Here is a 115,343-nt window from a genome sequence, read left to right as displayed (position 1 = left end):
AGCGGGTATTATGACGGGGAATTGCCCCTCTATACGGCTGAGACATTGCTCGGATGGGCAACACCTGTCCTTTGGTGGAGTGCTTTTATTACTGTGTTGATCTTCGGAATGCTTTGCATCAATATAATAGTCCGAAAGCAGTGGATTGAGCACGAAAAGTTAAGTTACCCGATAATTCAACTCCCGCTCCAGTTAACAGAAACACCGCAGAACCGTCTATTTCAGAACAAGTTGATGTGGCTTGGATTTGGGATTGCTGGCGCGCTTGCCCTTTGGAACGGAATCAACTTTTTATATCCAATCTTACCGGAATTCAGGACCCGCGTACGGAGTTTTCAAGTCTTCACGGAAAGTCCGTGGAATGCTATGGGCAGAATCCCGTTTTCACTGTATCCGTTTGCAATCGGGCTTGGTTTCTTTATTCCTTTGGATCTTTCGTTTTCATGTTGGTTTTTCTTCTGGTATTGGCGATTTATGCGTGTGCTTGGTGCTGCTCTTGGTCTACGTACGCTACCTCGGTTTCCATATATGAATGAGCAAGCGGCTGGTGGTTACCTCGCGCTGTGCGTTTTGGCAATTTGGGCGAGTCGCAGACATCTATTGCACGTTGCGAAAACCGTTGTGGGACTAAATATTCAACAGGAGAATACTGTCGTCAGTGCTTCAGGGCGCGAAACACAGGAAGCGATGTCCTATCGCGGGGCGACACTCGGTCTTATCGCTGTAATGGTGTTCCTTGTGCTTTTCTGCTACTATGGCGGTGCTGAACTTTGGGTGATGTTCGCATTTTTTGTTATCTATTACATGATTTCGATCGCCATAACCCGGATGCGCGCCGAACTCGGTACCCCTGTGCACGATCTGCACTATTCCGGTCCTGATGAAATTCTGACTCGGACTGTTGGCACACGTCAATTAGGAAGAGGCAACCTCATTATGTTCTCCATGTTTTGGTTTATTAATCGTGCCCATCGGAGCCATCCGATGCCGCATCAGTTAGAAGGCTTCAAAATCATGGAGCGAACAAACATGACGATGCATCGTATCGTCTTTGCCTTAGTGCTTGCGACGGTTTTAGGTTCGTTGGCAGGGTTTTGGGCATTAATTGACCGTGGCTACCGACTCGGGATGGAAGTGCGTGCTTATTGGCCCTCTTTGAGTGCTTTCGGGATAGAGCCGTATCGCCGTCTTGCGGGATGGTTGCAAGCCCCTGAAGAGACACTCATTGCTGAGAGCGGGTTTATGGGTATCGGTTTCTTGCTGACGACAGTGCTGATGTTCTTTCGGATGCGATTTGTATGGTGGCCCTTTCATCCTGCTGGATTCGCGATCTCTACGAGTTGGGGTATGCATGTTACGTGGAGTTGTCTTTTCATGAGTTGGCTAATCAAGTGGTTGATTCTTCAATATGGTGGTGTTGTACGGCATCGGAAGGTAGCCCCCTTCTTTTTAGGGTTAATCTTGGGGGAATTCACAATCGGGAGTCTCTGGACAATTTTAGGGATTATCGCTGGAATTCCTACCTACGGATTTTGGGTGTAGTTGGTCTCCGATTCTAATCGTCATCTGGGCGCGAGTTTATTGCCAGATTTAACGGCAATAAGAACAACGTCAGACTAAACAGGAGCATCCATTGCCATTCCCATTTGAGTGGTGCCATTCCTAAAAACTGCGCGACAGGCTCAATATAGAGTGTTATCAGGTGAAGTGCGATAACGACGACGGAGATGACAATGAGCCGGGAATTCGCGAATATTCTTTGAAATAACGATTCCCATGGATAGCGCAAAACTTGCCAGCATGTTGCCAACTGTGTGAGGATGAGTGTCGTACATACGACTGTTCTCGCTATCGTGATATCCAGCGGAATTGGAGTCCCAGTATTTCCACCTGAGAACACCTCTCTCATTAGGGTCGAAACACCGATGGTATCGGACAATGCGGGGGAACGCCACAACATAAAGAAGAACGGTATGAGTGACATCAGACTAATAGTGACGGCACGGCAAATAATATCTATGCCTGTTGTTTTTGAGAGAAAACGGGCCCTTGAAAAGAGGGTCGGTCGGTGGTGCTTTTCATCAGCGAATATCTGTTCCGTGCCCATACCTAATGATGGTAGTAGCGTTGTGAGCAATTGCACCCAAATGATCTGCGTTAGTGTCAACGGCATCGGCATTTTATAGAGATAGTGTAAAACCGTGCCAATAGTGAGTGTGAAGAATAGGGAGAGTGTACAGGAAAGATTCCAACGTAGGAATCCAGCTGTGTTGTGATATGCTTCACGGGCATGAAGCAGGGCATCCCTTACGGCTTGAAAGCCCTTACTATTGATGAGTCCATCGGCAGCGGCTTGAACAACGTGTGATGCCTGCACACTATTAGCGAGCGCGATATCAGCGACAGTCATCGCACGTAGATCGGTTCTATTTTGGCCCAAAAATCCTATAGCATGTCCTTGACGTTTCAGACTCAGGACAATATTCCGGCGCTGTTCCCAAGTGGGTTGTGAATAAGCAAACCATTTTGCTGTTTCGTTGTCGATTTGTTCACGCGGGACTGCGTCAAGTTCTTCTCTTGATGCTACCGCTTTCCTGTTGTGAACAATGCCGAGGTCTTTCGCTAAGTCAACAGTCTCTTGCTCTTTACCTTCCGAGATAAGGACAATTTTAAGACCGGTGTCAAGGCTGGATTTCAGAACTGTTTTTGTCTCTTCATCATTGCTGATAGAGAAGCCTATAAAACCCAAAAAGATAGGATTGTCTTCCATTTCTTGTGGCTTCAGAATAACATCAGAGGAGTGAAAAGCGACACCATAAACCTGGGATTTGGTGCTGAGCAAATAGTCTATGATTTCATGGTACATCTCATACTTGTCGTCCGAGAGGGGTGTAATTTCGCCATTAATGAGTACGGAGCCACAGGTGTCAAGTACAGTCTGCGCGTCTCCAAAAATGACATTAAGATAGTCCTCTGGTGCTGACTCGAACACCTGCATTTGGTACCCATAGTTACGTGTAGAAGGATAAGCATCCACCAAAGGGAGTTTAGCCTTGACACTCTCCAATTGATAGCCGAGCCTTTCCATATTCTGTTGGATGGTGGTCTTGGGTGAAGGTGCCGTCTCGTTAGTCTCGGTTCCCGAAATTGCTGCGGTATTGGAAGTAGCTGCGTTAGGCACATTCCGCCCGTCAGAGGTGCCAAGCCCAGCAGTGAACACTAAGTGGGGCGCACCTTGCGGAATTTTCCCACCATGTGGTATCGCTGCAACCGCTTTTTGTCGTTCCGCAGCGGAAAGTTCTTTCAAGGAATCCAACCATGTTCGCCACGTATTACCATCAACGAGTTGGTCATCAACGAAAAGACTCGAGATCGTTAGGGCGCGTGTCGTAGCAAGTCCATTTTCATTTGCACAAAAAATGGTGATGCGACTCAACTTTTCAAGGCTATTTGAATTGCGGAGTGTGATCCCTTTCGCCCTTAATTTTTCGGTATGTTTAGAAAACGACAATCGGAGCAACCCAATAACATTGCCTGGTGCAGATGCCAATGCGAATAGCAAACCGAGAAGGATTAGGGAGTGCCAATCGGTAACTCGATTCTGATACTCAAACCACCAACCAACGGCTACAGCGATAGCTGCGGCAACTATGCCTACTATCTTTATTATCGCATGTAAATCCCGTGTTTCGCTTTCAGCGAGCGTTTTCGCGACAGATGTCGGCGGATCATCTTGATGCTGCTTCCATATTTCTATCTGTTTTCCGGTCTTCACAACGATTGCGAACCCATGTCCTGCTACGACGTATGTCCCACCAAATGCGATATTTTTTTGTTTTTCCGGCGGTAAGGCAGATTCTGGAATATCCGTACTTATCTTTTGTACGGGTCCCTCGGTCCCAAAGAGTGCGGATTCATCGATCATCAGTCCTTCAGATTCAATGATTCTGGCATCTGCAGGCACGTAATCTCCTGCAGTCAACGAGAGTAAATCGCCGGGAACAATATCCTCGGGTGCACATTTTTCAAATTTTCCTTGTCGAATAACTCTGATCCTATACGCCATGAGTTTATTGATATTGGCATCCCGACTGCAAGCGCGATACACTATTGCAGACGCGTACGCGATATGGATAACTAAAACTGCTGCAACAATACCTACCGTATGAAGGGTGATACTGCTCGTACCGCTGGAAAACAAAGCGACCAATATACCCGTGGCGAGTGCCAAAACAATGACCCGCCATGTCAGTAACGGTTCCAGAAACGCCCCAAGCGGAAAGACTTTTTTCTTTGAAGCGACTTCGTTTTTGCCGTACCGCGCTTTCGCTTTCTCAAGGGCTTCTGCGCTCAACCCTTGGTCCATGTTGGAGTCGAATTTGTTCAGTATTGATGCAATGTTTTCTGTATGAAAATTTGACATCTTTTTATAATTTCAGTGCTTATGATGATATACGAAAATATGTAGCCCTCTGCTGATAAGCCGCTTACGAAGCGCGCTGATCAACGGTCTATTGTTAATTATAAAATTTGCTATAGTTCTAAGACGGAACCTCTGGGATAAAATTCCTTAGCGTTTAGTTGTCAAATTAATTCTCAATTATTGGTTTTCAGAGGTTCTCAACATGAAGACTTGCTCCGTCAATATCCGGTTTTAGAATTTTAATATCAGATGCAATTTGATGTTTTCTGAAGGCGGACTGCATCTGTTCAGCCACCTGTCCTGTATGCTCCAGACAATAGGCTGCGACAGTCGGTCCCGCTCCACTCAAAGCGACACTGAGCGCGCCAGCGGAGGTAGCAGCTTTGGCTACGTCATCAAACCCTGGAATCAGCGAGGCACGGTAGGGTTGATGCAATCTATCCTTCATGGCGACGCGAAGCATCTCAAATTGCCCTGTGGCAATACTTGCGATTAGCAATGTACTCCGACTTGTATTGTATATGGCATCCGCGAAATCTACTGAGGTTGGTAGCACACCGCGCGCTTGTTCCGTTGAAAGCGGGAAATCCGGAATTGCCAGTACAACCGAAAGCACAGGTGGACATTCTAATCGAACCGTATGCACCTGAGCGTTCTCCTGCGCTGAGACGACAATGCCACCATACAAAGAAGCAGCAACATTATCCGGATGTCCTTCAAGTTCTGTTGCAAAATTGAGGAGTTCCACGTCAGAAAATGGAGTCCTGCAGAACACATTCGCCGTTAGTAACCCCCCAAGAATAGCTGTCCCACTTCCCCCTAATCCACGGATTGCAGGTATTCCGTTCTCTATCTGCAATTTGAGACCTTTTGGACGTTTGGTGCCACTTCGGTCATAGACGAGTTCTACTGCTTGAAACGCGACATGTTCGGGTGTGCTTGGTATTTTATCCGCGTCTACGCCGCTAACAACGACTTGAGTGTCGGTTTCGGTGACTTCCAACGTCACTTTACTGTAGAGTTGGAGGGCAAGCCCCAACACGTCAAACCCGGGGCCGAGGTTTGTTGTACTTGCTGGAATACGGGCAGTAACTTTCTGGTATTTTTCTATTTCCTTGCGGATAAGTTCCATTATTGGTTACTCGACAATTTTCGCGTTATTTTTTTATTTCCTTGCGGATAAGTTCCATTGTTGGTTACCCAACAATTTTCGCGTTCGAGTCACCCTCCATTACATTACGGGTTTGGTTCTCCTTAATGAAGTTTGAAAAAATAATTTCGGTAATTAAGGGGCGATGAATCGCTTCATTACGAACCAATCCGCTTGTAGTCATGCCATTCATAGCACGTTCGGGAATTACTGAAACATCATATAGGAGAAAACCCGATTTGGTTCTCACTGCGAAGCAGGACAAATCGGAGCGAAAACTCAATATTTAAAATTACAATTTTGAGATTGTAGTTTCCATTCTGTCCAATGCCTCTTGGATGTTTTCTAAGGAGTTGGCGTACGAAAGCCGGAGATACCCATCACCGAATTTACCGAAGGCGGTTCCGGGTAAAAGCGCAACATCTGCCTCTTCCATGATATAATCGGCGAGTGTTTCACATGAAATCGGCAATTGCGTTACGTTGGGAAACACATAAAATGAACCGAGAGGTTTGATACAACTGACCCTGTCAATTGCATTGAGTCCATCCACAATTGCATCACGGCGTTTCTGAAATTCTGTAACCATTTCTGTGACAAAGGTTTGAGGACCGGTAAGTGCCTCTATTCCAGCGAGCTGTGTGAAGGTGGCAGTACACGAGTTTGAGTTAATAGTTAGTTGGGTAATTTTATCAGCGATTGCTTGCGGTGCGATGCCATAACCGAGCCGCCAGCCTGTCATCGCGTAAGTTTTAGAGTGCCCTTCAATCAAGATTGTGCGTTCCTTCATGCCCGGTAGGCTGAGGACACTATGATGTTTACCTTCGTAGAGGATGCGTGAATAGACTTCGTCTGTGAGCACATAAAAATTGTGTTTCTGTGCCAGTTCAGCAATCGCTTCGAGGTCTTCAAGAGTTAGCGTTCCACCTGTCGGGTTCTGAGGTGAATTGAGGATCAGCAATTTTGTCCGATCAGAGATTGCGTCGGCGAGGTCTTCAAGTCGGAACCGGAAACCTACGTCCTCGCGAAGCGGTAGGGGCACCGCTTTACCGCCGATGAAGTCAATAACGGATTCATAGACCGGGAAACCCGGCTCAGGATAAATCACTTCATCACCATCGTCTATTAGAGCGAGGATAGTAAAGAAGATGATTGGCTTCGCGCCGGGGGTTACCGTGACCTCGTCAGGATGTATTGTAATGCCTCGCGTATCAGTTATATGCTGTGCAACGACCTCACGAAATGCTGGCACACCAGCAGATGGACAATAGCCGGTATGCCCTTCCTTCATGGCTTTGTAAGCTGCCTCAATAATATTGCTCGGTGTTGGGAAATCTGGCTGTCCTATCTCAAGGTGAATGATGTCCTTACCTTGTGCCTCGAGTTGTTTGGCTTTGGCAAGCACCTCAAATGCGGACTCTGTTCCCAATCGACTCATCCGCGTTGCGAATGTGGATGTTTCCAAAATTCTACCTCCGTCCCTTAACCATTCACTGATGACCTAATATTAGTTATTCAACCTTTGCGCAGCGAAATGTCATCAAGCTAAGTATAATTTATTTTCCCAGCAAGATTACGCCGTTTCCACCTGCTAACCAGACCTGTTTGTCTAAAATGAAAACACTATTCATCCGGAACCGTTGGACCATGTCATCACCCGGATCTTGGACTTCCCAGTTTTTACCACCGTCATTGGTATGTACAATCACACCGACACCTAAGTCTCCACCAACAGCCCAACCCATATATTTGTCAGCGAATTGGATGCTTCTTAGTGTTTCTTCAGTGCCGCTTGTCTGTATAGTCCATTTGTCGCCACCGTTGCTCGTGTGGAGGATAAGACCGTTTTCACCGACAGCCCAGCCGTGCTTATCATCTAAGAAAAAGAGGTCTTCAAGCACATCTTCCGCGCCAGTCTCTTGTGCTTCCCAAGTCTGTCCACCATCCATCGTCTTCTGAATCACGCTATTTTGACTGACTTGGGGGACAAGGTGTACGCCAGCAACCCAGCCTGTGGATTCATCAAGGAACTGAACGGCGTTGTACATCGTTGCTTCGTCATCACCAACAGCACCGATTACCCCACCTTGCAGCACCTTCCAAGTCCGCCCTCCTGTTTTTGTTGAGAGAATGGTATCGTTGGCACCGACAGCGAATCCTACATCTTTATTGGCGAAGTAGATTCCTTTAAGCGGGTTGTCAACCTTGCTGGTTTGTATTTCCCAATCTTTACCGTTAGTCGTGGCGACAATCTTGCCGTTTTCGCCGATTGCCCACCCGTGATTTTCATCTAAGAAATAGACCCTGGCGAGTTGAGCGTCCACATCAATTTCGGCTTTATTCCATGTTGCTCCACCATCTGTCGTATATCCGACAAAACCGGGATAGTCTAATTCCAGGGGCGAAACACCGACTGCCCAACCATTTTTCGCGCTTGTGAACGAGATCGACATATAGTCCCGAATTTCGGGGTCTTGTTTTTGAAGGATATCCCAATTTGCTGTGGCAGACAAAGCCGTTACTAAGATGCCGACGATTGCCAGTAGTGTTATCCGCCAGAATGGGCGTGGCTCAAGCCTGTTCATTGTTATTATATCTCCTCTTGATGTTGGATTAACAGCATGCCCTTTGTGATGTAACTTGCAGGGGTTTGAAAATTGCTGTTAAAAAGATTTAATGCGTATTAACAAGCCAAGGGCTTGCGATAGGTAATTAAAATTTTGACATACTCTCTGTGCTAAAGCACAGAGATTCTTTAGAATGCTGTGCTTTGCGTGAGATTGTGGTATCAACGACTTTTGCTGGTAATACCAGTCTTATGAAGCCTACTCCAACAGTTGATGCCCCAACTGCGTGCTTTAAAAGCACCTTACGAAAAGTTTTGAGTCGTGTGTTTTTCGGATGTGTCGTTTAGACAAATTCTTTCCCTGAGAACGACTGTCAAGCATCTTTTAGATATTTAGGAGGTGTATGGCTTTTACGTAGTTGTCTCAATATCAAGCAATATACCAATGCATCAACTCACAACCCATGCCGATTACAAAAGAGATTGTATCACAAATTGTAATTTCTATCAACAACAAAATTAAAAGCATTTTCTACATCTCCAAGCTAAAGCATGGCGTTTTGAAAATGAAGAGAGTGATAATTTTTTTGAGTTGAGGCAAAGCTGCCCGATGTAGTGAGCAGTGGTGTGCGTCGAAAAGATTTAACTTTGCCGTGCCTCTGTGACGGCAAACCTCAAGTTCTGTTGCTACTTAGCGACAATTAGCGTCCCCGTTTTAAAACTTTCCCCTACCTGAAGTTGGTAGACATAGATGCCACTTTCCACAATTTCCCCCGCTTCGTCGCGACCGTCCCAGGTCAATTCCGTGTCACTGGGGAGTGCTGTTAGGGTCTTGACAAGCATTCCATCAATGTCGTAGATGTGCACTGTAAATTCGCCCGAAGCATCTTCAAGTGCACGTGCAGGGAACACGACCTGATTGAAATCTTTATCTGGAGAGAGTGGCGTAAACGGGTTTGGATAGGGTTTATCAAAAATACGAAGTTTTGCCTGTGCCGGCGCGGATGCGTTACCCACTTCGTCAATTGCGATGACAACATACGTAAAACTACCTATAGACAATACGCGGTCATCAATCAGTTTGTATCCTGTAAGCTCATCATCTGGTATTACCCCTATTTCGCCGTTGGGAAGGGGTTCGATATCGGTGACTGAAGAACTGAATTGGACTTGGTAAGTCGTGACATCACGACTAACGCTCGGCTTCCATAAAATTTCCACACCTTCGCTTGAAGTCGTAACAGTGAGCATCATCGGCGGTTCTGGTGCAGCGGTATCCGGTGATACATTCACTGTTTGTATAGCGGAACGTTCCGATTGCAAGAACAGCGTCTTGTAAGCGGTTATCTGATAGGTATGTGTTCCTGGGGGAACGTTTACATCCCGAAATGTGGTTGAGAACCGGTCTTTGACCTCAATAGGATCTTCTTTGTCTCTATAGATGAGATAACCGTTGACATCTGGATCATTTGATTTCTGCCAACGGAGCGTCACATCGTTTTCACCGGTCGTATCGGCTTCGGTGGTGAACCCTATAACAGGATTAGGTGGTATGTTTGGGATCACTTGCAATGTAAAATCGTCGTTATTGAGTTTCCCGTCTGCTTGTTGGGGTCGGATGAATTCGCCGATAGGAGCATCCTCAAGATTGCGCAGGCGTACTCTGAACACTGCCTCTAATGTGACAGTGTTCGGTGTTTGGCAGTCAAAGGTAATTTCGTAGATCGAATTCTGGAAATCGCGGATGACATCTGCGAGTTCAACGCGCAGGATATTTCCGCCGGAGACGACTGGTCGGGCTACGATTTGGTTGCGGTCTCGCAGGATACCTTGAAAAAAGGAAGATTGAGTCAGAAATCCGGATGGCATTGAGATTTCAATGACCTTAATTTCTTCACCCGGCTCTGCGAGTGACCTGTCTATTACAAGCGTCACAATCAGTGGCACCGTCGAACTGGCAGGAACAATGCCTTGTGTTTGACCAACGACGTTTATCTCTCCGACAGAGGTGACCGCGCCATAACTGTTCAGAGCGATGAATAGACTCACAATAAGTGTTAAAGCAATCTGTGTGTTTTTCATTGGGTATACTCTTTTCTAAAATAGTAGATTGATAGAAAATCGCTGTGTTATGTTGTCCTGAAAATCTCCGCTGAGCAGCTGAAAGCCGTAATCAATTTGGACGGCAGTGCTGCTAATCGGAAGTTTGGCACTTCCACCGAAACTCAGGGTTGTAGCAGAATCGCTGCCATTCTTTAACCCGTAACCGCCACGGACAGCGATGGATTTATTCAACCAGACTTCTAAACCTGTGCGTATATAAATCTCTCCATTACGAGCGGCGACCTCAAAAGCTCCTAAACTACCTTTCAATAAATTGCTGACCGCTGCACCTTGCGCACTCATCTCTGCGATAGATTCAAGCCTGTATGCTAAACCTGCGCGGATGTTCAGGGGTACTGGGTCTGGGTCTACGTCAAAGACACTTGTATCAGCGATACTTGTATTCGCAGGAAGTAAATTCTCTACGGATGCGCCGAGACTCAAACTCTGAAACGGCTTTGCAATCACCCCAAAATCAAAAGAAACGGCTGAACTCGATGTTTGACCGAAATATGGATTCTCGGCGACGAATTCGTTCGTCTCGTCAAAAGAGATACCAAAGAGCTTCAGATTCGCGCCGATCGCTAATTGCTTGAAAATAGTGTTGCCGTAGGAAATGGACACCGCCTGTTCCCGATAAATTTCGGAATCTTCTGCAAGAATACCGAGACTCGCGCCGATTGAACCTATTCTCCCGAATGGGATTATACCGCTGATACTATTATAGGTAACAAGCCCATTGAGGCGTTGAGCCCTTGTGGCACCAACTTGGATTGCATCAATATATCCTAAGCCTGCAGCGTTGTAGTTCGCCGCGTTGCTATCATCGGCAAGAGCGACGAATGCGCCCCCTAAACCTAAAGGTCTTGCGCCAACACCGATGTCGTTAAATGCAGTGAAGGCGACAGTTGGAGAAAGCATCGCGATAAATAGAAGCAGATAGAGTATGTGTTTCAATTTATTATTCCTTTATAGTAAATTATATAGTTTTGTTTTACTTCCGAATTGACATCTTCTACGTAGCAAACGTGGCAGGATTTTGATAGGGCACTCACTTCGGTCCACCTGTCATTGGTACAAAGCTGACAGGAGTGACTTCGCTTGTCTGAATAGACGGCGTTGCGTTATTTCCAGTTTGAAAACCTTTCCGAATTAAAAGCAGATTTTGCTCAGAATCGCCGACCGGAATCACCATTCTACCGCCCATTGCGAGTTGCTGAACGAGCCGCTCCGGCACGTCCTGAGGTGCTGCGGCTACAAGTACAGCGTCGTAAGGTGCGTATTCTTGCCATCCATAATGTCCATTCCCTTTTTTGAAATGGACATTCCGATAGTCGAGTCCCTCCAATCGTGTTTTCGCATTTTTGGCAAGCATCGGTACAATCTCAACGGAATAAACTTCTTTCGCCAGTTCAGCAAGTATCGCCGTTTGATAGCCACATCCGGTGCCGATTTCAAGCACTTTTGACGTTGGCGTGAGCTCGAGCAAGTCTGTCATCAGTGCGACGATATAGGGTTGTGAGATTGTTTGGTCGCAGTCGATTGGTAGCGGTCCATCCTTATATGCGACATTGTGGTATTGAGGTTTTACAAAGAGATGTCTTTCTACCCTTCGCATGACATCAAGTATTTGAGGGTCATGGATACCCCGCGCTTCGATTTGGTTTTGGACCATTTTGCGGCGCAGTGTTGAATGGTTTTTAGCGAACAGCATCTTACCTCTGCTCCGGACATTAGTTTTAAGACTTTAGCCCCAGTATACTGGTATTCTAATTACCCACACTTATGTGATAAGGCATCAGGAGAAAAAGCCTATGTTTTTTGATTATGTTTAAAAGTCTCGCGGTAGTGTTCAAACCTGCGTAACGGGTAATAAACCATAGCGGAGATTCGGTTTCCACCCCCGCGTCCGCTATGCCTCCGTTTCCAAGTCCGGTGTGAGATAGTGTCGTAAATGGCAATAGTAGATTCCCGAATATTTGTGACAACCATTTCCTTTTTGGGAATCGGATTATTTCAAACGACCTTTCTCCTAATCCTGCGTGTTGTCGCGCGATTGCGAGTGCCAGACTTAAGCCGCCTAATTCGTCCACAAGCCCGTTTTCCTTTGCTTGTCTACCCGACCAGATACGTCCCTGTCCGAGTCTGTCAACATCTTCTACGGTTAACTTCGTTCTTCCAAGTGCCACCTTTTTGATGAAGTCTTCGTAAATTTCCTGTACCTGTTTCTGCACGATTGCTTGTTCTGCCGGTGGATAGTCTCCATAGTCTGAGTAAAAATCGGCGTGTTCACCGCGTTTGATGATTTCCTTGTCGATGCCGAGTTTTTCATATAGCCCTTTGAAACTATACTTACCGCTGACAACGCCGATAGAACCGGTAATTGTTCCGGGTTCGGCGACGATAGTATTTGCGGGGGCTGCTATATAATAGCCGCCCGATGCCGCGACATCACCCATTGACACCACGAGAGGTTTGACCTCGGTCAGTAGTACCAATTCACGCCATATCGTATCGGCTGCCGTAATAAGCCCACCGCCGCTATCAATCCGCAGGACGACTGCTTTGACATCATTGTCGTCTTTTATATCTTTGATAATACGTGCGATTGTATCTGCGCCCATCACTTGTGTCCCCAAAAGTGGATCAACAAAGCTATCGCCTGTTAACATCAATCCCTTCGCCTCAACGATCGCAACTTTCGGCTGTGGTTCTTGCCAGTCCTGCGTGTACAACCCACGACTTGCGTAGTCATTTAATGTCACCAAATCGGTGCGGGTACCCGTGAGTTCAGTCACAACATCAAAGAGCTCGTCTTCATAGACAAGCCGGTCTACGAGTTCAGTAGTGAGTGCCTGACGTGCTGTGTAGGGTCCCTCGTCAATTCGTTTCTTGACGTTTTCGTGTGTCCATCCGCGCCCATCTGCGATTGTCTCTACGAGTTGTTCATAAAGATCATTAAGAATAATATTCTGGATTTCACGGTGTGCTTCCGACATCTCTTTGCGCGTGAATGGCTCGGTCATTGATTTATACTTACCGCTACGTTCAAGGTCGGCTCTGATACCGAGCATGTCCAACGCGCCTTTGTAAAAAGAACGTTCTGTTCGCAAACCGATCAATCGTACTTCAGCGGCAGGGTTCATCAAGATGCCGTCGCACATAGATGCGACGATGTAGTCGCCGGTGGAGCAATTAGTGAGGTAACAAAGTACAACACGCCCAGATTCCCTGAAGTCCAAGATAGCGTCTGACATCTCTTGGAGTTGTGCAATGCCACAATTGCTTCCGTTGATACGAACGAGAATCCCAGCAATATCTTCGTCCCATTTGGCTATCGGGAGGACATCTTTGAGAGATTGCATCGGTAGGTCAAGGAACATATGGCGACGGGGTATAGGTTTCGTTTTAATAGCATTGGAGAAATGGAAATAGCCGACCCCGGCTTGTGGGTCTCGATTTTTGTCGAAGGCGTTTCCTGTGCCGACCCCCCAATTTCCGATATTTATACCGAAACGGACATCAAAACTTAGGTCGTTGTTTAGAGTCCCGCGAAGCATGAATTCACGGATAGGACGAATTTCTAAAGCATATCGAAATGCTAAATCCTCTACACCTTGCGTCTTCTGCATGTCAATGGAGAGTGTTGTCCGCCATGTTCCTGGGCGAAGTGCTAATCCGAAGTCGTAGGTGCGCCCAATTTTTTCTCCAAGCAATTTAGGTCTGTTAAGATCGCGCGCGGTTGCCCCGATTGAAAAGTAACGTCGCCGGTACATCAAACCGAGGGAGATAGATCGGAATGCGTCATAACCTTTATCGTCCGAATTCATCCAACTGTAACTTGTGCCCCAGTAGAGTGCCTTGCCCAAGTGGTATCCGCCAGAAAATGTATAGCGAGTGAAATCTGTGTCTGCGTCAGCAGTAACAAATTCCATGCCGAAGCCTGCTCCGGGGACAGCGAGGAAAAAAGCGTCATCGCCTGCCCAATCGCTCTGATATGTTCGGAGATAGTATAGGTTTAAACCACGACCTGTACCGAGACCTGAAGGATTAAAGAAGGTGGCTAAGGCATCATCGCTCATAGCGATGGAACTCGAAGGCAAGTGCGTGCGAACTTTGGATGGTGAGGCGGCAGCGTAAAGCGTGCTCATCCCGTAGATGAACGCTGCCGAGATAACAGCCTTCCTGACGTACCCTAAGGACTTGTTATATGAAGGCGTACCAATAAATGTGCTTCTCATTTAATAGGGCTTGCAAGTGAGTAATCACATCAATCCACAGTTTAAAACCTATGCTATAGAATACCACAAAACAGCGAAAATTGCAATAAAAACACTAAGGCTTACGCAATTTTTACATGTCTCCTATACATTAGATGAGGCTGGTGAGGTTTCAAGCCTCCCCATAACGGATTTTGTGCAAGTTCTGAACAATAGATGCTAAGAGCGTCGCGCATATTGTGGGAACAGTTCGTCATGGATGTCGCTACATTGTTGGAGATGGATTCTTCGGTTTTCATCTGCAGTGTCAACCATCGTTGGGAAAAACATCCCCGCGCCGGTGTCAATTTGGTACCCGCCTGCTGAGTGGACACTCAGATATTGATGCAACGTCTCCAAATCCGGTTCGGTTGTGCAATGTTGCGTGCAATTTATCGTGAACATCCGTCGTCGGGCACCACCGCCAAACGATGCGTGATAGGTATCGTGATTGAAAATCACGATATCACCGGGAGAGGTTTCCAAGGCGATGCTGGTTGGAAAGTCGCGGGCCGGGATGCCGTAGAGTGCCTCCGATTGATTCGGATCAATCTTCTGTGCTCTGACGAAATGTGTTGGGTTTTGGCTGCCGGGAATAACGCGTAAACATCCGGTGTCTCTCGTCAGATCATCAAGGTAGAAAGTCACTTTACAAGCGAAGAGTCTTCCCCAACCTCCGTCAGGATGCCAACCGGTGTCGCCGGTGTAATAATTGCCATCACCACCCGCGTAGTTGAAATCCTCACCAATCACGCCACCGATAAGTCCTTTGACCCGTTCATCATCAAGCAAGGTACAGAGTCGAGGACGATGCTCAATGGGGCCGCCGAACATTGTCCGACTTGTTCCGTCGTGGTTTTTACCGCCGCCGAATTCTTGAATCGTAAGTTCAAATTCTTCTGTAATCCATTCCATCTCGCTCGAGGAAAACAGGCTCGGCATTGCGAGGTATCCGAACGTATTGAAAAAATTCACTTGATGTTCTGTCAGTTTCATTTTTTAATTTCCTTTCGGTTCGGTCAGGTGCTTTTAGGATCGGTTCGTAGCCGTACGATTTACCGCACGCAGGAACGGGCAATGAATTGCCCTACTACAAACCGGGTTTACCTTCAATTTGAAAATGGATAGAGCACTACTCCTATCGCGCCCAGACATCAGGAACGGGCAATGAATTGCCCTACTACGAACCGGGCTTAACTTCAATTTGAAAATGGATAGAGCACTACTCCCATCGCGCCCAGACATTTGGCGTGACATATCCTTCGTCAATATACGGATCTTCACCAGTGACAGTGACAACCCCGCGATAGTTCCGCTGTCCTTTCCAGCCTAACCATGATGCTGTTGAGCAATAGTGGCTCACAAGGATACGCCGGTAGGCATTGCTACGATTCTTTTTGGAGCGATGTAAAAGGTAGCCGTTGAAAAACAGGACACTACCGGCTGACATTTCAATCGGAATTTCGTCAGTATCATCAAAGCCTGCGGCTTCGTGACAACTATCAAATTCGTGGCGTTTGTCGTGTGGAAAACGGTCATAGATGACCCCTGAGTGATGGCTATTCGGCAGCACCCAGATGCAACCATTTTCAATTGTTGCATCGTCTAAAGTTATCCACGCACCAACAAGTGATCGATCGCGCGTCGGAATCGGGTGTTCATCTTGATGCCACGGGTTCCCAGTATGTCCGGGTACCTTGCTTAGCATCATCGACTGCATGCATTTTACACCGCCATCCCAAAACGGAATGTGCGCGCCGACAATGACTCGAAGCACTTCACAGATTTTTGGATGTTCAATGTAACGCCGGACGAGGGGACTAAAGACGTGCGGTTCGCCGACGCACATGATTCTATCTAATACTTCCAGTTCGCTCGCTGTTTCTGGTATCGGTGGAATTGCATCGCATGGGTAATCACCACGAAAGATTTTCAGCATTTCTGCTTTTAACGCGTCGCATTCTTCTGATGTAATAAGATCTGGAAGCATTAAATATCCATCGTTGATATATGATTTTGCCCAAAGATTAGATTGTTCTTGAAGCATTTCAATTCCTTTGCAAGTCGGGTTTGAGACTCCCATTATTCCGCTCGGATGATCCGCCAAGTCTCCGCCTCGTTCGCGAGGATCAGCGTCACTTTGCCTGATGTCTGTTTAACCTGCCCATCCGTTTTGGTGACATATTGCAATGTGTACCCTCCGGTTACGATTGCAGTATCGTCAACGATATTGGGATGGATGTTGACATCGGTCAGCGTCATGTCAATCTGATGATACGTTTGAAAAAAATGTGATACCTTGGTTTTAACGTCTTGATATGTACGTCCATTCGATAGATACGCCTCTGAGAAGCAGGACATAACCTGTGCGAGATGAGCCATGTCATATCCACGTTCATATCGGTTTAAGATACTCTGGATGGTCTCTTTGATAGTCGGTTCGGTTTGATCTTTCGCCACCTGTGTCTCTGTCGGCACAGAATGTCCCACGGATTCAGGTGGGATGCCCTGCACAATCTGTTGAAGCGTATATACCTCCGGCGCGGCATACCCCCATACTTCAAGTTCCATTACCCGTGCGACACCTTCTACTTCGTACACAGGTCGTTTACCTGCCATGTGTTGGTAATTCCGGACCGTGTCGTTTGAGGAGACCGGAACAAGTCTTATTTGCCTTGCAATGAGACGTTGCCGGACTTCGTGAACGCGCTTGCCTTTCGTGTTATTTCGCGCTGTATACTGCTTATCTTTCGTATCACCTGACGGAATAAGTCCCCAGCCAGTGCCGTGCCAATACTCAATCCGGTAATCTTTCAACCCGAATTGCGGTGCTGGATATTTCTCAGAGTCAACCGTCCAGACGACAATCTTGCGAATGTCAACAGGTTTGGCAAGTGTTACAGACACATAAGGCCGCTTGTTCAGGTCGGAGGTGCGGAGATGTTCTAAGCTGCTCCCCCAACCACTCCCTTCATCCCATGTTTCAGAGGTGGTATCACCATCAATTACCTCCTCAGCGCGATGATTTGGTACGGATTGTGAGGCCTCTACAGTTGCGCCACTTCGACTCAGTGCGAAATTGATAAGAGGCGGTGGTGGTTCTAAAAGATGTTCCTGCAAAGTTTGTGATTTACAACCGATTATCGTAAGTAAAAGCGTCAGGCACACAATATACACACGAAGCATCATTGCCCTCCTTTTTCGTATCACCGTAATACTGCCAAGCGTCCGAGCAGTTGCGCGGTTTGTTCTCCGATGACAGCACGTATCCTGTAAAAGTAGACCCCGTTGGCAAGTAACACGCCGTCATCATTTCGTCCGTCCCACAGATGTTCGTTGTAGCCTTCGTTTGCTGAAGCCTCTTTCAAGACCGTTACTCTCCGCCCAGATGTTGTATAAATTGTGATAGAGACTTCATCTGCATCCAGCGACAAACGATAGGTAAATGTCGTTTCTCGCTTCAGGGGATTTGGATAGTTATGAATGTCCCAAACTTGAAGAGAGGTATCCTCTGGCGAGAAGTCCGTATCATGTTTCTGAAGCGTCTGATAATCGAAATTTGTTAACCAAGCGGCTTCTGCATTTAAGGTGTTCAACAACTCCGCTTCAATCGTCTGATGTGAATACCCAAATAGTGGAATAAATTCCTTAATTCCTTTAATGTGCGGTTGTATGGATTTTGAGAATTCAGTGGCACTTATAAGTTTGGCACGGATTGCCTCTGCCGTTCCGAGTTGGTAGCCGAGTGTTATCGCTTCTATTAATTTGGTACGGCTTTCAAATAACAATACCCACAACTCCATCAAGTGAATTGCGTCGCTTAAATCTTCAGTTGCCTCAAGATCAAAGGGTTTCGCGATCTCACTTGCCGCCCTCATCTCATTTGCGGATTGCTGTTGTGGTGCCAAAAGTGCGGTAAACCGGTTCGAGGCAAATTTGGCGATCTTAAATTCGGGGATAGCCAATGTATCCTCTACCGCCCGTGGTCCGATCAGCGTCCAGAACCGTGTCGCGAGTCCAGCAGAGCCGCTCCCGTAGGTGCCGCCTACGGTTAAGGATCCAGCGTAATCGGAAAAATAATTCGCCATGTTCCATCCGTTTACGCGTAGCGCATTCAGAATACGTGGGGCGGCTTCAGCACCGTATCGGGCTATCAATTCATTAAGAAGTAACTGAAAATAGTCGAGTTCGACCTCCCAATTGAGGCGTGCACTGACGAGTCTATCGAGGTATCCCAACCCCTGTGTTGCCCCTTGGACAGTGAAACCACCTAAACCGATGACTTCAGGATCATTGGCGAGTCGCCGGACACCTTCTACGAACAGATCACTCTCCAGCATCCAGAAGGGCATTACCTCTTCCACTTCGTGCGACAAGACTATGAAGCGATGCCCAATTTCACCAAGTGCCCTAATTTGTTGGATAGGCACTCCGGCATCTGCGACCGGTTCGCCATCTGCGCCCCACTTTCGCGAGAAAATCGTACCTTTCGGCAACCGGCGTGCATAGACACCTTCAGCATCCTTAAGCCAGCTGCTGTCATACCCGGAGACATAGAATTTGAAATCTGGACGTATCTCCCGCGCGGCATCAATAATTGTAAAGTAGACTTCCCAGAGTTTCGCTTGTCCCTGTTCTGTTCTATCACCGCAATCCGGGCAATCGCATGCGCGCGTCTCGTGTCCCCATGACCTGAGGTGAAAACCGGCAAGTGCTGGATAAGTGTGTACAATCGCCTGAATCAGTTCTTTTGCGAGCGTGTGGAATTCCGGTTTGGACCAGCAGAATGGTCGGTAAGATACTTCGTTCCGAGATGCCCCGTAAAATACTTCTGGTCCCAAAACGTCCGGCCGCTCTCGAATCAGTGCCTCAGTCGGTTCGCCGGTCACATACATAAAGAGGTAAGCATCAATCCCGCGCCGTTTGAGGGCATTGAACCGATCTCGTAGCGTTGCGATGCGGTCCCGTCGCTGGGTTATCGGTTCGTCTTGTAGTGCTTCAAACGCCGGTGTATCGACATATTTGAAAGCGGTTCCGAACCCATCTTCGATTCCTGTGCCTGTCCAAACCCCCTCGCCGCCACTCATATTGATACGGTGGCGTGCGAGCCAATCTGGACTTTCTACCTCCAGCACGGCGCGCACGGGGTAAAACGGAGCCGATGTCTCGTTTATGAACGGCACGAGTAGTACCTGCGCTCTGGTAACTGGCACCTCTGGATGCACCGGTGTTAATCCGGTTAACGCCGTAATACATTTTTCGATAAAGGCGTACGCGCCGTAGACAACGCCTCTTTCGGTATGTGCTGTCACAACAATAACAATCTCAGTGCCGACTTCAACTGTTTTAATCCGATAGCCTTCGTCTCCGAGTTCTTTTCCAAGCGAAAGTTCTATGTTCGCTTGTAGTCCTGCAATCGTGGGATTTGATTTGGGGGTGCCTAACACGATCGCTGTTGGGGTTTCTGTCTGTTGTCGATTGGTGCGGATGTCAAGTTTAGCCCCTGTGAATCGCTGGATAAAGGTTTGGATTTCCTCGGCGGCAAATTGTTCTTGCTCCGAGGCATTCGCGCCAATTTGAAGTGTCGCCCTCGGTTCACCGGATACCGCGATCGGAATTTCATTACTTTTTGCTTGCACAGCAGAGATCAGAAAGCAAAATACAACAATAAGCGTCCGGAAACCTTTCTTATATCGTGCCGTGTTTAGAGACATCAGGCATCGCGTTTTAATGGACATGTTTACCTTCAAATCCCTGAAAGAAGTAGATAACACAAAAGGTCAGTGCGAATCCGATGACAAATAGCACTTTCGCGGTGCGACTCAAGCCAGTATCTTCAGCAGTATATTTGCCACGGAACCCATCCATGACGACATGCAAAAGCGTACCTACGGCGAATGCTGTCAGGTAATCCGTCAATTCCGCGAAAGCCGCACGGAGCAGCTGCTCTCCCAATATTGCGCCCACCACGGGTCCAATTATCAGTGGCGTTAGCCGCGCCAATGCTTTAATAAATATCTGGTCTCGAAGGAGTGCAACGGTGATGAGCACCCCGACTGGCAAGCGATGGATCAATATACCAAATGCGAGGGCACCACCGAGGACCTCTTCTCTTGCTGCGATAACCAGAGCAAGTCCATCTGTGAGTGAGTGGAGCGCTAAGCCAAAGACTGTTAAGTTGACGCCCCACCCAAATCTCTTTTTATCGGCGTTGCTTTCGGTCTCATCCCGCTGGTGGGTTGTAAGGTGTTCTATCACTGAGATTAGAAGGAACCCACCCCACATTACGAGGATTGTGACGTATCCTGCATCGGTGTAAAGGTGCATCATCATTACCAAAACAACACCAAGGACTGCGCCAGCGGTTAACCCGAATATGTTTCCAAAATGTTTTTGCTGTATCTGGGATACAAAAGCGATTCCTGCGCCGAGTGGGACCGTCACGACCACGATTGCCAGATAAAATATAAGCATGGTACAAATATAGCAAAATTCGGATAGTATTGCAATCTAAATTCTGTCCACCCGTTTACCGCTCAGGGTCATTCAATTTTAAGAAATTATTGGATTGGATGTCTTTTTTCCAAGATTCGCTGCGAAATGCTGCGAAAATTTCTGCGTTTTTTAAAAAAACATAACATATATAAAGTATTAACACCTGCGAAAAGGACAACATCCAAAACGGACAATTGAATGACCTTAGTTTACCGCTATTTTTTCAATTGACGTGTTTGTGGATTAATGGTACAATTGATTTTCACTGCTATGCAAATAGACGCGAACGCAGCTCGAGTCGGGTGTTATATTTATATTTTGTTATCTGATAAAGGACGAATGACATGTTAGAAAAAATTTTTGATGTGATTATCGGCTTTATGCTCAATAGAGATTTGGAAAAGGAGATGGGAGTTCGGCATAAGTTTTTCAAGGGTCGTCTCGCCGAGATCCCTTCAAAAGTCTTTGACAGACTCGTTGATTTTATAGTCGGCGCACGCTACTCTTATTACTTGGAAATGCGGCGCAATATGCTTGAGGGAGGGGTTATTGATATTCCTTCAAATATCTTTGATTGGAAAGCACTTGAGCGCACGAGTGGCTATTTGCGCCTCTATATGGAGGACTTTCATGGTAAGTTCAAGGAACGCTATGACGGCAATTTCGCTGCCGAAGATTTTAAAGATTGGTTCCGTTATTTTCATGTCGAACGTCCTGAACAAAAATCAACAAAAAAATCTGTTTCCGAAGCTTTGCTCGCTGATGATCTACCGAGGATTTAAATTTAAGGCTAACGCCGCGAGATGCCGGATTTGACGAAAGCTCAGACCGGCATCTCGTCATAGGTTCTGCCCTCTAACTCCCGCCCCATTTTCGACTTACGTTTACCACCCCACTGTTTAAAGAAAAAATGTACTTTGGCATCCGCGCACCATTTTTAAGTATGATAATTATTACTATATTAAATTATACCAATTTTTGTTAGGTTATGTCAAGTTATTTTTTATCTTCCTACCATCTTCTCGTCCAAAAGTAGACAAAACTGATAATCCCCGCTACAACCATGATGCAATATGTGACGAAATAGAGTCTTACATTGATCAGATAAGTTAAAAATTGGATGCCTACGAAAACACCAATAGCAAGCAGGTTACAAAAGAAAGGGATCCAGACAGCGGCTGTCCGTTTTTGGACGAATTCTTCGGCGAGTGGCAAGTTAGATTGTGGTTTTGGATAAAAGATGACGTAATTGAGTAAAATGACGAACCCCGGCAAGAGATAAAAAATGCCTAAAACGCCCCAAAGAACGACAGCAATGCAAAGCATTAAGAGCGTACACGGAGCAACAAGATAAAAGAGGGCAGTCGCTTGTACACCTCGCCACAGGTTACTTGATGCTGTGAAGGGTGCAAGTTTTAACATCCACGCCGCTTTCCAGTGCTCTGAATATCTAACCGGTACGATGAAACTATCAACAAATGCCATACCAACAAAACAGAACATAATAGAAAAACCTGGGCTTAGTCCGATGGCATAGGAGTTCTGAATCCATTTCCATTTTAGAAAAAATAGATTATCCTGCGTGGATATAACAATTATGACAAGAATACTCCCAAGCGAAATGAAGAATTGTTGCAGTATTCTCTTATCCCGACATAGGTATGCAGTGCTGAGGCAAAGTCCGGCACGGATAGCGTGGTTTCGGAACATTCTCGCAAATAGCGGCGTTTTCACCTGTACCTCAGACTTTTGTCGACTCTCAGATCCCAACAGATAGGAGAGGTATTCTGAATAACCTCTGGCGATATTCCGAAGTGGCACCAACACCAAAAAGAGCGTCGAAGTAACAGCCAATCCTGCTAAAATCAGAAACTGCCGTTCTATTTCTCCAAGTGCAAGCGAGACTGCCCCAGCAAACCATCCATTCGGGAGCACGTAGAACCATTTCAGAGCAGAGGTCAATTTATCTGCTGTGAAATCTTCTGGTAACATGCGTGGTGATAATTGAGCGAAAAGAATCCACATTGTTGGGAAAAGCGCGGGGAATATAAACTGCGCGTATTGCGCTATGTTTCGGAGCCCTTTTTTCGTGTAGAATTTCGTCAAATACCCTGCGAACATCGTCATTACACCGATGGTGAAAAAGCCGGACATAAAGACAAGGAGTAGGTAAACTAAAGGAAAGAAGAATTGGAAATTAGAAGGGTCTTCTCCACGGAGCCAAATGCCACCGATAGCGGGTAACAGATTTGAACTCACCAACAACAGAACAGTGTAAGTGAGGATCGGTGTCAGTTTCACGAGAAAATAGGTGCGTGATGAAATTGGGGTGTGTGCCACAACAGGATAGTGTGTCGGACTGAGAAGCACATCAAAGTATGGGATCGTCCAGAGTCCGACTACCACCATAGACATAGTTATACCCATAAGTGCGTAAGTGAACACATCCACTCGGAGGATCACCATAATTGCAATGGATATACTTATGATAAAACAGAATAGGCAGTTCAAACCCAGCGACAAGTTAGCAAAGCGTTTTCCTTCAAGTGCCCGCTTCTGCACCAATTTTTCTGTTTGTAGGAGGGAGCTATATTGGGTTGGGGAGGCACCGAGTCTCTCTACGATTTTCTCAAACATCTACGACTACTTTCTCTCATCTCTTTTTAAGAAAATGGACAAAACCGATAAGACCGCTCACAACCGTGACGGCATAAAAACTGTAATAAACCCATATATTAATCAGGTAAGTTAGATATTGGATGCCTACAAAGGCTATAACAACAAGCGCGCTACATACAAAAGGGATCCATGCGCCAGCAGCCATCCGTTTTTGGACGAATTCTTCGGCGAGTGGCAAGTTAGATACGGGTTTTGGGTAAAAAATGACGTAATAGAGTAAAATAGTGAACCCCGGCAGGACGTAAAAGATCCCGGAAACGCCCCAAATAAAGGTAGCAATGCAAAACATAAGGAACGTACACGGCGCAACAATGTAGAGAAGGGTCGTCGCTTGCACACCGCGCCATAAGTCTCGCGTTGTTGCAAGCGGTGCGAGCGTTAACATCCATGATGCTTTCCAATGTCCTGAGTATCTGACCGGTAAAATGAAAGTCCCTATAAAACTTGTCCCGACAAAGTAAAACATCATAGAAAAGCCTGGACTTAATCCGATAGCGTAAGCGTCTTGAATCCACTTGAGAGAAAATGGTTCGTCTTGCATAAATAGAACCACAAGTATAATGATGGCACCGAACGCACCGAAAAGTTGTCGCAATATGTGCTTATCGCGCCACATATATGCAGCACCAAGGCAAAACGCTGCGCGCATAGCAGGGTTTCGGCACAGTCTCGCGAACAGCGGTATTTTCACCCGCAACTCGGATCTCTGTTGATTGCCAGATTCCAACAAGTAAGAGAGGTATTCTGAATAACTTCTCGCGATACTCCGAAGTGGGGCGAATATCAAGATGAGCGTTGAAACGACTGCCAGTCCTGTTAGAATCAAAAAATGGCGTTCTATTTCTCCTACCCCAAGCGATACGGCTCCGGCGAACCAACCGTTCGGAAGTGCATAGAACCATTTCACAAATGCGTTTAATTTATCTATTCCGCCATCTGATAATGAGGAAGGTAAACGGGGGAGAAGAATCCATACCATAGGGAAAAGACTTGGAAATATAAACTGCGCGTATTGCGCGATATTTCGGAGACTCTTCTTCGTATAGAGTTTCGTCAAATACCCTGCGAAGACTGTCATCACGCCAATGGCAAAGAAGCCTGACATGAAAGCGATAAACAGATAGACGAGCGGAAAAAGGTATAGGAGTTGAGAAGATTCCCTAACATGAATCCAGATACCAGCGATTGCAGGCGGCAGATTGAAACTAACTAACAATAACACGGTGTAAGTGAGGATCTGCGTCAGTTTCACAAGAAAATAGGTGCGCGATGAAACTGGCGTGTGTGCCACAATCGGGTAATGTATAGGCGCGATAAGAATATCAAAGTATGGGATCGTCCAGATGCCTATCATCGCCATAGACATGGTGATGCTGATCAGCGCGTAGGTGAACACGTTCAAAGAGACAAGTAGCATAGACGCGCTCGAAAGTCCCACGATAAAGAAGATTCCACAGCTCAAACCAAGCGACAGGTTGACGAAGCGATTTCCTTTAAGCGCGCGCTTCTCCACCAATTTCTCTGTATTCAGGAGGTACCTGTACTGCGTTGGCGAGGCACCGAGCAATTCTACAATTTTGTCAAGCATCTACGGTTTCCTCCGTTCGTTTATTTTTTTGGAGAAAATAAATAAAAATGATAAAACCGCCCACAACAGTGACACAATAGAAACCGTAATAGACCCATATATTCAGCAGATACGTTAGAAATTGGATGCCTATGAAGACACCAGTGATAAAGAGACTTGATAGAAATGGAATCATAGTTTCGCCAGTCGTCTGTTTTTGGACGAATTCTTCGGCGAGTGGCAAGTTAGATACAGGTTTTGGGTAAAGCATAACGAAATTGAGTAACATGATTGACACCGGTAAGATGTAGAATATACCCAAAATGCCCCAAAGAACGGTCGCAATACAAAACATAAGGAGCATACACGGCACAACGATGTAGAGAAGCCCGACTGCCTGCACGCCTCGCCATAAGTCATGTGTTGTTGAAAGCGGTGCGAGTGCTAACATCCATGACGCCTTCCAGTGTTCTGAATACCTAATGGATGCGATGAAACCGCCAACAACACTAAATCCGACAAAGTAGAATATAGCCGAAAAACCTGGACTTAGCCCGATGGCGAAGGAATGCAGAACCCATCCTTGGTCAAGCATAACTACGAGCATAATGACGCTTCCGAGCGATGCGAAAAACTGGCGCAACATGTTTCTATCACGGCGCATATATACAGCACAGAGGCAAAGCCCCGCGCGGATGGTACGGTTTTGAAACATTCTCCCAAACAGCGGCATTTTCACTCGAATTTTAGATTTTTGACGACTTCCGGATTCCAACAGGTGGGAAAGATATTCAGTGTAACTCTTCGCTATACTCCGAAGTGGCACCAACACCAAAAAGAGCGTTGAAACGATAGCCAGTCCTGCTAAAATCAAGAAATGCCATTCTATTTCTCCGAGTGCAAGCGAGACTGTTCCAGCAAACCAACCGTTCGGAAGTGCATAGAACCATTTCAGAACCGAAACGAGTTTATCCTTTGAAAGGTCTGGTAATAGGCGCGGCAGGAGGATAAACGTCACGGGGAAGAGAGCGGGAAATAGAAACTGCGCGTACTGCGCGATATTTCGGAGTATCCTTTTGCTGTAGAGTTTTGTCAAATACCCCGCGAATGTAGTCATCACACCAATTGTGAAGAAACCCGACAGAAAAACAATAGGCAGATAGACAAAAGGAAAAAGGAGTCGAAAGAAAGAAAATTCTCCTTTATGAACCCAAATACCACCGATAGCAGGCATCAGATTTAAACTGCCTAACAGCAGAGTGGTATAAGTGAGTATCTGCGTTAACTTTACGAGAAAGTAGGTGCGCGATGGTACCGGCGTATGCGCAATAATAGGATAATTTACAGGTATGAGAAGGATATCAAAGTATGGGACCATCCAGATGCCTATCATCATCATAGACATTGTGATGCCGATAAGCGAAAAGGTGAATGTGTCCATCGATAAGAGGAACGGCATAAATGTAAATAAAACACTGATTATAAAACCGAAAACACAGGTCAAGGCGAGAGACATATTGGATAGGTCGTTTTTTCCCTCAAGTGCCCGCTTTTCTACTATCTTTTCCGTTTGTAAGAGATACCTATACTGGGTTGGGGCATCGCAGAATCTTTCCACAATTTTCTCAAGCATTCGGGGTGTTCTCCGTCACAATCCGAATGGCTTCTTCGGTTTTTTCATCAATGCCTGTTGTTTCCGTCAGTTGTGCGAAAATTTCATTGAGTGCGGTTTGATTCGTCTGCTGTCGCAATTCTTCTACTGGGGCATCAGCGATGAGTTTCCCTGAATTGATAATCATGATTCGCGGACAGAGCGTTTCGGCAACCTCAAGGATATGTGTGCAATAGAGGATCGTTTTCCCTAAATCGGCTAAACGTTGGAGGAGTGCTTTCATGAGGGTTACCGTTCCGACATCCAGATTGGTGAAGGGTTCATCTAAAAACAGGACATCTGGATTGTGCATGAGCGCAGACATGATGATACACTTCTGACGCATGCCTTGTGAAAAACCGCTTATCCTTTGGTTTGCCTGAAATGCCATGTCAAACAACTTGGCGAGTTCTTCTATTTTCTGCGCGATGAGGCGTTCCTCTAAATGATAGAGCCTGCCGATTAACTGGAGGTGTTCTACTAAAGTCAGGTGTTCATAGAGTTGTGCTTCTTCAGGCACGTATCCGATGTGCCGCTTTAATTCAAGCAGTTCGGTTTCGGCGTCGTATCCTGCCACAGAGATTTCGCCGGATGTTGGGTGCAGCAAGCCTACGAGCATTTTAAGCGTTGTACTTTTCCCTGCCCCGTTGGGACCGAGATAACCGACGATTTCACCCTGTTTCACTTCAAAACTAATGTCGTCAACTGCTGTATTCTGTCCATATTTCTTGGTGAGATTTGAAACCTGAATCATATTTGTTGGTTATCCTCGTAGTTTCGGACTATCTATGATAATTAGAGACGCGATTTTGGGGCAAAAAGGGTGCATAATTTCGGAAAAACGCAAGGAAATCTGAATTCCTCCAATAGACATCCATTTCGATTTATGATACCATATTAACACATTTCTATCACCCGATTTCTTGAAAGAAGAAGGAGCATATACATGGAATTCGTCCAGTTGACGGAGGCGCAACGTCAGGAATTTGAAGAGAACGGATACTTCATCATGCGCTCAGTCCTTGACAACGAGATGATAGATCGTTTGCTGGAAGCAGGGGATCGTTTAATGGCATCTTTGGATCTCAATGGCGGACATTATGGTCACAGGCGGGACGGATTGGTACAAGAACCTGCCTTCGCGGAACTCGTATCACAAACAAAAGCGATCCCCTTGGTGATTCAACTTCTTGGCACGAATATCCATATCACCAATACCGCGCTCCTCTATAAGCATCCGCAGCCTCACGAACTTCCAGAACGCCGTGGCTGGCATCGAGATGCCGGTATACATTTGGATCTCGGACATAAGGCTTGCCCGCGCGTTGGGTTGAAGGTGGCTTACTGCTTAACGGACTGTGATGTGCCGAACTCTGGTGCGACGCTGTTTATTCCGAAGAGTCATAAATCAGGGGAACCGTTGGGCATTCCCGAAGGCGAGATTGATCCGATTGAACCGTACGACGAGCCTTTACTCCGTGCAGGGGACGCTTATTTCTTTGAAAGTCGTATCTACCACACCACCGGACTCAACTTTACGGATAAAACCGCCAAGATTGTTATTTATGGCTATCATTACGCGTGGCTCAAGCCAGAAGGGTATCTGTTGTACTACAACGACAGACAGCAACCCGATGCGGACGTACTGGAAAAGGTTGACGATTTAGGGAAACAGTTTCTCGGTGGTGGTGGCGGTGCGGCAGCACAATGGTCAGCAGCACATAATCTGGCGTTAGAACAGGCACCACATGTCGTGACAATCTAACCTTTTTTTGCTACTCAAAACTGGTAGAGGTTCCGGGCATTTTCTGCCATGATCTTGCGTTTGAGCATCGGCGCGAGGTTCTTTGGGAGTGCCTGATCAGGGGAATCAAAATCCCAATGTGGATAGTCAGTGGCGAACATTAGCCTGTCGTCTAAGTTGAGCTGCGCGAGGAGTTGGTCGAAGTATTCTTGTTTGGGGGGTTCTTCGATCGGCTGTGTGGTAACCCAGAAGTGTTCGCGGATGTATTCGGACGGCAACCGTTTTAGTTCAGGTACTTCGTCCCGCAATTTTTTCCACGCCCGGTCAAGTCGCCACATCAACGGCGGTAGCCACGCGAATCCACCTTCAATTAGAACAGCTTTGAGTGTCGGAAATTGTTCAAAGACCCCTTCGCAGACGAGGCTGGTTACCTGTGTCTGGAACGCCTGCGTCATTCCGGCGTGGTCTTCAATGTAGTGTGAAGGTCTACCGACGGCGGTAATCGGTCCTACACCGACACCGGTGAAGTGGATGCCGATTGGGAGGTCGTGTTCGACTGCTGCCTCGTACATCTTCCAATACTTACGCCGTCCCAACGGTTCCATCGTGCGTGCAAGCAGCAATATTTGCACGAACCCCGGATGCTTTGCCAGTCGGTTAATCTCAGCGGTGGTGAATTCTGCGTCATCGCATACAACAATCATTGAGGCGCGTAATCTCGGTTCTTTTTCAAGCCATTCCTCAATTTGCCAATCGTTCATGGCACTTGCCCACGCTGCTGCATAAGCGAGATTCGGCATTTCGCAGACTGGCGTTAAACAATTGAGGATACCATATTCGATGTTGAATGTATCCAGCAATTGCTCACGCAGGAAGTCGAGATCGGAACCCGGTCTATGTCCGGAGGGTGTCCATGCGTCGTATCTGGCACCGAAAGGCTGGGCGCGAGGAATGTATGCGCCGACGCGGTCGGTTGTGCCGACCATGCTATGATGCTTGCGCCAACGTTCGGAGAGATAGGGGTATAGCACCGTCTCGGAAGCGAGCGTGTTATGGATATCGCAGTCGATGACTGAGGGTTTCTGTTGTTCAGGTATTTCTGTTTTCTTCATTTTTGTGCCCATTTCACAGACAAGTGTTCCGCCCCATTATGAACAGCTTGATCATATATTCTATGCTTCATCATAGTTGATTACTCAATCAGAAGAATTAGTAAAATAATCTTCTCGGTACTTAGAGAAGTAATATAGCACAGCGCGCTCCGCAACATCTTTCATAATCTCAAACATTTCATCAACTGTCCACTCCTCGGCCCGGAAATAAAAACTACCTCGGTTGAATCGCCCGTCTTCCTCGTTGTGGAGATAGATTTTGTTGAGTTTGCCAAACATTGCCATGGTTGATATCCGATCTAAAATCGTAGATGTTTCCTCAAAGTCACAACCGTATCCAAAGCAAACAAAGGGGAAAATACTTTCGCGCAGTAACGCGGTGCGGAACCCGATTAGATTCTTTCCAAGGCGTTCGATAGCATTTCCTTGTGCTTGCTTGCCTAATCCTTCTTTTGCTCGCCTATCATTTGTTCCTTGATTTTTTACCTCCGAGATCAAAATTGGATAGGTTAATGCGCTGTCCTTGTTGCTCTTTATCGTAAGAATACCTCCATCTGGTTTCATACTAGTATTGTTGAAGTGGCAATGTAAATCAGTGTCAGGAAAATATGGTCTTAGTTCATTAATAATGTCTTTCAGAAGCCATTGTTTTTTATGATCTAAAGAAATTTTTTTGTCAAATTTATCCTCCAAATATTCAACAACTTTGTAAAGCGCTTTGATAAGCACCTTTTCTTGTTGTTTAGCCGTTGCGTTGATTATGGTGTCTGATCGTAGTTCTCGCAGTCGCTCTTTATTTGCCATTGAAATTCCTCTCTACAAGAAATAGTTGTTCAGTTACATGGATGTTTCGGTTTTTTAGATTCCTTGATCCGCGAAATGTATTGTACTGTATCTCAAATTGATCAACAATTCCTATTTTTTGAAGCATAGTACGCATTTCGTCAGGCGGAATAAACCCTTCATTATTAAACGAAATAAGAAAAAAGCGTGTGTCAATTGTATGTAGTAGATTATTAAATAGTTCTTTAGATGTTGTTTGGACATTATAACCTGAGCGCTTCCAGTTCTTTGGAATACCTGATACTCGACTTATATCAGTGGGTTCTTCATAATGTACAAGTAAGTTTAGCATAAAGTAATTTGAACCATAAGGGTGTTGATTGTAAGGCGGATCAATATAAGTCAAATCAAGTTCCTTTATCTGACTAGCTATTTTATTTGTGTCGTCATGATACACTTCATAATCACATTCAAATTGACTTAGAACAGGTGGTTCTAGTTCAATTCGCCCTTTAATACGATTTAATGCGTTGGAATTAGTGCCGCCGTATTGCCCAATTCCAGTCATCTTGTTCTTGTAGAAGCCCTTAAATACCCCGGAAGTGTTTGAGTGGACAGACGCTTTACTAAGAAGAGGCCCTAGTAGCGAATCACGGAAGTTTGCGGGATAGTCCTCAATCATTCTACGATAATTATCTAGTCGGCGGGCATTATCGGGTGTGTAGAAAGCTCGGTCGTTTTGTGTAATATTCGATTCATCCTCAGGCGCATAAAGTTTCTCAATAAATCCTTTAGAAGTTGGTTTGTCCACACGATTGTTGAGATCCTTAACAATTCTGGAAATTGTAGTCAAATCAACTGAGCTGCGATTTTGGAGATAACATCGCGAAATTGACGCAGCGTAGTCCTCAAAATCGTTACTTGCAAGATACGAGGCATGGGCTTTCATAAAACGAGAGACAATACCGGAGCCACTGAATGCATCAAATACCCGAAGGCGTGATTTGCCCATTCGTTTCTTCACTTGTATAACTGCCCTACCTATGTGGCCCAATAGCGAACGTTTATTGCCTATATATGTAATAAGTTGATTTGAGAGGTAGTCAATGTTTTCTATTCCAATCATAGAGAGTACTTCCTCACAGATGCCCAGAATGCATCAGTTTTTTTACGATGTCGGTATGTAGGAGTAACAACCTGAGTATTGTATGTGGGCCAAGTCAAGGCGTTGAGCAGTCTTAAGACGATACCTTGTGAAACTGCTGCTTCACCTACAAATATGTCTTTGTCTAAACCTTCGCGTATGTCATCAATGTGTTCCTTAAGTGTCATTGCCTAATGAAGACTTCCTTTCCGTTTCAACATAAAATTCGGTTGTGAGATGGACTTACCGAGAGCACTTGCACGGACTAATAAATTTAATTTTCCCATTATATAACATTTTATTTCCATGTCAAGGAAAAAAGGTAGGGTCATTTAGTTTTAAGAGATTCTTGAGTTTTGTGCCTCTTTTCGCAAATCCGGTGCGGTTAGGAAACCGCACCATAGGTGTCAATTTAGCGATTTTTCGTGCTATTCTCGGTATATTAAGTCTGAACTGTGATTTCTCTGATTTTTCTGATTTTTGTGATAAGATCTCTGATGGCAAATAAGATGCTGATTGTGGTGTTGAAGTTTCTACAGAGAGGGCGTTCCCGCAGAACTGATCAGTGGTCAGGCCTGGGTTTTCAGTTTTCAGTTGTTTGTGATGGGGTCTCTTATCATGGGAATCATAGCAATCAGAAAAATCACAGTTCAGAAGGCAACAGTGGCAGGAGTGTGTCCGTTTTTGGGGCTCGCAAGGGTTTTCAATAGGTTTTTGAAGTCTTGAAGTTCTCTGTTTAGAATCCGGTTCGGTTGGGAAACCGAACCTACCGGGCCTGGGTCTGAGACGGTTGCTGTTTCTAAAATTGACCCCTTTGGTGTGGTTTCCTAACCGCACCATAGGTGTCAATTTGGTCCCGTAGGTTGGGTAGAACGGAACTGAGAGGCAGATGCAGGATTCTAAAGACGCACCGAATCCAATAGTTGTCGGATACACTTAAGAACGCAGTGAAACCCAACTTCATACCGTTGGTGTCTGGAAAACCACAAAAGCGTTGGGTTTCACTCGGTTTCTGGTCGATGTGGCATATATGGAGAAATTTGATTTTTCTCTCACTCTTCAGTTTTTTTGTGACATCCGTTCTACCCAACCTACGATCCCACGAACAGTTTTTTCCTAAATTGACATCTATAGTTTGCCTGTACGAATGGGTATCAAAGAGTGGAATTCTCTGTAGAAATGAGATAGAGCCTGGCTTTTACCGCTCAACCCAATAGATGTCTACATTTGTATTTTGATTATCGAATGTCACGTTTTTTAATCTCTTTTCTCAAAGTATAGGTTTCTGACTCTGCCTCCAGTCAGTCTAAATCCTGTAACGAGTTCAGTGTCGTCTCGTGTGAAACGGATTTCTGGAAAAAACCATGTGTTCCCAAGGAAATGACCGTCGGTGTAGGTTAGCAATATGTCATCGTGCCGTATATGTTGTGCTATAAGTTGGTTTCCGTGTACGCGAATGCTGTAGGTCGTATCGAGTTCTTCGGTGTAATAATCACCCTCAAATTCTGTCAACTGCTCTGGTGTCGGCGGTTCAGATTTGATGTCCTCAGCCGGTGCTGCTTTTTCTCGCTCGGATGCTTCTACGGGAGCAAGGACATCAAGAAGATAAAGATCCGCGACTTTTTCTGCTAAACGGAGTGGGTTAAATGTGTCCAGATTGCATAAGATGACAACACCAAATTTCTGATCAGGAAAACGGATTAAATGGCTCCGAAATCCGCGCCATGACCCACTATGCCCAACGGTTTTCAATCCTCTATACTCACCGATGCTCAGACCTAAAGCGTAACTAATTTGCTCTCCGTTGTTTAGCACACCGCGCTGGTGCATCTGGTCTATCACTGTCTGTTCGCCAATCCGTGTGTCGTCAAAGTTCAGAATCCATTTCGCTAAATCTTCCACCGTTGAATAGAGCGAACTTGAACCGAGGGCGGTTGTATTGTTAACAGTATGCTTAAATCCACCGTTTTCGGCGGCTTGATACGAGTATGCTCGGTTCTTCAGAATCATTTGGTGGTCATCGTGAAAATGAGAGTTCGTCATAGCGAGAGGTTTGAAGATGTGAGCATTTGTCCATTCTCTGAAGGAGTCTCCAGTTACCCTTTCGACGATTTCTGCGAGCAGGTTGTACCCCGTATTGCTGTATAGATACGCCTCCCCCGGCTCAAAGTTGAGTGATTTCTGATGTCGGACCATTCTCAGAATATGCTGAAACGAAATTACATCTTCCATCTCGACACCGGCGATGACAAGTGACTGTACCCAATCCCGTAGTCCGCTGGTGTGATGCAGGAGATGTCGGGTTGTGATTGTGTTACCAAAATCCGGGACATCGGGTAGGTGTACCCGTATATCGTCATCTAATGAAAGCTTTCTGTCGTGCGATAGAGAGGCGATAGCAAACGCTGCAAATTGTTTAGAAACTGAAGCGATGTCGAAGATGGTCGTCGTTGTAATCGGGATGTCATATTCCAGATTTGCCGTCCCGTATCCCTGTTTATAGATGACTTCACCGCCTCTGGTAACCGCTACAGCGGCACCTGGAGAATCCGGTTTGTTCCATTCTGCAAACAGTTGATCGACTCTTGCCTCAAGTGTCTGGTGGGTTGCCATTGCTGTCTCCTCTGGTTTACTTGCACAGCCCCATTTGCATTAGGATTAGGAATCGGATACAGGATGAAACTAATAAGGGTTTTTCCGATGAAGACGACTGTGGATTAAGGACAGAAAAGGAAATTGCTATAGGATTCACACCATCACCATTCCCTGTTTATCCCGTAAGCATCAAAAATCGTATCTGCACCAATAATTGGAAATCCCTCAACGAGTGCTTGTGCAATTATCAACCGGTCAAACGGATCTCGATGGTGAAAAGGCAAGGTGGTAAGCTTGATTAGGCAGTCAACTGTGATATCCAATATTTCAATACGATTGAAATCGAGTTGTTCTGGAAACAACTTCTCAAAAGGTTTGTTTAAAACGAGTTTCCCTAAACTCAGCAGATATTTCATTCCGTATACTCTCTGAAGTCTGGAAGTTCATCGTCAAAATCCTCACTAATGTCAATAAGCCCTTCGGCACTTCCAAAGCCAACCTTTACCCAGGGCTCACAAAAAATACTTTTCCACTTGTATTGATAGGGCGGCATCAATGTGTCCATTGATTCAGCATGAAACAGAAAATGGTACTTCACATACGTCTGATCTATCAATTTGATGCAATCATCTAATGTCTCGAAGGACGGAACGACTTTCAACTCGCGCTCATCCCAATGGGCAATCCGCTTATCAGCAAACTCCGCAAGTATTTTTGCTTTGGATTTAAGTCGCGCCTTATCATTTTTTACCATCTGTGGACAAACGTATGCCCCACTTGCATCTGCGTATGACGCAAAGCCATCCATTTTTATGATTTCCTTCAGTTGAGAAGTGCCAACAATTCCTACTGCTTCAAGATCTGCCTTACCTACTACTTGATCCAAGTCGGGTCCATTAGAATGAGGATGGCGGGAATTGAAGTAGTCACTGGAGAGCTCTTCAGGGTTTTTAGCAATTTCGTCAAGCAATTTTACAAAAGATATGCTATCCTTCTGCAATTCAGTCTGCCGACGGATTCCTGCTGCCGCATGAGAGCAATACGTCCTCGCGAGATAACTATAGAAGGCATTAGGCTGTTGGATACGTGGGTTTTCACGGATCATGTCCTGGACTTCCCAGAACATGTTTGCGTCTTCAACAAGCACTTGAATATCGTTGTGAATCGTCTCCATCCATCCGAGCCACTTTTCCAATTTTTGACTTTTCTCAAACTTCTGATTCATTTTAAGTACTCCCCAAATGGAAAAAACGCGTAGACTGGGTTAAACGAAAAATCAAAAATCACGAATGTTCCATCTGGCTTAGGAGGTTCAGGCAGTTTCAATCTTCTATCCAAAGTTATGTCCAATTCACGTTTAAGTATAATACATTGTCAAGGAGTTGTCAAACCAAACGTCTATTTTAGAGGCGGTAGAATTCCCGCGCATTTTCGGACAAAATTTTGCGTGTCAGCGATTGGGGTAAGTGTGCTGGAAAAGCCTCTTCCGGAGTATCATAGTGCCAGTGCGGATAGTCGCTCGAAAACATTAACATGTCTTCGGAGTCGAGTTGACCGACAAGCTGAAGGAGTTCTGCTGCAGTGGGCGGTGCGTCAATGGGTTGGAGTGTCAGGCGGATGTGTTCTCGGATATATGCTGATGGGGGCCGCTTTACCCATGGTGTCAGACTTCGCAAGCCGCGCCACTCTTTATCAAACCGCCACATGAGCGATGGCATCCATGTAACACCGGTTTCTATGAGTGCGACGCGTAAGTCAGGAAACTTGTCAAAAACTCCCTCTGATACGAGACTCAAGACCTGCGCTTGAAACACCTGCGACATACCGACGTATTCTTCAAGGTAAGTTGAGGGCCATCCCACAGATGTTGGTGGCAATCCGGGTGCGCCGCCGTAATGGATACCGACTACGAGTTGATGACGGAGCACCGCAGCGTAGATCGGATGATAGCGTCTATTGCCGTAAGGCACCTGTGATCGGGCAGGTAGCATTACTTGGACGAAGCCTGGGTGTCCTCCTAAACGTTCAATCTCCTTTACTGCGAGTTCAGGATTTTGGCTTGGTACTATTAGTGAAGCACGTAAACGCGGTTCCGGGTCGAGCCAATGTTCAATCTGCCAATCGTTGACTGCCGAGGCAAGCGCTGCAGCGAGGTCTTCATTGTGTACGCTCTGCACCCGAAATCCACAGGTAAGTATGCCGTACTTAACCTCCCAAAAATCGAGGGCATGCTTACGTAAGAGTGCTAAATCCGATGCGGGACGGTTTTTTGAGGGCTGCGTGATTTCTGGACGTGTTGAGGTCGGCACACCCTCTGGATAGTCATCCGCGTCGGGTCCCGGAAAACCAGATTCTTCGCAATAGTCGCACCAGTAATCGGGTAGGTACGGATAGAGCATTCGGAGTGTAGGCAATCGGTTGTGGAGGTCAGCGTCGATTATAGGCATGCCCGATTGCACGAAACTCGGTTTTCCATTGTCTGTTTTCATCGGTTTTCCTTTTTATTTTTTGATCACATTGGACGAATATACTGAGGTTAGGTTGTACCGTAGGTATGCCAAAATAACATCGGTTCGTCTTCGTATCCGTGCGCCTTTACATAATGGATAAGTCCTGATAGTGCCTTACCGGTATAGGTATTTTCAAGCGTGAGCCCCTCATGTTCAGCCATCATAGCGACAGCGCGTTTGCCAGCTTCGGTGGGGATAGCGTACCCGTCCCCAAAATCGTCATGCCAGAGTTCAATGCTGCGCGCGTGAATATTACTTGAATCCACTGCACCCATGAGGCGAAGGGTCCGCCGTACCATATGAGAAATTGCCCACGCGTTTGCGACCACGCGGTCAGCGACACGGACACCGACAATCCGGGATTGTAACCCCGCAAGCCGGACCCCAACTTCTAAACCCGCCATAGTACCACACGTCCCTACCGGTACGAAGATAAATCTCGGTTCTGGAAGCACTCCCTCCTCAATCTGTGATTTCAGTTCCGAAACTGCTTTCACATAGCCGACAGACCCGAGCGGTGCCGAACCACCGGCTGGAATGAAATAGCGTTCCTCTCCGATGCCAAGCGTCGTTTTTATCTGTTCATAAGCGTAACGCGCAAACATCGTCTCCATACGCTTAACCTCATAGATCTGATCAGCGTGTTCACAAATTGTGCGATAGTTCTTTTCGGAATAGTCAGTAGGCGGTTGTTTAAAGAGCAAGCACTCTACTTGGAATCCAGACGCTTTGCCGTAGACCGCTGTTGCCCGAACATGGTTAGAACCTGTCGGCCCGATTGTGAAGAGTGTCTCTTTAAGGTCTGCTTGTGCTGCCGCTGCAAACATATACTCCAGTTTTCGCACCTTGTTGCCCCCTCCCAACGGGCCGCTCAGATCGTCTCGTTTTATCCAGAGGGACTGGAAACCGAGGGTTCGCTCAAGGTTTGAGAGACGTTGCACGGGTGTCGGGAAGTTTCCAAGTGGATGGTGAGCGATTGATTCAATCATAGATTTGTTGGCACTACTGGACAATACCACTTTCGATTATCTGGTTTGCAACATGCTCAGCGAGTGCTGCGATTGCCAAGGTTGGTGGTACGCCGATAGAGGTTGGAAAGAGGCTCGCATCGGCAACAAATAAACCTTTCACTGCATGGGATTCCCCTGAAAGCTTGACGACGTTTCGGTTCGGATTTTCACCCATTCGGAGTGTGCCTTGCGGATGACTTGAAGCGAGCATGATGTCATTTGGGACGATGCCGCGTCGGCGGACAATCTCAAGATCCATTTCTGTTTTGATAGGGAAATGTTGTGTATAGGGCATCACAATCTCTGTTGCGCCGGCAGCGAAAAGTAGGCGGGCGGCGTTGATTGCGCCTTCTACCAACATCCTTTTATCTGATCGCCGGAGTCGGTATGCGATATTTGGCGCGCCTCTGTAATTGACTGAGACTCGTCCGGTTGTTCGGTCATGTAAGAGAACGAGGAGCGCAGCGATGTGGCGGTAGCGTTCCATCAGTTCTCGATGATCCTCACCGAATCCCGGAAGGCTTGCAGCGACTATCATCTGCGAACCGAAGGCAGGCATGAGTAGGTAACCACTACTCCGAGACTTTTCTAAGTTGAGGAACTCATCAATATAGTAACTTTGCGGGATGCCGAGGTGTCCGTCAATGGTTTCGTTGAAAATCCCACCGACAAAAACAGCCGGATGCAAGTGGAGATTTTTTCCTACCTGTCGGTTTGTGTTCGGCAGCCGGCTTTTTAACCAGAGTTGTGGTGAGTTGATGGCACCGGCGGCGAGTACCACCGCTTTGCTCTGGATATCCAACTTGCCTGATGGCAGTTGTGCAGAAACACCAACGACTCTATTTTTTTCCGTATGGATTTTCTCAGCGGTGCAGTTGCTATAGAGTCGTGCGCCTGCGGCAAGTGCCAAAGGGATATACGTAACCGCCATACTCTGTTTGCCACTTCTTGTGGGGTTGTCCTGAGTTGATTTCGAGAGTGGGCATCCGAAAAGGCACTGCGATCCGCACGTAGGGCAGGCACCCCTATTGTGCCTTTGCACGACACCGCGCCACTTCATCACTTCGCATCCGCGACGAATAACAGCATTTAGGCGGTTCACGTCCGGTTCCTGTATCTGTGTGACACCGAGCATCTGCTCCACACGCGCAAAGTTGGCTGAGAGGTCTGGAACACCCCACCTATCTAATAGTACTTGTGGTGGGCGGACAGCGTAGCAGAGGTTATGTACGGTTGAACCGCCGACCCCTCTGCCTTGCGAGATAACGATCGCGCCATCGCGTGTGCGCCGTAAGCCGTTATCCCAGAAGAGGCGGCGCAGCATCTCTGGTTCGTAGTTACCGAAAGTGGAAGGGTCGTGATTTTCGCCTGCCTCTAAAATGATTACTGATAACCCAGCTTCAGCGAGTTCTTTTGCGACGACAGCACCGCCTGCCCCAGAGCCGATAACGCACACATCAGCATGTTCTTGCTGGAGTTGCTGGTTTTGCCGCTGCGAGGCGCGGGCACTATTGGTGGCACTCGAGGACTGAGATTGTGAATTGTTCATAGTGTTGCGTACGCTTTTAATCTGAAACTTATAGGATTTCTAATATATTATATTTGTAGAAGGTATTGCCCAAATAAGAACTTCTATCTTGGAAGAACCCCCTAAATCCCCCTTATCAGGGGGACTTTGAATGGTACTTGTTATGCAAACTGTCCAAATAGAAATGGTATTACTTTGTCAGAGAGCGGTAGCGTTGATATGCCTGCTCTGCTTTCGCCTGTTCGCCGATTTGCCGATAGGTATTTGCCAAGTTTCGATAGAGTTGTGGGTTCGTTGTGTTAAGACGGACTGCGGTCTCAAATTGCGTAATTGCCTGCCGATGTTTTTTTAGCATCATATAGACAATACCGAGACTATTCCGGTACACTGCACTCTTTGGATGTGCTTCAACGAGGTTTCCGTATATCTCAAGTGCGTCCATGTAAGCCTCTGTTTGAAGATAACTATAACCGAGCAATTCGGATGCCTTCTCATCCTGTGGAGCGATAGTAAGACACGCTTTGAGCTCCGCAATCGCGGGTTTCCATTCTGTTCGTTTGATGTGCAGTTCAGCGAGTTGATAACGGAGTCGAAGGCGTTGTGGATTGTCGAGAATCAAACGTTGGAGTGTTGTCAGTTGTTCCTCTTCACGGGTGAGTTTCTCAAATGTACGGAGCGCAGCGCGTCCCTCGGTAATTTTCCCAGTGCGTAGATAACAGTTTCCCAGATTGAAATGTGCTTTCGCGTGCCGACTTTGGCGTTTAATAACTGCTTCAAAATGGGGTATTGCTTGCGTAAAATCCTCTGCTTGGAAGTAGGCGAGACCGAGAATGTAACGTGCCTCATTGTCATGCGGTATCCGTTTAAGGTGATGGATTGCTTCATCGATTTGGTTCAGACGCAGGTAGGCGGCACCTAAAAGCCTGCGTGCTTTAAAGAGGTCGGGCTGCAGTTGTAAAGCGCGTTGCAGCGGTTTAACGGCATCTTCCGCGTTCGCCATACCGATCAGATATGCCTCGCCGAGACGAACGTGCGCATCGGCAAAATCGGGCGTGAGATTGATGGCATTTTGGAGTGCCTGAATTGCTGGTTTCCACTGCGATTGCCTGCCGTATAGCACACCGAGTTGATAATGTGCCTCAGCGTGCGATGCGTCCAGTTTTATTGCTCGCTGGAACGCTGCGAGCGCAGTGCGATTATCTTTCCGAGTGAGTGCTTGCAAACCCGTCTGATAGGCGTGTGCTGCCTCGGTGGGTGTGCCTTGTTCTGCTGGCACGAGACACACCACGGATAAGAAAATTAATAAAGAAAGACAGAAAAGATTCGTTTTCACTGTTCTTAGGGTTATTCAGTTTTAAGAAATTATAGGGTTTCAGGTCTTCTTTTATCGAGCCGGTGCGGTTAGGAAACCGCACCTACCGGGTTTGGTTAACTAAAAACAGAATAAAATAGAAAACTAAATAGTCCTATCACTGTTTGTTAATCTGTAGACACGATTTTGCATTCATGATAGCATATTTCCACGTGTCTATCAACCCACTATCAGGGCAAAACTTGCAAGCCCATCTCTGAACGTGAGTTTGACCTAAGCAGAGAACGGCACGATACAACCTACGGTTGTTCGTTAAGGTCTCTTAAAATTAATTCAAAAAATCAAGTCAAGCCCGTAGGGGTTGACGGCTCCAGAGAAAGAAACGTCAATTCCCAATCCACTCACCTTAACCACAAGGAAAATTAAAAAAATGGAATTTGTTCAGTTGACTGATGCACAGCGCGAGGAATTTGATGAGAACGGTTATCTTATCGTGCGTTCTGCAATTGATAGCGAGATGATTGATCGTTTGACTGAAACAGGCGACCGCCTCATGGAATCGTTTGAATACCACGGCTATTACGCACATCGGCGGGACGGTTTGGTGCAAGAACCTGCATTTGCGGATCTTGCAACACAGTCAAAGGCAGTGCCGTTGATTCTTCAACTGCTCGGTACAAATATCCATATTACGAATACCGCGCTTATCTACAAACATCCACAGACACCAGAAAAACCTGACAACCGTAACTGGCATCGAGATGTTGGTGTACATTTAGATGTCGGGCACGAAGGGTGTCCACGCGTGGGTTTGAAGGTAGGCTATTGCTTAACAGATTTCAGTGTGCCGAACTCAGGGGCGACATGGTTTGTCCGACAGAGCAATAAATTGAGTGAACCGCTGCGTATCCCTGAAGGCGAAGTCGATCCACCTACGTATGATGAACCGCTGCTCCAAGCAGGCGATGCGTTCCTGTTTGAGAGTCGTATCTATCATGCTGCGGGGTTAAATTTCAGAGAGAACATCTCTAAAGTGGTCATCTACGGGTACCATTATCGCTGGGTTAAACCCGATTACTACCTACGATATTACGACGATATCCTGCAACCCGATGAAACGGTAGTTGAAAATCTGGATGATCTTGGTAGGCAGTTTCTCGGCGCATCCACGGATACGCAGGGCAGGCGCGACCCGAACGGCATTCATTGGGCTGGTACAGAATGGGCAACGGCACACAATTTGAATTTAGAGCAAGCCCCACAAGTTGTTACTGTTTAAATTAGAATGCGTGAAGAAGGAGCAAAAATGGCTAAAGTTAAAGAAGTTAAGGTAGGTATTGTTGGGTGTGGTGGTATTGCTGGCGGTAAACACCTTCCCGGCCATAAAGGTGTCAAGGGTGTTTCAATTATCGCTGCGTGCGACATTGACGAATCCCGCGCGAAAGCGTTCGCGAAACAGCACGACATTCCGCACGTTTTCAGCGATTACGAGGAATTGGCTGCGATGGATGAACTTGATGCTGTGAGTGTTTGCACGCCGAATAATTTCCACGCCGGACCGACTATTGCCGCCTTGAACGCTGGTAAGCACGTTATCTGCGAAAAGCCGATTGCTGCGAACGCGATTGACGGACAAGCGATGGTCGATGCCCAGAAAGCGAGTGGTAAGGTTCTACAGATCGGTTTACAATCTCGGTTCCGTGCTGAAGCGCGTACATTGCGGAAACTCTATGACGAAGGATTTTTTGGTGATGTGTATTATGCCCGTGCAATGGCGATGCGGCGGCGTGGTGTCCCGGCTTCGCCATCGTTTCTGAGCAAAGCCATCGCAGGTGGAGGACCACTGATTGACATCGGTGTGCATATCTTAGATGTGTTGCTCTGGATGATCGGTTGCCCGAAACCGGTTGAGGCATTCGGAATGGCGGTAACAAAGTTTGGACATAAAAAGGATGTCATCAACCCGTGGGGTAAGTGGAATCCTGAAGATTTTGAGGTCGAGGATTTCGCGATGGGTACGATCCGCTTTGAGAGTGGGTTGACGGTAACCTTGGAGACTGCGTGGGCATCGCACATTGAGAATATCGGCGGCACGTTCTTTATGGGTGATTTAGCCGGTGCCACTTATGAACCGCTTCAGATTTACCTTGATAAGAAAGATGAGATGGTGAATTACACGCCGAAACTGCTTACAGGATTACTGAGTGAATTTGAATCGTTCCATAAGGCTGTTCGGGAAGACTTACCGTCTCCGGTACCTGCGGAAGAAGTGCTGAACATAGCGAAAATCTTTGATGCGCTCTATGAATCCGCACGAATCGGCCGCTCCGTTCCTATTGCCTGAGGCATATCTGTTACTAATTTTTTAGGCGCGCTTTGGAGCGCGCCTACTGCTGCGTTCATTTCTGATAACTTGCCCGCACGACTGTTTTAATACCGCCGCGGATGTTGAAGTTGCCGACGACTTCTGCCTTCCGTGGCTGGCAGGCTTCAACAAAATCCTCTAATACCTTATTTACGACGTGCTCATGGAAGATGCCGACATCTCGGTAGAAGAGGAAGTACTCCTTCAACGATTTCAGTTCGACACAGTGCTGGTCTGGCACATAGGTGATGCAGAGTGTGGCGAAATCCGGTAACCCAGTTTTGGGGCATACGGCGGTAAATTCAAGGTTGGTTATTTCGATGGTGTAATCTCGGTGGCTATACTGATTTTCCCATGTCTCAATTGAAGGTGTTTCTAATTCAGGGATATGGGTTTGTAAATCGTCATAACCATTGTGCTGGCTCATTCAATATCTCCACTATTTTCCTTTAGCCGCGCTGCTGAAACGCGCCTATCAATTAGGGAAGTGCTACTTGAGAATTACCATCCGGCGGGTACTTTGGAAATCGCCAGCGGTAAATGTATAGAAATAGATACCACTTGCGACCCGCGTTTCCGATTTATCTCTACCATCCCAATATGCGGCTTTCTCTTGACTCTGGTAATTACCGGGTGCCTGTAGTCCGATATTTAACTGGCGGACAAGTCCGCCGCCGATGTCGTAGATTTTTACGCTGACCTCGGCTTGCTCTGCTAAGTTGTAAGGAAACCACGTTTCAGGGTTAAAAGGGTTCGGGTAATTCTGGAAAACCGTTGTGTGCTTAATGTGCCCAAGTGTCGTAAGTGTCTGGGACGCTGGATCGACGGGGAAGGGAACATCCGCCGCTTGGAATCCCAAATCAATAGGATTATAGATAAAAGCGGAGCCAGCGTTATCACCAGCACTATCATTGCCTGAGGCACCGACGATAGCGAATGCGCCTCTGATTGCAACTGAGGCACCGAAGAGGTCGGAGCGATTTGTCCCGCTTGCAACAATCCTGCGTTTCTGCACCCAAGTTAATCCATCCCTGAGAAAAGAGTAGGCTGAGCCTTTGTCAATCTGTAGTGGCACCAGTGCCTGCTCTCTGCTTTCAGGTGCAGGATGATCATCCTTCCATGCCCCGACGACTGCCGTGCCTTCGTGAATAGCGACAGCTGCCCCGAATTCGTCGCCTGCCTCGGCCTCGGTAGCGGTCAGTTTTGCCTGTTGTAGCCAAGCTCTTCGTGTCTCCACGAAAATATAAGCTGCGCCCATGTCGGGTTCACTTCGATCTTCCTTAGGTGCGCCGATGATAGCGACACCTCCGGTTAAATCCACAGCGTAACCGAATTCATCACCGAGTCCACTATCATTTGGGATGAGTTCAAAGTCTTGGCTCCATGCCCCCCCGTTGCGTGTAAAGACATAGGCTGCCCCAGAGTCGGGGCCCGTTGCGTCACTCCGATGCGCGCCGATGAGTGCGTTATCGCCATAAACAGCCACAGCATGCCCGAACTGATCCCCGGGTACAGCGTTTTGATGTGTAAGTTTCGCCTGTTGTCCCCAAGAAACCCCGTTTCGGACGAAGATGTACGCGGCACCAGCATCCACACTGGCTTCATCTTTTCCGTGAGCCCCGATGACAGCGGTATTTTCATGGATAGCGACAGATGTTCCGAAGTGGTCGAACATGCTGGTATCGTCTCCGATTAATTTTGCTTGTTGAACCCATTCGTCGCCTGAGTAGATGAAGACGTACGCTGCGCCCGCCTCCGGTCCGGCATCATCAACCCCAGGTGCGCCAATAACCACGGTTTCACCACTGATGGCAACAGTATTTCCGAAGAGATCGCCCGCCTTTGCATCGTTAGCGGTAAATTTCGCGCGTTGTAGCCATAGGGAGCCACTCCGCTCAAAAACATAAGCGGCACCGGCGTTCGTGGCAACATCATCATCTTGTTGCGCGCCAGAAATGGCGAAATTGCCACTAATAGCGACAGAGATACCAAACTGATCTTCGGAAGCCGTCTCGCCATCGCTTAATTTGATACTCTCTATCCAGGTTCCATCTTCCTTTTGTTCATAGATGTAGGCAGCACCAGAACTGAGGCCACCAGCACTGTGTTTTGGTGCGCCAGCAATTACTTCGTTTCCACTGATGGCGACAGCATATCCGAGTTGGTCACCGCCATTACTATCACTGGCGACGAGTTTTGTGTGTTGGTTCCAGAAGGGTGGTTCGTTTCGTGTAAAGACATAAGCGGCACCGACGAGGTCTTGACCGACCCGACCGCCGACCGCTCCAATAACGGCAGTTTCGCCACTGATGTCAACAGAGGTACCGAAGGAGGATGCACCATCTGGATCAATGGGAATCATACGGATCCGGATCCGGTTTCTTTTTTGTTGCCATTTGCCACCCTCGCGCTGATAGATGTAAGCGGCACCTTGACCTTTATTTTTAGGTGAGGTTACAATCGCGAAATCACCATCAACATCAACTGCGTATCCGAAGTTATCCTCTGATTCCGTATTGTTACCGAGGAGTTTTTCTTGGAATGTCCATCGGATCCCGTTTCGTATAAAGACATAGGCGGCACCGGCATCCAGCCCTGCTTCGTCATCACGGGTTGCGCCAATAATAGCGGTATCGCCATCAATACCGACAGAAAAGCCGAAATATGCGAATTTAGTGGCATCTGGGGCAGTGAGATGATCTGTCTGAATCCAACTATTGCCGAGCCGCTCAAACACGTAGACGGAGCCTGCGTCCGCAGAGGGTTTATTGATACGGTGGCCCCCGACGAGTGCTGTGTCTCCGTCGATAGCGACCGAGATCCCAAAATAGTCGCCTGCGCGTGCGTCGGGCGCGACCAGTTTCGCCTGCTCTATCCATTCCGTGTCTTGCCGCGTAAAGATATATACGGCACCAGAGTTCCTTCCAAAATCGTCTTTCCTTGGCGCGCCGACGATAGCATAATCGCCGCTCATTGCGAGTGTTGTGCCAAATTCGTCGCCACCTACTGTGTCACTGGTATTCAGTTTTTGATGTTGGATCCATCCAGTTTCACTCCGAAGAAAGACTTGGACCGAACCCGCATTTCTGCCGTCGTCGGTATCATCATTTGGGACGCCCACCATTGCGTAATCGCCGCTCATACCGACACTCTCACCGAGATTATCGTGAATGACAGCGGCACTTGTATTGAGTTGCACTCGGTCAGCACTGCTTTGTATTGCTAACCCGATTCCGAGGAGCAGAGTTAGCACGGTTATCTGTATTTTTTTCAATTTTCTTCCCCTCACTATTTGACGTTATCCCTATCCGTTAAATCTATAGGAATAATTGAAATTTATTCTTTCTCCATTGTTATCAGTGAAAATTCCAATTGTTAATGACACAATTTGCAAGCCAAAAGGGGCATATTTTGAAAAAACCGCAAAAATTAGGGACCATGCGAGGGACGCTTCCCCATTTGGGCTGTATGTTGTATAGAGCGTAGCAAATTACATGCCACTCGAAAATTCAGATAAAATCGTCGAATTTCGACCTCTTTCAACAGAATCTGCAATTCGCTGTTCACCTATTGAACACTCCTACGGTAATTACGCCATTTTCCTGGCTTTGGACTTAGTGTTACTCCGATACGCTGAGTCTATGGATTTTCTGTGCTTTATCTTCGCCATACCATAACGCCGTGCCATCCCAAGTTAACCCGTGCGGTTCGCTTGGACATGAAACGGAATCAAGTACCTCACCAGATTCGGGGTGGATTCGGTAAACGACATGGTCATTTGTATCGGCGTTCCAAAGTGCTTCGCCATCCCATGCGAGCCCGTGTGCGCGACCGCCCGGTGTTGACAATTCGGCAAGGATTTCCCCAGTTTCAGGACACTGTTTGATGAACCGCCCCGTGTTCATGTCAACGCTCCAGAGATGCTCACCATCCCATGCTAACCCGTGGGGTCCTTCTGCTGGCGATGAAAAGGTTGTGACGACCTCTAAATCCGGTACTGTGAGTTTGTAAAATGTTTGCTGCCATATACTATTGTACCAAAGATGCGCACCTGCCCACTCCAAACCGGCACTACCCGGGTAAGGCGGCGTAAGTGTTAGCAAAACCTCACCGGTCTCAGGATCAATCTCATGGATGGGACCGACACCTTCAACACTCCAGAGTGATGTTCCTCGCCATGCGAGTCCATTGGTGCCAGCACCGGGAGATGGAATTTGATGCCCATTTGTTGTTTCACGCATTGCTTTTATACCTCCGTGACGCTTAATCTGTCTCTAAGAGCGCGTTCTGAATTTCAGTGATGACTTCTTGTTCGGTTTCAATAGTTAATCGCGTCTGTAGTATCTGCTTGGCGGTATCGCCTCCGATTTTTCCCAATGCCCAAGCGGCATGGCTCCGAACCAAAGGCTCGTTATCAGCTAACGCATCTTTGAGTGCAGGAACGGCGCGCGGTTCGCCCCAATTACCGATAGCGACGAGGACATTCCGCAAGAACCCACGGCGTTTGGTACGTTTGATCGGGCTTCCCTTGAACCTTCGACTAAACTCGTGTTGTGTCATACCGATAAGCGATAGCAATTTAGGCGTAAGGTTTCCGTCGCGCGGTTGGAACGCAGGCTCGTCCGTCGGCACGGCTTTACTATTCCATGGACAGACCTCTTGGCAGATATCACACCCAAAGATTAAGTTTCCGATTTTTGGGCGTAATGCTTTCGGAATACTTTCCTTCAGTTCGATTGTCAGATAAGAGATGCAAAGTCGAGAATCAAGGAGATTCGGCTCAATAATTGCATCCGTCGGACATGCTTCAATGCAGCGTGTACAAGTCCCACAGCTCCCGCGGAGGGAAGGAGTATCTGACTCCAAGTCGACATTGATGAGTACCTCCGCGAGGAAATACCAAGACCCGGAACGCCAATGGATTAGATTGGTATTCTTGCCGATCCAGCCGATACCAGCCTTTTGGGCATATTCCCTTTCGATGATGGGCGCGGTATCAACACAAATGCGAGTTTTCAGTTCGGTTTCAGCTGTCTGCCGAATAAAATCAATAAGTTCAGAAAGACGTTGACGGATGACATCGTGATAGTCGTCGCCCCAAGCGTAACGGGAAATCTGTCCACGTGCGGGGTCATCTGCGAATACTTTCGGCGGATCAAGCGTGTAATAGTTCATTGCGAGGCTGATAACAGATTTCGCTTCTGCCATAAGTTGACGGACATCAACCTTCAGCGGGAGATGCTTTTTGAGATAGTTCATTTTCCCGGCATAACCGCTTTCTACCCATTGCCGATAACGCGCAATTGTTTCACTCTGTGCCGCAGGTGTAATCCCGACGAGTTCAAATCCGAGTTCTTTTGCGTGCGTATGAATTTGTTGCGTTAGTGCTAACATCATGGCGTCCCACGCGGATAGGATCCGATAACATTGACATTCTGACACACTTTTTCAAGCTGCCCAAGTGCCACAAGGACCCGTTCGTCAGCGATATGGCCCTTCATCTCAGCAAAGAAGACATACTCCCAGGGTTTGACTCGTGATGGGAGAGATTCAAGATAAGTTAAACTCAACTGGGCTTTCTCTAAAACACCGAGGGCTTGGTGGAGTGCTCCAATTTTGTCTCGAACTGCAAAAAAGAGCGAGGTCCGATCATGTCCGCTTGGGTCCGACATCTGACTCCCGATGATAAAGAAGCGGGTTGTGTTATTCGGTTCATCCATAATGGCGTTTGCAACAATTGGAATCTGATAAATCTCGCTTGCGAGTTCACTTGCAATAGCAGCTGCTGATGGTTCTTGTGAAGCACGTTGTGCGGCTTCAGATGTACTGACAACTTCAATCTGTTCAACATTACCGAGATGCCTGCTTAGCCACGCCCTACATTGCGCGAAAGGTTGTGGATGCGAGTAAATACACCGAATTTCTGTGAGGGGTGCCTTTGACAACAAGTGCTGCTTTATCGGCTGAAATGTCTCTGCACAGATCCACAAGTGTGTGTGTTGGAAGCGTTCTAAAACATCCCGCACAGTGCCCTGTAGCGAATTTTCGATAGCGACCACCCCGTAATCTGCTCTACCAGATTCAACCTCAGTAAAGATGTCAACCTGCGGATGGATAGGGATAAATTCAGTTAACGCGCCGAAATGATATCGAGCCGCCAAGTGTCCGAAACTACCAACTGGGCCGAGAAAGGCGACCCGCTCCGGTTCCTGCAAAGAACGGGAGGCAGATAATATTTCGGTCCAGATTGCTTCCAGCGCCTCTTCGGGGAACTTCCCATCATTCTGTGCCATCAAGCGTGCAATAACTTGCTTCTGCCGATGCGGAACATAAACCTGCGCAACGCCTGTTTCTGCTTTCACCGCACCGACCTTCTTGGAAACCTCTGCTCGCTCCTGCAGCAGTGCTAAAATCTGGTCGTCAATTTCGTTGATCTGGTCGCGGTACTCAGTTAATTCCAAAGAATAGATCTCCGTTTTCCAGTTTCCAGTTTCCAGTTTCCAAAATAGGACTTACGCAATTTTGACTTTAGCACACACTGTTAAGTAGGGTGCTTGGAAAAAACGCAGACGGTCTCTTGGCACAGGCTAACAGCCTATGCTACAAAAGAGCAGCATGCGTAAGTCCTACAGAAAAGAGAGTTTGAGTGAATCTAACATCTCGTAAGGGCGAGGAATGTAATACAAGGAACGGATTTGGTCTATTTAAAGACCAAATCCCCTCGCCCCTACGGTTATTGGTTACTGTTAACTATCCATTCAATTTCTTCATAGCGGCAATCATTTCATCGTCTGAGGGATTATCTTTCACCATTTCAACAAACGCCTCAGCACTGAGCTTATGTTCCTCCAGGAACATTTTATCCTGCGGTCACGGATAGATATACTCACCGATGATGCCTTGCAATTGTGCGTTGGCTTTATCGCTGATTCTGGCTAACCATGGGATACCGCCGATAATCATATCCCTATGGCGTGGTTTCCAATCGAGAGCCATCTGTTTCACCTCCTTTAATAGTTATCAGTACGGTTTGCTACGCAAACCTTTCGGTTATCAGTTGTCGGTTAAGCGGGTTGTATATCGTCTAAACTCTCTTTTTAATCACCAGTTTTTAAAAGAACGGCTGTAGTGAATCTAAATACTTCTTTAACTCTCACTGCGAGGCAAACTGACAACCGATAACCGACAACTGGTTTTACTGTGTATTTTCTTCGAGTTGCTGCAAGGTCTCCCCTAAAAGTTGCTGCAACCGTCCGTATTCTGCCCAATCGCCAGTGCGCTGCGCTGTTTGTGACTGATTGAAATAGAGGTTCGCTTGCTTAGCGAGTCCTAATGAGGTCTGATCTGCGCTCGGATCAGTTGCGGTTTCAGGCGTTTCAGTTTGCCTCGCAGTGAGAGTGTCCGTCTCTGTGGTTTCAAATCGTGTTCCCTGTCCGAACATTTTGAGGAGTGCCTCCTCAAGGCTTGCCCCCCAGACGACCTCGTTTTCATATCCGATGACGACCCGTCTTAATTCGGGAATAGCGGTTTTTTCATCTTCAGATTGAATGTAGATAGGTTCAACATAGAGCAGCGAGTTATTCATCGGGAGAATCAGTAAATTTCCACGTAGAACACGAGAACCTTGCGTATTCCAGAGGCTAATCTGCTGAGAAATTTCAGGCTCTTGGCTAATGAAGTTTTCTACCTGCATCGGTCCTGCTATTTGCCGCCCTTTGGGGAAGCGATAGACGAGGAGCTGCCCATATTGAGGCAGATCACATCGCGCGGACAGCCATGCGGTAAGGTTCGGTTTGTTGAGCGGTGTGAAAGGCAGCATCAACATAAATTCGGCTTTCTCTTGCCCGGGTAGCCTGAGAACGACGTAGTAAGGTTCAACGGGTTGCCCTTCGGCGGCTGAACGTTGAACGGTCTGCTGTTGTGGAACGAATGGACTCCTCGGCTGTTGTGGTACTTGCTGTGTTTGTGCATCTGTATTGTCGTAGAGTTCTCTTCCGATTTCCCATTTATCTTCACCGGCATAGAAGGTTACTGGATCCTTCATGTGGTAATCCTGATAGACCCGGGCTTGGATGAGGAACATAGCCATGGGGTACCGAATATGTGCTTTGAGTTCATCGGGCATCTCTTCAAAGGGCTTAAAAAGGGCTGGAAAGATTCTTCGATAACATTCCACAATTGGATCCCGTTCCCGGTCCATAATGTAAAAGTCGGCGGTGCCATCGTAAGCATCAACAACGACTTTAACAGAGTTTCGGATGTAGTTGCCCCACGACTCATCGTCCCGTTGTGCATTTGGGAGTCGCCTTCTTCTCTCGTCGTCGAATTCTCTCATAGAGACAGAGTAAGGGTAGCGATGTGTGATCGTATAAGCATCAATCATCCAGACGAGTCTACTGTTATGGATAACGATGTAGGGATCTCCATCGTATCGCAAAAAAGGTGCGATTTTCTGAATGCGTTCTTTGATATTCCGATTGTAAAGGATTCGGCTCGTTGATGAAATTTCACCGGGTAGAACGAAGTTAATTTCGTTATCAAACTTGAGCATGTACACCATTTTCCGCCAGAAAGAGTTCAGGCGGACACCGCCTTCTCCCTGATATGCGTATTCGGCGTATTGTTGTCCTTCTTGTGGATAGTCAAACTCAAGTCCTTGGGTCCGGTCCGGGTGCACGATGACATAGCGATTTGTGCGTTCACCATAATAGATACGGGGTCCTGGCGTTTCGCTAAACCGGTGTTGCCACTGCTCCTTATAGTCAATGGGTGGCAACCCTTGGATATACATATTGGGTTTGCCGTTATCAATTTCGTTAACAGGACTAACGACAGCCCCGTATCCGTGAGTGTAGGTATAGGTCTGCTTATACCAATCGTTTCTGATTTCTACGGGCAGTTCGTTAATATTGAGTTCGCGTCCTGAGAGCATCACTTGTCGAATTTCACCATCAACCACATAGCGATCAATATCGACATCGTTGAAATCGTACTGCGAGCGCAATTCTTGGAGTTGTCGAAAGGTCCTACGCAAAGGCCTCCAGTCCCAGAGGCGGATACTGTTGAAAACAGGTTTGTTTTCCTGGCTGGTTATGTCCTCGTAACTGAGCTGCTCGGTCAGTGGATACTCTTCTTCGGTTACCGTGTTCTCGGCTAAACCGTAAGCTTCGAGTGTCGCTTTGATGTTATAGTTGATGTAGTCTGCTTCTAAAACCTGTTTATTGGGTTCAACCCGCCAACTTTGTATAGCAGCCGGGTAGACTTGTCCGAGGAAGCCAGCGATTAGAAATACAACAAATCCACCAAAAGCGAAGGAATTGCGTTTCAAGAAGATGCTAACGATGAAGACCAAGGCGCAGAGGACAGTAAGCCAGAGCATAATATTCAATATAGGAAGGCGTGCTTGTATGGCGGCGTATCCGCCACCGCCGCGGACAACCTCGTTTGAAGCATACAGTAGGTCGTACATAGCGAATTGGTAGTTCCATGCTCTGCAAAGCAGTGTCACACCGACAAGCGTAAACAGATGGGCTTTAACGCTGAAAGGTGGACGGAACCGGAACTGACTGGTATCGCCTGTGATAAGCCCGTGGAAGAAATAGATGACGGTCGCAAATATTGTCACCAGCATAAAGATACCGAAAAGCGTCCCACAGATGTAGCGTTCTAACGGCATTTTGAAAACGTAGAAGGCGACATCCTTTTTGAAAATTGGATCGCGTGCGGGGGAGATAAAAAACGCTTTTTGTCCGGGTTCTATTTGGACACTGGTGTTCAATCGGATCGCGTTTTCCAGTACGGCTTCAACGCGTGCCTCCTGATTTATGCCGTCTATCTGAACGTTGACTGGGTCTCCAACTTTTATATGTTTTGCTTGGAGTTCCAATTGCGAGACAGGTATTTCGTTTGTGTCAATAGTTCCTTCCACGCTAATAGGGGTGGCAGCCGGGAAAACGAGTTCGTCAGAGTTGAAGAAACGTAGATAAATTTCCCATCGATCGCTTGCAGTATAGCCCATCAAGATACTGAAAAGTATAGCGAGGAGTGTAAGTCCACCGTAAATCATTCTTCGCGTGGCACCGGGATCGCTTGTGGATTCGCCTGCGAATTCAGCACCGCCCATAAAAGCGGGACTCAGGTGTGCTGGCGTAAATCGATAGATCAAGGCAAGGTTTGCTAAAAGAATAACTAAGTAACAGACCCCAACAATTACACCGACGAAGATTTTCGTTTCAAGGATTTTATAGAAAACTCCGAAATAGTTCACCATCTTAAACCATAGGAAATCAGGGTAAAGGTTCACCCAGAGCGCGCCGAGCCCACCCACAACAGCAAGAATGACGATAGTGATAACAAAACGTTTGGTTCGTGAATCCATATTTTTAAAGCCTTCAGTTATCAGTCGTCAGTCGTCAGTTAAGAAGGTTTCTATGACAGCCACAATGAACTGAGTTTACTACAAAAGGTTTCTTAACTTATAACTGATAACCGATAACGGATAACTACCTCCTCTGACAACTGAAAGGTTTTTCTCAGAAAAACCGAACTGATAACTAATTTAAAAAGCTTGCCCAAGCCCGAAGTGATATTTGAAACCGGGTTCCAATCGGGTAAGGTCTGTATTTCGTGCTGCGGCGAAGTCTACTGAAAACAGTCCAAGTCTTAGCCGCATCCCGATTCCAATAGCGGCTTTAACATCGTCAAGTCGAATGCGATTTTCTTCTCGGACGATGATATTAAATGGGTTCTCTGATCCGTACTGCCAATCTGACCACGTGCCTCCGAAATCAGCAAAAACAATACCGCGGATACCACCGAGTGACCACCTGACGGGCCATCCAAAATGAAGCACATCTATCAAAGGGATACGAACTTCCAAGTTGAGGAGTCCAATGCGGGTGCCGACTAAATCTTCATAATTGTAGCCGCGTAAGGTATCAATCCCGCCGAGGTAGAAGTAGGATTTGTCGGCACCAAAACTGCCGCCGAGTAGCAAGCGGACCGCGAGGGTTGAACGTCTACCGAGACCAAAATAGCGTCGTGCGTCAAAAATAGCGTTTGTGAGTGCAAGCTCACTGCCGAGTGTCGGGAAAGATTGTTCAAGTTCAATGCGATAGCGTGAACCTGTATAGGGTGCCCACTCCCGCCACATCGTTGTATCACCGACGAAAGCGATGGACCCCATTGTGAGTAAGCCTCTATCGTCATACGGATCAAATGTTCGGTTGGTCTGGAAGTTGTAGGAAAACGGTTGTGAGTACATTGAGAAGTCAAGATCAAGTCGATGGTATCTATCAAACGGATAATTGAGATACAAACCGAGTCCAGTAATCCGTTGTAGGATACCCCGTCTTTGCTGGATGCCGCCCAAAATATGGTATTCGTGATAATTGTAAATCACCGCGCCCATATCTGTCCGGTGGGTTAAAAACCCGTATTGTGCGATAAAATCGGGTGCGAGGTAGCTGGATTGGTTCATCACACTGACCCCGATACGATGGTTGCCCAACATATCACTGCCGACGATCTGGACCGTGCTTCTCAAGATACCATCAGCACCGAGGCTGAAATCTGGGAAGATCGCATCTAAAGCGAAAGAGGATTTTGTACTATACTTCCGTTTGGCTATCCTATAATTCTGTGGTTCTTCTGCGGTTAGAATAACGGAAGGTTCTGCTAAGTCGGTAGCCTCAGATTTTTCTTCAATAGTTTTGGAAACGTCCATAACACAGACATCGTATTTTCCGTTCTGATAGGCACTAAATAACAGATGCTTCCCGTTCGGGGATAAACTCGGATTGAAGCAACCCGTCATCATGTTGGTCAGACGTGTCAACTCAACCTTTAGCGTTTGGTTTGCAAATTCTGTTCCATCATCCTCAGTGAACAACAAGCCTTCCTTGGTTATGTCGTCGGTTTGCTGTTCAGGTTCTGTTTCTTCTTCCGTAACCGCGTGCGTTTGGGCGCGTGCTTTTTCTATAATTTTTAGTTTGTAGATATCGTAAATGCTTTGTCCATCCGAGCAGAAGAGAATTGATTTCCCGTCTGGTGTCCACACTGGACTGATAGAATTATGGATTCCGTCGGTTAACAGACGTTCCGTTCCACGGTCGAGATCTATCAGTACAAGCCTATTTTTACCGCCTCGTTCAGAGGTATAGACAATTTTGCCGGTTGTTGGGTGCCATGAGGGGTGCGTATCGTTAAATGGATCGAAAGTTAGTCTATCAATGTCACCTGTCAGGAGCTCGATAATATAGAGATCTGTCTGCCCCTCTTTGAGTGCGGAAAAAATGATCCGCTCACCGCTGCCATCGTAATCCGGGGAAGTAACGCTATCAAAATCGAGTTCAAAGTACTGCGTGAGTTCCTCCGTCAGAATATTGACTTCAAGGAGGTAGTTAGCGTCATGATGCTTGGCGACGAATGCAATCTTATCACCATCGGGTGCCCATGCGAGACTTCTACCAAATCCACCGAAATCGGTTCGGATTTCCTCATATTTCTCTCGGAAAAATCGCTTGGTAACTCGCTCAATGCGTTCACCGGTTTTTGCGGACATAAGGACAATCTCAAGAAATCCATCGTTTCCAGTAACGTAAGCGATAATATCACCACTCGGCGACCAGGCGGGTTTAATATTATGAGAGTATTTTGATTCTTCGGTAAGATTCTTTGCGACGAGGTCGGGCAATTCTCGGTCTTCAACGAGGGGCCAGTAACGCTTCCGCATTGTCTGCCGCCACGCCTTATCAAATTCTTCGAGTTCTACACCGAGTACCTCTCTGAAAACCCGATCAATGTCTTTCGTTCGGCTCTGTCGTAACCCCTGTAAAATCTCGGCGACTTTTTCACGCCCATAGGTTTCTGTGAGATATGCCACCGCCAATTGCCCCAACTTATATCCGACGAAAGGTGAACTGAGCCGGTTAAAATTTTGGAGTTGCGGTAAGGGAACGATGTTGTTGTTCATGCTGGCATCTCGGACGACCATCTCGCCGATTGCATCATTATCTTCAGCGAAATAATCTGCCATGCCCTCTATAAACCAGATAGGGGGTGAGTAGAGAAACTCACCGCTGTAGATACGCGCATGCGGCTTCTGATAGATAATATCGTACTGAAAAATATGAATGAGTTCATGAAAGATCACCTCTCGAAACGCTTCAAGGGAACCGGTGAACGGAATAACAATACGATGCTTAAAGAGTTCTGCGAAGCCTCCGATACCCTCATGGAGTTCTTGGAGGATTATGTTGGTCTCCTGAAAATCTTTATGGGATTTGTAAAGGATAAGCGGTGTTCTATCCCGCAGTTCATGCTCAAAATCCTCGCTGTGCTGTTCGTAAGCCTCTTCAGCAATAGCGGCCATGATAGGCACCAGTTTCGCTTCACTCGGATAGTAATGTATATCGAAATGCTCTGTCCGATGGATGTGCCAATCGAAGCGTTGTGCAGTAATTTTATTTTTCCCAAAAGCCTGCGCCCATCCAACACAAGGTGCCAGTAAACTCAGGAGTAAGAGGCTATGGAGGACGTATTTAACCAATAATTGCTGTGTATCACTGGTGTGCTTCTCAGATATTTGTCTTGCTATTAGGATTCCGTATTTATTTTTTTTCACACCTTTAACCTCATTCTTAGTTTCCAGTTTTTAGTTTTCCAGTCTTTAACTGGCGACTGGCAACTTCTGTGGCGAATATTTCACAATTTGTATCAATTCCTCTCAATTGACTAAATATCTATCTTCACGCTCATAGTGTGGAGAGATTTGACGCGTAAATTCTGATACAGCACGCTTGCCGAGTTCCCTGATAGTATTTGCCTGTGGACCCGCCTGAGAGAAAATGAAAGAGCCAATTGTATGTGCTTCTGCGGTGCTCCGTCGGTAAGTTTCATCCCAGATAATCTGTTCGGTCTCGATATCAATAATCATCACTCTCAATGAAAGGAGATAGGTTTTCTGCATGTAGTCCTGATAATCCATTACGTAGCGTTGCCTTTGTACGGAATAGCGTTCGCCATAATATCGTCTCGGTCGGCTATCTGAATAGAAACGAAAGCTGCCGATGATAATCCCTTTCACCTCAAAATACTCTCCGAGTTGACTCAAGTGTTTCGTATCAGAGAGCCAATCCTCTCCGACGGTTTCACCTGTAAGCAGTCTCGCTGTCTCCTGTGTGCTGACGACTTCAAAGTGTTTTTGGCGTGCTAAACCTCTACGGAGTATTGCGGCAATTTCCGCCCCGATTTCTTCGGGCAGTTTTTCGTTACGTTCTGTCTGTTTTTCAGCCACAAACGGCAAAACGGCGAAGTTGGAATACCGGTTGATGTCAATTTCAGATTGGACTTTCACCGGAATAGAGACGCGCGTCACGGCACTGCCACATCCACAAAGCATTAGGCCAGCCAGTAGGATTCCAAGTTTCCCGGCACCGCTTGTAAACCGGAAAATTGCTGTTAGAAGTTTCGTCATTTGCATATTGGCATCCTCACTGTTCCGTGGTTGGGCGTCCCTCATCTGGTTGCGGTGCGTCTTCGTCGTCAAGTCCGCTGCGTCGGAGGTGTATACGGCACCGTCGATAGTTGAGTCGATAGTATTTGTTGCCGGGGTCTAACTCCGCCGCGCGCTGGTAAGCGGCAATAGCCTCGTCTATGTTTCCGACCGCCTCGTATGCGACACCAAGGTTGTTATGTGCTTTGGCATCATCTGGATCGACATTGATGACCTGCTTCCATCGGAAGATGGCTTCATTCCAGAGCTGCGCTTGCGCGGCACGTATCGCGAACCGATTGTAAGCTTCGGTTTGCGATGTGTCACGGAACGCTGCACATCCGGGTAGAATTACGCAGACTAAAATAGCAGTGAATGCAAGCCGATTATATTTTAACACATTTATCACCTTAATATTTAGTGAACTTGTTTCGCCTATTGCATCATATATTTTACATTGCATCAACCTTTTGCGTCAAGAGAAAATTGGGGTTGCAGCAGAGCCATTCAATTTTAAGAAATTATTGGATTGGATGTCCTTTTCCAGAATCCGGTGCGAAATCTAGCGAAATCCAGCGAAAATTTCTGCGAATTTTAAAAAACATAACACATGTTAAGTATAAACACCTACGAAAAGGACAACACCCAAAACGGACAATTGAATGACCCTGAACCCAGAACATAAAATATTGTCAATTTTTCGGATGGTGTGATATACTTCACTATGCTACTTATTATATTTTTAGACTTCAATAAGAAGAACGTCTGATTATCTACACCGATGAATCTGCCAGCGTCAAAGTTTGTCAGTGGATAGCATTAATGGATATAAAATACACCGATCAACAAATAGCAGTGTTAATTAATGAACGTAAAGTTTTACCAGATGACTGGCGTATCCAACTAAATAAGGACAGTAGTTTGTATATCATTGGGGAAAACGGTAACCGTTTCCGCCTCATAACCAACCAGAATGAAAAATATCCATCAGATTTTTCGGTAATCTTAGCGGTTATAAATCCTAAAACTGGCGCGACCTTTCGGATCTGTCGCTATAATGGTCTGCCTAAACGTCCGCACAATAACAAAATTGAAAAACAGAAAATTTACGGTTACCACATTCATTTTGCTACAGAGCGATATCAAGAAAGAGGCTATGATGAGGAAACCTATGCAGAAGAGACAGATCGCTATAATAATCTTGAAGGTGCGTTACAGGGTCTTATACAAGATGCGAACTTTGAATTACCGGCACAGATGGAATTAAAAATTTTTTAGGGGGTGAGAACAATGTCAGTTAAAACAATAGAAAAAGACTTTATTGATAAGGTTTCCGCAGAAATACAGCTTTCAGCAGATGGCAAAGACCGTTTCCTCGTTTTTACGCCCTTCCATTTCAATGATGGGGATCAGTTGGTTATTGTGCTGAAAAAGATGGGGGGTAGGTGGGTCCTCTCAGATGAGGCGCACACTTATATGCACCTCTCATACTATATGGATGAACAAAAACTTCATAGTGGAAACCGCCAGAAGTTAATCTTAAAAGCTCTATCTATGTTTCAAGTTGAAGACTATAACGGGGAATTAATTATTGATGTTTCTGATGGATGTTATGGGCAAGCACTTTATGACTTGGTCCAAGCTTTACTTAAAATAATTGACGTTACGTACCTGTCACGAGAAACGGTTAGATCAACATTTATCGACGATTTTCAAGCCTTTTTGTATCAGAAGGTCGAATCAAGGCGTATGACATTCAATTGGCAACATCCAACAAATGATCCCGATGGAATTTACAAAGTAGACTGTAGAATAAACGGAAAGGTCCCCCCACTATTTGTGTTTGCCTTAAATAGTGATACTAAGACGCAAGCAGCCGCGCTCACATTACACCAATTCAAAGCATGGAAAGTTGACTGCCAACCCGTAGGTATTTTTGAGAAAGAGAATGCGACGACTCGTGATGTGTTCTTACGTTTCAGAGATGTTTGCGATACATATTTCACCGACCTAATCGAAAATGGCGAAGAAATCGGACAATATCTGCAAAATTATATGTCAGGTGCAGGATAACAACTGATATAAAACTTACCAAAGTCAACCAAACCGTCATTGTATCTCTGATCCATTCTCAGTAACAGATGGGACCCCGGTTTCCTAACCTCGCCACTGCATATCCTATGACAGTATATCGATAATTATGGAATTCACTTTAAAACGTAACAAGGAGCAAATTGAATGTCTAATACAACGCCAGTCCGCACGGTGATTGTTGGGTGTGGCATGATTTCTGCGGGCGGTTATCAACCGCGTTGCCAAGCGTATCCGCATCGCATTGAATTGGTCGGCTTCTATGACCAAGACGAGGCGCGTGCCTCTGCATTAGCAGAACGTAACGGCGGACGCGTTTACAAATCGCTTGAGGAAGTGCTGAATGATCCGAATGTAGAAGCGATTGTGAATTTGACACTTCACATCTCTCATTACCCGGTTTCGTTGGCGGCACTAAAAGCAGGGAAACATGTTTATTCTGAAAAACCGATCTCTATCCGTACCGATGAAGCGAACGAACTCGTAGAAACGGCGGAAGCGAACGGTCTCAAACTGGCGTGTGCCCCGTCAGCGATTCTCGGGTATGTGCAGCAGAACGTCTGGCAGCGAATTCGCGAGGGTGAAATTGGCAATATTATCTCTGCAATCGGGAATTTCGGTGGTCCGTTAGAACACTGGCATCCGAGTGCGGACGCGTTTCTGATGCATGCCGGTCCATTTCGGGATGTTGCGCCTTATCCGCTAACAACGATGACGACCATGATTGCGCCCGTTAAAACAGTGCACGGGTTTGCGCGGGTCGCTGTTCCAAAACGGGTGTTAACCCAAGGTCCGCGTCAAGGCACTGAATTTGAGGTCAATGAGAAAGACCACGGGTTCGCCGTGCTTGAATTCGAGAACGGTGCACACGGATTCATCTATCACAGTTTTACTGTTGCTTCTGGAATCCCGCCTTATGAAATTCACGGTACTGCAGGTGGGTTTTCCCTTCAAGCACATGATGATGGGCGCGGTATCAAGAAATTTACTCCGTCAGATGGATGGCAAGATGAACCCTCGCCGCCGAAAGCCTTTACTGGATTAGACTGGGGTAAAGGGGTTGCCGATTTCGCAGATGCGATCAGATCTGATCGGAATCCGCGGTGTAATGGCGCGCAGGCACGACACGCGCTGGAGATATGTGAACGGATCATCGAATCGTCTGATGCTGGTAGACCTATTAATGTTGTGAGCCGTTTTCCAGCACCATCGCCTGTGGGCGATGTGGCACCGTGGGAGGATGTATAATGCTACGGTTGCTTACCAAGCGTTAGCATGTTAATGAAAAGGCGATATGCGCCTGCGATGCCTGCGGGAAGTTGCCTATAAAAGGCATACGCAGCGTAGGTATAGGTGCCTTCCCCATATTGTGCGTAGAGTAATCCACCGTGCTGCGGTTCCTGTTCGCGGTCGTTGCAGGTGAGGAGTGCCTGATAATTTCCGTCCCATTCCGTCAGGAATTTAGAACCGCGCTCCTCAACCCATCCATCGAAATCCGCCGCCGTAATTCGATTTGGATACTGGAAGATTGGGTTGTCTGGCATCAAAATCGTTACCTGTGCATCCTCTTCGGAAACCTCTTCTGGTCGTCTGCCCATAATATACGGGTACGGACCGAAGGGGGCTGCGTCGAATTCTGGGGTCTGGTACTGGGCGATGAGGTTGCCGCCCTTATGCACATAATCGAGGAGTCTGCTGTTATAGGCGATGAGGTCTCGTCGCACAGCGTACGCTCGGATGCCGATAAGAATAGTATCGAATCGGTTCAAATCGCCGGTGCGGAGTTCTTCTGTGCCTAACATCTCTACATCAATCCCAATCTGTTCCAGAGCTTCAGGGATTTTATCGCCTACCCCCATGATGTAGCCGACGCTCAAATTCTGTGGAAGTTCAAGCGAGATGCTGTGAAGCGTCATTGTGGCAGGACGATAGAGATGGCGCGGCTCAAGATCAGAATGATCAATCACTTGATAACCGGTGGTGTACTCCGCGCCATTGGACAGAGCAACCGCCTGAATTGTATAACCTCTGCCCGCTTCTACACCTTCAGCAGACACCTGAAAAGTAAACGTCTTGCTTGCTCCTTCGTGTGTAAAAGCGAAAGCTGCCCACTCAGGAGACACGGACCAGTCCTCCGGGAACGCAAGTGCAAGTTTACCCTCCGCTTCACCCTTTACGTTATTTAGCATCTCCACTGTGGCGGTAAATGTAGTTGCCGTGGCGGATTCGGATATGGGGATAACGCCGATACGCGGTGCCATAGATAGACTAATGGCAGGAGCCACCGTTAACAAACGCCGCCTCTCTCCCCAAGGTCGGTTGATAGAAACTGTTTGTGCTGGTCGCTTCAGTGTAAAGTCCACATCTTCCACACGATAGGTTACAACACCGTGAACATCAGGTGGTGTGGCGGGTAGAAAGCGGAATTCTGGATGCTTGAGCGTGTAGACAGCATCATGATACTCAGATGCGCGTGTCCAGTAAGGTTGCGTGTACGCTGCATCCTGCGGCACCTCCACCTCATAAGTAATGGAGATCGGTTCGTTCGTCTGTATAGCCCCTATCTCCTTTGTGTCCGAATCCGCTCGCGTTTGTTGTACATTCCAACCTTCAGGTGTATCGAGTGAAGTATTGACAAGCTCAGCTACAACTGGAGCGGGGTTCACGAATCGCATTCCGATTGAGAACTTTTGCCCGGGAATCGCAACAGTGAAAGTCTCAGACGAACGCGTGCCTGCAGGTTGAACAAGCACTTCCAGAGACAGTCCGAGTGCAGCATTTGTTGCGGTTATAAATTCCTGCTCTTTGTTACGAAGCAGGAAAAGGAGATGTGATCGGGTACTATCATCAAGGTCTATCTCTTGTATTTTTTCCATTAAGCTGCGAGTCGTTTTGAGTCCACCCGCAAGGTGCGGGACAACTATCCAAGGCTGGCGAGCATCATAGTCGCGTATTACGGCATTCACACTTTCTTGAAGTTGTGTGAATTCTGCATTCAACTTAGATGCGTTAGCGAATCTTGCCATGCCCATTATTGTTGTGTCAAGTCCATCAAATAGGCTATCTTCAGATTTCGGATGCTCGGAAAGTGTTGTATTGATTAGCTGCAGTTCGGTGAGCGAAGAACCTTTGGATGCACGCGTCTGTCCAACGCCTTGCGAACGCTGGTAACTGAGTCCCTGGCGTGCAATTTGCGCGTAGGAGAGTCCTAATAAGGCGTTATATTTGCCTGTATCAATTTTTAACACAGGGGTATCGTCGGCACCAGTGTTACTGCGTCGCCATCGGGAACGGGTGATATAGAGTTTCTTGGGTTGCCACGGCTGTAGACCTTCGGTGAGGTGTTCTGGGAAACGGGTCGCGTCGCCTGCAGCATTGAACGCTTCTAACGTTACAACACCAGAAACTTGATGGTGACCATGGCCATCTCGGCGATTGCCTTGAAATCGAGAGATAATGATATCCGGCCGGTAGTATCGAATGAGACGCACCATATCCTCCAAGAGCATCTGGTAATCCCATTTTTCCAAGGTTTCGTCGAGTCGTTTGGAATAGCCGAAATCGACAGCACTACTGAAAAAGAGGTCAATGCCGTAGTAACGTATGGCAGCGAGGTGCTCCTCTGTCCGGACGATTCCGAGTGCATCGAATAATTCGGGACCGATGAGGTTCGCGCCACCCTCGCCACGCGTGGTCGAGTATAATGCCGTTCTGACTCCCTGTCCACGACTGAGCCACGTCAACAGGGCACCATTTTCGTCGTCCGGGTGTGCGACGGTGTGGAGAACAGTCGCAGTGGTCTGTAGGCGTTGCAAGGCACGCCAAACTTCCGAAGCGTTCGTTGCGCCTGCCATTCCTCCTGTGTCTGCCATAGTAGTGGTTCCTCCTATTGTCCCGAGCAGTGCAAAAGTCAAAATTGGTATTACGATTTTTCTGAGCATTAGAAGATCCTCCCAAGGAAAGTGCGCCTGCCGTTATCCGTTGTACAGGAAGATTTATACCTCTTGCTATTTTGGGAGCGCGTCGCGGAGCATTTCCACACTCTGTGGAACACCGACGTGTGCATCCGCTTTCCCTTCAAATTCAATGGATACGTATCCCCGAAATCCGACATCTTTTAAAATTTTGCCGATTTTAGCGTAATCCAGATCTAACGTATACCATTCACCTTCACCGTAATAGGTTTTGGCGTGGACAAGCACCGCCTCACCGGCAATCTGTTCCAGTTTTTGATATGGGTCTGAGAGGAAATTCCCACAATCCATCGTCACCTTCAACCATTCGGAGTCAATAGCGGAGACGATGCGGTTGACGCCTTCAGGTGTGCAGGTTAACCCCCAATGGTTTTCGAGTCCGAGGATAACACCGTATTTTTCAGCGTCTGGGAGGCATTTTTCAATGGCTGCGATGACCCACGCAAACGCTTCGTCTTCTGTGTGTCCAGGAAGCGTCGGTTCTTGTCCTTCGGTTTTCATCAATTCGTTGAAGGACGGAACAGTACCCCATCGTCCTGAGTTGAGACGGATTGAAGGGATACCGAGTTCGTGTGCTAACCGGATACAGTGGATGGTGTGATTGATGTTTTTTTGCCGCGTCGCCGCGTCCGGCGAAACAAAGCCTTGATGGATGGAGAGCGCGTAGAGATCGAGTCCGTGGATGAAGGCGTGCCGTTTGAGTTTCTGAAGATATGGGTTCGCCTCAGATGCCATCTGTTGATGTAAGATTTCAACGCCGTCGAGTTCGAGTCGTGCGGCTTCTTCGATAACGTGTTCAATGGGGACACGCTCGGGTTTGAAATGCCAATAAGAATAAGTGGATACACCGAGTTTCATCTATCACCTCAATTTAGAATTCTTGTGATCTTTATGATAGCATAACTCGGAATACAAATCCACTCTTTATACTATAAATATGTAGACGCGGTTTTTTGAAGATTAATTTTTTAATTCGGTAATTTTTGGCGATGCCCGGTTCGGTTAGGAAACCGAACCTACCGGGCCTGGAGGAAATATAGAATTACCGAAATATTTTCTTAAACTTCATTGAACCGCGCCTTTTCGGTGGGACGCGGCTATTGGTTCTTAGATTTAGCCGACACCGCCGCTGCCACCAACTTCTCTAAATCTGTCTGTCTACCTTTGCTGGAGATTAACTTATGGTTGGCTTCATGGGCGATTAACGTGCCATCTCTATCAATAAGCCACCGTGCTGGAATAGATTTAACGTCATACTGTTTCACAAGCGGACACTGTTTTTCCAGACCACTATAAATTTGCTGCCAAGGGATGTCATTTTCCTTGAGGTAGTTTCGCAGCTTCGTTTCATCAGTATCAAGGCTGACACCAATGACCTCAAATCCCTGATCTTTATAGGTATTGTAAATCTTTTTGACATTCAGTACATCCCCGATGCAGAAACTGTGCCAGACCGCCCAGAAATCAAGCAGAACGACTTTCCCGCGATATTGTTGGAGCGAGATCGGTTTGCCATCAAGGTCGGTTGCAGAAAAATCCGGAACAGGTTTTCCAAGCAACATCAACGGAGGCTTGATCTTGCTGAGGTATTCTATCGCGAGTTCAGTGTTGCCTGACGCTTCATGGATATCTGCAATTCTCTGGGACAGACTAAGTTTTTCCGGGTACTGCGCTTCAAGTTCCTTAAAAAGCTGAAGCACATCCTCGTCCCGATTTGCCTTCTTAAGCAGATAACTGAGGGTCAAATGATCTTGAAGGTTTTCAGGATTCATAACAACTTTGAAACGGCCGATAAGTTGATCCAAATCTTTTTCCCGTCCACTTTCAACATAGAGGCGGGCAAGCATTGGGTAGATATCCAAAAGACTTTCATGATCCGGCTGTCGCTGAAGTTTCGTTTCCAAATCGGCGATAGATTTTTCGGTGGTTGTCTCGTTGAGATCTTCGCTCAGTTCTTGTGCCGCAACTTCCACGCCCGCAGATGACCTTAACAATTCTAAATATCGAGGCATTCCCTCACTACGATGCGAATAATAGGGATGGTATAAGTTCCAGCTGCACAGATGCTCAATCACTTCCAAGTCAGGGGTGAGTGTCAGAATGTCCACAGCACTGGCGTAATGTTGTCGGAGTTTCGTTGCCAAGGCAGCTGCGTTTGCTCCTTTGGCACCGGCTTGCAGCTCAGGTACATCTCTCAGCAGAACCCAAACGTTTACGAAGTGCGTGTTGAGTAAATTGATAATTTTCGGTGAGGAGAGCGGACCCGCTCTCAAACTTTTGCCCGTCCCTCAGCAGGATTCATCGTCAAGTACACCGAATAAAAGCACCGCATGAATCGGGCGATTCAGTGCTTTCGAGCGTTTAACGGCATCCTCAATCGGGGTCCACTCAATTTCAGTGAATTTATAGAGCGAACTCTCAAACTTCTTCGCCACCTCTTCCTCAGTGATAACGGTTTCCCAAGCAATCGATTCTGGCTGTGTCTCCGATAAACTACAGAGTTCCATACGAGGCACAAACCCTATATCGAAACTTCTAAAAGCACCCATATCAACATTACTATTGCGGTTCGGAAGCGATAACGTCCATTGACAAATCGTTCCAGTGTCGTGATTGATTATTAGATGTCCGGTAAATTGCGCTGGTCTCAAGTAGGCATCAATAGACGCGTTCAGCGTAAAGCGCGCATGGATTCGGAAAACGATGTCAGCATATTCGGACGAAATTGCCCGTAAGCACGCTTTCGCCTCCTTCTGAGTTGCGCCTGGATGAAACTGTTGAAGAAAGGGGAGAATCCCCTCCGGATTCAAGTCCCAGACATCCCCGACCTTAGCGGTTGATGGCGGGAGAAAGACTTGAAAATCGGTTGTACTGTAGTTCTTCAGTGGATGTGCAGGTCCGGGGTTGAATAACCTCAACCACTCTTCCCACGCCATGTCCACCGGTTCTTGCCACTGTGTTTTGGATCGATTAAACTTTTCTTCTGTTGCCCAAGGCAAATTATGTGTTGTATTTTCAATCGGATCCCAATGTGCTTGCACTGGGACATTCGCTGAAGTGCTTAGCACGTTACGAAGGTCTATCACTGTTTTGACTCCTGCTGTTAGGACGATTAGGACACATCCTATTGATTTATTTTTCACTTTGCAAAAATAGTTTCTGGAATTTAGCAAAGACACCATTTGTCATGTTTTCTAAATCGTTTTTAGCAATTAGGTACAAACCTGTTTGCGAATGTTCAATCAGGTTTACTGTGAGATCACTAACGCGTTCCCAATTTGACACAGCCACATCTGGTTTGAGAATACTATGGAAAATCGTTGTGTTCCTTCTGGTAGGTTTGGATTGCTTTGGCAATCGCGAGCAAATTTTGAGTGCAGATTTCAATATCTTTTTTGTCCTGCTTTAAAGCTGCGTCTTGTCCATGCGCACTGGGTTTTGGCAACAATTCCTCTGGTGTTGGTTGCGATTTGGATGTCTCCTGAATTTGTTGGTGCGGTACCTCTTCTGTGTTAGCTGCTTGTGTTAAACGCATCGTTCCGATCGGGACAGCAAATCCGATGAGGACGAGTAGTCCTACCGCGACAGCTGCTTTCCTCACCGGATGCCGATTCAGATTTTCAGCGAGGACGGTTCGGAGTCGTCTTTCAATCTTTGAGGAGTGTGCTATCGCAACAGTTACACGCGAAGTCGCCTTTGCTATTTTTACGTTGCGTGTAATATCAAGCAGAAGTTGGGCATAGTTGGTTGATTGATATCCGGCGTTTAGCACTTGGTCGTCGCAGGCTTGCTCTGCTTCGATTCGCATCCGACGCACTGCAAACCATACGAACGGATTAAACCAGTAGACTGCACAGGTTATCTGTGCGACCATCTGCAGCGTCCAATCCCATCGTTTGATATGTGCCAATTCGTGTAGGAGAACAGCGCGGAGCCGCTCGGTTTGCCACTGCTCCGCATCAACTGGCAGCAAAATCACAGGACGTAAGAAACCCCAAACCATTGGTACTGTAACCCCATTGCTGAGACGGACATTTACTCGTTGATTCCCATTGGATTGGAACTGCTCGACAGCGCGGCTAAAGTTGTTACTACGAGCAGAAATATGCCAGACAGCACCGATTCCGACAATCAAACGGATGAGAAGAAACAGTCCAACACCCGCCCAGGCTACCGCCATCCAGTCTGTCCACTGCAGTGCAATAAAGGGACTACTCTGATTGGTCACCGGATCAGGTTGCGGCGGTGTCGGTGTGATTGGTGTTGACGATACCGGCTTTGGTGACAATTGGTTCTGAGCAATTGAGACTGGTGCTTCCACCGGTAAAATACCGAGTTCCCACTTCGGAAGTATGAGAGAAAACAGTGGAACGATAATGCATCCGACAATTGCCATGCTCCAAACGAAACCGCGCACCGCCGCCGACTTGTGGCGGAGGCAGAATGCGAATAAACCTGCAACGGCGAAAATAACCAAGCTTTTCATCGTGGTGTCAACGAGAAATTTCAGCAATGGGTCTGCGTAGAGTGTTTCAATAAATCGCATCATGATGAAGTGTCTCCCTTTTTCGCTTGCTCAATAAGTCGGCTTAAACGGTCAAGTTCCTCATCCGAGAGGTCCGCCTCGGAAACCAGTGCAATGACCGTTTTCTCAATGGATTTATCAAAAAATGTCTGGAAAATCTGTTTGAGCGCGGAACGTCCTGCGAGATGGCGTGGTTGCGTCGGACGATAGATGTAACGTTTGCCATCTTTTTTGTGGGTGAGATACCCCTTCTCCTCCAAGATCCGCAACAGTGCCCGAACTGTAGAGTAGCTCGGTGGATCCGGAAGGTCTTTAAGAACATCAGCAACGGAAACGTGGCCGCGTTGATAGACGATATCCATGATTTGCCGTTCTCGACGACTCAGTTTGAGAGTACCATAGTCTTCCATTTTTTTACCTCTTTCGGTAATGTGCTAATATTTCAGCACTTATGAAGGCGATAAATGAAAATATGCTAAAAATTTAGCACAAATAAGGGAATATGCTAATATTTTAGCATTTACAGAAAATTATGTCAAATGAAAATGCTAAAAAATTTAACATGAATTAACCCAACAGAGGGCTCCTTAGATGTCAACATAGAGGAAGGAAAGAAACGTACCTACGAATAACACTACAAAAAACAACAATAATAACAAAAGATCCGTAGCTGCAGCGGTGTAGGCACCACTGAAACTGATGCGATCTTCAAATTTAGGAATTGATTCAAAGCGCACCGGCTTTTGTGATGTCCCTTCTTTGGGTCCGAGTGCATGTGGACTCTCTGGGTCGGCACGATCAGTTTCAATGAGAAACGTTCTGAATTCACCGGCGTATCGGCGCACCTGCTTTAAAAATTGGACGTGCCGTGTGAAACCGGTTCCAGCAAGGGATTCGACAGCATAACGGACGCTTGACGCAGGCGATATGCGGGTTATGGATCTCGCGAGTTGAATCTGAGCAATCTGAGCATCCAAGTGTTCTTCATTCAATCTCTGGTTGTCTCTTGCATCTTCGGTGAGGTATTTCGACCATAATAATGTTTCCTCTGTTGCTGGAATCTCTCGCGAGGGTGTTTTACGCCAAAGCTCATCGTACTGCTCAAAAAAACGAGAGGCCAGAGACTGTTGACGGGCGGCAAGTTCGTTATGCGTCATTGTCGGCTGTAAGCCACTGGTAAGCGCGCCGATTGTGGAGGGTAACAGGACAACCCAAACAACCCAAACCAGTAAGAGAATCGTGAGACTTATCGACGAACTGTTCACACGAGAGGATATGAGCAGTCCCAATCCCAGGAAGATTGACACATAAACAAAAGCGATAAGAATGATAACTCCTAATCGTCCCCACTCGCTCGCTGCCAATGGAATGTTTCCTGAAGTGTAAAGGAGAAAAAGGTTAATTAATGCGGCAATTAAAAAAGGGATACTGATAGTTATTAATGCTGCAAGAAATTTGCTTACCAATACAGTGCAGCGTGAAATGCTGTTGGACAGCGTCAGCCGTAATGTGCCGCGTTCTTGCTCCGAGGAGATCGCGTCGAAAGTGAACAGGATTGCAACCAAACTCAACGCTATGGAGATTATATCTCCCCAATCAACATTCGTATAATCCGGCGTAATGTCCCGTAGGCTTGGATTGGATTGTGGGTATTTCATTCGCCATGTCGTACTGATTGAAAAACGACTTGATGTCATGAACACCCCTTCGCCAATGCCATCAGCGGATTCGGGTATAAATGTTTCACCGCTGTTTGCACAAAAGGAGAGTGTACAAGGTTTTTTGTAGAGCGTCCCGGGGCCTTCTATAAGCAGATTATACAGACTGTCTGCATTGGATCTCATTTTATCTAAAGACGCTGAGACCTTTTGTTGATATGCCGTCGATTGCGCTGTGTATTCGCCAAAATATCCGATTGCGTTGACGATCATCAGTGCAATCAGCAATACCGTTGTGAAGGCAAACCGCAGACTGCTCAGATGGTCATAGAGTTCACGTTTTGTGATATGCCACATTGGTTTTCGGTTTGCCTCGCAGTGAGAGTTATCAGTTTTCAGTTAAGAAATTGTGGTTTGGATTGCAGTTACCAGTGGAATAATTATTAGTTAAAGAACTCCAAGCGAGCAATTGTTGCGAGGTATCCTCTTAACTCTCACTGCGAGGCAAACCGATAACTGATTACTGAAAACTACTCTACACTTCTTGTCGCACAAAGATTAAAAACGTCGTCATAAATAGCACAATATTGATGAGTAGCAGACAGGCAATATCGCCGCTGGCGTGCTGCATGCCGGTCCATATCTCTCTTCGATGATAAGAAAACTGGGGTAAATCGCTCCAATCAACCTTTCCTTGGTCAATGGAGAACCATTTTCGGGCAGAAAAGGCTTCCTTATCATAGAAATAATCGATAATCGTTTGCCGGTACTGTTGGGTTGTTGTGATAAAATCCTTGATACCGTGAAAATCTGTTCCAGCCCACACTTCAGTTGCGAAATCATACATCGCTGCTGGTGAAAGTCGCATCAGATTTTTCGCCATGTTTGCTTTGCGAACGTAGACGTGATCTAAAGCTTTTTGTCGAACCTGCCATGTTCTCTCCGCTGCGCGGATCCGTCGCGGTTCTGAGAATTGAAAGTAAGCTTTGACATGAGGAATCTGTGGTTCTGAGTCTGGCTTGATACGCGTCCAATGACGTTTTTCTACTTTAAAGTACTTGAGTGTTGTCGGGTCGGAGATCTGATAAGCCCCGTAACTTCCTGAAGGCGGTACATTAAAATTCGGATCTTCCCCCTCAACGCTATCGTTCCTCAAGAAATCTGTTTGTTCTCTTTCAAACGCTTCCCAAATCTGCTCAATTTCACGATAGGCGGTTTCCAATTGAGAAGAAGGCTGCCAAAGCCGATTGACCGCGAATACGCTAAGACTTGGATAGATGAGGACAAGGGTACTCCATATCACCATTGAAAGCATCAAGGCAGTCGCAGTTCGGCGAGTGACCACAGAGATTAACAAACCTATTAGATAGAAAACGGAGAGATAGATGATAGAGGTGAGCAAAAGACCACCAATCCCGAGCCAATCATCCCCACTCAACGAAATTGACCCCGACACAGAAAATAGGATCAATGCAAACAGCAAACTCATGACTACCGGAAGGATCAGACAAACCATCGCACTGATGTACTTTGCTAACAGAATAATAGGACGACTGACGGGGTTTGCCATCGTCAAGCGGAGCGTGCCTGCTTCCCGTTCACCAGCGATTGCATCATGGGCGAAAAGCAGTGCCAGTAGACTGAGAATTACCTGAAAGATTAAAACCAGATCGACACTGGAAAATAGGTTGAGAAAAGGATTATCTGCACTGTGTGATTTGGTATCCCAAAGGGTTGGCACGCAGGTATGGCTGACGGTGATGGAGTTACCGAGCCGTCGATCCAGACCTGCATTGAAAATACTCAGTGGGTTGGGCGGTCGGTCTACGAGGATTGCTCCTTCCATTTCCGAATAGGTTCTTGCCCTTTTTAAAAACTTCTGATGGTGTTGCTTGACTGCGGTATCGTAGTTTATCAGGCGACGTTCGTAATCAGCAATCAGTACAACGGTATTCGCAACAACCAGCAGCAGCGTGACAACCATTGCAACGAGAAACCGAAATGTCATGAGATTGGCGAGTAATTCCCGCCGAATGAGTGTTAGGAACATCACATTATCACGCATCTGATAGGAGTGCTTCAATCATGCAAATTAAGGGCTGGCCGTTTATGGAGTCCAGACCTGCACAACTGTATTGCCAATTGCCCGCTTTATCAATCAAGATAAAACGTGGGATCACTCTAATTTGATAAGCCTTTTTTACTTCCCTATGCGGATCAAGTAAAACGGGCCAAGGGGGCTGATGTTCATCTAAAAATTGCTGCACTTGATGCAGCGTTTCACCATCATTAATGCTCCAGACAACCACATCGTTGATTTTGCTGAATCGCTCATAGACGATCTTGACTTCTGGGAGCATGATGTTTGACGAAGTCCCAACCTCAAGCAAAACAACCTTTCCAGCCATCGCTGATAGCGTGTAGACCTCTCCTTCCAATGTTTCTAACTGAAAATCCGTCGCTTTCTGATTCAGTCTGTTCGTGATAAGTTTCTGACGAATCCTTTTGCAGTCAGCACCTTCTCGAATCCGATATTCCGCTTCAGTGTCTTTGAGGAACGCCTCAAACGTATCAGTGGTTCCCTCTCGCCTTATTTGATGGTAGACGCGTTCCAAGCCTGTCCGACTTTCCACACGAGGTGTAGGCGCAAAGTGGATAGGATCATGGTCACGTCTTACTTTTTCACAGTGAGGCGTCGGTGCAAAGTGCGCATCGGCGTAGTAACGCCTTGCTTTTTCCCATTCCCTCATACCTTCTGCTGACTGTCCTAACATCCAAAAGTAATTTATAGTGCTCTCGTTGAACCTTGCCCAGAGAGATTCCAAATAATCCGGAGCGTTTGCAACAAGTCCATCGTATGCTTCTCTCCATTGCTCCTGCCGGAGGTAGATTTCAGCGCGCAGGCGCGATATTTTCTTGGACGCTTTTTCTACGGATCCTTTGTTATGTTCAACAAGCCACTTTCGTTCTTCTGCTTCCGCTAACCGGATTTCAGCACGCTCTAAAATTTCATAAGCTTTGTCTAATCGGTTGTTAAACTTCAACCGATATTTAACCGCTTCCGTATAAGCCCAACCGAAATATTGCTGTGTTTCCTTGCAATAGGCAAGATGTGCTGCAAGGCAGCTGTCAATCAGTTCATCAAGGAAGCCTTCGCTTGCCAGAGAACGATCTTGCTCAACTAACCTCAGCATTTCTTCATAAGCTAACAGATACCATGATAGTACTGGAACATCTGAGACTGTGAACTCATCAATGACGCGCTGGTAATAATGCCATTTCTGACTTGTCTCTTCGCTCCGTTCGACTAATCCGAACAATGCAGCGAGATAAATTTCGGTTCGAGGGTGTTGCAGTATCTTGTCAAACAAACTGTTTGGGACATTCTTTGTGCGGTTAGGAAGGCGCATATATCCCCAATATGCTGTGCTTAATACTTCCGGAGTTTCTGAGTGTGTTTGCAGAATATATTCGATTTCAGGGCAAATCCTTTTTTTCGCCTCTCCCTCTGGAAACATTTCGGCTATCAGTCTCCATCGAGAACCATAAGCCTCTAAGTCCGCTGGATTGGATTCCAACGCACGTGCACTAATCTCTAAAGCCCTATCAAATTCGCCCGATCTATGGTGGTTTGTAATCTGCGTTGCCAGATTCTGTTGCTGATTATTATTTAGCATTTGAAGGAATTCTCCTGTCTCTTGTAAACGCTTTCGTGCCCGGTGGAGCCGACTCACAATCGTATTCACCGACACACTCAAGAAATCGCCTATCTCCTTTGTTGTCATTTCACCCAGATAGTAGAGGGTCATTACCGTACGTTCACTCTCCGGCAGTTTTGTCAGAAGCCCGTCAACGATTTCATGACGACGCTCGGTTGCTTCTAATTCGCGCTGCTCCAATATATAACGCTCGTAAGTTAAGTTATCTATTGCTTTTAGAGACGTGTCATCCAGCGGTTGCATCGCAGGTCTTTGCTTTCGCATCCAAGCAATGCAAAGCCGATTCGCAATCACATAGAGCCACCCCGCAAATTGGCTGGGGTCCTTGAGCGTCGAAAGTTTTTCGTATGCTTGGAGAAAAGCATCTTGCGTAATCTCTTCGGCATAGTGAAAATCGCCTATCTTTCGCCACACAAGGGCATGAACACTTTTTTCATACTTTTGGACTAAAGCGTTAAACGCCTCGTCGTCGCCTGACAAAATTTCGCGAATTAACTGAACATCGTCGTCTCTTTCCACGCGGTTTTCTCCTAACAAAGAGTCGCCAGTTATCGATTGTCAGTTGTGGTAGTAATAGTCCATTAAACTGCTACAAGAGATTAACTGACAATTGAAGACTCTGACTCCGATAACTATTCTATTGCTTATTAAAGACGCGATTTCGGGCAGAAGATATTGCATAATCTGAAAAAAATGGAAAAATCTGGATTTTTTAGGAGTTGTTTCGCTGATGTCCGGTTTCGGATAACTGTGAAAGGTAAGGAGTTTCAATGAGGGTCGGTTTCAGGGGATGTTTAAGCAGATTTCGGGCGACGAGGGCATGGCAACATTCATCAACACCACTGAGACGCTGGTGTCCGAGATAGTTCAATTTTAGCAAAAAAGACAAGAGAAGAAGTCCCCCGAGCAACAGGGCTTCCAGTCCTTTCTCAATGAAATATTTAAGAGGGAAGTTTCAAACCTTCCCTCCATCTGGGGTTTCTGTATGGGTACATCCTTACTTCGGCGCGGGCTGACGGTTTGGGGTCCCTTTTTCAATTTGCGCCGCAATATCGGGGTCCTCCACTTTGAGCCTGCGCAAACCTTCTTCGCGACCATATTGCTGCAAAAGTTGTTGGGCACGATTCGCGCGTTCTTGGAAACTCTTCCGCGGTTCTACAACCTCACCCTCAATAATTTCATTTGGGCGTGGCGTCATTCCAGCGTGTTCATGCATGCCAGCAGCCTCATGTTCCATATCTATTGTGTGAGGGGGTGGAATTGGATTCGGTGGCGGCGGTTCTGCTTGAATTGTTGCCCTCTCATCGCGCAGTTTTCCCTGGATAGTAGGGTAATTACTTTCATTTAGCAGGGCGTTTAAAGTCACTGAGTCGTCGGGTAGAAGTTCAAGTGCTTCAAAGAAAGTTTTGTATTGAAAATCTACACGCGTGTTGATATCTCGGAAATTTTGTTCTGAAAGTGGCGCGTCCCTTGGGAATCCCCCGATTTTCATCTTTTCGTGATAGTATTCCTCAACAATTGCCAATTCATCAGGGGTATTTTCTTTCATCCACTTTCGAAGGTATCTTATCGGTTCAGTCTGACGAATCACCTCAGAGCCCTCCTGATTCCACCTGTTTCCCAGACGGGCCGTTTCAAGTCTTGTCTGCTCTTCTTCGGTTAACCCGAAGAGTTTCTCCTTCAGTTCAAAAAACCGTTGTGCCTCTATTGGTGGTAGGGGTGTTCTATTTAGTTGGACCTTTACGCCTTCGGGAACCTGCGGTATCAAGCTGTGTCCAATGAGGTGATAATATTCGGTCATGTCCGGATCACCCTCCCCAAGTTCTCTTGCGATGGCATGCATTTTCTCAATGGCCAGTTCCGGGGACGTATCCTTTAGTTCCACCGCCGGCGCAAAAGCAGCTAAAATGTCCTTGTCACTAAGCACTGCGGGCGGAGCACTATTTTTACCTTCCGCTTCCATGACGCTTTCTGTTCCCTTAGTCGTTTCACTCTCAGGAGATTGTATTGTATCTTCTGGTCCGTGACTATGCGGGGTGCCTCCTGGGTGTGTATGAACATTTGGATCTACTTTCGCCACCTCCTTCTTGCAACCCGAGCACCCTAACAAAGTTAGCAACGGCGTTAAAAGAAGGAAAGAAAAGACAACTCTTACGATATTTTTTTTCACTTTATAAAACCCTCCTGTCTGAATATGTGAATGAACATTCCCTTTTCTGATCATTCACACCGATAAACAAAAAAAGTTCCAGTTAAAATCTTACGTAAGAGGGCTGCTCAGTATTCGGTTTCTGAATCGTCATTGATTACGTCTTTACTAAAAGACCGACGGAATCCGATAATAAGGGGTTATTGTTGGAGAGGATTGAGCGTTGTATTCAAATTGCTTGAGAGGGGTCCGATTATCTCCTGCTCAAGTCAGTTTAAAAGACTAAAGCTGTCCAGTCGTCCGAGGTGGATAACTAAACAGCTTTAGCTACGATGTGCAGTTAGAAACTGCACTCAGAGACAAAAGCACTATTCAAAACCGCCGACCTTCGCTGCTTCAGGTGCGCGTGTCGGGAGTTCTTTCTTGGCTAACGTGTCTTCAGGCACATAACCGGAGTAGTCAGAAATCTGACCGTGCGTCAACGCATACACCACAACGTTCGTCATGAAACGATAGACGCCGGGTGAATAGTGGACACTCCGTGTCGGGAGACTGACAGACTCCATTGCGCACATGTAGTCACGACGGACAACGATAACGGACAACTTTTCACCGACGGAGATACCTTCGAGGTAGTTCCGTTTCGGTGGACGTGTGCCCCACCAGAAGATGTCGAATCCGACTGGGGGTCCGCCCATTTCATAGAAGTTGTCATAGACTTCGTGATCGTTGGCAATCCGTTCAATCTGATACTCAGGCATAACGTAACGCATCTGTGCGAGGAAGAGACGAATCATCGCCTGCGCAGGCGCGTTCACACCGCAGTCGTCAAAGACAAGGAATCCACCTTTTTCGACGAGGTAGCGGCGCATACCGGCAGCTTCAGTCTCAGTGAGACGGCTATCCATTTTACCACCACCATACTGCCGTCCGAGTAAGTTACGCGAACGGACGAGTGAGGGGTCGTGTCCTGTCATGAAAACGAAGGGTGTTTTGAAGAGGTTCGCATCGGTAAGTTTCAATGCGCCGCCTTCAACGTTCATGTCGGTTTTGATTTTGGTACGTTCGTTGAGCCACTTCGTCAATGCGTTCAAGGAAGAGGCATCAGCCCACCAGTCAGAGAGACTGTGACGGATCCGTGTGAAACGGAATACACCGCGGATGTCTTTACCTTTACCGATAACGCGACCACCGGGTTCGCCTCTCGGCAGGGGTGGTACTTCGACGTTACCAAGGGTGATGTTTTCGACGACATCGCCGAGGGCATCACGTGCGGCACCGACGTTTTCGACCATTGCGAGGCCGGGTGGACGTTCAAAAGCGACTTTGACCTGTACTGCGGTACCTGCGACACCACGACCGATGTTAGCCGGTCCGGCGGAGGGTGCACTTGCGACAGGTGCGGAGAACGCCAAGGCACCGGGTGCGTCCGATACCGGGAGATCTGTATGTGTTACAACCGTTGGTACTGGCGCGTTCGGTGTAACCACTTTCGGGACATTCGGGTTGATTGGTGCGTCAACTTTGACGGTCTGGTTTGAGAATTCGAGTACCGTCTGCGGTTGGAAGCTTGACTTTGCGACAAACGCAGTCGTTACACGCGGTTGTACCTGAACCTGTTCGACAACGACAGTGTTTTGCGTCGGAACAGTCGGCTTAATAACCGGTTTCACGACAGGCTTCCGGACTTTAGGCTTCGGTGGCTCCTTGGGTTGGAGCACTTCGGCACCGACGAGATCTTTAAACTGTTCGGTTTGTGTGACAAGGTAAATGCCAGCAACGACAGCGATGACCACGTGGAGTACCAATGAAGTCATGAAGGCACCAGAGGTTCTTTTTACACTCATTACGTTATTACCTCCAAGGGATATTGTTTGCGTATCCTAAACAAAAAAATAAAAGTTGTTGATGCAGAAGATACATGCAATTTCTATGCCAATGCCGAAAACGCCGAATTTACGGGTAATCTCTGCATCCAACGGGCTAAGCTGCACAAAAACGGGCAGTGAACTCTCTAAGCTGCACAAAACGGGGCAGTTTTTAACAAGGTGTACGGAACGTTATTCGGCTTTTTCCGCTTCTCTGGTAACCTTGATGAACTTTTCGATTCGCGGTTTGCCTTTGTGAAAGCCAAAGATACCAAGGTTGTTTTCGGTGCTGCTGTCAAGCTCATAAATCTTCCACCCCTTATCATCTTTTCTCAAATAGAGGTGTGTTTCCCCGGGAAACGAACCTTTGTAACAGTTGTAGCCTATTGCGGCGGCTTCCAGTTTACTGCCTTTGTAGCGAATCCAAAAATCTGTCAACCTATCGTTCTGTCCCCATTTGTTACCTTTTGTCCCGATCCCGTTCCACAAGCCTAAGATATTGGTTTTGACATCGTTCCAACCTGTGGCTACAGGGACGGGTTCGTTTCCGGCAAAGATAGTCCCAAAGGCAATGGTACTGGTATCAAAGGTTTCGCCGACAGCTTTGATATCGAAATCGTTAAAGGCGTTATAGAATTCAGTGTAGAGGTCTTGAATCGCCTGTTTTTCGGCTTCAAAGTCGATGGGGGGTCTTGAAGCAACAACGGGTTCTTCCGCAGTACTTGAGGTGCTCTCTGTCGGCTTTTCGGGGGCTTCTTCTTCGTCAGTACCACACCCTACAATGCCGATGCTCATGATGCCGACTGCGAAAAGGACAAGCACGAGCCACGTTAATCTCAATTGCATTTCTTTAAATTCCTCCTATAGGTTCATCGCGTAGCCTGCAAACCGATGTTGCAAACTGATCGCATCCAAAAATCGTATTTTCCTACCAAACTGTGGACTTTACGCGCGCAGGGGAAAATTGACTGTCGGATGACTAAGGCACTATACATGCTGTGTTCACACTTTAAAGACATTATACCTTTTTTTCACAACTATGTCAAGTTAATTTGTCGGTGCCGATAGATGTTTTTGTTTTTTGTCAAATCTTGCTATTTTCTCATAACAAATACTCGACATTTTCAAGCGTCTGAATTACGTCGGCAACTTGAATTTTGGCCATACATCCGTCTTCACCGAATCGGCAGATCGCCCCCTTGCATGGTGGGCAATCCGTTTTGCGTTGAATTGTTTGACACTTTACTCCCACGGGCCCAAAGCGGGTTGGATCGCCGGGTCCATAGAGTCCTATTGTCTGGATGCCTACCGCTGCAGCGAGATGCATCGGACCGCTATCGTTGCCGATAAACACATTACATGTGTGCAAGATTGATGCCAACTGTGTCAGGGTTGTTTTGCCGGCGATATTGATAGACTCCGCCTGCATCAGCCGTTGGATTTCAGTGATTATCGGCATTTCGTCTGCCACACCGACAAACAGAATTTCTGCACATTTTTGTGCAATTAGCCAATCAGCGAGTTTTGCATACCGCTCAGGTGCCCACCTTTTTAAGGGAATCGGGGAACCTGGATGGATAGCAATTAACGGTCGTTCTTCGCCAATTTGATGCGCTGTTAGGAAATTGGATGCCCACTTCTTGTTTTCTGCTGTTACCGGGAAGGTCGTGGTCTTTATGGGTGTTGGAATGCCTGCTTTGTCTAAGACATCAAGGTTGCGCGTTGTTTCGTGTATTCCGGTGAACCGTGCGAATCCCAATTTGTTCTCAAATTGCAGCGTTGCTCGGTCAAGACGTTTCGGTGCAACTCGCAGCAGAGAAAAACAGACAATACGCCAATCATTTCGGAGTTCCACTATCAGGTCGTATTTTTGACGGCGTAACGCTCGGTAAAGTTGGAATGTTTGTTTTAGTGAAGTCGGTGGTCCTGTGCGACAAAAAGCGGGAGAATTGTATTCCAGGACCTTATTAACATCAGGATGTTTCTCCAAAACAACGCGGCTCCACACACCGACCAATGCGTGCAGTTCAGCATCTGGATACGCTTGGCTCAGATTGGAAAACACCGGTGTCGCTAACAGGACATCTCCGAGATGATCAAGTTTGACAACGAGAATGCGTTTTGGTGCGAAGGTCTTCGGAAACCAACGTTTCCAATAAAAGAGCCACTGCCCGGCAGCGGAAGTGATTAAAGTGAGGGTTTCGGAGAGATTCTGAAACATCTTTTTTCAGTTTAGCCAATTCGTGGAGATTTGTCAAGAGATATAGAATTCCGACATCAAAAATTTGATAAAAAAGAAGATTGGTGATATGATATACCAAACCACTCACTCAGGTCAAATTCACATCTCGGTCCGAAGATAGTCGTTGCGGAGACGCAATTTTGCGTAAGTCCTGCTAAGCAGAACTGAATGGCTCTGAGAAGGAAACTAAGCGACTGTATACGTTAAGAGTTTGATTGACTATTTTGTCATTAAATGTTATCCTTTCCTTAACTTAGGGAGGTAAATATTATGACTATAAGTATACAAGATTTTTTTTTCATTATTGGATTATTATTTTCTGTACTGGGTTGCACTCGCGATCATGTGGAAACTCATGAACCTGTTGACGTTGAGGCTGCTTTTGAACAAAATATTTTGCCTATCCTCACGGCGAAGTGTGCGCTCTCTGGCTGTCATGTTGCTGATGGTCCCCACGGTTTGGATTTCAGAACCTACGCATCTTTTATAGCCGGAGGTGAGCACGGACCGGCGTTCATTCCGGGAAATGCTGAAGCGAGTGAGATTGTCGAAGAAATCGTTGAAGGCAAAATGCCGCCTCCGCCTCATGATCCGCTAACCGCTGCCGAGATTCAACTTTTTGTTGATTGGATTAATCAACAAGAAGCCCAAGATCATGTTGTCCAACACGAACATGACGAACATAGCCATGAATAGGACACAGACGACGACCATACTGGTGATGACGACGACGATATAGATTTGCTTTAGAGGCTGGTTTTATACCAGCCTCTGTGTTTAACCTGCCTGCTTCTTTGTCAAGATAAACTCTAAACTCACTTGCATTACGCGGTTAGGTGCTGCTATACTATTTTCAATGGTTTCCACCCTTTGCAGACGAATCTTGGCTTATGCAATTTATCAAACACTTCTCAGAGATTGACGAGACAGACCTCCCCCATGTCGGTGGAAAAGGGCTAAATCTCGGAAAACTAACGAGCGCAGGGTTTCGAGTGCCACAAGGTTTTTGTATCACTACAGATGCCTATCGGTCTTCTGTTCAGCATCTATCAGAACAGAATGCGAGCGCGATTAAAGAGGTTGTGTTGTCCCCGGAACTTGTCGCGGAAATCCACACAGCACGCGAGCAATTGCAAACCGGCGCAGTCGCCGTACGTTCGAGTGCGACGGCGGAGGATTTGGCAGAAGCGAGTTTCGCTGGGCAACAGGACACCTTTTTGAATGTAGCGTCCGATGACCTCTTAGATGCGCTCAAAGCGTGCTGGGCATCGCTCTGGTCGGAACGGGCAATCGCCTACCGGCAAACACAAGGAATCTCCGATGAAGGGTTGGCGATGGCGGTTGTCGTCCAAGAGATGTGTGAGGCAGATGTTTCTGGCGTGCTTTTCACAGTCAGTCCTTTTAGGGCGGATGTGTCTATCATTGAGTCGAATTGGGGGTTAGGGGAATCGGTCGTTTCTGGTGCGATTACGCCTGATAGTTTCCACGTATCGCGGGAGACACGCGAGGTTTTGGAAAAAAACGTTGCTACAAAACGTGAAATGGTAACTGCTGCCGGTGTAGGTGAGGTATTGACTGACCAACAGGACGTTCCGAGCCTAACGGATGCACAACTGAAAGAACTCACACAACTCGGTATGCAAATTGAAACCTTCTACGGAAAGCCGATGGATATTGAGTGGGCACTCACCGATACGCAGTTCGTGTTGTTACAAGCACGCTATATTACCACATCCTCCGAACCTACATACCCAACTCCGAGAGCCGATGAGAGATCCGTTGAAAAACTCCGTGAAAAGGAAATACAAAGACTGGAAGCACATACCGAAACACACGGTACGGTCTGGTGTCATCACAACATCGCTGAAGTGTTGCCTGCCCCGTTGCCGATGACTTGGGCGATTGTCAAGGAATTTATGTCGGGTACTGGTGGGTTAGGTAAAGCGTATCGCAGTTTAGGGTTCCATCCGAGCAAACGGGTGAATAGCAACGGTATTCTTGACTTAATCTGTGGACGGATTTACGTTAATTTGAACCGTGAGGCGGAACTCCACTTCGAGGGTTTTCCGTTTGCACACGATTTCGATGCCTTGAAGCAGAACCCTCAACAGGCGATGTATGCGCAAGTACAAACTGATATTACCCGAAGTACTACAGCGTTTTGGTTGAAACTACCGCTCCATATTATTCGTATGAGCAAAGCAGAGATGCAGCTCCGTCGCATTCGCTCGGATTTTGATCAACTGTTAGCAGAAGAGGTATTCCCAGCATTTCAGAAGGAAGTTGAGGCAGAACGAGAACTTACATACGCTGACTTATCAGATGCGGAATTAGTGACGAAATTCCAGACATGGCGCGCCAAAACATTGGACGATTTCGCGCCAAAGGCTCTTACGGCTACATTGCTCGCCGGGTTTTCACTCCAACGGTTGGAGGCAGCACTCCAAAAGCACCTAAATGAGACAGCGGCAAAGACACTCGTGAGTAGGCTCATTAGCCGCGTTTCTGGGAATCTTACCGTTGAAACGAACGAGAAGTTATGGCAGGTGGCAGATGAGGACTTGGCACTTACCGATTTCCTCAAAGACTATGGGCATCGTGCTGTTGACGAGTTTGAACTTGCACAACCGAGGTGGCGTGAAGATACGACCTATCTTGAACAGATAATCGCATCTTTTCAGCGAGAAGCTTCAGACACAGACGCGCAACAAGAAGGTGCTTCACATCTTGCGCGGCAAGCGGAACAACGTGATGCTGCGGAGACAGAACTCGGTGCGATCCTTGGAGATAAGGCGAATTTGCGGAAACAGATTGAGAGTGAACTGGATTTCACAAGGCGTTATATGCCTTTAAGGGAAACAGCGAAATTTTACCTGATGCTCGGCTATGAACAGGTTCGGCGCGCCTTACTTGAATTGGATAATCGTTATGAACTCAATGACGGTATTTTTTATTTAGTGCCAGAGGAATTAGAACGACTAATTGACAATGATGATTTCGGTGATATTATCGCCACCCGAAGAACTGAGCGGAAACTTATGTTACAGATTGAGATGCCGGATGTCATTTTCAGTGATGCCCTGGAACAGATCGGCGCGCCGGTGTCAATTGACCCAGCGGAAATGTATACTGGCGTAGGTGTTTCCGCGGGCATCTCAATGGGAAAAGCACGTGTGCTTTTGACCCCCTCGGACGTGAATCCATCTGACCGCGATTACATTTTGGTGTGTCCATCAACTGACCCTGCGTGGACACCGCTTTTTCTGCATGCGGTGGGTTTGGTGATGGAGCGCGGTGGAATTTTGTCACACGGCGCGGTTGTCGCGAGAGAGTACGGTGTCCCTGCGGTTGCTAATGTTCCGAACGCAACGCAACGTATCGCTGATGGACAGATGCTGCAGATTGATGGAAATCAGGGAACAGTCTCAATTTACCATGAAACTTCATAGTGGAGAAGAGGAACATGCTATTTGATGCCTATTGGGATAAACGACAACAAAAACGTCGGAAAATTCGCAGGGCGTTACTCATGTCATTGGTTTTACACGCCGTCGCGATAGGAATTATGAGTATCGGTTACATTCGGTGGTATCGCCCGATGCTTCCGTCAGAACCATTGGTGTCTGAAGCCATTGCGGTGACAGAATTTCGACGTTTTCATGTCAGTAGCACTCAGAAACGTTCGATGCCAGCGCGGGGTTCCACGCCTGGGCATGCGAAGCGTTCATCTGCTGCCAATCAAAACACTGCAAAGCTGACGCATTCAGCACCCCCGACGCTATCTAATGCCTCAATCCCTGTGTTAAAAACAGATGCCCGGCTACCGATGGCAGAGACTTCGCTACGCGAACACACGACAGAAACGCCAGCATGGAAAACAATCGCAGCCGCACATGCAAAGACACCTACAATTGCACCCAAGCCCAAAACATCTCAAGGACAAACCGAGGCAAACGAAACCGAAGGTCGTAAAAGTCATGCCCAACCTATTGACAGAGACGCTCGGATGGGCGAGGCACTCGAAGGCATCGCGGAGAGCATCGCCGATGGCGAATCCGAAACTGCTGTTGACCTCGTTTTTTTACTTGACATTAGTGGGAGTATGATAGATAATATCCGCGCAGTCGGCAGGCAGTTGCGTCGAATGGTAACGGTATTTGAAGAGAAAGGAATTGACTTTACACTCGGCATCGTTATTTTCAGGTATCTTGAGCGTGATACGATCATCCATCCACAGACGCGAGATAGCGAGAAATTCAAACGGTTGTTAACGACGCATGTCGTTGCTGGTATGGGCGATGAGCGGGCACACAACGCCATGATAAAAACGATTCGCCGCGTCGATTTCCGTGAGGGTGTAAACCGTCGATTTGTGCTTGTTACCGATGAGTTTACTAAAGGGTCTTACACGCTATCGGAGGTCTTGAAGCAGTGCTATAAGAATAACATCACAGTGGATGTCATTGGCATTAATGATATGACACATAGGGCACTAACAACGAAAACTGGGGGACTCTGGTTTCCCATCCCAATACAAGAATAGCGGTCAGCAATCAGCGGTCAGAAGAATAACTTTCAGTTAAGTGATCTGCTTTTAACGAAAACTTAGCCCGTAACGAAGTGGAGGGCGGGCTTACGGAAAGGCGTTTCAAATTTCCAAACCACCTCAACGAACCGCAAGGAAAATCAAAAAAATGAAATGGGCATTGAATACCTATCAAACCTGCCAAGAGTGGGAATTAGGGCGGATACTTGACACTGCTGAAGCTACTGGCTATCACGGTGTCGAGTTATTAATGGACTATAAACAGAAACACGGATTTGAGTGGGATACCCCAAGAGAGACTTGGGACGGCTTGAAGGCGCAGGTTGACGCGAGTGGGGTTGTTATCTCCTCGCTGACGAGTTGTCAGACTTTCCACTCCGAAAACGCTGCCGATCGCGAGGAGACCGTCCGTCGTGTTACACGCGTTATCGACATGGCGGAATTTATGGGCTGCGATCATGTTCGTGTGCTCGGTGACCGGTATTCGGAAGAGAATCGTGAAGCAGTCGTGGGGTATGTCACCGATGGATTGAAAGCTCTCGGCACCTATGCCGGTGAGAAAAATATTACGGTCTCTATCGAGATGCACGGTTCTTTTACAGATCCGGACTCAGCGATGGAAGTGATTGAAGGTGTAAACCTTTCAAACGTCGGTTTTGTTTTCAATTCACAATTTGTCGGGTGTGATGCTGGTAGTATTGAACCGCTCTTTTCGCGCGTAGCCCCTCACATTACGGCGGTACACACGCACAGGGTAGAGGAACCCGCGACGTTTGATCTCTACCGACAGATGTTCCAATGGTTGGATCGCACCGGTTTCTCAGGCTACATCTCCAACGAGTGTGCCTATACGGGCCCTGATCCAGAGAAGGTCCTCGCACTTTATGTAGGACTTTTCAAAGCGTTTGTTTGAAAATGGACACTCCACAATTAGCACATCTTTATAAACGGGTGGCAATCCCCAATGCATTTCTGAATGAAACAGCGGGAAAGGCGTGGGGCGGCGATATCCGCATCGGCGATCTGACGGGCGATGGTACTGTCGATCTTCTGGTATATAAATCGCTCGGAGGCATTCATCCGTGTTTCCTCGGCGCGTTTACGCTTGAAGGTGAACCGCTCTGGTCCCTCGGTGACAAACATCTTGAAATCAGAGACGCAGATGCCACAAATACGTACCTAACAACCCTCTCACCCGACCGTCCCGGTCCCGTTGCTATTTATGACATTGATGCCGATGGACAGGCAGAGGTTATCTGCTTCTGGATAGATGAAGATGCAGCAGAGGCGAGTAAGTGGGATTTGTCTACCGTTTGCATAATGATCTTAGACGGTGCGACGGGTGCTCTTAAACACACAGCCGCACCGAATGCATTGCGTCAGTGCAATGCGTACGCTGACGGTGAACTCCAGATATCTAACTATGTCCATCAGCGGTTGATGATTGCGAATTTCTCTGGAAATTCACAACCGCAGGATCTCGTTGTCAAGATAGGCGTGAATCTGCTCGCCTTTAACCACAGGTTGGAATTACTTTGGCAATATACCGACGAATGGTTCCGTTATCCGAAGCATTCTGCCTATATTCCGGCAGTCGGCGATTTTAATGGTGACGGACTTGATGAGGTCAACGGCGGTAATTTCGGACTCGCAGCGGATGGTACAGCACTTTGGAATCGCTTCTTCGGGGATAACATGGATTCGGTTTTAGTTTCCGAGTGGAATGGAGCCAAACGGGCGATTCTCTCCGGTGGTGGACAGGTAGTTGATGCAGAAGGGAATCCAATTCTCTCGCTCGGTTTTGATGTTGTACCGCATGGACAGGAAATTCGGTGTGGTAAATTACTCTCCGATGCGTCCGAAGATGCCTTGGTTATTCGTTATAATGGACATCATCCGGATCTGATGGTGGTGGACAACCGTGGGGAAATCAGAAGTCGATTTCGCGTTGATGAGACCCCGAACAACACGGGGCTGGAGGTTATCCGTTGGCACGCGGTCGGGGATCCCGAATTGATTTATAGTCCGGTTGCACTTTACGATGGTGCCGGAAATAGAGTGGTAACGTTCCCTGAACTTCCACCTCCGACGGGTGGAAAAATGGGGTGGTATCACTGCTTTCCTGCGGATGTCTGTGGTGATGCCCGTGAAGAGGTTATCCTTTACGATCCTTATAGTGATGTGGTCTATATCTACACACCGCCGCCGTTTCAACCCGACCTGTTCGGTGGATATCAGCATACCGAAAGACAATATAATACGCGGTTAATAGATTAGTAAGGAGTTGTCGGTTTTCAGTACGGTTTTTCTACGAAAAACCTTTCAGTTAACAGTTAAAGAGGTTTGCTGTTGCTTGAACAGTAACCTCAACTGCCACAATAACTCTCTTAACTGAAAACTGTTAACTGATAACCGATAACTATAGAGAATGGGAATTAATGTGGTTAATAAATTTCTGCTTATCTCAATTGATTGTTGGCGGTATGACGCGCTCAGCCGGACGAATCCGCTTTTCAATACGCCGAAGTTCGATCTGCTGACGCAGGATTTTTCGCTGGCTGAAAAGTTTTTCGTGGCGGCACCTGCGACCCGCCCCTCCCATACCTCCTATTTCACGGGACTCTACCCGTTTGAACACGGTGTCTACGGTCAGACCTATCTCAAGATGTTTGAGGGTATCCCAAACCTGTTTCAGTTATTTAGTGATGCGGGGTATCATATCACGGGGCGCTCCGAGCGTCCGGAGGTGTTCCGTTTCCTTGATTTTGAGCCGTTCATCACATCGGTTGATCCGGATGCGAAAGCGCAACATCTCGGTTCGCTTGAAGACCTGATAGAGCACCTAAAGCAACCCTCGGATACACCGCAGTTCTGTTTTCTGCATTTTTGGTACACACACGGTGGTTATGGCATGAGTGGGATTCCGGGCGCACCAAGCCTCGGTTCGCTTGTGAGTCGCGGTAAAACAGATGAGGCGTTACAGTTTTACTACGCTGCAGCGACGCACATACTTGAGTTTAAATTGGTCGAAATCCTGAAGCAACTTCAGCTCCCAGAGTGGGCAGTCTTCATTTTCGGGGACCACGGTGAAGGTATCTGTGATGAGCTTATTGATCATGGCAGTACGCTCAACCAGAACGTCCTGCACGTGCCACTATTGGCGCATATTCCCGGTGTGACGGACTTAGCATTTCCGAAACCTCCGATTTCAGCGATAGATCTGTTCCCAACGGTTCTGAACCTTGCCGGTATTGATGTGGATTATCACGGGTATGGACAGGACCTGCTATCTCCATCAAAATTTGATGAAAACCGGTTGGTGTTGTCGGAGTTGGATAGCCTTTATGGTATCGGGTTTCTCAGTCGGGACAACTTGGAGATGCCGCATCATCGCGTGACTTCTCGGACGACGGTTGACAATGTGGAGATTAATAGATATTCGGAAGGTGTGCGGCTCTGGTCACTGACGGACGGTGAGTATCTCTACCGTGAAGATGAACAGACGGGTGAGTTTGTGTACCGACATGTCCTGAGCAGCGAAGATACCGCCTGTGAGGACCCGGATCGTTTCCGTGATGCTTATGATGATATTTTGGTGAACTCCAATTATCAGCACCTGCAGGTGCAAGAATCCACGGCAGAGGAAACAGAAATTTTAGAGGGCAAGTTGCGGGATTTGGGCTATGTTGAGTAGACGCAACGCTCGCTATAACCTTCTGAGAGAATCCCCACTGAAATTTATTACATCTTTATGTACGTGCTTTGCTATCATTATCTTTAGCGGATGCGCTGCAAAACTTCATCAGGCAGAAGTGATCTCCCTTGCCGACATTGTCAACAATGTTGAAGCACACGGGGTCAACTCAAAATACAAGGGACAGAAGGTTACGATCACCGCTGCTGGCAGAATTTATCCGAGTGCTGATGGGGATCCTCCAACGTTAGAACTGTTTACGCATCACAATAAAGTCCATTTTTTTATCACGGACTCAGACGCTAAGTCTGTGCACGATCACTATTATTTAAACTACATGGAAAGCGATCTGGCACATATTCGAGGTCATACGACTTACACCTTCACACTTCTTATAAAAGACATTTCCGAAAACATAACTACAGGCGGAAATCGTTTCTTCACCATCCGGTCTGATGTCCCTGAACACACCGCGAAAGCGGATATTGAAGTTATCGACACGACGCTTGAACAGATTGTGACGGGTGATCAGAATTATGTTGGGAAAACAGTACGTCTTCAAGCGACTGTTTCACTTGATAGGCTAAACGAACTGCTGAAGATTCAAGATGATATTGACCCGGAATTGGTAAAAAATTATTCAGGTGCGATGACGCTTGCCACCAATAATAAGGATGTGACATTTTGGATTATAGACGATGTTGCAGCGGGTGGTTTCTTTCCTTCAAACCTCGAAAAATATAAGAATCATCAGACATATACGTTTACACTCTACATTGAAAGGATCGTGAGAGATAAAGGACAAGTCGAGATTACCACGGGCATTGCCGACGATTAATGCAACGCTTATTTACAGGAAAGACGCTTTCACTGTCAGGTTTGAAAGGGTTGTTGTTTACTAACGCGCTATTCCTTCTTTTTAGTCGGCAACTTCATCAATCTGTGCTGCATAGGGTTGTACCAAAATATCCGCCGGAATTCCGAGTCCTTTATGCAATTTCTGAATCATCTCAAGTGATAAAGCACGCTTCCGATTCAAGACTTCTGACACACAGGCATGCGATCCGAGATAGGTTTCGAGGTCAATTTCGGATAGCCCTTGGCTCTCCATATAGTGAAGAATTGCTTCAATGGGATCTGGCAGAGGAATTGGGTAGTGCTTATCTTCATAAGCCTCCACTAACGTGACAAGCACATCAAGTTGATCTGCTTCTGGTGAACCCTGTGCTGCATCCCAAAGCTGATCAATGGTCTTCAGTGCAGTTTCATAATCTGCTTCGGATCGGATCGGTTTAATATCCATAGTTATTCCTTAAATCGTTGAGGCATCAATTCTATCATAGGCACTGTGTGTTCCAATGAATCGAATATAAACGATGCCAGATTGATAATGGATAGCGGTTACTAAACGATAATAATTCCCTTTGATATTAAAGACTACCCGGTTGCCTTTGATAAAACTGGCATTTCGATAATCAACTTTTACATCGGACGGCGTTTTCCATTCAGCACGTTTCACACGCGTATACCACGTTTTAAGTGTCGCTTCCGCATCAGAGTGTTTTTCCCAAAATTCTTTCAAAGCTCTACGCGAGATAACTCTCATATAAGTATTATACCATTGAGATGAAAATTTGTCCTGCTGAATAGTAAACGGACCAGAAAGTAAAAGTGTTATACAAAGAATCCTTTACTGTATATCTCTCAATATCTATTGACGGGAAAGACGCTTTCACTGTTAGGTTTGAAAGGGTTGTTATTTACTAACGGGATATTTCCCTTTTTTCGTTCAACGAGTTCCCAATTGCCTGTTTTCCAGTGTTTTTCGTAGGCATAGATAACATTAATATCTTCAAATTCCAGCCAGACACATTTCGCTTGTGGGTGAATCTCGTCGTCTATGGAGGCGACAGCGTGTTCATGATTTGCAGACCAGATCAGGCATTGCTGTTTGGGTTCTCCTGCTTCTGCGTCTGGTGATGTGAATAGGTCTTTGTATTGCACCACCCACCCCTACAACTCATGAATTGTTGCCTCAAGCGTTTCTATATCCACAACGGCAACCGTTGCTTTCCCTGTTGTCCACCCCCCTGTTTCACCCGGATTGAGCAATAGAGATTCACCTTTCTGGATGTCTATCTGGTGGGTGTGTCCATAGATCACGATGTCAAAATCGCCGCTTTTGGCGATAGGGATGGCGAGTTCAGGGTAGTGCATCACAGCGATGTTTTTCTCACCGAGGGATGCGCTTGCGAGGTTAGGGTGTACTTCACCACCGATGGCTTCAAATCGTTTGGCAACGACAATGCGTTCACCGTCATTATTTCCGAATACGCCGACAACGCGGCAGTTCAAGTCTCCTAACGGATCAATAGCAAACGGCGCGATAAAATCACCTGCGTGGACGACCAAATCTACACCGATCTCATTAAAAAGCGCGACAGCGCGTTTGACGTTCGGGATGTTGTCGTGGCTATCGGACATAACACCAAGTTTCATATTTTTAATTTTCCTTTTTTATCGTTATCAGTTATCGGTTTTCGGTTTTCAGTTAAAGAAGTTCGTCGAATCCGTAAAGTGTTCTAAAGTTAGGGACTGACAACTGACCACCACCAACCGTTTACATTACGGGCTTAGGTCTCGCGAAATGGGTTTAGGCAACTACTGAAATAGGCACTCTATGAATGACATTGCCAAGGTACCCTTTCGGATTCCACGGTTGCGTGAAAGGCTGCGCGGCACCTGTATCGTCATAGGCACGTGCCCATATTTCATAGTACCCCTTGTTTGCAAGGGTGAGTTCGGTTTCCCAATGGGACCAAGCATATCTGTTTGATGGCTGGAGCAACTGGGTTTCTTGCCACTGCAGACCGAAATCTGTAGAGACCATAACTTTATCAATCTGATTTTCGCCTGCCCATGCGTGTCCTCTAACCTTTATAGGAGTGCTCGCGCCGAATTCCAGAGATGATTGTGGCTGGGTAATCAAGGACTTAACCTGCCATGCAGTCGCGATGCGCATATCCTCGACTGGCGGTTTATCTCCGGGTGCTATCGGATAAGCGGGGATGCGATAAGAATAGCCGCTCATTTTTTCGGAGTCGTGAACCGTATGCCGCACCCAGATACGATTGAGCCATTTCTGCATTGCACTACCGATCCATCCGGGGACAATCAATCTCGCGGGGAACCCGTGGGCGGCTGGCAACACTTCTCCGTTCATCTTAAGAGCGATGAGCGTGTGCTCATCCATTGCCTTTTCAATCGGGATTCCTCGTGAAAAAGGTTCGCTGCCATCGTTGGGTAGATCCTCGCCGTAGTTTCCGGTATAGACAGCACTCGGTTTTACACCTGCGGCTTGCAAGACATCACGCATGCGTACGCCTGTCCATTCACTACAGGCAACGGCACCACGTTGCCACGGTGTTCCGCTAACTTCCGGTACAAATAGGCTTCTCCCGTTTCCGGCACATTCCAATACGACTTCCATAGTAACCTGCGGGAAACGTGTCAAGTCATCCATAGACAGTGCCAGTTCTTTATGGACTTCACCGTCTATGACCAATTTCCATCCACGGATATCCTTGTTTACCGCTCGTTCTGGAATGCCGCTGTTGTTACGAACGAAATGTCGTTCTGTGGGGGTAACATCGTCGTTGAGGAGGTGCGGGGCAAACTCGCCGTTAAAAGGGATCTCCGAATGGACAAGCATGTCCGGTTTCGGGAGTCCTGCTGCTTGTGGGTCTTCCAAGACAACGGGCGTGAGTCCTCTGTCCAACAACCCTCGATCAACGGCTTCGCAGCCAGCACCAAACATGCCCAGACTCGCGAGTAGTGCCGTTTTACCTACCGTAGTAAGAAAGTCCCGTCTTGTTGTGTCAGGAACAGTTTTATGCCAATCTGTAAAGCTGGGTTTGTGCGTGCTTTTTGGCATCATTGGAATTCTATTTGAAAAAAGAGACGGGCTTTCCTCCTACCGCGAAAGCAGTCGGAATCCAGCCCGAAAGGTAGGGGCGAGGTGACCTCGCCCTCTACAACTAATCATCGTCGCGTTCGCTGAGTAACTCACCCCGTGCGAGACGTTCTGCGTTCTCAGTGGACCACAAAATGTTCTTCATGAGCTTCTGAGCGGTGATGTAACGCGTCGCTGCCAACAGATGCATCCTTTGTTCTTCAAAGTCAACTGACAAGTCGTAATGCCGGAAGGCGACTTCGAGGACCTGGAACATGTGGAGTTCCGCGTCTTCACGTAGCAGGATGTGTGCGAGCGTTCGTTTCAGCGCGTCAACATCATGCCCTTCTTCAAGATACTGGTTCACCAGAATTTCTGCTTCGTAGACCTTTTGGAAGTCAGCGAACTCTTGGAGTCGATCTAACATCTTGTCAGGAGCGTCGTAAGTTTCATCAGGTATCCGTTGCCCAGGTCTCGGAATACGGGCGGCGGGCATATTCAACCAGCGCAAGTATGCCAAGTAAACGACTCCGTGAAAAATGCCGCGTAGGAGATTAGCACTCGGTGCATACTGGAAAGCGTGATAAAGGGCGTGCGAGTATGAGTAAATGTTCGCGACATCGTGCCAGTCGCCTTCGTTTTTGAGATGGAACCGGGCAGTGCGAACCGCCGAGGCATAGGTCATCGCGCGGCAGATGTCAGTCAACTCGACCCCTGCGCGAATTTTCTCTTCAACCGCGGCAACAGTAGGTTCAAACTCATCACCGAGTAGCGTCTGTGTAAATGCTGAAATATCAAGATCTGATTCGTTCGCTTGATTGTCTTCCCATATACTGTCAAGTCTCTCAAAGACGGGTTCTAAGACAGGTACAGCGTCAGCCCACCGAGAGGTTTCCTCATGCCGTGTTCTACCGACAAGATCAACGACAATCGGGCGTAAAATCTCGTGTGATCCTTCCCAGTTGACGTAATCCAACGCCTCAAACATTTTATTCGCAAAATCGAGGGCGTGTCCATCGCCAGTGAAGTAATAGTCAGTTGCTGCCGTGTACACGAAATCTGCGAGGACGGATTTATCGTAGGTTCGGTCATTCAGCGTTAGCAAGATGCGTTCTGCTGCGCCGCCGTGGCGTTTATCAATAAAATAACGGAACCATCGCATTAGTGTTTCGAGGTCGTGTTCCTCAATTACTCGCGGGAAGGGTGCGCGATAGGGGCGTGCGCTTCCCGTTGTTCTACGGCTGATCTGGCTTAATCCGTGTACGAGAAACAGGTTGTGGTCATCTGGGTCAACGTCATCCCACAAGTTCGCTGCGAGTGTGAGGATCGCAACACCTGACGACCAGCCATCACTACTTTTATGTGCACCGTAGTGGAGGCCTTGTTGAATAATCTCCGCGGGTGTCGCGCCTGCATCACGCAGTGCGGTGACAGCCTTAGCGATAAAGAAGGTGCTGCGGTCTTTAAGACCCCGCTCAAGTGCCCGCTTGCCGTTTGCGATGACACGCTGTTTTGCTGCCTCTCGCTCGCCTTTTCCTAACCCGACGTACAAATAACCGTCCTCTCGGGCTTCAACAGGAAAGGCTTTCAGGTCATCACCGAATGCCAAGAAGCATGCACCCGATTTGAGGTCAAATTCCCAATGGTGCCAATGGCAGATCAGGACACCGTCCCGGATACTCCCTTTGGACATCGGATACCCCATGTGCGGGCAACGGTTGTCAACGGCGTAAAATTTGTCGTCGGACTTGAAAACAGCGAGATGCGTGCCGTTAACATGAAAGGGTTTACCTTCTAATTCTTCAAAATCTTCAGCGGGGCAGAGTTGATGGTAGACAAGTTCGGTTTCGTCTATTTCTATTGGTGGTGCTTCAACGTGGATAGAACCGATGCCGGTTTCCTCAAGCGCAGAAGTTGGCGTTTGCACAGTCTTTTCCTCCTATTGAAGATTTTTTGTCCTTCATTTTTGGATAACAAGCATTTCACGTGTACTATCCAATAGTATATGCCACTTTCCAAAAAATGTAAAGAAAAAAGAGAGGTTATTGTCTATCTAACAGTTTCGTGGCGGAAGCAACCCTGCCAATTCCCCGACAAGAAATCCCACCTTAAATCAGGGACAATTTTGAACCTATCTACAACAATAAATTTGTCCTCTGTTTTCCGATCGTTGCGGCTCAATCTTTGTTCCTAACGAAAGGAATCTTACTGTAATACCTTAAATGCCGCCCCTCTGGGGCTTGGGTCTCTGGTTGCTGCATGTTCTACACAGATGCCGTCCCTCCGGGACTCAAGAGAGTTTTGGAGTATACCAAGTTTGTGTCTAAGGTACAGCGCGGTTAATGAAGATAAATTTTTTAATTCGGTAATTCCTTAGAAACCCGGGGCGGTTAGGAAACCGCATCTACCGGACCTGCGGAAAATATAAAGTCACCGAAATATTTTCTTAAACTTCGTCAAACCGCGCCTACTGGATATGGAGAATGCAGTCATTATTTTTTTAGATTGACACTTATGGAGCACTTACCAAGCATGCCTACCAAAAGATCGGAAAATCTATTCAAATACTTCTGCATTAGGCCGCCCACGATAGAGAACAACACTATACTGCAACTTCAGAGCCTCATCGGGTGCGATATGGAACGGTTCATAATAGACCGGAGATGGATGGATTAAGCAGTAGTTCTCACGGTTGCGGACCCACCACGTTGTCGGGTAGCGGGGGTTATCGGGATGGTCAACGATAGCGACACCGTAGGTTTCGCTGTCAGTCGGGTGTTGTGAAGTGAAGCTGCACCACCGACTCTGTTGACCGAAGATGTCCATCGGTTCAGTACGTCCGTCGGCATCTAACAGGTTGCCCGGCGTGATGCTATTGTCAAATCGGATTGCCATACCGCTGTAGAATCTGCCGTCTGCACCGGGTTCACCGCGTCGTAAATCCAAAACGACCTCACGCGCGTTCGGCTGAAGCGTCAGCGACACAGAAATCTGCATCGTATCGGCTGTCGGTGGATGGACGGTTATCTCTCGTTGTTCCGTGAGATGCGTTGTGCCTTGCCAATCTATCCACGCGTTTTCTGTTGTTAAACTTGCGCTGTCGGCATCTGCATTTTGGGCAACAATCTGCTGGTGGACGATCCTGCCGAAGCCTGTCGGATCGCTACCGGGTGCCGGTTGTTCCCAAAAATTGACATCGTTGACCTTTTTCCATGCGACCCAGAGACCTTGGTGATGCACATGATCACCGGGTTCGTTCATCGTGAGCGGCGGCGCACCGGGCAGGTTCAATGGATGACAGAAGGGCCGGTTGCCATCTTCGGGAAAATGATAACCTAAGACCTGTTGATTGTTCCAAGCGACGGTTAAACTATTTTGTGTTTGTGAGAGTGAAAACATATTTTTATCCGTAATGTTACTGGTTTCATATTTGCCAACGAATTAGAGGTCTTGCTCTACATGATAACCATGTTCTGCGAGCGTAGTAGATACAGCTGTCCAGATGGCTCGTGCTTGTTCAAGTGCCTTGGATGCGTCCGCGTTCGTGGCTTCCGGCATGTCACTCGGGTATCGGGCTTCAGCTGCCCATTCTGTTAGAGATGCCAAATCTGAATGCGCAGCTTTGAGTTGCCAACTCTCAGGGACCAAACTCCGCAGAACATTCAAGTCATGCGTTCTCGGAAAATCAATCTCTAAGAAGATTAATACCGCCTTGAGTGCCTTCTCAGCAGATTGTTGTGCGTACCAACAAGATTGACGAGGCGGCAAGTGTCGTTGCTCTAAAAGGGTTTCAGCCGTTATCAAGTCTTCTTCGGCATAACGCAGCCAGCGAGCGGTATCTGCGAGTCGGTCAGTTATTTGCATAAAGGACGTGTCCTTCTTGTTGGGCATAACGCAGCACCGACCCGACTCGCTTGCGGTGCCGTTCAAGTTCTTCGGTCGTTGATACAAGGATGTCCTTCGCCACAGGCAAATCCGCCAAAGCAACTCGGATGTCAATGGCAGTTTTCCGTTTATCTGTGAGTTCCGCGAAAACCACGAGGAGGTCTATATCGCTATGCGGATCTGCGTCCCCTCGTGCCTGCGAACCGAAGAGGATAATCTGTAGTGGGTCAAAGTCGCGCACGATGCGCTCTGTCATGATTGAGATAAATTCGTTATTCATCCTATCTTTACCTTCTAATTTTCTAACTCGGTGTTTCCTACGAGCAAGTAATTCGCCGAGGTTATAGGATTGCAACTTCCATCATGCTCAAGCGAGAACGTCGTTTCTAATTGAGGTATAGGTTCACGACTTCGCGTTCCAGTGCTAAGCCTTCCCATTCGTCATCGCCGGGTCCGTCGTAGATGAGCGTATGCGGTCCGGCAAAACCGGCTTTTTGGGTGAGTTCAAGGCATTGCACGTAATCTGCCTTGTCCATCTCGCGCGGGGCAGCGAAATGCGCTTTGGTGTGACACGATTCTGCCCGTGAAGCAATCGCAGCGAGGTCCTCGTATTTTGTATCGCCGCGCCAGTTGCCGAAGTCGAGACAGAGTCCTACCTTACCGTCTAATCCGTCTAAGATGGTGATGACGTTTTCGGGGGTAGAGAAGATAGAGAACCAGTTTTCGCTCATTAAACGGATGCCTGCGGTATCTGCGCGTTCGGTGAGTTGGGAAAGGACATCTCGGCTCTGTGCTACGGTCTCCGCTGATGGATCTGCCTTGCCACCGATGACCCGTGCACACTTCGCACCGAGTTCACCAGCAATGTCAATCCACTTTTCTATCCAAGCGATGTCGCGCGCTGCTTCAGACGGGTGCGTGATGTCGCCGTCGTCAATGAGTAAGGAGAAGAGTTCGACATCGGCATCTGCGAGTGCTGCGCGGAGTTCTGAGAGATAAGACTGCTCAACAGAGGGCAGATGGAAATGGCAAATCTCCAAGGTCCGAATGCCGAATTCGGCAATGTGTGCGGGTAATTCCAAGAGTGGAATAGGACCATTGTTATGGGTTTCGGTAGGAATCTGCATGCCGTGCGCGGGTCCGGTGAATCCGGGTTTCCCGAGTTGCCGATGCAAACTCCATGTTGAGACTGAAAGGCGTGGTGTTGACATAGTTTTAATTCTCCAAAGTTGTAGACGCAAACGTTAGATGTGTGGATAGGTCTCACGGACTTACATGAGTATAGATTTTAGTATCTCAAGAATATCCTTATGGTGTGAAGGGCTAAGCATTCCGAACACTTTCACCATCTCAATAACTATTCTGCAATTGCTTTCATCTATTACAAATTGGGCTGTTTCTTTTACCTGTGCGGTACGACCAATTAGATTTTCACTTGCTTGAAGTTCTGTTATAGGAAAACATAAGTAGAGCATTGGTTGGATACCAATTGCTCTTTGCTTCTCGCTTATGGTAATTTCCGCAATGATTTCATATGTTCCAAATTTATATACAAGTTGCGGATACTTCAGGGTCATTTCAAAAAATGTTGTGTTATTGATTTGTTTTTCAATAGGATGTGTTCTGGTTATCTGGCAATCAGGGTGATTAGAGATTAAGTTTTCTTCCTCCAGATTAGATAAAAATTCAAGAGTTTCCTTTAATTTTGAAGAAGTAATCACACCCCAAAAATAGAAGTAATACAAATATTCGGACAACTCGTACAAGACCTTTTTCTTACCGTTGTATGCAATGAACGATATATGAGGCAGGGAGGAACCATCCCTTTCCTTGTATTCTAAATCGTAACCTATTTGCCACTCAACATAATTGTTTTGAGTGAAAGGGACACTTCTCGTAGCATGTGGTATGCCATACTCATAAAACATGCTTCTTGACTTAATTCTTATTTTTCCACTATGTCTTGTCAGAGGAATATCTGCAAGGATTTTCTTGTTTTCTTTATCAAACATGATGCGCCCCTAACAACGATTTGAAATACATATCTAATTCAGACTCAACCTGTTGTTTCTCTATCGGTTTGATCTGAAAATGCTTTTTCAGAGAAGGATGATGTCTAATAGCATCGCTAATGAAAGCAGATTTATATTTTTTGAACAGGTTATCATCTATAAGCACATCACAATTTCCGAAATAGAAAGGGAGTCTATGCAGGTTTCTTTTGAACACATCCACATAAGCATAGTAATCCAGTTTTCGTTTGTCAATTACAATTGTATTCGCGCTATAACTTTCAACAAAAGTGCGGTTTCTTTTTAGTGCGTTGATGTCTCGCATTGTCCAAAAAAATAGAGGATCATCGTATGTAGGTCGGTTCTTCTTTTTCGGATATTTATCAATATAACCGACAATATAATCGAAATCACCGAGACAAAAGCTTCCTATAGACATTGCGCCCCGCTGGGGCTTTATCGGTGCTGCGCGCTTTTTGTTATCTTTACCGTCTTCTACACGGAAGCGGAAGGAACGGATAAAACTGTACGTCATTCCTTGTGTGTCTCTCTGGTAAAGCGCGAGGACAATTGGGAAAGGCGTGTGCTTTGCGGATTCAGGAAATTCCGAACTGCTGATGAGTAGACCGTCTATCAATCTATAATTGGCGGTGAACTCCTTTAGTAGTTTGAAATTGGTGGGCTTAATTAAATAGGATAATGGATGTAAAACACAAATAACGTCTGCTTCGAGTTTATTGTAAGAACGGAGAAATGATATGCCTAAGTCCCGACATGCCAGGTCATCATCAATATCAAAATCGACACTTTTGATGCTTTGGCGAATCAGAGATGTTTTATCGTTATAGGGTGGGTTTCCGACGACTATCAAATCAGATTGGTTGGGAATACCGAATTTTGCTCTTGATACATCGCACAAAGCGTTCGTTTGAAAGAACTGAACTTTATTATCATTGCCCTTTTTTGCCACATCGATTGCAGTTTCGTCTATATCACACCCGATTGTGATAGCCTGCCCACGATTTTTCAGAAAATCCCCGTATCCACACGCGCTATCAATAATAGTGGTCTGTGAGTTCACATAAGGCGCGATCATCTCCCACGCTACATCTACAATTTCAGGGGGAGTATAATAACTGCCCAAATTCACTCTACTCTCATACGCTAAGTGTGCCTGACTCATTTTTTATTGAATCACAGTTTTTGATCAATCCACGCGACAACCTTTTTAACCATAACAGGGGTACCGTCGTCAGAAAAGACGTGGTCTACACCCGGAAGCTCAAGGAGTTCTGTGTCTTCGTTTGCGAACTGAAGGATATCGTGGCTATCTTCAGGTGGAACAATATCGTCTTCTGTGCCGTGAACGAGTAGCCACGGTACGGCAAATTTACTTGCTTGCTTTGCGACGCTGTCGATCGTTGCCATGTCATCCATATAGGCTTGTGAGAGTGGGCAATCCGGTTCGTCCCACATGAAACCCTCGTCGGGTGTAGCATCGCTAAATTCACGTTCCGCAAATGCTTTTGTATGCACCATTCCCGCAAGCGAAACAAGTGCTTCAATGCGTTCATCCATGGCGGCACGCAGCACGCCGACTGCACCACCCATACTATGTCCGACATAGCACACTTTATATTCACTGAGTGCGTCAATGACTTTACCGAGGTCGGCGACCTCTTTGGTGATAGTGGAATCTGTAAACGCGCCTTCCGATTCACCGTTACCGGAGAAGGAGAAGCGCAGCGCAGAGATCCCCGCAGCAGCGAGTCCTTCTGCTAAAGCGACGAGCGCAGGTCTGTCTTTGTTGCCCGTAACGCCGTGTCCGATCACCACAATTCTGTTGCCCTCGCCTTCATGGAAGGTGTAATCAAGGCGTTCACCGTGTTCGTTTTTAATTTCATTAAACATAAATTTTTAGTTTCCAAAAGTAATGGCTTATTTACAGTCAAAATTGACGCAGTAATCTGTCATATTCGTCATGAGGACCGATCCAAAACCAGTGGATTGCATTACCTTCCCGTAAACCTAAAGCACGCCACTCAATTCCGACTCGGACTGAGTAAATCGGTTCTATGGTATGCACTCGCTTGAATCGCAAACTTGGATGATTAGGGTTTTGTTGCCAGAGACGGTAACTTTTACGTGTTTTTTCCTTGACATCTTGCGGCAACTGCCGAAAACAAGCAAGAAAATCTCTTGTTAAATACGAGTTCACAACTCATCAATGTCCATTTTTTCACTATGCCCTGCTTTAATATCAGCACGGACTCTGTGTGCAAGTTGGGCGAGCTGATCCTGTGATTCGGCAAAAGCCTTACTCCATTTCTGTTCATCTTCCAGCTCTTCAAGAATCACAGCAGCAATGGCATCCTGTTCTTCAGGGGACAGTTTATAAACTTCGCTGAGAGCTTTTTCAAGAAGCGGTGTCATCAATGTTTTGGGTGTTTCCAACTTTAGTCAAACTTGGAAACACCTTCTCCTCTTTTTCACAAACTTGTTGATAGGTAGGCGTACCTCTGCTGTGCACCTACCTATATTCAAATGTGTGCGGTACGAATGCCTCGCAAATATTCTTGCGTAGCGAACTACGCACCGTGTCCGTTGCTCTTCAAAGCATCAACAACTCTTTCAGGTTTGATCGGCAGCTCGGTAATCCGTATGCCGATAGCATCTTTGACAGCATTTGCCATCGTTGCCAATGTTGGCGTGATAGGCGGTTCGCCGACCCCTTTGGCACCATACGGACCGTTCGGTGCAGGCACTTCAACAATAACAGACTCCACCGTTGGGAGATCCGCAGAGGTAGGGACGCGGTAATCGACGAAGCCGGGATTGATGTTCCCTTCTTCGCCGTACTGCATCTCTTCCATCATTGCCCATGCGTAACCTTGCACTGTTCCACCTTCAATCTGACCCTCAACCGCCATTGGGTTGATAGCGAAGCCGACATCTTGCGAAGCAACAAGTTTGAGGACTCTGGTTCTACCGGTGCCGGGATCAACTTCAACTTTAGCAATCTGTGCTGCGAGTGCGGGTGTGCTGGCTTGCCGTGCGAAGGAACCTTTTCCGACGATCGGACCGCCAGTCGTGGAGAGGCTATACGCCGCAAGTTCGCCCAATGAGATAGACTTCGGTGGTTCTGCGCTGATAACGTGGACGGCTCCATCTTTGAGCTCAAGATTCTCCACATTGGTATTCAGCCGTTCTGAAGCGAGTTCGAGAATCCGTCGGTGCGCGTCCTCAGCCGCCAATTTTGCGGTGTTCCCCATTGTGAACGTTACAACGCTTCCACCTGACCCTGTAGAATACGGTGCGGAATCCGTATCGCCGCGTCGTATTGTGACACTTTCATAAGGCACAGTCAGGATTTCGGCGATAATCTGCGAAATCGCAGTATCCGTACCTGTGATGTCCATAGACCCGTGGAAGATACGAACACTTCCATCCTCGTGAACAGAGACATAAACACCACCCGGGCCACAACCGTTTGTCCAATCACCGACAGCGACCCCCCATCCTTGGTTTTCATCGGCTTCCCGATCCCACCATCCAGCAGCATCAGCGACAGCCTCCAAGGTCTCTTTATAACCGACTTTAGGTTCACTGCCACCCGCTGGGACTTCATCGCCTTCTTCGCGCATGTTCATGAGACGGAATTTAACGGGATCCATACCGATACGTTCTGCTATCTCATCAAGTTGAGATTCACCTGCGAAAATGGCTTGCGGGGCTCCTGGTGCCCTATAAGCAGCTGTGCCGGATTTGTTAGTATGAACGCCGTAAGCGTCTACCTTGAGATTCGGAATCTTGTAGACACCACGGACCCGAATTGTGCTTCCAATCGATGCGCCGGAGACGGAGCCAGAATCCCAGAAGGCGAGTGCCTCGCGTGCGAGGATGCGCCCGTCATTCGTCGCACCTGTTTTCAGTTTGATAACGCACCCAGGTGCGGGTCTACCGTCAGTGAATTCCTCTTCACGCGTCATCTGCACGCGCACCGGACGCCCTGTTTTCTGCGAGAGTAGCACGGCGGGGACGTGCGTGATGATAACCCCGAAACGTCCGCCAAAGCCGCCACCCATCGTTGTTCCGATGACATTGATTTGCGTCAACGGGATACCGAGTGTTCCAGCGATACCGGATCGGATCGCAAACGGACCCTGTGTAGATGCCCAGACAGTAACCTTGCCGGACGAATCTGCACTGGCAACAGAGACGTGCGGTTCCATGTAAGTCTGGTGGACTCGCGGGATCACATAGGTGTCCTCAACAACGATATCAGATTCTGCGAATCCTTTTTCAACGTCGCCTGCTTCGGTATGGCTTTCAGCGGAAATGTTATAATAAACTTCGTCTGGATAGTTCTCTAATTCTGCTTCAAGTTTGCTGATTTCGTCGCTGTGGTCGTTCTCTTTATCACGAGACAATGTTCGGATTTGTCCACTGATTTGTCGCCGACTGGGACCATCTTTTGTGTCATCACCCTGCAAGCGCGGTGCTGAAGGTTTGATGGCTTCCATAACGTCTTGCACAACCGGTAGTACTTCGTAATCAATCTTAATGAGTTCAGCGGCTTCTTCAGCAATATCAGGATCGGTTGCGGCAACAGCAGCGAGCGGTTCACCTAAGTAAAGCACTTTATCGGTTGCAAAAACTCTACGCCCACTTGGCACATCATCTTGTGTGATGATTGCCCTGACACCCGGCAGTTTTTCGGCTTCGCTGGTATCAATGCTGCGTATATTGGCATGCGCGTGTTGACTACGGACAATTTTGCCGTAGAGCATGCCCGGGGGATGGACATCTGCACCGTATTGGGCGGCACCGGTCACTTTTTCGACGGCATCAACCCGTGCGACCGTTTGTCCGACAACAGTATATTCTGACATCTAATGCTCCTTTCTGAGTGATTGTCAGTTCTCGGTTCTCGGTTTTCAGTTAAGAGATATATTTTTACAATTCACGTGTAGTTGAAGCCTTCCATGGGCGGGTGATTTGTTAGAAAGACCTCTTAACCGATAACTGATAACTATTATGCACTGGCAACGAGATTGTGGAGTTTACCGCGTCCGATAGCAGTATTACATCTTTTACAGACTTTCACGGTATCTTCGCCAACTTCTCGTTCAAAAAGCACTTTCACGCCTGTGCGTTCACAAACTGGGCAGGTTCCACGACCATTGTTATATTCGCCTTGGTGGACGTTCCCATTTGGATCAACATAAAGGTGTCTTATGCCTGATCCCCGATGTGTCTTTGCCATGTTTTCTCCTTTTTTCAGAGTCATCAGTTATCAGTTATCGGTTATCAGTTAAGAGGGCTTGGGTAAGTCAAAACTTTCTTTGACTGACGACTGAAAACTGATGACTGAAAACTATTTTTCTGGTGTTCTTTATGCGGTTGTGCGGATCTCTTCCGCGGCTTTCAGAACTGCTTCAAGAATTTTTGTGTATCCGGTACAGCGGCAGATATTCCCGCCGAGCGCATGTCTGAATTCTTCTTCGGTCCTATCGGGATTTTCGTCTATGAGTGCCTTTGATGCCATGATAAAACCGGGGGTACAGAAACCACACTGATAGCCACCTGTTTCAATAAACGCCTGTTGGACAGGATGAAGTTCACCGTCACTGGCTAAGCCTTCGATTGTGGTAATCTCTTTTCCAGAGGCTGTGACACCGAGTACCATGCAGGACGTGACGGCTTTGCCATCAACGATGACGGTGCATGCACCGCAGTCCCCAGTGCTGCATCCCTCTTTGGTGCCTGTCAAACCGACCGTATCGCGAAGCACGGCGAGTAAGGTTTTTCGGGGTTCAATGAGTAAATCGTGTTCGTCTCCGTTGACTGTTAAATTGACAGGGAGTTTTGCCATATTTTTTCTCCTTGATTTATCGGACGATGCGAGGTATGACGATCAGTCCTCGCGTTAGATATAAATGCTTTCTACGCGCTTGCTCTCTCCAAAGCGTATTGGAGGGTTCTTCTTGTAAGGACATCGACCATCTCTCTGCGATGTTCAGCGGAGCATCGTAAATCGGATATCGGGCTGCATCCGGCTGCCGCTGCTTCACCGGCTTGTTCCAAAAGTTCTGCCGTAGGTGCGTTCCCATTTAGGAGGTTCTCTGCTTCCACCGCGCGAATCGGTGTCGGTGCGACTGCGGCGAGTCCGATCCGGGCATCTATAATCGTTCCGTTGTCCAAATTGACAGCAGCAGCAACACCGATAAACGCCAAATCCATTACTTCACGGATCTTGTGCTTGATGTAGTGCGAACCAGACGCAGGACTCGGGAGCCGGAAACGTGTGATAATCTCACCGGGTGTTAGAACCGTCTGCCCGGGTCCCGTGAAGAGCTCATCAATTGGCACGCTCCGTTCACTATCGGCACTTGCGATGTCAACCTGTGCATCGGCGACAAGCAACCCTGCAACCGTATCTGCCGCTGGCGAAGCATGTGCGATATTACCACCAATAGTTGCGAGATTTCGGATTTGGATAGAGCCGATTTCCGATGCCCCTTCCGCCAACGCGGTATGGTGTTGCTGAATGTCTCCAGACAACTCAACTTCGCGCACTTTTGTCGTCGCACCGATGCTAATACTATTATCGGCTTCCGTGGTGATACCCGCCAGTCCTGGAATTTTCTGTAGGCTAATCACAGACTCCGGTGTTTCAGTAAGTGCCTTCATACCGATAACGAGGTCTGTCCCGCCTGCGAGAAGCTGCGCGTGTTCCTCCGCGAACAGGCGAGATGCCTCCGCGAGGGTAGTAGGTTCATGAAACTCAAAACTTTTCAAATTTAATCCTCCATATCCTGTTCCTTCAAGGTAGTATCTTCTATTTGCTGCCTATTTTTGCACGCCCAACAACACATTAAAGGATACCCGATTAAAAGGGTATTTGTCAACCTTAAATCCGAAGCGTGTCGCTTTATGGAATCGGCCAACCCGGTGTCGGCTCGGTGCGGAGTGCTTCTATCTCATAAAGTTCTTCTACACTGATTTCGCGTCCGAGTTTCGCTGATAAGAGCGAACCGCTCATAATCTCTGTAACCTTCAAACCGACATCAGCATTGCTGACGGGCTGCGCGTCGCTGTTACAGGCGTTGAGAAAATCGCGGAACTTATCAGGGAAAGACTTCTCTGGCAGTTCCAATGGCGTTTCGACGAGATCGCTTTGATAACGCCTACGGTTGCCTTGATCGTCGGTATCCCACTTCCCCTTTTCAAGGAAGAGTTTATTGCCGCTGAACGAACCTTTGGAACCGAAAATGAAAATGCCTTGCGGGTGTTCCGCCAAATTACCTGCCCAACCGTGTTCATAAGTAAAGGACATGCCATTGGTGAACCGGACAAAGATAGACACGTGTTCCTCAACGTCGTTAATCTCCTCACCTGTGTACTCAGGGAGCATTCCACGGTAGGCGATACCACTGATTGTGGCAGGTTGTGGAGAACCAAGCAGATAGATAGAACGGTTGATGTCGTAGACCCCTGTATCGTATACTGTGCCACCACCACTATAGGCGGAATTAAGGAACCATTTGCCGAAACCAAACATATCGACATTAGGTCTGCCGCGGACGCGATAACTGGTGAGTCTACCGTAGTAGACATCGCCAAGTTGCCCAGAGGTGATGTAGTCCCGGATGGCGTAACTCGTTGGATCAAGGCATGTGCCACCACTCTGGTACGCGAGTTTAACGCCGGCCGCGTCGCAGGCATCACGCATATTTCTCGCCTCTGTTGCTGTCCGCGCCATAGGCTTTTCGCAGAAAACATGTTTTCCAGCCTGTGCAGCTGCAACGGTGGGACCTTCATGGACAAACGGGGGTGTCGCAAGACTGACGGCATCTAAATCGCATGCCTTGATCATCTCATTGTAGTCGCTGAAGATTTTGACTCCGTTGTCGGCATATTCTGCCCAGAGCGCAGCATTGGCTTTCAGTTGTTCGCGTGCCTCTGCGGTATCCGCCTTTTCTGCGTCGGCTTTTGCGGTTTCGGCGCGTGCCGCTGCGCCCGACAAGACTTCCGCGTGTCGCCGCTTTACGTTCGCTTCCACTGTATCGCAGACAGCAACGATTTCAGCGTGCTGCGGATGCGCGAGGTATCCGTTGACGTGTGAGCCGGATATCATACCACACCCGATAATTCCGATTTTAATCCGTTTTGACATTATGATACTCCTTACTGATATTCTAATCACACCAAGTTTGTGAGAGATATTCTTCGCTTAAGATTGCCGCCATCCAGAAATTGTTCTTACAGTGAACCCGATGGCGAGCGTCCGGCACCTACTTTGACGTGTGTATCTGCCAACTGGACTTCTACATGGGCAATACACTCTTGGAGGTTCTTAAACGGAGCACTCGGATATGATTCTATGCTGAAATTGAGGTCGTTTTCGCCGAAGGTTACCATATCCACGCCCGGTTTTGCCAATTTGTGGACGTTAATCACGGCATCAACGGATTCAATCTGTATGATAAGGATACCGTTGTTGTTCCACCACTCGGCATATTCAAGGCGATCCATGCCGCGGTCGATGCCGTACCCACTACTGGGACCCCAACTCCGTTTTCCCTGCTGAGGATAATAGAAGGCATCAATCGCCTCATCCACGGTTTCAATTTTCTCAACCTGTGGCACGACAATAGCAAGCGGACCTAAATCTAACAGGTTGCCTATCAAGTAAGCGTTTCGGGTGTGTTTGATACGGAGTTGTACACCGATACTGAATTCGTTTGCCATCTTACAGAATTCAACGAGTTTGTCTTCGTTCGCGGCTGCATGCTGGTGATCAGTCCCGATTAAATCGTAGTCATCTCCGCTTAGGACGGTTTCCATCTCGTCGCGGGTGCAGCCGAACGGGACACCACCGGCGATCTTAATCGGCTCTTTATTGTGAATGCGTTGTTTTAAGGACACAGGGATAACCTCCTTGGGGTTTGGTCGAATTGTGAAGTCTGTCTCTATTATAAGTGTTTCTTGATTTTTGTCAAGCGTTCTGCATTTTTATTTTTCCCTCTGAAATCTTGAAAATTTTACCAGATTCTGCTAATCTGTATCCTTAACACATCTTGAACAGCAGAGAGGGATTTAATGTATACCATCCATTCTACTTTGACGGAAGAAGAAAAGTGGTATTTTGACTTACATGGGTTTCTCGTTTTAAGAAATATTATCCCGAAGGACGAGATTACGGAGATGCTGGATCTCCTTCAGCACTGGCTAACAATTGATGAAGCCGACATTCCACCACCGCTTGACCGTGGACGGCAAGAACCTTGTAAAACACACATCGGACATATCCAATATGGACACCATCTCTTTCAAGACCTTGCGATGAATCCAGAGGTTATGCGGGTTGTTGCGGGGTTAACAATGAACGCCCCGCGCCTGTTCCACTGTAATTTCACGATGATGACGAAGCATGATGCGCCACAACATTTTCACCGTGATGATAGTGGGTTTAGATTTCCACCGGGGTTCCGCAATCCGCACAACGATTATCAAGCCGCTGCTGGACATATCTATTGTAGCCACATTGCGACGTGGGTGGCTTTGGTAGACGTTCCGCCCGGCACAGGTTTTTGCCTCGTTCCCGGCAGTCATAAATCGCTGTTTCAGACACCAGAGAATTTGCCCGTGCAGCACGATCCGCCCACCTCAATTACGCTTCCGATGACAGCTGGTGACGTGGTGATCTTTTCAACAAATCTACTCCACGATGCAAGCCCATGGACAGAGGATTATCCGCGGATGAACATCTTTCAACGCTACCAATTGAGTGCCTATTTCAATGAGACTGGGAAGGGTGGTTACCCACTTGACGAGCATCGCGATAAAATCTCGGATGCACAATATGAACTGGAATCGCTATCAAAAGAGGTGAAAGCGGCAGTGAAGCCTATTTTACCGAATGGAGGATAAGAATGCGTTTAAAAGGACAAGTCTGTATCATTACGGGTGGCGGCAGTGGTATCGGTCGCGGTGCCGCGCTCACAATGGCAGAAGAAGGGGCAACGGTTGTTATTATCGGCAGAACTGAATCAAAATTGACCTCTGTTAAAGCCGAAGTTGAAACAGCAGGTGGCACAGCGACGACTTACGCGCTCGATGTGGCGGACTATGATGCTGTTGCGCAGATGGCTGCCGATGTGCTTGATAAACATGGGCGAATTGATGTGCTGGTGAACAATGCTGGACACAGCTCACACAATCGGCGGCTCCTGAACACGACACCTGAAGAGGCGCGATCGGTGATTGATTCTAATCTGATCGGCACCTTTTTCTGTACACAAGCAGTTGTACCGGCGATGTTAAAGGCGAAATCGGGAACGATTATTAATATCTCGTCGCTTGCGGCGGTCACACCGGGTCCCTTTAGCGGTTTCGCTTACGGCGCGGCGAAGGCGGGTGTTATCAACTTCACCGAATTTCTTAATTCGGATTTGAGGAACACAGGTATCCGAGCAAGTGTCATCATCCCCGGTGAAGTGGCAACACCGATTCTGGACAATCGCCCAATCCCGCCAGATGCGGATGCGCGCGCGACGATGGTAGGTGTAGACGAAACCTCAGCGGCGATTCTACTCATCGCGACGCTGCCGCAGCGGAGCAACATCCCCGAATTAGTCATCCGTCCGACGATGCATCGGAATATGACAGGCGAAGTCGTCGAATTGGACGATTAACAGACTACTGACGGTAAATTGTTGTTTGCGGATAATACCGTGCCCACGCGAACCAGTAGATATTAACGGCGGGAACGCGTTCTAAACGTTTTCCCTTATCTTTACCTGATGTTGCCTCACCTGTGACCAGATTCCAGCGTGTTCCGGTGTTATCCTCTACAAAATGCCCATCTTGAGAACGAAAGTTTCGCACATCTTTCGCGACATTCCGCTTAAAAACAGCCGTTGCGAACGATACCTTATCGTGGAAAATTAGCAATGGCACCTCGCCAACCATATCGTTGATTACGGTAGTTTCGGCAAAGTGTGTCAACGGGTACGCGCGAAACTGTGTGTTATAGGGATCGAAATTACCACTCCGTCCAGGAGCACCATCTTGTCCAGCAGTGCCGTCCTGTCCACCATCTCCACCGTCCCCACCATCTCCACCGCGTCCACCGGCACCTCCGTCTCCACCATCTCCACCACGTCCGCCGTCGGCACCGTCCTGTCCATCAGCACCATCACGCCCAGGAGCACCATCTTTAGTCTGCAGTTGAACACCGATCACGAGGGATTTATTGGGTAACCTATTATCGGTATATTCCATGCCGCTGACACCGGCACGTCGGCTGGCATGGTAGTCTGCGTAGGCATCTTGGCTTCTGCTCTCGCGCATGCCACCTCCCGTAGGTACAGACAACACCTGGGTCTTCGGATAGTTTAGCTGCCATGTTTTCCATGCAATCTGCGGCATGGAGGCGAGCATCTTCAACCGCTTACCGGTAAGGGGCCCTTGTATCGCTTCCCCAGTGATATGCGACCAGAGGGAACGGGTCTGATGGTCGTACATCAATAGCGCGTCCCGCCACAATTTACCACTCACACCGAAGGTATACGTCTTACCGTCAAGATCGCGACTATACACGATAGCCGTTTTGCAGAGCGGTCACCACGTCGTGGCGATGTTCAATCCGCCCACAACATCGTTGACAATTTCGTGTCCGTTGAGCAGATAGAGCGAGTAAGCGTGGCTTTCGTCGTTGAAGGTTACGCCGATGACGGGGGCATCCGGGTCTAATTTTGCGGCACCAGCAGAAACGAATTGGGGTTCAGTAATCGCGGGAATCGCATCAAAGGGCAGTAGAGTACGGATTTTGTCGTCGCTGTAATCTGCCTGATCTTCGGCACTTGCGCAGGAGATGGTGGCAAGTAGGAGTATAAGAATGAGTGTGTAGTTTTTCATGATCTTTTCCCTGTTTTTCTCCATAGGAGTATGATAATATTATTTTTCTTCAAATGTCTTATATGAGTGGATGTTCTCCCGCGAACATTAACAACTTTCTCCGGTTAACATGTTCAATACGATTCATATTTAAAGCATCAACTGTGGCTCTACCTGTCCGCGTGCGTCCGATAATATAAAGGAGATTTTCACTCCACATAAAGCGCCGTTTCCATCGTTTAGTCCGCGGGTTAAAGAGTGGACTCCGTTGACCTGTTTGTGGATCGGGGGCATATATTTTAGTGTGTTTATGTGTGTTGCACCATGGGCACGCCCATGCCAAATTGGCTAATTCGGTTTTTCCGCCAGCATTTCGTGGGAGGATGTGATCACAATGGAAGGAAGCATTACTGACATTATCAGAAGATCGGCAGTACTCGCAAAGCCCGTTCGCCCGCTCTCGGACACGGCGACGTAAAGCAGCAGGGACGGATTCAGAAGGCATTACTTCCCTCTTTTAATCCCAGTTCGGCAGTAATCTCACCTAAGGTTTTTCCCCTGCTTTTAGCTAGGGCGGTGAGTGCTTTAATGCGCTTCAGGTTCTGGGCTTCTAATTGGCTCAACAATGCCTGATATTCTATCAGTTCATCTTCACTTAGAGTTTCATCTTCGCACTTGCGCCATAGTTGCTGATACCGCTGCTGTTCTTTTTCCGGCAATTGCGAGTTCTCTTGAATAATTGTTAGTAAGAAAACTTCCTTATCAGTGCTGTGTTTAGGACCTTGCGAGTTGGTTTGTGCCACAGGGTTCCCTCCTTGCGTATAGATTCAAACAAGCGATGATGTGTTCAGCGTCTTGGTCATTTGGCTATGTATTAGACAACCGTAACTAACCTGAGTTTGATAAATACTTAAGGAGACGCATTTCCTCTTAAAGTCCCCCTGATAAGGGGGATTTAGGGGGTTAAATTCCTAAAATCTGCCCTTTTTCGCACAATTTGCGTCCGCCCTGACTTCTAATACTTTTTTTCTAACTCACGTTAACTATTAAATTCAGTATAGCATATCAAGTAGGATAAGGACAAATTAAAAAATTGAAAAGGACTGAATTTAGGGGTTTGGCATTATTCGGTTTGGGTTTTGATACCGTGGATTAGGTTCCTCTTACTTTACGCAAGGAGTTTCCGTTTGAAGGTGTTCCTACAGTCAACGCTACTACTTAAAAGTTGGAATAAAATATCAAGCATGCTATAATGTTTCTTAAATTATAGCACAATTACCAAAGGAACACAATAATGAACGAAACTTCAATTGAGTTACTTGAATCATTAACACAAGCAGACGGGATCCCGGGTTACGAAGGAGAAGTGCGGGATGTTTTTCGCGAGAGAGCCTCTGGTGTTGGTCCAATTGGGACGGACAAATTGGGGAGTATCTTCTGCACGCGCGCAGGAAGTGCTGAACACCCACGCATTGTGCTCGATTCACATTGAGACGAAATCGGTTTTGTTGTACAAAATGTTACAGATAAAGGGTTCGTCAAGTTTCTGCCGCTCGGCGGCTGGTGGGCGCATACACTTTTAGCACAACGCGTCAATATCACAACGAAGTTGGGGAAAGTGCCGGGTGTTATCGGCTCCACACCACCGCATCTGCTTTCAGGGTCACGTGATAAGGTCTTAGACATAAAGGACCTCTTTATTGACATCGGTGCCGAGAGCGAGGAACAAGCAATAGAAGAATATGGTGTGGTCACGGGGTGTCCGATCGCGCCTTATGGTCCCTTTATGCGATTGAAAAATGACAAACTGCTCACTGCTAAAGCGTTTGATAATCGTGTCGGTGTTGCGATCGTGATTGATGCACTTTTGCAGCTCGACGAACATCCGAACACCGTTATTGGCGCAGGAAGTGTGCAAGAAGAAATAGGATTGCGGGGAGCCAGGACGATGGCGGCAAGTGTGGAACCCGATCTGGCGATTGTGCTTGAGGGGCCCCCTGGTGATGATACCCCAGGGTTAAGCGTTGGAAATACACAAGGGAAACTTGGTGGCGGCGTACAAATTCGGATTATTGATTCATCAATGATTGTCAACCCAAAATTGGCGGATTTTGTGGTTGAGACAGCAAAGCAACATGAGATACCGTATCAACTTGGTGTGCGTCAATCCGGTGGAACAGATGGTGGTGCGATCCATCAATTCGGAAGAGGTGTGCCGTCCGTTGTACTCGGTGTACCGTCCCGTTATATCCATAGCCATGTCTCAATCATTAACACTGATGACTATATGGCAGCGTTGGATTTGACGATGCATCTTGTGCGTGCAATTGACGCATCTGTTTTGGAAGGATTTCTGTTCGATTAGTCACACATTTGAAGCGTGCTCTCTGACTTGGAGGATAAACAGTGGAAACGACCTTACCGAAAATCTCGTTTTGTGGGCATCAAATCAGTAAGTTGGTAATAGGCGATAACCCGATTTACGGCTATTCTCACTTTAACCAACTCCTTTCGCAACATCAGCAGGCGTATCATACACCGGAGCGGGTCGTGGCAACGCTCAAACGGGCGGAGGAAGCCGGGATCAATTCTTGGCAGAATAGTATGACGGAACGCTCGATGTCTGATCTACAACTTTACCGAGATGCGGGTGGCACGATAAACTGGTTCTGCCTTAGCCAAGGTTCCCGCTGGTACGAGGATCCCGACCATGTTTTTGAAGCTGCGAAACACAATCCGATCGGTATGGCACCACACGGTGGTGGTGTTGGGCAAAGATGTTTGCGCGAAAACAGACTTGATTTCCTACAAGACATCCTCAAACGGATTCGTGATACCGGGGTACTTGTCGGTTTGTCTGTGCATGATCCGAGACTTCTGCATATTGCTGAAGATGAAGCATGGGATATAGACTATTATATGACAGGCCTCTATAATCTCCACGGTGGTAGCGAAAAATTTACCCAAAAATTTGGCTACGCGCCGTTGGGTGAGATCTACGCGCGGGAGGACCGCGATGAGATGTGTAAGGCGATCCAACGTACGGAGAAGCCGTGCCTTCTCTTCAAAGTGCTTGCGGCGGGTAGAACCATTGGAAGTCCAGAACAGATTCGGACAGAAATAAAGTTCGCGATAGAAAACACCAAGCCGATTGATCCGTTGTTGCTCGGTATGTATCAGCAGTTCGGCGATCAGATCGGTCAAAATGCCCAATTGATTACGGAACTCTGTGCAGAATTGGCGTAATTTACCAGCTTCGTGCGAAGTCTTTCGACTCGCTTATACATCATGGAGGCTGAAAAATGGAAATGCGTACATGTGGAAAATCTGGGATTGAGATCTCAGTGATGGGGATCGGTTGCTGGTCGTACGGTGGTGGTGATTATTGGGGACCGCAGGCACAGTCGGATGTTACTGCTGTTGCCAACGCGGCGTTGGATGCAGGCATCAATTTTTTCGATACGGCAGAGGGATATAATAACGGACGCAGCGAGGAGGCACTTGCTGTCGCACTCAAAAACAGACGACACGAAGCGGTCATCGGCACGAAGGTAAGCAAACCCGATCCCGCTACGATACGCGAACGTTGCGAAGCGAGTCTCGAACGCTTGCAAACGGATTATGTAGACATCTATATGATCCATTGGCCCGACGATGAAATCGCTATTGAAGAGAGTATGGCTGAACTTACACGCCTACAGGAAGATGGACTCATCCGTGCTATCGGTGTAAGCAACTTCGGGGTGGAGCAGCTCACGGCAGCACTTGAGACGGGAGCATCTATTGCGGTGAATCAACTCTGCTATAACCTCTTGTCACGGGCGATAGAGCCTGAACTACTCCCGCTGTGCCGAGAGCATAACGTCGGCATCTTGGGGTATATGCCGCTGTTACAGGGTATATTGACTGGACAGTACAAAAGCGCAGAGGAGATACCGCCAGTGCATTCTCGATTTCGGCATTTCCGAGATGACCGAGCACAGGCTTCGCACGGTGAAGAGGGTGCCGAAGAAGAGCTGTTTGAGACGCTGGAGGCTATCCGAGAAATCGCCGAGGCTGAGCATGTCCCAATGGCTCGGCTTGCTATTGCATGGGCTATGGCGAGACCGGGGATTACATGCATGCTCGTTGGTACCCGCAATGTAAGTGAACTGACGGAAAACCTACATGTTGTCGAATACACGCCGTCTGCTGATGTGATTGAGAACCTTGACACAGTCACATCACCGCTCTTAGAAAAGATGGGAGCAAACCCAGACTATTTTACGGGTGCGCGTATTCATTAGTTTCATGCAAGGGGTACATTGTCCGTACAAAGTGTTCCGACAGGAGAAGGATTTACATAATGGCAGAACAGTTAGGCATTAGATTCAATAAAGACTTCGGGAATCCATTGGCAACGGCAGCTGCTGATATTACACAAACGAATGCCGATGGTGAACTTGTTCCCTTTAACGCAAGAACAGAAGTATCTCTTTGACAAAAACGGATGGCTCCTAGTGCCGGGTGTGTTGTCAGAATCAGAGGTTGAAGAGATGCGCGATTTCTGTTACCGTTTAAAAGATGACCCTGAAACAATTGTACCACAACACCACCGCTCAACTTACGGAGGACCTCTGGAGAAGTTGACGGATCATCCTGTGGTTGTGGCGTTCGGGAACGAGTTTCTCGCATCCGCTTATCTCGCCTCAGAGACCTGCTACGGTTTCCGCATGGAGATGAGTTTTATGGCGTTGCGTTCTACAACGGACGATCCGCCCTTCACATTTAGTCCACATAACGGTAACGGTATGTTTCGGATGCCGGGTGATTGCCACCAATATCAATGTCTACCCGGACAAGCGTATAGCGGTTTGACGCGCGTTGTCTGGGAGCTTAACCCTGTGGAAAAGGGCGACGGCGGCACGATGTTCATTACGGGCAGTCACAAAGCGGCTTATACCGCACCGGAGGATGCCCATACGCAAGACTGGGAATTTTGGGATACCTATTCATGTCCTGCTGGGTCTGTTATTATCTTCACAGAAGCAATTACGCATAGTGGACAAGCATGGCAAAACCCTGATGTTGATCGGGTCGCTATTTTCAATGCTTATAACTCAGTAGATAAGCGGTGGACCCTGTCGAGACCGCCGCAAGCGTTACTTGAGGAGATGCCTCCGAAACGCCAGACCCTCTTCCGTGATGCTTATGTGAAAGGCAACGTAACCGGCACAGCGTTTGATATGGCACTGTAACCCTACTGAAGGATGAGAGATGGTTATCAGTTTCCAATGAAGTCTCGCTACCAGCGAATTGTGCCTCTATTCTTTGAAAAAGATGTGTTTGATAAGGTAAAATAAATTGTGTAGCATACAGATGCGTCACTTCAAGGTAATGTTGTTAATCTTTTAGGACTTACGTAGTTCGCCCACTTTTCTACACCGAACTTTTAGGTAAGTCACGAGGTTATGAAGTGAAAGGAGGATTTTGGCCATGGTAGAAACAGTTGAAACCCTTGCCCAGCGGTTAACTCAGTTAGAAAAAGCAGTAGAAAACATAACATTACAACTGTCTTGGATTGCCACTGAATTAGGGGGCGATGCCGACTGGAAAAAAGATGCACAACTAAAGGCACATTCTATGGGAAACAAC

The 115,343-nt window shown here is 47.2% G+C and carries 99 protein-coding genes and 1 pseudogene (1 of these 100 running past the window's edge); 23 read left to right on the top strand and 77 right to left on the bottom strand.

Annotation, left to right across the window (positions count from 1 at the left end):
* On the top strand, positions 1-1,542 hold the 3' portion of the coding sequence (locus tag OXH00_00515) for a hypothetical protein (protein ID MCY3739479.1). The gene continues 438 nt to the left of window position 1, outside the view; 1,542 of the gene's 1,980 nt are visible here — the last part of the coding sequence; the start codon falls outside the window, past its left edge; its stop codon occupies positions 1,540-1,542.
* Between the two features lie 13 nt (positions 1,543-1,555).
* Here the strand turns inward: OXH00_00515 and OXH00_00510 are convergent, their stop codons facing one another.
* From OXH00_00510 to OXH00_00450, 13 genes are all read right to left on the bottom strand, one after another.
* Positions 1,556-4,423, bottom strand: coding sequence for a cation transporting ATPase C-terminal domain-containing protein (locus OXH00_00510; GenBank protein ID MCY3739478.1), 2,868 nt, complete (start codon positions 4,421-4,423; stop codon positions 1,556-1,558).
* A gap of 187 nt (positions 4,424-4,610) precedes the next feature.
* Complete coding sequence (thrB, locus tag OXH00_00505) at positions 4,611-5,555, bottom strand: homoserine kinase (protein ID MCY3739477.1); 945 nt, start codon at positions 5,553-5,555, stop codon at positions 4,611-4,613.
* Positions 5,556-5,865: 310 nt separating this feature from the next.
* Positions 5,866-7,011 carry a pyridoxal phosphate-dependent aminotransferase gene (locus OXH00_00500; protein ID MCY3739476.1) on the bottom strand — a complete coding sequence of 382 codons (1,146 nt, stop codon included), beginning with the start codon at positions 7,009-7,011 and terminating at the stop codon, positions 5,866-5,868.
* A gap of 118 nt (positions 7,012-7,129) precedes the next feature.
* Positions 7,130-8,158 (bottom strand): YCF48-related protein, encoded by a 1,029-nt coding sequence (locus OXH00_00495; GenBank protein ID MCY3739475.1) that lies wholly within the window; start codon positions 8,156-8,158, stop codon positions 7,130-7,132.
* A gap of 668 nt (positions 8,159-8,826) precedes the next feature.
* Entirely contained in the window at positions 8,827-10,221 is a 1,395-nt protein-coding gene (locus tag OXH00_00490; GenBank protein ID MCY3739474.1) for a hypothetical protein, read from the bottom strand.
* Between the two features lie 15 nt (positions 10,222-10,236).
* Positions 10,237-11,199 (bottom strand): hypothetical protein, encoded by a 963-nt coding sequence (locus OXH00_00485; GenBank protein MCY3739473.1) that lies wholly within the window; start codon positions 11,197-11,199, stop codon positions 10,237-10,239.
* 94 nt (positions 11,200-11,293) lie between these two features.
* Complete coding sequence (locus OXH00_00480) at positions 11,294-11,956, bottom strand: protein-L-isoaspartate(D-aspartate) O-methyltransferase (protein ID MCY3739472.1); 663 nt, start codon at positions 11,954-11,956, stop codon at positions 11,294-11,296.
* Between the two features lie 55 nt (positions 11,957-12,011).
* Positions 12,012-14,483, bottom strand: coding sequence for a signal peptide peptidase SppA (sppA, locus tag OXH00_00475; GenBank protein ID MCY3739471.1), 2,472 nt, complete (start codon positions 14,481-14,483; stop codon positions 12,012-12,014).
* Positions 14,484-14,681: 198 nt separating this feature from the next.
* The gene (locus tag OXH00_00470) at positions 14,682-15,497 is read right to left on the bottom strand and encodes a phytanoyl-CoA dioxygenase family protein (GenBank protein MCY3739470.1); all 816 of its coding nucleotides are present in this window, start codon (positions 15,495-15,497) and stop codon (positions 14,682-14,684) included.
* A gap of 226 nt (positions 15,498-15,723) precedes the next feature.
* Positions 15,724-16,548: a phytanoyl-CoA dioxygenase family protein gene (locus OXH00_00465; protein MCY3739469.1), complete on the bottom strand. Its 825-nt coding sequence runs from the start codon at positions 16,546-16,548 to the stop codon at positions 15,724-15,726.
* A 35-nt stretch (positions 16,549-16,583) separates the two neighbouring features.
* On the bottom strand, positions 16,584-17,690 hold the full coding sequence (locus OXH00_00460) for a hypothetical protein (protein ID MCY3739468.1): 1,107 nt from the start codon (positions 17,688-17,690) through the stop codon (positions 16,584-16,586).
* Positions 17,691-17,707: 17 nt separating this feature from the next.
* A complete protein-coding gene (locus OXH00_00455) occupies positions 17,708-20,239 on the bottom strand; it encodes an alpha-glucuronidase family glycosyl hydrolase (protein MCY3739467.1) in 2,532 nt (843 codons plus the stop codon).
* A complete protein-coding gene (locus tag OXH00_00450; protein MCY3739466.1) occupies positions 20,229-20,975 on the bottom strand; it encodes a hypothetical protein in 747 nt (248 codons plus the stop codon). Before OXH00_00450 ends, OXH00_00455 begins: the two co-directional genes overlap by 11 nt.
* A 365-nt stretch (positions 20,976-21,340) precedes the next feature.
* Between OXH00_00450 and OXH00_00445 the strand changes: the two genes are divergently transcribed.
* Positions 21,341-21,778 carry a hypothetical protein gene (locus tag OXH00_00445; GenBank protein ID MCY3739465.1) on the top strand — a complete coding sequence of 146 codons (438 nt, stop codon included), beginning with the start codon at positions 21,341-21,343 and terminating at the stop codon, positions 21,776-21,778.
* Between the two features lie 41 nt (positions 21,779-21,819).
* Here OXH00_00445 and OXH00_00440 read toward each other — a convergent pair.
* From OXH00_00440 to OXH00_00420, 5 genes and pseudogenes are all read right to left on the bottom strand, one after another.
* A pseudogene (locus OXH00_00440) lies at positions 21,820-21,927 on the bottom strand (DUF5131 family protein).
* A gap of 80 nt (positions 21,928-22,007) precedes the next feature.
* Entirely contained in the window at positions 22,008-23,633 is a 1,626-nt protein-coding gene (locus tag OXH00_00435) for a hypothetical protein (GenBank protein ID MCY3739464.1), read from the bottom strand.
* A 16-nt stretch (positions 23,634-23,649) separates the two neighbouring features.
* Complete coding sequence (locus tag OXH00_00430) at positions 23,650-25,263, bottom strand: hypothetical protein (GenBank protein ID MCY3739463.1); 1,614 nt, start codon at positions 25,261-25,263, stop codon at positions 23,650-23,652.
* Positions 25,256-26,875, bottom strand: a complete 1,620-nt coding sequence (locus OXH00_00425) for a hypothetical protein (GenBank protein ID MCY3739462.1) — start codon at positions 26,873-26,875, stop codon at positions 25,256-25,258. Before OXH00_00425 ends, OXH00_00430 begins: the two co-directional genes overlap by 8 nt.
* Positions 26,868-27,647 carry an ABC transporter ATP-binding protein gene (locus tag OXH00_00420; protein ID MCY3739461.1) on the bottom strand — a complete coding sequence of 260 codons (780 nt, stop codon included), beginning with the start codon at positions 27,645-27,647 and terminating at the stop codon, positions 26,868-26,870. Before OXH00_00420 ends, OXH00_00425 begins: the two co-directional genes overlap by 8 nt.
* A gap of 192 nt (positions 27,648-27,839) precedes the next feature.
* Here OXH00_00420 and OXH00_00415 point away from each other — a divergent pair, with 192 nt between their 5' ends.
* Positions 27,840-28,658, top strand: a complete 819-nt coding sequence (locus tag OXH00_00415) for a phytanoyl-CoA dioxygenase family protein (protein MCY3739460.1) — start codon at positions 27,840-27,842, stop codon at positions 28,656-28,658.
* A gap of 14 nt (positions 28,659-28,672) precedes the next feature.
* Here the strand turns inward: OXH00_00415 and OXH00_00410 are convergent, their stop codons facing one another.
* The 11 genes from OXH00_00410 to OXH00_00360 all read right to left on the bottom strand — a co-directional run bounded on the left by OXH00_00410 (position 28,673) and on the right by OXH00_00360 (position 40,595).
* Positions 28,673-29,749, bottom strand: a complete 1,077-nt coding sequence (locus OXH00_00410; protein ID MCY3739459.1) for an amidohydrolase family protein — start codon at positions 29,747-29,749, stop codon at positions 28,673-28,675.
* 84 nt (positions 29,750-29,833) lie between these two features.
* Positions 29,834-30,553, bottom strand: a complete 720-nt coding sequence (locus OXH00_00405) for a hypothetical protein (protein MCY3739458.1) — start codon at positions 30,551-30,553, stop codon at positions 29,834-29,836.
* On the bottom strand, positions 30,543-31,658 hold the full coding sequence (locus OXH00_00400; protein MCY3739457.1) for a DNA adenine methylase: 1,116 nt from the start codon (positions 31,656-31,658) through the stop codon (positions 30,543-30,545). Before OXH00_00400 ends, OXH00_00405 begins: the two co-directional genes overlap by 11 nt.
* The gene (locus OXH00_00395; protein ID MCY3739456.1) at positions 31,655-31,864 is read right to left on the bottom strand and encodes a hypothetical protein; all 210 of its coding nucleotides are present in this window, start codon (positions 31,862-31,864) and stop codon (positions 31,655-31,657) included. Before OXH00_00395 ends, OXH00_00400 begins: the two co-directional genes overlap by 4 nt.
* A 1,069-nt stretch (positions 31,865-32,933) precedes the next feature.
* A complete protein-coding gene (locus tag OXH00_00390; GenBank protein ID MCY3739455.1) occupies positions 32,934-34,289 on the bottom strand; it encodes a serine hydrolase in 1,356 nt (451 codons plus the stop codon).
* A gap of 143 nt (positions 34,290-34,432) precedes the next feature.
* Positions 34,433-34,687: a type II toxin-antitoxin system VapC family toxin gene (locus OXH00_00385; GenBank protein MCY3739454.1), complete on the bottom strand. Its 255-nt coding sequence runs from the start codon at positions 34,685-34,687 to the stop codon at positions 34,433-34,435.
* Positions 34,684-35,496 (bottom strand): hypothetical protein, encoded by an 813-nt coding sequence (locus OXH00_00380; GenBank protein MCY3739453.1) that lies wholly within the window; start codon positions 35,494-35,496, stop codon positions 34,684-34,686. Before OXH00_00380 ends, OXH00_00385 begins: the two co-directional genes overlap by 4 nt.
* A 178-nt stretch (positions 35,497-35,674) precedes the next feature.
* Positions 35,675-36,760: an amidohydrolase family protein gene (locus OXH00_00375; GenBank protein ID MCY3739452.1), complete on the bottom strand. Its 1,086-nt coding sequence runs from the start codon at positions 36,758-36,760 to the stop codon at positions 35,675-35,677.
* Positions 36,761-36,807: 47 nt separating this feature from the next.
* Complete coding sequence (locus OXH00_00370; GenBank protein MCY3739451.1) at positions 36,808-37,770, bottom strand: pyridoxal-phosphate dependent enzyme; 963 nt, start codon at positions 37,768-37,770, stop codon at positions 36,808-36,810.
* Between the two features lie 13 nt (positions 37,771-37,783).
* The gene (locus OXH00_00365; protein MCY3739450.1) at positions 37,784-39,340 is read right to left on the bottom strand and encodes a GMC family oxidoreductase; all 1,557 of its coding nucleotides are present in this window, start codon (positions 39,338-39,340) and stop codon (positions 37,784-37,786) included.
* A gap of 169 nt (positions 39,341-39,509) precedes the next feature.
* Positions 39,510-40,595 carry a tetratricopeptide repeat protein gene (locus OXH00_00360; protein MCY3739449.1) on the bottom strand — a complete coding sequence of 362 codons (1,086 nt, stop codon included), beginning with the start codon at positions 40,593-40,595 and terminating at the stop codon, positions 39,510-39,512.
* 466 nt (positions 40,596-41,061) lie between these two features.
* Here OXH00_00360 and OXH00_00355 point away from each other — a divergent pair, with 466 nt between their 5' ends.
* Positions 41,062-41,910, top strand: coding sequence for a phytanoyl-CoA dioxygenase family protein (locus OXH00_00355; protein MCY3739448.1), 849 nt, complete (start codon positions 41,062-41,064; stop codon positions 41,908-41,910).
* 27 nt (positions 41,911-41,937) lie between these two features.
* Entirely contained in the window at positions 41,938-42,975 is a 1,038-nt protein-coding gene (locus OXH00_00350; GenBank protein MCY3739447.1) for a Gfo/Idh/MocA family oxidoreductase, read from the top strand.
* 55 nt (positions 42,976-43,030) lie between these two features.
* Here OXH00_00350 and queF read toward each other — a convergent pair whose 3' ends face one another.
* The 10 genes from queF to OXH00_00300 all read right to left on the bottom strand — a co-directional run bounded on the left by queF (position 43,031) and on the right by OXH00_00300 (position 57,890).
* On the bottom strand, positions 43,031-43,423 hold the full coding sequence (gene queF, locus OXH00_00345) for a preQ(1) synthase (protein ID MCY3739446.1): 393 nt from the start codon (positions 43,421-43,423) through the stop codon (positions 43,031-43,033).
* Positions 43,424-43,486: 63 nt separating this feature from the next.
* On the bottom strand, positions 43,487-46,270 hold the full coding sequence (locus OXH00_00340; protein ID MCY3739445.1) for a T9SS type A sorting domain-containing protein: 2,784 nt from the start codon (positions 46,268-46,270) through the stop codon (positions 43,487-43,489).
* A 346-nt stretch (positions 46,271-46,616) separates the two neighbouring features.
* Complete coding sequence (locus tag OXH00_00335) at positions 46,617-47,237, bottom strand: hypothetical protein (GenBank protein MCY3739444.1); 621 nt, start codon at positions 47,235-47,237, stop codon at positions 46,617-46,619.
* Between the two features lie 22 nt (positions 47,238-47,259).
* Positions 47,260-48,393: a tRNA epoxyqueuosine(34) reductase QueG gene (gene queG, locus OXH00_00330; protein ID MCY3739443.1), complete on the bottom strand. Its 1,134-nt coding sequence runs from the start codon at positions 48,391-48,393 to the stop codon at positions 47,260-47,262.
* Positions 48,390-49,457, bottom strand: coding sequence for a prephenate dehydratase (pheA, locus tag OXH00_00325; GenBank protein ID MCY3739442.1), 1,068 nt, complete (start codon positions 49,455-49,457; stop codon positions 48,390-48,392). Before pheA ends, queG begins: the two co-directional genes overlap by 4 nt.
* 409 nt (positions 49,458-49,866) lie before the next feature.
* Complete coding sequence (locus tag OXH00_00320; protein MCY3739441.1) at positions 49,867-49,992, bottom strand: hypothetical protein; 126 nt, start codon at positions 49,990-49,992, stop codon at positions 49,867-49,869.
* A gap of 199 nt (positions 49,993-50,191) precedes the next feature.
* Entirely contained in the window at positions 50,192-53,374 is a 3,183-nt protein-coding gene (locus OXH00_00315; protein MCY3739440.1) for a UPF0182 family protein, read from the bottom strand.
* A gap of 180 nt (positions 53,375-53,554) precedes the next feature.
* Complete coding sequence (locus tag OXH00_00310; protein ID MCY3739439.1) at positions 53,555-56,620, bottom strand: BamA/TamA family outer membrane protein; 3,066 nt, start codon at positions 56,618-56,620, stop codon at positions 53,555-53,557.
* 102 nt (positions 56,621-56,722) lie between these two features.
* Positions 56,723-57,478 carry a hypothetical protein gene (locus OXH00_00305; protein ID MCY3739438.1) on the bottom strand — a complete coding sequence of 252 codons (756 nt, stop codon included), beginning with the start codon at positions 57,476-57,478 and terminating at the stop codon, positions 56,723-56,725.
* A 10-nt stretch (positions 57,479-57,488) separates the two neighbouring features.
* Complete coding sequence (locus tag OXH00_00300) at positions 57,489-57,890, bottom strand: tetratricopeptide repeat protein (GenBank protein ID MCY3739437.1); 402 nt, start codon at positions 57,888-57,890, stop codon at positions 57,489-57,491.
* 422 nt (positions 57,891-58,312) lie between these two features.
* On the opposite strand from OXH00_00300, the gene OXH00_00295 reads away from it, so the two are divergent.
* The 3 genes from OXH00_00295 to OXH00_00285 all read left to right on the top strand — a co-directional run bounded on the left by OXH00_00295 (position 58,313) and on the right by OXH00_00285 (position 60,829).
* A complete protein-coding gene (locus OXH00_00295; protein ID MCY3739436.1) occupies positions 58,313-58,768 on the top strand; it encodes a hypothetical protein in 456 nt (151 codons plus the stop codon).
* Positions 58,769-58,780: 12 nt separating this feature from the next.
* Positions 58,781-59,563, top strand: coding sequence for a DUF1828 domain-containing protein (locus OXH00_00290; GenBank protein ID MCY3739435.1), 783 nt, complete (start codon positions 58,781-58,783; stop codon positions 59,561-59,563).
* 165 nt (positions 59,564-59,728) lie between these two features.
* A complete protein-coding gene (locus OXH00_00285; GenBank protein ID MCY3739434.1) occupies positions 59,729-60,829 on the top strand; it encodes a Gfo/Idh/MocA family oxidoreductase in 1,101 nt (366 codons plus the stop codon).
* A 2-nt stretch (positions 60,830-60,831) separates the two neighbouring features.
* On the opposite strand, the gene OXH00_00280 is transcribed toward OXH00_00285, so the two are convergent.
* The 14 genes from OXH00_00280 to waaF form a co-directional block, all read right to left on the bottom strand.
* A complete protein-coding gene (locus tag OXH00_00280; protein ID MCY3739433.1) occupies positions 60,832-63,453 on the bottom strand; it encodes a PIG-L family deacetylase in 2,622 nt (873 codons plus the stop codon).
* A gap of 135 nt (positions 63,454-63,588) precedes the next feature.
* Entirely contained in the window at positions 63,589-64,413 is an 825-nt protein-coding gene (locus OXH00_00275; protein ID MCY3739432.1) for a sugar phosphate isomerase/epimerase, read from the bottom strand.
* 239 nt (positions 64,414-64,652) lie between these two features.
* Complete coding sequence (locus tag OXH00_00270) at positions 64,653-65,828, bottom strand: redoxin domain-containing protein (protein MCY3739431.1); 1,176 nt, start codon at positions 65,826-65,828, stop codon at positions 64,653-64,655.
* A 15-nt stretch (positions 65,829-65,843) separates the two neighbouring features.
* Complete coding sequence (locus tag OXH00_00265; protein ID MCY3739430.1) at positions 65,844-66,641, bottom strand: hypothetical protein; 798 nt, start codon at positions 66,639-66,641, stop codon at positions 65,844-65,846.
* Between the two features lie 221 nt (positions 66,642-66,862).
* Positions 66,863-68,104, bottom strand: a complete 1,242-nt coding sequence (locus OXH00_00260; protein MCY3739429.1) for a M56 family metallopeptidase — start codon at positions 68,102-68,104, stop codon at positions 66,863-66,865.
* Positions 68,101-68,490 carry a BlaI/MecI/CopY family transcriptional regulator gene (locus OXH00_00255; GenBank protein MCY3739428.1) on the bottom strand — a complete coding sequence of 130 codons (390 nt, stop codon included), beginning with the start codon at positions 68,488-68,490 and terminating at the stop codon, positions 68,101-68,103. The genes OXH00_00260 and OXH00_00255 overlap by 4 nt, the downstream gene beginning before the upstream one ends.
* A gap of 177 nt (positions 68,491-68,667) precedes the next feature.
* Positions 68,668-70,095, bottom strand: a complete 1,428-nt coding sequence (locus OXH00_00250) for an ABC transporter permease subunit (GenBank protein MCY3739427.1) — start codon at positions 70,093-70,095, stop codon at positions 68,668-68,670.
* Positions 70,096-70,273: 178 nt separating this feature from the next.
* Complete coding sequence (locus OXH00_00245) at positions 70,274-71,803, bottom strand: ABC transporter permease subunit (GenBank protein ID MCY3739426.1); 1,530 nt, start codon at positions 71,801-71,803, stop codon at positions 70,274-70,276.
* On the bottom strand, positions 71,796-73,976 hold the full coding sequence (locus OXH00_00240; GenBank protein MCY3739425.1) for a sigma-70 family RNA polymerase sigma factor: 2,181 nt from the start codon (positions 73,974-73,976) through the stop codon (positions 71,796-71,798). The genes OXH00_00245 and OXH00_00240 overlap by 8 nt, the downstream gene beginning before the upstream one ends.
* 193 nt (positions 73,977-74,169) lie before the next feature.
* Positions 74,170-74,346 carry a hypothetical protein gene (locus tag OXH00_00235; GenBank protein ID MCY3739424.1) on the bottom strand — a complete coding sequence of 59 codons (177 nt, stop codon included), beginning with the start codon at positions 74,344-74,346 and terminating at the stop codon, positions 74,170-74,172.
* A gap of 108 nt (positions 74,347-74,454) precedes the next feature.
* Complete coding sequence (locus tag OXH00_00230; GenBank protein MCY3739423.1) at positions 74,455-75,537, bottom strand: hypothetical protein; 1,083 nt, start codon at positions 75,535-75,537, stop codon at positions 74,455-74,457.
* 437 nt (positions 75,538-75,974) lie between these two features.
* Positions 75,975-77,453, bottom strand: coding sequence for a DUF4159 domain-containing protein (locus OXH00_00225; protein ID MCY3739422.1), 1,479 nt, complete (start codon positions 77,451-77,453; stop codon positions 75,975-75,977).
* Between the two features lie 213 nt (positions 77,454-77,666).
* Positions 77,667-78,320: a hypothetical protein gene (locus OXH00_00220; protein ID MCY3739421.1), complete on the bottom strand. Its 654-nt coding sequence runs from the start codon at positions 78,318-78,320 to the stop codon at positions 77,667-77,669.
* A gap of 256 nt (positions 78,321-78,576) precedes the next feature.
* Complete coding sequence (gene waaF, locus OXH00_00215; protein ID MCY3739420.1) at positions 78,577-79,695, bottom strand: lipopolysaccharide heptosyltransferase II; 1,119 nt, start codon at positions 79,693-79,695, stop codon at positions 78,577-78,579.
* Positions 79,696-79,986: 291 nt separating this feature from the next.
* Between waaF and OXH00_00210 the strand changes: the two genes are divergently transcribed.
* The 7 genes from OXH00_00210 (at position 79,987) to OXH00_00180 (ending at position 88,794) form a co-directional block, all read left to right on the top strand.
* A complete protein-coding gene (locus OXH00_00210; GenBank protein ID MCY3739419.1) occupies positions 79,987-80,412 on the top strand; it encodes a hypothetical protein in 426 nt (141 codons plus the stop codon).
* 194 nt (positions 80,413-80,606) lie between these two features.
* Complete coding sequence (locus OXH00_00205; protein ID MCY3739418.1) at positions 80,607-83,165, top strand: PEP-utilizing enzyme; 2,559 nt, start codon at positions 80,607-80,609, stop codon at positions 83,163-83,165.
* 14 nt (positions 83,166-83,179) lie between these two features.
* Positions 83,180-84,259 (top strand): VWA domain-containing protein, encoded by a 1,080-nt coding sequence (locus OXH00_00200; GenBank protein ID MCY3739417.1) that lies wholly within the window; start codon positions 83,180-83,182, stop codon positions 84,257-84,259.
* Between the two features lie 151 nt (positions 84,260-84,410).
* Complete coding sequence (locus OXH00_00195) at positions 84,411-85,175, top strand: sugar phosphate isomerase/epimerase (protein MCY3739416.1); 765 nt, start codon at positions 84,411-84,413, stop codon at positions 85,173-85,175.
* A gap of 2 nt (positions 85,176-85,177) precedes the next feature.
* On the top strand, positions 85,178-86,539 hold the full coding sequence (locus tag OXH00_00190) for a hypothetical protein (protein MCY3739415.1): 1,362 nt from the start codon (positions 85,178-85,180) through the stop codon (positions 86,537-86,539).
* Between the two features lie 163 nt (positions 86,540-86,702).
* Complete coding sequence (locus OXH00_00185) at positions 86,703-87,956, top strand: sulfatase-like hydrolase/transferase (GenBank protein ID MCY3739414.1); 1,254 nt, start codon at positions 86,703-86,705, stop codon at positions 87,954-87,956.
* Positions 87,946-88,794: a hypothetical protein gene (locus OXH00_00180; GenBank protein MCY3739413.1), complete on the top strand. Its 849-nt coding sequence runs from the start codon at positions 87,946-87,948 to the stop codon at positions 88,792-88,794. Before OXH00_00185 ends, OXH00_00180 begins: the two co-directional genes overlap by 11 nt.
* Positions 88,795-88,875: 81 nt before the next feature.
* On the opposite strand, the gene OXH00_00175 is transcribed toward OXH00_00180, so the two are convergent.
* The 21 genes from OXH00_00175 to OXH00_00075 form a co-directional block, all read right to left on the bottom strand.
* Complete coding sequence (locus OXH00_00175; GenBank protein MCY3739412.1) at positions 88,876-89,259, bottom strand: transcriptional regulator; 384 nt, start codon at positions 89,257-89,259, stop codon at positions 88,876-88,878.
* A gap of 9 nt (positions 89,260-89,268) precedes the next feature.
* Complete coding sequence (locus OXH00_00170; protein ID MCY3739411.1) at positions 89,269-89,562, bottom strand: type II toxin-antitoxin system HigB family toxin; 294 nt, start codon at positions 89,560-89,562, stop codon at positions 89,269-89,271.
* A gap of 98 nt (positions 89,563-89,660) precedes the next feature.
* A complete protein-coding gene (locus tag OXH00_00165; GenBank protein ID MCY3739410.1) occupies positions 89,661-89,960 on the bottom strand; it encodes a hypothetical protein in 300 nt (99 codons plus the stop codon).
* 9 nt (positions 89,961-89,969) lie between these two features.
* Positions 89,970-90,455, bottom strand: coding sequence for a metallophosphoesterase (locus OXH00_00160; GenBank protein ID MCY3739409.1), 486 nt, complete (start codon positions 90,453-90,455; stop codon positions 89,970-89,972).
* A gap of 154 nt (positions 90,456-90,609) precedes the next feature.
* The gene (locus OXH00_00155; GenBank protein MCY3739408.1) at positions 90,610-91,893 is read right to left on the bottom strand and encodes a sulfite oxidase; all 1,284 of its coding nucleotides are present in this window, start codon (positions 91,891-91,893) and stop codon (positions 90,610-90,612) included.
* 100 nt (positions 91,894-91,993) lie between these two features.
* A complete protein-coding gene (locus OXH00_00150) occupies positions 91,994-93,835 on the bottom strand; it encodes a Rieske (2Fe-2S) protein (GenBank protein MCY3739407.1) in 1,842 nt (613 codons plus the stop codon).
* A gap of 629 nt (positions 93,836-94,464) precedes the next feature.
* On the bottom strand, positions 94,465-95,307 hold the full coding sequence (locus OXH00_00145; protein ID MCY3739406.1) for a PmoA family protein: 843 nt from the start codon (positions 95,305-95,307) through the stop codon (positions 94,465-94,467).
* A 42-nt stretch (positions 95,308-95,349) separates the two neighbouring features.
* Positions 95,350-95,772, bottom strand: a complete 423-nt coding sequence (locus OXH00_00140) for a HEPN domain-containing protein (GenBank protein MCY3739405.1) — start codon at positions 95,770-95,772, stop codon at positions 95,350-95,352.
* Positions 95,759-96,073: a nucleotidyltransferase domain-containing protein gene (locus tag OXH00_00135; protein MCY3739404.1), complete on the bottom strand. Its 315-nt coding sequence runs from the start codon at positions 96,071-96,073 to the stop codon at positions 95,759-95,761. Before OXH00_00135 ends, OXH00_00140 begins: the two co-directional genes overlap by 14 nt.
* Before the next feature lie 106 nt (positions 96,074-96,179).
* On the bottom strand, positions 96,180-97,004 hold the full coding sequence (locus OXH00_00130; protein ID MCY3739403.1) for a TIM barrel protein: 825 nt from the start codon (positions 97,002-97,004) through the stop codon (positions 96,180-96,182).
* A 60-nt stretch (positions 97,005-97,064) separates the two neighbouring features.
* The gene (locus tag OXH00_00125) at positions 97,065-97,805 is read right to left on the bottom strand and encodes a R.Pab1 family restriction endonuclease (GenBank protein ID MCY3739402.1); all 741 of its coding nucleotides are present in this window, start codon (positions 97,803-97,805) and stop codon (positions 97,065-97,067) included.
* Positions 97,798-98,988, bottom strand: coding sequence for an N-6 DNA methylase (locus OXH00_00120; protein MCY3739401.1), 1,191 nt, complete (start codon positions 98,986-98,988; stop codon positions 97,798-97,800). Before OXH00_00120 ends, OXH00_00125 begins: the two co-directional genes overlap by 8 nt.
* Positions 98,989-98,999: 11 nt before the next feature.
* Complete coding sequence (locus OXH00_00115) at positions 99,000-99,716, bottom strand: alpha/beta fold hydrolase (protein MCY3739400.1); 717 nt, start codon at positions 99,714-99,716, stop codon at positions 99,000-99,002.
* Between the two features lie 37 nt (positions 99,717-99,753).
* Positions 99,754-100,023, bottom strand: coding sequence for a hypothetical protein (locus OXH00_00110; protein MCY3739399.1), 270 nt, complete (start codon positions 100,021-100,023; stop codon positions 99,754-99,756).
* Positions 100,020-100,238 carry a hypothetical protein gene (locus OXH00_00105; GenBank protein MCY3739398.1) on the bottom strand — a complete coding sequence of 73 codons (219 nt, stop codon included), beginning with the start codon at positions 100,236-100,238 and terminating at the stop codon, positions 100,020-100,022. The genes OXH00_00110 and OXH00_00105 overlap by 4 nt, the downstream gene beginning before the upstream one ends.
* A 155-nt stretch (positions 100,239-100,393) precedes the next feature.
* Positions 100,394-102,697, bottom strand: a complete 2,304-nt coding sequence (locus OXH00_00100) for a xanthine dehydrogenase family protein molybdopterin-binding subunit (GenBank protein MCY3739397.1) — start codon at positions 102,695-102,697, stop codon at positions 100,394-100,396.
* A 143-nt stretch (positions 102,698-102,840) separates the two neighbouring features.
* Entirely contained in the window at positions 102,841-103,071 is a 231-nt protein-coding gene (locus OXH00_00095) for a hypothetical protein (protein MCY3739396.1), read from the bottom strand.
* 129 nt (positions 103,072-103,200) lie between these two features.
* Positions 103,201-103,680, bottom strand: coding sequence for a (2Fe-2S)-binding protein (locus tag OXH00_00090; protein ID MCY3739395.1), 480 nt, complete (start codon positions 103,678-103,680; stop codon positions 103,201-103,203).
* A 71-nt stretch (positions 103,681-103,751) separates the two neighbouring features.
* Entirely contained in the window at positions 103,752-104,606 is an 855-nt protein-coding gene (locus tag OXH00_00085; protein MCY3739394.1) for a xanthine dehydrogenase family protein subunit M, read from the bottom strand.
* 133 nt (positions 104,607-104,739) lie between these two features.
* On the bottom strand, positions 104,740-105,984 hold the full coding sequence (locus OXH00_00080; GenBank protein ID MCY3739393.1) for a Gfo/Idh/MocA family oxidoreductase: 1,245 nt from the start codon (positions 105,982-105,984) through the stop codon (positions 104,740-104,742).
* An 86-nt stretch (positions 105,985-106,070) separates the two neighbouring features.
* Positions 106,071-106,736: an aldolase/citrate lyase family protein gene (locus tag OXH00_00075; GenBank protein MCY3739392.1), complete on the bottom strand. Its 666-nt coding sequence runs from the start codon at positions 106,734-106,736 to the stop codon at positions 106,071-106,073.
* A gap of 174 nt (positions 106,737-106,910) precedes the next feature.
* On the opposite strand from OXH00_00075, the gene OXH00_00070 reads away from it, so the two are divergent.
* Positions 106,911-107,741, top strand: a complete 831-nt coding sequence (locus tag OXH00_00070; protein ID MCY3739391.1) for a phytanoyl-CoA dioxygenase family protein — start codon at positions 106,911-106,913, stop codon at positions 107,739-107,741.
* Between the two features lie 2 nt (positions 107,742-107,743).
* Positions 107,744-108,505 carry an SDR family NAD(P)-dependent oxidoreductase gene (locus OXH00_00065; protein MCY3739390.1) on the top strand — a complete coding sequence of 254 codons (762 nt, stop codon included), beginning with the start codon at positions 107,744-107,746 and terminating at the stop codon, positions 108,503-108,505.
* A 4-nt stretch (positions 108,506-108,509) separates the two neighbouring features.
* Here OXH00_00065 and OXH00_00060 read toward each other — a convergent pair whose 3' ends face one another.
* Genes OXH00_00060 through OXH00_00050 form a run of 3 tightly spaced genes read right to left on the bottom strand, consistent with a single transcriptional unit; the run spans position 108,510 to position 110,512 of the window.
* Positions 108,510-109,730 carry a DUF3179 domain-containing protein gene (locus OXH00_00060; GenBank protein MCY3739389.1) on the bottom strand — a complete coding sequence of 407 codons (1,221 nt, stop codon included), beginning with the start codon at positions 109,728-109,730 and terminating at the stop codon, positions 108,510-108,512.
* Between the two features lie 58 nt (positions 109,731-109,788).
* The gene (locus OXH00_00055) at positions 109,789-110,214 is read right to left on the bottom strand and encodes an HNH endonuclease signature motif containing protein (GenBank protein MCY3739388.1); all 426 of its coding nucleotides are present in this window, start codon (positions 110,212-110,214) and stop codon (positions 109,789-109,791) included.
* On the bottom strand, positions 110,204-110,512 hold the full coding sequence (locus tag OXH00_00050; protein ID MCY3739387.1) for a hypothetical protein: 309 nt from the start codon (positions 110,510-110,512) through the stop codon (positions 110,204-110,206). The genes OXH00_00055 and OXH00_00050 overlap by 11 nt, the downstream gene beginning before the upstream one ends.
* Positions 110,513-111,003: 491 nt before the next feature.
* Between OXH00_00050 and OXH00_00045 the strand changes: the two genes are divergently transcribed.
* Genes OXH00_00045 through OXH00_00020 form a run of 6 tightly spaced genes read left to right on the top strand, consistent with a single transcriptional unit; the run spans position 111,004 to position 114,946 of the window.
* Positions 111,004-111,201 (top strand): hypothetical protein, encoded by a 198-nt coding sequence (locus OXH00_00045; GenBank protein MCY3739386.1) that lies wholly within the window; start codon positions 111,004-111,006, stop codon positions 111,199-111,201.
* A gap of 6 nt (positions 111,202-111,207) precedes the next feature.
* Positions 111,208-112,074 carry a M20/M25/M40 family metallo-hydrolase gene (locus OXH00_00040; protein MCY3739385.1) on the top strand — a complete coding sequence of 289 codons (867 nt, stop codon included), beginning with the start codon at positions 111,208-111,210 and terminating at the stop codon, positions 112,072-112,074.
* Between the two features lie 41 nt (positions 112,075-112,115).
* Entirely contained in the window at positions 112,116-112,955 is an 840-nt protein-coding gene (locus OXH00_00035; protein MCY3739384.1) for a hypothetical protein, read from the top strand.
* 56 nt (positions 112,956-113,011) lie between these two features.
* The gene (locus OXH00_00030) at positions 113,012-113,995 is read left to right on the top strand and encodes an aldo/keto reductase (GenBank protein MCY3739383.1); all 984 of its coding nucleotides are present in this window, start codon (positions 113,012-113,014) and stop codon (positions 113,993-113,995) included.
* 59 nt (positions 113,996-114,054) lie between these two features.
* Positions 114,055-114,189, top strand: a complete 135-nt coding sequence (locus OXH00_00025; protein MCY3739382.1) for a hypothetical protein — start codon at positions 114,055-114,057, stop codon at positions 114,187-114,189.
* Positions 114,143-114,946: a phytanoyl-CoA dioxygenase family protein gene (locus OXH00_00020; protein ID MCY3739381.1), complete on the top strand. Its 804-nt coding sequence runs from the start codon at positions 114,143-114,145 to the stop codon at positions 114,944-114,946. Before OXH00_00025 ends, OXH00_00020 begins: the two co-directional genes overlap by 47 nt.
* Positions 114,947-115,343 lie beyond the last annotated feature (397 nt).

This window comes from Candidatus Poribacteria bacterium (assembly GCA_026706025.1).
Classification (GTDB): Bacteria; Poribacteria; WGA-4E; order WGA-4E; family WGA-3G; genus WGA-3G.
Note: the sequence above shows the minus strand (reverse complement) of the source record. Positions and strands in the feature narration are given on the sequence as shown.

Coding starts and splice junctions, on each gene's coding strand:
- OXH00_00255 (MCY3739428.1), bottom strand. CDS start 68,490: ATGGAAGACTATGGTACTCTCAAACTGAGTCGTCGAGAACGGCAAATC.
- OXH00_00175 (MCY3739412.1), bottom strand. CDS start 89,259: ATGGATATTAAACCGATCCGATCCGAAGCAGATTATGAAACTGCACTG.
- queF (MCY3739446.1), bottom strand. CDS start 43,423: ATGAGCCAGCACAATGGTTATGACGATTTACAAACCCATATCCCTGAA.
- OXH00_00335 (MCY3739444.1), bottom strand. CDS start 47,237: ATGCGTGAAACAACAAATGGGCATCAAATTCCATCTCCCGGTGCTGGC.
- OXH00_00205 (MCY3739418.1), top strand. CDS start 80,607: ATGCAATTTATCAAACACTTCTCAGAGATTGACGAGACAGACCTCCCC.
- OXH00_00375 (MCY3739452.1), bottom strand. CDS start 36,760: ATGAAAACAGACAATGGAAAACCGAGTTTCGTGCAATCGGGCATGCCT.
- OXH00_00470 (MCY3739470.1), bottom strand. CDS start 15,497: ATGAAACTGACAGAACATCAAGTGAATTTTTTCAATACGTTCGGATAC.
- OXH00_00395 (MCY3739456.1), bottom strand. CDS start 31,864: ATGACACTTAAGGAACACATTGATGACATACGCGAAGGTTTAGACAAA.
- OXH00_00100 (MCY3739397.1), bottom strand. CDS start 102,697: ATGTCAGAATATACTGTTGTCGGACAAACGGTCGCACGGGTTGATGCC.
- OXH00_00070 (MCY3739391.1), top strand. CDS start 106,911: ATGTATACCATCCATTCTACTTTGACGGAAGAAGAAAAGTGGTATTTT.
- OXH00_00125 (MCY3739402.1), bottom strand. CDS start 97,805: ATGTTTGATAAAGAAAACAAGAAAATCCTTGCAGATATTCCTCTGACA.
- OXH00_00145 (MCY3739406.1), bottom strand. CDS start 95,307: ATGTTTTCACTCTCACAAACACAAAATAGTTTAACCGTCGCTTGGAAC.
- OXH00_00425 (MCY3739462.1), bottom strand. CDS start 26,875: ATGCTTGAGAAAATTGTGGAAAGATTCTGCGATGCCCCAACCCAGTAT.
- OXH00_00130 (MCY3739403.1), bottom strand. CDS start 97,004: ATGTCAACACCACGCCTTTCAGTCTCAACATGGAGTTTGCATCGGCAA.
- OXH00_00025 (MCY3739382.1), top strand. CDS start 114,055: ATGGCAGAACAGTTAGGCATTAGATTCAATAAAGACTTCGGGAATCCA.
- OXH00_00390 (MCY3739455.1), bottom strand. CDS start 34,289: ATGGCAACCCACCAGACACTTGAGGCAAGAGTCGATCAACTGTTTGCA.
- OXH00_00435 (MCY3739464.1), bottom strand. CDS start 23,633: ATGTTTGAGAAAATCGTAGAGAGACTCGGTGCCTCCCCAACCCAATAT.
- OXH00_00275 (MCY3739432.1), bottom strand. CDS start 64,413: ATGAAACTCGGTGTATCCACTTATTCTTATTGGCATTTCAAACCCGAG.
- OXH00_00370 (MCY3739451.1), bottom strand. CDS start 37,770: ATGATTGAATCAATCGCTCACCATCCACTTGGAAACTTCCCGACACCC.
- OXH00_00385 (MCY3739454.1), bottom strand. CDS start 34,687: ATGAAATATCTGCTGAGTTTAGGGAAACTCGTTTTAAACAAACCTTTT.
- OXH00_00290 (MCY3739435.1), top strand. CDS start 58,781: ATGTCAGTTAAAACAATAGAAAAAGACTTTATTGATAAGGTTTCCGCA.
- OXH00_00280 (MCY3739433.1), bottom strand. CDS start 63,453: ATGGCAGACACAGGAGGAATGGCAGGCGCAACGAACGCTTCGGAAGTT.
- OXH00_00260 (MCY3739429.1), bottom strand. CDS start 68,104: ATGATGCGATTTATTGAAACACTCTACGCAGACCCATTGCTGAAATTT.
- OXH00_00190 (MCY3739415.1), top strand. CDS start 85,178: ATGGACACTCCACAATTAGCACATCTTTATAAACGGGTGGCAATCCCC.
- OXH00_00030 (MCY3739383.1), top strand. CDS start 113,012: ATGGAAATGCGTACATGTGGAAAATCTGGGATTGAGATCTCAGTGATG.
- OXH00_00020 (MCY3739381.1), top strand. CDS start 114,143: ATGGTGAACTTGTTCCCTTTAACGCAAGAACAGAAGTATCTCTTTGAC.
- OXH00_00490 (MCY3739474.1), bottom strand. CDS start 10,221: ATGAAAAACACACAGATTGCTTTAACACTTATTGTGAGTCTATTCATC.
- OXH00_00180 (MCY3739413.1), top strand. CDS start 87,946: ATGTTGAGTAGACGCAACGCTCGCTATAACCTTCTGAGAGAATCCCCA.
- OXH00_00105 (MCY3739398.1), bottom strand. CDS start 100,238: ATGACACCGCTTCTTGAAAAAGCTCTCAGCGAAGTTTATAAACTGTCC.
- OXH00_00355 (MCY3739448.1), top strand. CDS start 41,062: ATGGAATTTGTTCAGTTGACTGATGCACAGCGCGAGGAATTTGATGAG.
- OXH00_00500 (MCY3739476.1), bottom strand. CDS start 7,011: ATGAGTCGATTGGGAACAGAGTCCGCATTTGAGGTGCTTGCCAAAGCC.
- OXH00_00140 (MCY3739405.1), bottom strand. CDS start 95,772: ATGCAAATAACTGACCGACTCGCAGATACCGCTCGCTGGCTGCGTTAT.
- sppA (MCY3739471.1), bottom strand. CDS start 14,483: ATGAGAAGCACATTTATTGGTACGCCTTCATATAACAAGTCCTTAGGG.
- OXH00_00285 (MCY3739434.1), top strand. CDS start 59,729: ATGTCTAATACAACGCCAGTCCGCACGGTGATTGTTGGGTGTGGCATG.
- OXH00_00065 (MCY3739390.1), top strand. CDS start 107,744: ATGCGTTTAAAAGGACAAGTCTGTATCATTACGGGTGGCGGCAGTGGT.
- OXH00_00420 (MCY3739461.1), bottom strand. CDS start 27,647: ATGATTCAGGTTTCAAATCTCACCAAGAAATATGGACAGAATACAGCA.
- OXH00_00320 (MCY3739441.1), bottom strand. CDS start 49,992: ATGGCTCTCGATTGGAAACCACGCCATAGGGATATGATTATCGGCGGT.
- OXH00_00445 (MCY3739465.1), top strand. CDS start 21,341: ATGTTAGAAAAAATTTTTGATGTGATTATCGGCTTTATGCTCAATAGA.
- OXH00_00400 (MCY3739457.1), bottom strand. CDS start 31,658: ATGATTGGAATAGAAAACATTGACTACCTCTCAAATCAACTTATTACA.
- OXH00_00430 (MCY3739463.1), bottom strand. CDS start 25,263: ATGCTTGACAAAATTGTAGAATTGCTCGGTGCCTCGCCAACGCAGTAC.
- OXH00_00220 (MCY3739421.1), bottom strand. CDS start 78,320: ATGCAATTGAGATTAACGTGGCTCGTGCTTGTCCTTTTCGCAGTCGGC.
- OXH00_00380 (MCY3739453.1), bottom strand. CDS start 35,496: ATGAATCAGAAGTTTGAGAAAAGTCAAAAATTGGAAAAGTGGCTCGGA.
- OXH00_00115 (MCY3739400.1), bottom strand. CDS start 99,716: ATGTTTAATGAAATTAAAAACGAACACGGTGAACGCCTTGATTACACC.
- OXH00_00305 (MCY3739438.1), bottom strand. CDS start 57,478: ATGCAAATGACGAAACTTCTAACAGCAATTTTCCGGTTTACAAGCGGT.
- OXH00_00295 (MCY3739436.1), top strand. CDS start 58,313: ATGGATATAAAATACACCGATCAACAAATAGCAGTGTTAATTAATGAA.
- OXH00_00495 (MCY3739475.1), bottom strand. CDS start 8,158: ATGAACAGGCTTGAGCCACGCCCATTCTGGCGGATAACACTACTGGCA.
- OXH00_00450 (MCY3739466.1), bottom strand. CDS start 20,975: ATGCTTATATTTTATCTGGCAATCGTGGTCGTGACGGTCCCACTCGGC.
- thrB (MCY3739477.1), bottom strand. CDS start 5,555: ATGGAACTTATCCGCAAGGAAATAGAAAAATACCAGAAAGTTACTGCC.
- queG (MCY3739443.1), bottom strand. CDS start 48,393: ATGATGTTAGCACTAACGCAACAAATTCATACGCACGCAAAAGAACTC.
- OXH00_00315 (MCY3739440.1), bottom strand. CDS start 53,374: ATGGATTCACGAACCAAACGTTTTGTTATCACTATCGTCATTCTTGCT.
- OXH00_00170 (MCY3739411.1), bottom strand. CDS start 89,562: ATGAGAGTTATCTCGCGTAGAGCTTTGAAAGAATTTTGGGAAAAACAC.
- OXH00_00135 (MCY3739404.1), bottom strand. CDS start 96,073: ATGAATAACGAATTTATCTCAATCATGACAGAGCGCATCGTGCGCGAC.
- OXH00_00480 (MCY3739472.1), bottom strand. CDS start 11,956: ATGCTGTTCGCTAAAAACCATTCAACACTGCGCCGCAAAATGGTCCAA.
- OXH00_00415 (MCY3739460.1), top strand. CDS start 27,840: ATGGAATTCGTCCAGTTGACGGAGGCGCAACGTCAGGAATTTGAAGAG.
- OXH00_00225 (MCY3739422.1), bottom strand. CDS start 77,453: ATGAGTGTAAAAAGAACCTCTGGTGCCTTCATGACTTCATTGGTACTC.
- OXH00_00080 (MCY3739393.1), bottom strand. CDS start 105,984: ATGTCAAAACGGATTAAAATCGGAATTATCGGGTGTGGTATGATATCC.
- OXH00_00160 (MCY3739409.1), bottom strand. CDS start 90,455: ATGAAACTTGGTGTTATGTCCGATAGCCACGACAACATCCCGAACGTC.
- OXH00_00090 (MCY3739395.1), bottom strand. CDS start 103,680: ATGGCAAAACTCCCTGTCAATTTAACAGTCAACGGAGACGAACACGAT.
- OXH00_00045 (MCY3739386.1), top strand. CDS start 111,004: ATGAACGAAACTTCAATTGAGTTACTTGAATCATTAACACAAGCAGAC.
- OXH00_00120 (MCY3739401.1), bottom strand. CDS start 98,988: ATGAGTCAGGCACACTTAGCGTATGAGAGTAGAGTGAATTTGGGCAGT.
- OXH00_00095 (MCY3739396.1), bottom strand. CDS start 103,071: ATGGCAAAGACACATCGGGGATCAGGCATAAGACACCTTTATGTTGAT.
- OXH00_00200 (MCY3739417.1), top strand. CDS start 83,180: ATGCTATTTGATGCCTATTGGGATAAACGACAACAAAAACGTCGGAAA.
- OXH00_00055 (MCY3739388.1), bottom strand. CDS start 110,214: ATGCCTTCTGAATCCGTCCCTGCTGCTTTACGTCGCCGTGTCCGAGAG.
- OXH00_00510 (MCY3739478.1), bottom strand. CDS start 4,423: ATGTCAAATTTTCATACAGAAAACATTGCATCAATACTGAACAAATTC.
- OXH00_00365 (MCY3739450.1), bottom strand. CDS start 39,340: ATGAACAATTCACAATCTCAGTCCTCGAGTGCCACCAATAGTGCCCGC.
- OXH00_00455 (MCY3739467.1), bottom strand. CDS start 20,239: ATGTCCATTAAAACGCGATGCCTGATGTCTCTAAACACGGCACGATAT.
- OXH00_00405 (MCY3739458.1), bottom strand. CDS start 30,553: ATGGCAAATAAAGAGCGACTGCGAGAACTACGATCAGACACCATAATC.
- waaF (MCY3739420.1), bottom strand. CDS start 79,695: ATGTTTCAGAATCTCTCCGAAACCCTCACTTTAATCACTTCCGCTGCC.
- OXH00_00465 (MCY3739469.1), bottom strand. CDS start 16,548: ATGCTTCAAGAACAATCTAATCTTTGGGCAAAATCATATATCAACGAT.
- OXH00_00350 (MCY3739447.1), top strand. CDS start 41,938: ATGGCTAAAGTTAAAGAAGTTAAGGTAGGTATTGTTGGGTGTGGTGGT.
- OXH00_00250 (MCY3739427.1), bottom strand. CDS start 70,095: ATGTGGCATATCACAAAACGTGAACTCTATGACCATCTGAGCAGTCTG.
- OXH00_00195 (MCY3739416.1), top strand. CDS start 84,411: ATGAAATGGGCATTGAATACCTATCAAACCTGCCAAGAGTGGGAATTA.
- OXH00_00410 (MCY3739459.1), bottom strand. CDS start 29,749: ATGAAGAAAACAGAAATACCTGAACAACAGAAACCCTCAGTCATCGAC.
- OXH00_00210 (MCY3739419.1), top strand. CDS start 79,987: ATGACTATAAGTATACAAGATTTTTTTTTCATTATTGGATTATTATTT.
- OXH00_00155 (MCY3739408.1), bottom strand. CDS start 91,893: ATGATGCCAAAAAGCACGCACAAACCCAGCTTTACAGATTGGCATAAA.
- OXH00_00245 (MCY3739426.1), bottom strand. CDS start 71,803: ATGCGTGATAATGTGATGTTCCTAACACTCATTCGGCGGGAATTACTC.
- OXH00_00460 (MCY3739468.1), bottom strand. CDS start 17,690: ATGATGCTTCGTGTGTATATTGTGTGCCTGACGCTTTTACTTACGATA.